Below are 115,343 nucleotides of genomic sequence, written 5' to 3' on the forward strand. Positions count from 1 at the left end.
TAACAAATTCTCTTGTTTGAAGCCATGCTCCAATGCAAATTTTTTAGCTCCAGCTCCTGCAAGTATAACATGTGGAGTCTTTTCCATCACTAATCGTGCAACAGAAATAGCATGCATAATTTCTTCCAGGAACACCACTGAACCAGCATTTCCGTTTTCATCCATAATACAAGCATCCAGCGTTACTTTACCTTCGCGATCTGGAAAGCCTCCATAACCAACGGATGTATCTAATGGATCTGCTTCCGGAACCCGCGCACCAGCCTCCACTGCATTTAATGCTGATCCACCCTGCTTTAAAACCTCCCAAGCTGCTTCAACTGCTTTTATATTTTTCCAGGTTGCAATGATTAAAGGTTTCTGCACTTTTTGCTCCTCTCGAAAAAAATCAAGAATATCATCTGCCAAACTCATGGTTCCGAATCCTACTATAGCGGAACTTAAAAAAGTACGCCTCTTCTGCATAATTCTATTTTATGATGATTTCATCAGCAAACAACCAAGTTGCACCCCCAGCACCAGGATGCCAATCTGGTAATAAACCTGAATTTTTAGCAATAATTTGTATAAACCTACAACGAAAATTTTGTTCTGTCTTAAATTCATAGAGAATTGCACCTTCCGTTTTTTGAGCAATTGTATTTTTTATTAAATCAATCCGTTCAAAATGCTTTCCGTCTTCTGATATTTTAAATTCAACTTGTGACGGCATCATAATCCAAGGACTTTGATCTTGTAGAAATCGGATTCCAAGATGACTCCATGTTCTTTCTTCCGAAAATTCTAATTGTAGTTTTAAATCTTTTCCCTGATATCCTTGCCATATTCCATCCCGGAAATCCATACTTCCCGTTAATCCATCGATCAATGCTTCTTTACCACTAGCCGCATATTGATTTGCATATTCAGTCCATAAATTCATTTGAATTCCCTGTGGTTTTCTAATAAAATCTGAATATAACCAAGCTGTCTTTATATATTTATCCCGAATTCGAAAGTAAAGTCTGGTTTCATCTTTAATATTTAAAGGCTGGTCGTATAAATAATGAGTACTCGTATTGGTATCATAACAATACTCCATCGGCATATTTAATACGTTTGCCAATCTTACCATGGTACTATCCTTAAATACACGTTGACCTGATTTAAGGTAAGGTTGAATTAAATACTTTGATCGTAAATCTTGATTGACAAATTGCCCAGTTGTAAAGGAGGTAGGTCCCAATTTAAATTCAATTTGATCACCAAATTGAATTTTGAAATTAGAATTTACTTCATTCCCATTAATAGAAAAGTGCTGCACATACTCATTATGATTTGATTTAATGGTCCTTAATTCAACTGGCTTTCTATTTGGAACTTTAATAATTACATTCTCAAAACTCGGAATTCCTATAGCATAGCTTGCATCAAAAGAATTCACTGGATAAAATCCTAAGGCACTAAAAACATACCAGGACGACATTTGTCCACAGTCTTCATTTCCAATTAATCCATCTGGAGATAGCTTATAAAACTCGGTTTTAATTTTTCTAACAAGTTCTTGCGTTTTTTGCGGGACTCCGGCACCATTATACAAATAAGCCAAATGATGACTGGGTTCATTTCCGTGTGCGTATTGACCAATTAATCCTGTAATATCTGGTTGGACTCTTCCGGTCATTTCAGAAGAATTAAAAAACAAATCATCAAGCCGCATTTTTAATTCTGTCTGTTTATCCTTTCCTTTGGATGATAACATAAACATTTCCTTCATTCCTTCAATATCGTGATGTGCACCAAAAACATATTGATATGAATTTGCTTCTGTATAATGATGATTTACCTCCAATGGATCAAACGGTTGAATGAATTGGTTATTCCATCTTGCTTGATAAAAACCAGATTCAGGATTATATAAATTTTTATATGACTCCGGACTAAAATTTTCCAAGCCTTTACATTGAATGGAAGCAGCCGCGGCAAAATCCAAACTATTCTCTATTGTTTTTGAAACAGATTCTGATTCTTCGTTGGATGCAATAAACCCTTTTTGCATAAATTTCATTCCAGTATTTATTCCTTTAAGAATGGTATTTTGAATTGCTTCTTTTGCTAACAAGGTATCAAAATCAAAAACTTTATGATGAAAAGCATTTGCAATTACGGGTATTGAATGATTTCCAATCATACACCAGGTTTCATTACCAGCAAGTTCCCACACTGGTAAATGTCCACATTCCTGATATTGCCTTAAAAACGTTCGAATAAATTTTGAATTAAAGTCCGGATAAATCCATTGGTATAATGGATGTGTAGAACGATATGTATCCCATAATGAAAAAACAGTATAATGGTCATCAGCTATCGTGGAATGAATTTTAAAATCCATTCCGAGATATCGACCATCTACATCCTGAAATAGACTAGGATGAATCATCGTATGGTAAAGGGCTGAATAAAAAATTGTTTTTTCAACAATCGCTGTATCTTGAATTTCAATTCGACCTAACATGGCAATCCAAGCTTCCTGTGTCTTTTGTAATTGCAGTTTGAAGTCAAATTTATTAAACTCAGAAGCTAAATTTTCAGAAGCACCTCTGGCATCTACTGCAGAAATTCCAACCTGCGTGTACAACTCTCTGGAGCCATTATTTTCAAAAAACAAAATAAGCTTTAAGGAATCCTCACTAAATTTAAAGTTGATAATTTTTTTATTGAATATTGCTTTAAAATATAGTTTCTGATTTCGCGCCCAGGCAGTTGAATTTCTAAAGCCCTCTATTGCATAATCTGAAATATTTGTAAAATCCGCAAGAATCAATGGATCTCTATGTTTCAAATCGATCATTATCCATTGACCCGAAGACTCACCAAATATATAGTGGTGCAATCCTGTTCGTTTTCCAACTGTTAATTGTACCTGTATTTTGTATTTTTCCAAATACACTTCATAAAATCCAGGATTTGCTTTTTCTGATGCCTTTTTAAATGCAGACCGATATCCAGCCTTTCCATCAAAACCATTATTAAAATAGGAATCGCCTATTCCTGGCATAAATAATACATCACAATAATCCGGAACACCCGTACCTGAAAGGTGGGTATGACTAAAACCATAAATATAAGAATCACTATCATGATACCCAGAACACCCATCCCAACCTTCTAATCTTGTGTCCGGACTTAATTGCATCATACCAAATGGATATGCTGCACCTGGGAATGTATGACCATGGCCACCTAGGTCCCAATGAATGGGTTTACAAAATCAAGTAACGATAGACTGCTTTTAGGAGATTTGATTTCAGGAATCGAAGATTGAGCACTCCATGGTAAAAAATAAGAAGCTGAATTCTTAAATTCACATTTTAAAGTATCAGATTGCCTGGGTTTAAATGCTCCAAGGGGAATTGTCAGCAGAAGTGCATAATAATACAATCTATAATTCAAAGAAGAAATATATCCCTTTCTGTTTAAAATTTTCATAATTGAATCTCGGTCCATATATTCATCAAATATATAAATTTAACGAAAACTTGCTGAATAGAATTTTGAAGTTTCAAATTCATCTCATAAACTATTTTAACGCTATAAGGGTTCTTCAATAGGCCCGGTAATATCAATTTGCTAAATTTGCAGACTGCATGGAAAAACTAAATTATTATCTGATTCGAACACTTATCTGCATTTTTAAAATTTTACCTTTTTCGCTACTGTATATTTTATCAGATTTATTAAGATATATACTACAATATCTTATTCGATATCGAAGGAATGTAATCTTGGACAACCTCCTAAATTGTTTTCCGGAAAAATCACCAATAGAAATAGATGAAATTCTAAAAGATAGCTATCGCAATTTGGCAGATATTGTGCTGGAGGGAATTAAGGGCTTAAGTATGCGTGAACAAGAATTATCTGAACGATATGCATTTCGAAATAAGCAACTGGTACTTAACTTTCTAAATCAAAATCAAAGTGTTATTGCTGTTAATGCACATTATAGTAATTGGGAATGGGCTGTGCTTGGATATGGTTATCAATTTCCGAATAAAAGTATTGGCATTTATAAAACTATTGAAAATCAGTATTTAAATCAGTATATCAATGTTTTGCGAGGTAATTCTTCAATTCAATTATTTTCTACCCGTGAAACCAGATTCGTTGCCGAAGAAATTCCAAAAGGAAAAATACTCTTGCTGATGGCAGATCAAAATCCATCCAATATAAAAGATGCAATTTGGGTTCAATTTTTTAACAGAGATACTGCATGTTTGCATGGTGTTGAAAAATATGCATTGCAATACCATTTACCAATAATCTTTGCATCTATAAGCCGAATTAAAAGAGGGTATTATGAAATCGCATTTGAAATGCTTGTGGAAAGCCCAACAACGCTACCCATTGGGACGATTACACAGTTATATATGGCTCGCTGTGAACAAAACATTCGCGAAAAACCTGGAAACTGGTTGTGGTCTCACCGAAGGTGGAAACATAAAAGAACGCATCTAAATTGATTTGCAATATTTAAAAAAACACAACAACAAACGAGCGCAATAAATTTAGATAAATGGTTTCAATTTAAATTAAATAAAAATATTGACTAAATCAAGTTTGCGCTAAGTGGAATCTGAAAATTGATTAAACGGGTCTATTTATGATTTTAGTAAAACCGATTTATCAATTATCTAACTCTAGGCATTTTCCGTTTTCCTCCTGGGCGGAACATCATTCTTTGATCCATTTGTCCACCCATTTTCATTCGACCTTGTTGTTTCATGATGTCATCTATCATTTTAATCTGGTCTTTAAATAAATCGGTAGAAACATTCAATTTTTTCAATTCACGATAGGTATTATTTGCCTGGGTGAGTCTATTTTTTGTCAAATGAATATTGATCATTTGAATAAGAATCATAGCGCGTTCATTGTCTGATGGCAATTTCAATTCTTGTGCTTTATGGAACCACAATTCGGCATTGTCCGGTTGATTGCGTTGCATTGCAATGGAACCCTTTATTAAAAAATAATATGCACGATTTGTAACGTACAACCAATTTGGTTTAAACGTGAGTGCCAATCTTTTTTCGCAAGCATCAAAATCAGATTTCTGCATAAACATTGCAGCGGATTGAATGGTTCCTAAAAATAGATAACTGGCCAAAAAAACCAAACCAATTAAAAGTATAGGCAAGGCATACCAAAAACTTACGGTAAATGCAAGTATTAAACCACCGACTAATAAAACACCAATTAAAGCCAGCTTAAGATATATATTAATAGTAAACATATGTTGTGAGTCGTTAAAGAAATGCAAAGGTATAACGAAAGCATTAGAAGCTTCATTATGGAAGGCTCATTTTAAATAAATTATAGGATATCTTTACACAATAATTTACTAGTATCAAGGTTTAAGCAATATTTTAGTACCTAAATTTTTACCCTTTAACATGAGATCCATTTTCATATTCTATTTTATTCTAATTTATAATTTGCTAATAGTCTGTAGCCAAGCTAATATAATTAAAGAACTACCTATAATTCCTAAGCCAAAATTAGTTCAGATTGTAGGGGGAAATTTTGAAGCTTCAAAAATTAAAACACTGCTTATACCCGCAAAAGAACCGGAGGCATTAAGAATCGGTAGGAGTATTCAATTATTATTAAATCTTCCAGAATTAGAAATAAAAAAAATCAAAGGTGCGATTGTTCCAAGCTCAAAAAGTTTAACATTGAGCTTAACTTCCAATCCTGAGAAACCTGAATATTATAAAATTAATATTACAAAAAATGGTATCTGGATTCAGGCTTCAAAACCTATTGGCTGGTTTTATGCACTTCAATCCTTAACACAAATGGTGGAATTAAGTGGAAATTATAATGAAAAAAATAAATTACTTCCGTATTGTTTAATTGAAGATGAACCTGCATTTGCATATCGCGGATTGCATTTAGATGTTGGCCGACATTTTTTTCCGGTTTCTTTCATAAAAAAGTATTTGGAACTCATGGCTCGATTTAAATACAATTACTTCCATTGGCATTTGACAGAAGACCAAGGTTGGAGGATTGAGATTAAACAATTTCCAAAGCTTACTGAAATTGGATCCATCCGAAAAAGTACAATAATAGGATCTGCCAGTGATTATCCAAAAAAATTTGATTCGACAGAATACAAAGGATTTTATACCCAAGAAGAAATTAAAGAAGTAATTCGCTTTGCATCAGAATTACATATTGAAATTATTCCTGAAATTGAAATGCCTGGACATAGCACTGCTGCTATAGCAGCTTATCCAGAATTTAGTTGCAGTGGAAAATCTGTAGAAGTGGCAAATCAATGGGGTGTATTTGATTCCGGTGTATATTGCACAAAGGATACAAGTATATGGTTTGTAAAAGAAATATTAACAGAAATATGCGAATTATTTCCTGGTAAATATATTCACATTGGTGGGGATGAATGTCCAAAAACAAATTGGAAAAACTGTGATCAATGTCAGGCTGTTAAAAGAAGAAATAATTTAAAAACAGAAGAAGATCTTCAAAGTTATTTTATTCGTCAGATTGAAAAATTTTTAAATAGTAAAAACAAACAACTCATTGGTTGGGATGAAATTCTGGAAGGGGGCCTTGCACCTAATGCAACAGTTATGTCCTGGCGTGGAACAGAAGGTGGCATTGCAGCTGCCAAACAAAAGCATCCAGTGATTATGTGTCCTGGTACACATTGTTACTTTGACCATTATCAATCCTTACAAGTAAATGAGCCTCTTGCAATCGGTGGATATACTTCATTAAAAAAAACCTATTCGTTTAATCCAATTCCGAGTGAATTAAAACCTGCTGAAAGTGTTTACATAATTGGTGCACAAGGCAACCTTTGGACTGAATACATGGCAGATGAAAAGCAGGTATTATACATGGCATACCCTCGCGCTATAGCATTATCAGAAGTAAATTGGTCAGACAACAATACAAAAAATTACACTAGTTTTTTAAACCGATTACAATATCATATCCCATGGTTTGCCACTAAAAACATGAGCATAACACAAGGCATGATGGATATTGAATATAATACTAATTTTTCAAATGAAGGAGTCGTATTTATATTTCAAAAACCAGCAGTTGAAGGGAAAATATTAATCGAATCTAAAAAAGATGGAGATGATGTTAGTGAATATTTAAAACAAGACAGTTTTATCCTAACTAAAGATATTAATTTTAAAGCATGGTATCAATTAGAAAATAAATCCTTAGGGAAGCCACTAACCATTCAATATAAACATCATTTAGCGGTTGCAAAATCCATTGAACTTAAAGAACAAGTTGCTAAAAAATACTTCCAAGGTGGTGCGAATTGTTTAATTAATGGTATTGAAGCTCCTAGTCAAAAATATGGGGGGCCTGAATGGGTTGGATTAGAAGGAACAGATTTAAATGTGACCCTTGATTTAGGAAAAGTAGATTCCTTAAAACTTATGAAGATTCAATTCTTTCATAATCCAGGTACTTGGATTTATCGGCCAAAAGATTTAGAAATCAGAACGAGTGTGGATGGTATAAATTATTCTGAGCCTATCAAATATCAAATTAATGAAACGGAATCAAAATACCTTCAACCTACGATCCCTTTAAACAATGTAGGTGGCCGATATATTCAAATGAGCATTCACAATCATGGAATCATTGATGAAAAAATGCCTGGGGCAGGACGTAAAGCCTGGCTTTTTGTAGGAGAAATCGAATTGCGTTAGGATTTTTGAATGAATCCGTAAAATCGGATTTCACCCGTTTTTCATTGGCTATTATGCTCAGATAAAAGAATTTGTTTAGTCAACATTTACTTTCAATTTCGTATCTATTGGAATCAATACAGGAAGTTAAATTTTCTCATTGACAAACATCCAATTGTAATCTAGTTTAATGATTGAGGCTACTGGAAAATAGGTTTTAAAAATATTAAAAACTTGATCATTTTTTAAATTTCCATCTGCACTTAATGCAAGTCGATTATAAATCACCAGGCCCCCTGGGCTTAATGAACTTTTTAAGGCTTTGATAAAATCGTGTGTTTCGAATTCAGGTGGAACAAGCTGATCACAAAAAATATCCATGCATATTAAATCATATGTTTTATCCTGATTACATAAATAGTTGAAAGCATTCTCCTGAATTACAATATAATCTGCTGAAAAATTTTCCGATTTATATTTATTACAAAGCTCAATAATGGCAGGGTCGATTTCGATTGCTACATATGCTGCTTTTAGTTTTTTTTCAAGTATTTGAATTATACTTCCCATGCCTAATCCAAGAATTAAAACTTTTTTAATATTCCTATTCTCAAGTTTTAAAAGGGTAAAGGTTTCAACAAAATTAAGATAAAATTTTCCAAAAGAATAGATCGCACCTTTTGTAACCAATTTATACTGTCCTTTAGATAAATAAAGTTTAAGCGATTGATTAAAAGACGAACTCGTCTCTTCCATAAAGATGTCAAAAAAGTAACTCAGAAATTTTTTAACACCATGCATACAAGATCCTGATAAATTTAATTACTGTAAAATATAAAAATAAGGATAAGATCAAGAAGGCTTTTCCCAAGTTCTACTAAACTGTGTTTTCATAAAAATAAATTCAGCTATTGACTGATCCTGTAGATCAAATGTACATTCCCGACGCTGGAGTACTGCATTTGCTGTTTGATAAAATTTGGCAAGTTGAAATGTAGAGAATCCTGCTGTACCACCCCATGCAAAATCCGGAATAAACTGCCGTGGAAAACCATCGCCAAAAACATTTGCGCCATAACCAACAACAGTCCCTGTATTAAACATTGTATTGATGCCACATTTGGCATGATCTCCCATCATTAATCCGCAAAAAATAGTACCTGTAGGTATAAATCTTTGAGCATTGTAATCCCAAAGTTTGACAGCTTCATAATTGTTTTTTAGGTTTGAATTATTAGAATCTGCTCCGATATTACACCATTCACCTAAAACACTATTTCCTAAAAATCCATCGTGCGCTTTATTACTATTTCCTTGAATCACAGAATTATTAACTTCTCCGCCAATTCTGGATCCAGGTCCAATGGTTGTTGCGCCATAAATTTTTGCACCCATTTTCAATTGCGCAGAATCACATAAGGCCAAACCTCCCCGAATCATACAGCCTTCCATAATTTCAGCATGCCTCCCAATATAGATCGGACCTGTAGTAGAATTTAAGATGCTACTCGAAATTTTTGCTCCTTCCTCTACAAATATTTGGTTTCCAATTACACGATTTGAAGAATCTATGGCAGCTGATTTTCGACCGTTTGATAATTTTTTAAAATCAGTTTCTAATTCTACTGCATTCCATTGAAAAAGTTCCCAAAGATTATAAATTCCTCTAATTAAAAAGGAATCTACTTCTTGTTTCTTAAATGCACTAAAATCTTTAATAGTGAGGAAGTTTTCGGTTTGATCTCTATTTAAATTTGCAGCAACCCATTGAGAACCATGCACTAAAAATTCTCCTACTGCCAATTTTGAAATAATAAATGCTAAATCACTACTGGGAAGTAAATGTGCCTGGATAAGAATATTTTCTTCTTCAATTTTTAAGGGAAATTTTTCCTGAAGATATTCAGGAACTGAAAAACTAACTTTACAATTCAGTGCAAATTCCCACTTTTCAAAAATTCTCAGGATTCCAATTCTAAAGGAAGCAACTGGACGAGCCCAACTAAGTGGCTTTAGACTTTCTCTATGAATAGGATCGACTAAAATTAGATTTCGATTGCTCATAAATAATAAACCCCGCATTTTGGGCGGGGTTTAAGATATTAATTTTTTGCGAATTTGGTCGTTGCAAATTTCTTATTAAACTTATCAATCCGTCCGGCAGTATCGATAAATTTCATTTTACCAGTAAAGAACGGATGGGATTTAGAACTAATCTCTAAACGAACCAAAGGATATTCATTACCATCTTCCCATACAATGGTTTCTTTACTTGAAGTACAAGAACGTGTAAGAAATGCTTCATTACAAGAAAAATCCTTGAAGACAACAAACCTATAACCTGCAGGGTGAATATTCTTTTTCATTTTTTTAAAATTTGGAGTGCAAATTTAATACGATTCTTGCAATTTACTCTAATTTTTAAGGAATTTATACTAATAAATGATAAAAATAATTGATTTTCAAGCTTTTAAAATCATTTTTTAAGATTTTTGTACCTTACCGTCATATGAATCCCATGAAAAAACAATCCATAATTACTTTAGGAATCGGACTAATACTAATAGGTATCGCAGGGTTTTTCGGCTACAAAATGTATAATTTAAAGTTTTGGGGAGATTATCCTTTATATATATTTTTAGCAGGATGGTTTGGTTTCCTATGCCTTTTGAGGGCTAGAAAAGCAGCTGAAGAGGAGCACAAATACATGCTATTTTTGTCCGTTGCAAGTGGTTTAATATTAGGAAAAGCATTTGTATATACGAGTCCCTTGTTATTTATTGGCTTTTTACCACTTCTGGTCTTACAACATCAATTAGAGGCCGGTGCTTCCAAATCAAAGAATTTATATCATTGGGTTTATGCTTTTAATGCCTTTGCCATTTGGAATATAACAGCTACTTATTGGGTAGCAAATGCTGCACTATTTCCAGCTTTAGTTGCTTTTTTCTTAAATAGTTTATTTATGACCATTCCTTGGATGGGAATGCTTGCAGTAGGACGACGATTTCCAAAACTTAAATACCTAAGCTTTATAGCTTTTTGGATCTGCTTTGAATGGGTTCATCATGCATGGGATATTTCATGGCCCTGGTTAACGCTAGGAAATGGCCTTGCCTTTTTTCCAAAATGGATCCAATGGTATGACACCACCGGAGTTTATGGTGGGAGTTTATGGATTTTAATTATAAATTGTCTTCTCGCAAGTTTATACTTTAAACAACTCCCGAGAAAATACGGTTTTTCTGTTTTAGGGCTTATCCTCCTGTTACCAATTGGTATTAGTTATTCTAAATATAACAATTATAAATTAAAAGGAAAGTCTGTTGAAGTTGGAATAGTCCAACCGAATTATGAACCTCACTATCAAAAATTTGAAGTTGATCAAAATCTTCAAATGATACATTTTGAAAAATACTCAAGGGCAGCATTTACCCCAAATACAAAATATTTAATTTGGCCGGAAACGAGTTTTGAATATATCGATATTGATCAATTTAATTCAGATTGGAGAATTAAACGCATGAAAGATTTGGTGTCAACATATTCTAATTTATGTTTAGTTACAGGAATCGGTTCAATCAAAAGTTTTAAGGCAGGAGAAGAATTATCGAATGCAGTAAGAGAAAATAAACGGGGTGGCTTTCCAAAATATTTTGAAATTCAAAATAGTGCAATTCAAGTTTGCAGTGCAGGTGGTGAGATACCAGTCTACGTGAAATCAAAATTAGTACCTGGAGTTGAAACATTTCCATATAGACATTTACTTCCTTTTTTAAAACCAGTGGTTGATAAATTAGGTGGTTCAGTACAAGGATTAGGGCGCCAAAGAGAACGTTCCGTTTTTGAAAGTGGTTCGACTAAAATTGCACCCGTAATTTGTTACGAATCAATCTATGGAAATTATATTGGTGATTATATTAGAAATGGAGCTGAAGCTATTTTTATTATGACCAATGACGGTTGGTGGGATGATACCCCTGGATATCACCAACATTTAGCTTATGGTATTTTGCGTGCCATTGAATTCAGAAAACCAATAGCAAGATCTGCGAATACTGGAATCTCTTGTTTTGTAGATGCAAAAGGGGATGTAAGTTTACCGACAAGTTATGGAAAAGAAGCCAGTTTGATCAGCCTTATGTTATTTAATAAGGAAAAAACAATCTATTTACAAACTGGTGATTTAATAGCTATGCTATGTATAGCCATGAGCGCTTGTATCCTGTTATTCTCTTTATTTAAATTTTTGACAATTCGCTTTTCAAAAAATCAATAACACGTACTTCAATGGCATCTACTTTATTGTAATCGGCTAAAAAGACACTTACGTAATCCAAAAGATGAACCAAATAAAAACTTCGCTCAATTAAAGAATTTCCTTTCGAGTAAAGTTCAACAACTGTTGTTGTATAATGGGAAACAATTTCCTTTGTCAATTCAATTCTTGCCTGGTTTCTTTCATGATCATCTGAATTTCTTAAAAAGACTACCGCAATTGCATCTTGATTCCATCGCCAACCTACCAATTCATTATGATTCATTTCAGGAATTACATGATGCCAACAAAGCATTTTACTATTTTCATTTATTTGTTGCCTGAAACGAATAGCGACTGGTTCTATTCTGCCTGTCGAATAAATAACTGGTAATTTTCCATTTAATACAGCCGCTAATTGCTTTGCTTTTTCTAAAATTTCGCTGGTCTCATTTTTCAATCTAAGAATCGTATCATTTAGTTGCGGTATAAAAAATGGATCTACTAATTCCAGTTTAGAGATAACATAAAGTTGTGATACTAGCGAAAATCCTAAACATGCTCTTGGCGATGGCCAGTTATTTGGTAATTGGACTACATCAAAGTTTGATTCTTTTGCTATTTCAATTACTTCACCTCCAGAAGCAATACATACAATTTTTGCATTGGACGATACTAACTGTCTAAAAGTAGATAAAGTTTCTTCTGTATTTCCTGAATATGAAGAAATAATTACCAATGTATGTTGATCAATAAAAGCTGGCATATCGTAGGACTTACCAACCAAATATGGCACTTTACAGGTATTTCGAATAAAACTTGAAACAAAGTCAGCACCAATACCAGATCCACCCATCCCACTAACAAAAACTTTATGTATTGGAACCTGATGATTTCTGATTATTGCATTTGCGCCAATATCCATTGCTTCCGCTAACTGATCAGGGAATGCCTGGATCATATCAAACATTGTTTTCATAATTAACTTATCGTATTAGTTTGCAAAAATAGTCATTTGCAATAAATAAATGTTAGCGTACTGCAATTTGAATTTACTTGATAACTCTAGAGAACAATCTTAAATCAGAGATTTTAAATAAAATGTAAACTTCAACTTCTTCTGGTTCCTGCGAATTGTAAGTTTTATTTTTTTTCCTTCTTCCTTCTGAAGTATGGAATTTATACTAGACAATGATAAAAATGAAACTGGCAGGCGGTTAACTTTTAAAATCTGATCCTGTTCTTTAATTCCTGCTAATGCTGCCGGAGTGCCGGGAATAATATGCGCTACATAATAAGATTCCAGTTCCTTGCCTCCAGAAATTAACAGCATTCCGGATTTATCATAATTAAGAATTTTTTTATAATTTTTAAGCGCTTTAATATAAAGTAATTCTTTTTTGTAGTCTAAAATAATATTAAATTTATCTAATAAAAGATTTCCAATCAATCCATCTTTATTTAAACTTTCATTTTTAGCAATTTTGGTTTCAAGCTTTAAAAAATGGGTTATAACTCCAGGCATTAGAAAACTATCAAAAGATATGGAATGAATTTTGCCCACAAATCCAGATAATACTCCGCCTAAACCACTTCCTAGATATCCAGGGATAATTTTATCAGGAACAACCACTGCGCTTGATGAATCTGTGTACATCATTAAAGATAAACTTGCACCGGTATCTAATAACAAATTTAATACCTGGCTATTGGTATCATTAGATCGCACTTCAGTTTGCAAATAAGGCTTGTTTTTATAAATTTGAATCTTGATTTTAGTATAGTTATTTTTTGGTTCTGCATCTGGGTGATGCAAAATTATGAATCTGTTTTTATAATCAATTTCAATTAGAAACTGTTTAAATACAGAAGCACTTAAAATGCCTTGGATTGGCTCACCAATAACTTGTGAAATATTCGTTATATTTTCTTTCAGTACAATGATTGGAGAACTTACCGAAAAAATATTTCCAAAATAAAACGCAATAGGTGTTGTTAACCAAGCAGGTAATTCTTGTTGAAGATCTGAACCAATTACTTTTATTTCGCGCTGATATGGATTTGAAAATACGTCAGTCCATTTCTTTTCAAAGAGTATGGTATGTTCAGCTCCGGTATCAAAAATTAATTTAACTGGAATTAAGTGTTCTAATTGCAGATCCAAAATAATAAATGATTGGACATATCTAAATGGAATTCGAATGGTTTTGGTATTTGCATTATGAAATGCATGGTTCGCCTCTAAAATGATAGGGGTAGCACACGCAAAGGCGACAACTATAAGCATTTGAAACCAAATCCAAAACCTTGTTTTCATCAAATCTGGTCTAAGTTAAGCAAATAATTCATTCTAAAAACATATAAAATAATAACTAAAGTGGCGCTCGTCTCTGATATCGTCCATATAATCCAAAAGCATTATCCTTTGTATCCTTCAAGACATTAAATCTTGAACATTCCAGTCCTTTAGAATAAAATATATCATTATTCGGAGTATTCAAAATTCCGAACGCACCAGAATTTGATTCTCCTTCATTATTATCTCGCCTACTGGCAACCAAGCCGGTTTGGATTCTAAAATTTCTTAGTTCTTTGGACCACGGTACCAGGTTAAAATTCGCTGCAAGCAAAACATTTGGAAAGTCCATTTTAATTTTTACAGCTAAAGAATCTAGAAATAAATTAAGTTTCTGATAAGAATTCAAAGTAATTGGAGGCAATGAATTGGAAACTAAAATCTTAAAGCTATCATTGGTATCATTAATCACCCCTAAATTTAAAATAGGATTTCCAAAAATACCAAAACTCGATTCTTCATAAAATTTAAATTTAGATAAAACAGCTTTACCTAACGGATCGACTCTGGGCAACATGGATTGATATGGGTATTTTGATCGAATTTCTTGTAATAATTTGATTTTATCGGGTGTGAGTTCTTCTATAAGGACGATATCTGCATCTATCAAATAAATTGTATTCATAGTCTTATTCTCATCATCATTACTTAATGTAAGGTTTGCAAATAAGACACTAATTGAACTTGGATTATTGAAACTTGCCAGTCGAAGATCCGTATTAAACGAATTCATAAGAAAAAATGCAATCAGCCCGGATGCAAAGAAACTTGAATATAAAATTTTTTCATTTCCTATAAATAAAGAAATAATACCGATTATCAAGCAAATTAGCATCCAATGAATGGCATAACCTGAATACTCACGAACAATTAAATAGTTTGGGGGAAATAGAAAAACCAGAGAAATAAGCATGATTACACTTATTATAATCCATTGAAATAATTTTGAATAATTCAATATCCCCATTTTGAACAATCTACAAAAATAAAGACGAAATAGGAATAAAATAGGTTTTTAATGATATCTATCAATAAAAAACTATCTATTTAAATTTTGAGTTCATCTTAAAACTTCAAATGATTCATTTGTACAATCCAAATTTAAGATTATCCCATTAAAAAAAATTGAATTTAAGATTTACAAATATACTCAGTAATCGATAACAACTCGCTCTTTAATTCGAAATTGATCACCATCTGGGTGCAATAATTCTACCTGAATAATGTAATTTGCACGATTCAATCGGGAGCCTGTATCATCTTCACCATTCCAAATCAGAAAATCATTAGGAGCTAAAACCAGATAACTTAATGACTTTTGTTTTACGCCCGCTAAATCAAATATTTCAACACGTGATTTGTACCCGGTTTTTGGCAGCGTAAAATAGAGCATTAAGTAATCCTGATAACCGTCTCCATTTGGACTAATTACTTTGGATGACAATCTAATGTGCTCGTCACTTTGCTTTATGAAGGTATCTAGCTGCTGGCTGTTGGCGATACCTGGAGTGCCATAATCAAAATGTGCAGCTGCAGATTGCCAGTTATATTGTTTTGCAGATGACAGATTCATTTGAATTTTTTCAAGCGATACGCCTTCTACATTATGAATAAATGGGTGATGCCAACTACTCTTAAATTCTACGCTATCCAATATCACCAAATGATTAAAATTATTAAGTCCAAGATACAAATAAGCGCCTTCATCATTCATTGGTGGCAATTCAGTAGCAATAATTTGCAGCGAATCATGAAATCTATACCTTTTCATTAAATCCGAAGGATCTTTTGTAAACGCAAGATACTGATTTGGTAAAATCACTTTTTCCGCATTTAAAGAAGTCCAGGTTGTTCCCAAATCACGATTTGAAATCATCAATTGTTTAGTAGAAATTACTTTGTCGCTTTTGTTATAAATTTCAACAAAATCATTTCCACCGCTATATGGATCAAATAAGACTTCAGACCAAACTAAATCTCCTTCAGAAGCTTGAACTGGCAGTGCAAAAAATTCTGAAATCAGCGAATTAAGATTCTGAAAACAATCATTTAGCTCTTTTATGGCAAGTTGATACTGAATGCCCTTTTCCAAAGGTTCATCAAGTAAAAGAATAATTTCATTTTTTCCAGGTAACAACAAATCAACCGTTGCAATTGCACGACTTGGTGAAATTATAAAGTTCGTCTTCCGAAACTGGGTTGTATAATGTAAAGATTCGTTAAATACCAATTTAATTTCCCACTCACTTAAAGCAAAAACCTCTAATAATTCAGGTCCGAGCAGGTCTTCACCAGTTGTCTCCGATGAATTTTTGACTCCTGGGGTACCTCCTGAAAAGTGATTGCTGGCTTTCCAGTTGCTTTTGTTCTGGCATAAATTTGAAGTATTGATAATTTCAAGGGTATACCCACCTTCTTTTTTAATAGAAGAATCGTACCAACTATCGTCAAAAAATAGCTCATGAATCAATTCAAAATTAGGATTGTATAAACTTAAATGTTCTGCTGTATTATTTATACTCGGAAAATTATGGAGCCCTATGAAATTGCCAAAACTTTTAAACGCTAAAGTGTCCTTTATAGACCCTACAATTAAATAAGAATTTGGATCAATCCTAATATCTGGAAAAAAAGCTTCTGTTGCACCATCGGAAAAGCTACAATTCTGAAGCTTGAGTTCGTATTTACTCCGATTTTTAATTTCAATGAATTCCTTTTCAGGAAGACCAACAACAGGTGTTGGATCGGCCATAAATTCTGAAATAATTAAGTCAAGAAATCCTGGAATTATGGAATAGCGTGCTTCAAAATGGATACTATCTTCAATGCTAAAATTCCCAAAATAATCAGCAATCCCTTGAAAAATCAAAACATAGGAATTGCCAAAAATAAATTGATTATCAAAAAACAAGAGAATTTGATCTGGTTTAGAATAGGTGATCTGAATTGGATTTCCAATTTCAATAATATTAAATTGGTCAAAATTTTTTACGCTATTTGAATCAATTTCTTCATTGAAATGGATCTCCAATTGGTTTTTGGATGTTACCAGAATACTGGATACTTTAGGTGCAATTAAATCTTTACGAATAGGCGCAACGGAAATATCATCAAAGTAAAATCGATCCTTTCTGGTTTCTGTATAGATACATTGTATACCAAAATAACACGTATCCATTTTAATACTTGGAACTCCATATAGTATTCTTTCCTGAAACGCTTGATTGCCTCCAAAGTAATCTATTGAAAACGACCAAATACTATCACTATATTTATGAATTAACATGCGGGCTGTTGCCGGATCACCTCCAAGTTTTGCGAGCTCCCCTTGTCCCAATAAAATTTTGGATGCATTTTCTTTTAAATAAAATTTCCAATTATCATTGGTGCCATTTTCGCCAATTTCAAGTACAAAAGCATTCGCAGAATCAAATTCTGTACGATCAGCCATTAAGATTATCAATAATTTATTTGTAGCTGATGGTGCAAAATCCATTTTAAAATAAAATGACCAGCTCATACTATCATGCTTTTGAATCTGATGAAAAAGCATTGAATTACCTGCATCCATTGCATTTAATTGCAGTTCTTGTTGAAGATTGATTTTAAAATCCGATCGATCCCCTATCCAGGCGGAATCGAAGCCATTTGAAAAGCGGTCATGCCATTGGGCACAAAGGAATTGCAGGCCAAATAGGCCGATTAGGGTCAAGGTGTGTCTCATAACACCAAGTTAATACAATTCGTAGAATATCAAATGAAAATTAACTTTGCATAAATATTTTTTATGAAATTAGCAATCGTTGGAGTAACTGGTTTGGTCGGACAAGTAGTTTTAAAAGTATTAGAAGAATTTAATCTTCCAATTGAAAAAATCTACTTTGTTGCTTCTGAGAGATCCGTAGGCAAAAAGATTCATTGGGCCGAAACGGAATATGAAGTCATTGGAATGGAAGAAGCGATTCATTCAAAACCTGATATTGCTATATTTTCAGCTGGAGGAAACACTTCCTTAGAATGGGCTCCAAAATTTGCAGCGGTAGGATGTTATGTAATTGACAATTCTTCTGCCTGGAGAATGGACCCCGATTGTCCATTAGTGGTACCGGAGATCAATGCAGATACAATCCAGGAAAATACGAAAATCATAGCAAATCCAAATTGTTCTACTATACAAATGGTAATGGCTTTAAATCCATTACAGCTAAAATATGGAATAGATCGACTGGTCATTTCTACGTATCAATCTTTTACAGGTACCGGAATGAAGGCTGTAAAACAATATGAATCTGAACTTCATGGCCTACCTGTTGAAGAACCAAGAGCCTATCATCACCCTATTTTTGAGAATTGCATTCCACATTGTGATGTATTTCTTGAAAATGGATATACCAAAGAAGAAATGAAAATGGTGCATGAAACACATAAAATATGGAGAGACCCGGGGATTAAAATTACAGCCACTGCAGTAAGGGTTCCGGTTCATGGTGGCCATTCTGAATCCATAAATGTTGCCCTGAAAAATTCTTTTGATGTAGCTGAATTAAGGCAACTCTTGGCTCAAACCAAAGGAATAAAAGTTCTGGATAAACCATTGGAATTCGAATATCCAACACCTCAACAAGCTAAAAATCAAGATGCTGTTTTGGTAGGAAGAATACGAAGAGATGAGTCGCAGGCAAATACACTAAATCTTTGGGTTTCAGCTGATAACCTTAGAAAAGGAGCAGCAACAAATGCAGTTCAGATTGCTGCTTATTTGATAACTGAAGGTTTTGTGAAATGAAGAACTTAAAAGAAATATTGGAAAATTCCTTTTTTGGATTGATTTTTGCAACTTTTAAACGTTTAGAATACAAGGAACTATATTTACAGAGACCTCTTGTTGGTGAGGAAATGATGATTTATTTTAGAATACAGACATAAAATCTTGATGAATGAGAACCAGGTTAGTGGTTTGGGGCAACAATGCTAAGGAAGAACGAGTATTACTTGCTGTTTCCTTAAATGCAGAAGAAAATAAAGTAGACATTTGGAGCATACCAGAAAAAGATATTCCAGAAGAATTTTATAACAAAATGATGAGTCAATGGCGGGAAGGTCAAGATTTTGATTTGCCTTCATCAACCGAACATCGATTAATCGAATTAACGATGGCCGATGGAATTTTACCTGAAGACCTAAAAGTTGAAAAATCAGATATCATTCAACGGGCTCAGATGGAATGGCATTTTGTTGTATTGTCTACCAAATTATACAAAAACTTCAAACACGAATTAGAAGATCTTACAGATAAAGTTAAACGACTTGAAGCTTATCAACAACCTGTTTGGGATGAGTTGAAACAAACCTGGGCGAACATTCAACAACATATCATTGACAAAAATATTTTTAAAGATCATGGAGATTCACTGCGTGAAAAATCAAATTCACTATTTGATGAACTTAAAAAATTAAGAAGCGTTTTATCGGCAGAGCTAAATCAAAAATCAAAAGAAGTTTCCAATTTTTTCTTGACAAAAATTACAGAAATTGATCAAAAGATTCAAGCTGGAGCGCTATTAAAACCTTTATTTGATCAATTAGTTACGATTCAAAGTGATTTAAAAGGAAAGTCTTTTCAAAGAGAAGACCGGGAAATAATTCTTTCTAAATTGAATGAAGCATTTAAAGCGATTCGCGATAAACGAGAAAAACGAGATGCAAATCGAGAACAAAATGGTTCTGGGGATGAACGTCTTACGAGAAGGTATGAAGGACTGCTTGGTGCGATTCAAAAAATGGAACAATCTATTGACTTTGAAAGAAAAAATATAGATTTTGAAAATCGCAGAATTGCAACTACAACAGGACAACTAGAAGCTCAAATCCGGGTTGCAAAAATTAAGATGATCGAAGAACGGATGAAATCCAAGCAAGAAAAAATTAAAGAATTATACGAAACTAAAGAAAAACTTGAAGTAGTTATTGAAAAAGTTAAAAAGCGTGATGACAAATTAAAACAACGACAAGAACGCAATAATACATTTCAGGCAGAAAAAGAAAAGGTTAAGGCTAAAATTAGTGAAACTATTCATCAAGCACAGGATCAAATTCCAGAAGAACTTCAGGAAAAATTATCTAAAGCTGCTGAAGAAATTAAATCCACGAAAAAACCAGCAAAAAAGAAGCCTAAAATTGTATCAGAAATTGAAGAAAACCATGTTTCGGAAGTTTCAGATACAGAACAAATTGAACCAAAAGAACAGGAAATTAGTTCTGATCTAAGTCAAGATTCCAGTCCTGAACCGGATGTTCAAGCTCCAACCGAAAACCTTCATGCTGATCAAAGTAGCGACATGAATCCAACGGAAGAAGAATAAATTTCTGACTATTGTTTATTTTTAGTCGCATGGCAGAAAACAATAAATTAAAATTAAGAAAGCAAATTGATAGTGAAGGAAAATTAGCATCCCCTTTATTACCGGATGATATAAAGAATTTTTTGGTTGATATTGATGGTACTATTTGCGATGATATCCCAAATGAAGAACCAGAACGAATGATCACGGTGGAACCTTATCCAGATGCAATTCAGGTTATAAATCAATGGTATGATGAAGGTCATATAATAACCTTTTTTACCTCTCGTACAGATGCACATAAAGAAATCACAGAAAATTGGTTGAACCGCTGTGGTTTTAAATATCATTTCCTTTTATTAAATAAACCACGCGGCGGGAATTATCATTGGATTGATAATCATATTGTTCGTGCCACCCGATATGAAGGTAAATTCTCACAACAATTTATAGAAGTCACCAAAAAGATTCAAGTCTTTGAACCTTAATACCATTAATTTAAACCTACTTGAAAAAAATATAAAGGGTCAATTTAATTATCTACGCAGTAACACATTTTAGAGAATTTATTTCAAGTTCAAAAAACAGCAACGTCTGCCTTTATTATTGTATAGTTCATGGTATTGTATTAAAACAATTGCGATCCTATGCTATGAGTTACTATCACTCAAATCAAAAATTCTAAAAAATAGTTGCGACAACTGAATAAAAATTACAAACCAGATAGAATATTAAAAGAATTTAAAAACTTAATGAAACGTTTAAACCTCCGTTTAGTAAATTATTGCTATCAAGTCTTATTAAATATCTAAAATACGATCTTTAATTTTTAATAAAAAAAGGCTGTCAGAATTCTGACAACCTTTTTTATATATTTCATTTCCCTTTTTTATCGAATCATTATTTTGGAATAGCTGTGAATTTTATCACCGATGCCTTCCAACAAAACCATACCCTTTGGTAGATCTAAAGTAGAAATTTTAGTCAATTGTGAATTTGAAGCAATTTCAACTCGCTTTAATTCTTGTCCGTTAATTGACCTCATGATGAGCGTCTTAAATTGTTTTTCTAAATCTGTTTTGAAAATAAAGTAATCTCCTGCTGGATTTGGAAAAACTTTAAAGCTTCTAGCAACTGGCTTTTTAGAATCGGTTCCAACAATTTTATCTGAATCTGCCAAAGTTCCTTTACCTGAAGCGGAAACACAGACATTCTCACCTTCCGCGGTGGTAACACAAACTTCAGAATTATAAAATTTAGGATAGATAAATTCTATATTATCAATAACCCAACCAAGAATTGTATTGGTATTCGGACTTACATTTAAACTATCACTTCCAAAACGAAAACGAACTTGTACTTTTTCATTTTTATATTCAGATAAACTTAGTACGGTCGGTATAAATTCATTGCTTTCGCCAGAAAATGCAGAAGCATTTGGTACGACAAAGGTTTCATAATTAATTAAGCCAGTATAACCGTTTAATGAAAATTCTTCAGGTTTTACAGCTTGCCAGAAAAATCCATCTTTTGAGATTTCTAGAATTCCGCCATCATAGGACTTTTCCGTATTGAAAAAATGATAAAAATACAAGGACGGATCTGCACCAGATAATTGAAAAGCTTGTTTTGTAAAAACTGTAAAATCATTTGAAATACCTTCTTTCTCTTCAGCGATCCATGCAAATGACTGATCTACACCATAGCCTTCATCCCGATACCAAAGTTGCGTTCCTTTGGAAATATCTATATCCCAATTATCTTCTCCTTGCTCTATATCATCATACCACAGTGTTGTTGATGCAATACCTGGATCCGTACTCACTTTATAACTAAGAGTTCTTGATTCTAAAGATTTTAATTGCGGTATAGTCCATATCAATTGATTTCCATTTACCTGAGGAACTGGACTACCGGTACCCGGCACATACGAACAACCGTTCGGTATGTTTTCTGTAATTACTACATTGTTTGCAGCACCTGCTTTATAATTATGCACTTCGATTGTGTAACTATATTGATCACCTGGTTTTACAACATCATTTTTAATAAACGTGTTAGCATTTAAATAATATCCCGCTTTTTTATCAACCAGTAGCTTATTGACGCAAATAAGCGCAGGTAAGAAACTTTCTGTTTCATCGCCAACCATATTATTGGATCCTTGCTTAGCAAAAAATCCCATGCCTCTTCTGGCAAAAACTTCCCATATTAGACAACCGTTTTTTCCTTGATTATTAATCGTATCTGCTTTTAAAATTGCATTTCTTCCATCTATAAAACCTGGACTACAGGGCTGAAGTTTCATGCCATCCATGACCAATTGAATACAAATATTATTACCAGCAGTTTTGTTTTTTAAATCTGGATCATATCCATATTTATCTGATAATGCCCAGTATAAATCCCATAAAACAGTAGTCCAAACTTCCCCGAGATTATGAGATTCTGCATCTATATTTTTGTAAGTAAACTCGTTCAAAGTCATATCTGTTGTATAGGGCCTTCTGCGCAGTCCGGCACCTGTTGGTTTTTCATTTAAGGCATAGCTTCCGACACCTCTTGCATCGGTTGCTTTATCCCCGGTTTTTGCAGTCATTATTAAAGCTAAAAAATCACTCCAACCTTCCCCCATTTGTTCACCGTTGCCTAAACAGTTAGTACGGGATGGTCCTCCAGTTAAACGATTTGAAACACCATGGCCATATTCGTGCGCAATAATACCATTGTCAAAATCACCATCTAAGCTATCCGGACCTGAACTCGCACCGGGTTCCCGTATTTGAATTTTTAGCTCACCATTCTTTACCATTAATTTTAATCGGTTGCAGATACTCTTTGTTGTAAAATATGCAGGAATAGTAACCCGGCCTCCAACAGCACCAGCACCCATGGTAACAAAAGCATCTTCAAAATTACAAACAATGACACCAATAGCACCTGAATCCTGTGCATTTAAAGCTTTTACTCCAAATTCACAAGTACCGCGATCAATCAATACAATTTTACCTTGAATTTCAGATCTTCGCATTCCCCGCACACAAGCGAGTGTTGGGTTTGGAGAATGATCATTGGCAATCACGACATCCGCTTCCCTTGTCGGTGGTGGAGCTCCACCCCAGCCACTTGCTCTTCTTGACTCAATGCTTCCTATCAGAGAATCTGGTTTTGAAATATAAGTTTCAACTCCTGATGCCAACCAAAGAAACATTTGCATTCTTCCACTGCTACCATCTGGAGGGGTAGAAAAATTTGCATTATCTGTACCCGATCCATCTTGTGCTTCAGCCAAAACAGGATCATTGCCTGTACCTCCTTTGTTATAATTATTAAACTGGAAATTACCCGCAGCTTCATTAAATCCAAATAGATACAAATTATCATGCATCATGTTATTCAAATAAAATAAATTAACAGTTGCTGCTTTTGAATAAGCACTTGGATCTGCATTCTGATCAAAGGGGAAATCAAAAATCAATTCTGATCCTCCGTTTGGTTCTCCATTGTCAGCTATATTGTCACCATTTCTATCAAGGTATGCATGTACGTTGTTTCCACGGGTAATATTGTATTCTGCACCTGTAACCCCATTCGTATCATGCCATCCAAAAGGGGATGCGGGAGCAGTAGCCGGATTTACTACTAATTGCCTTGGCCCATGCTTTGGACTTTCGAAAGGTAAGGGAACTACATTATAAGTATTTGGGGCAGCTATTGACGTTGTATTTAAGACTGACAAGACTTCTTTTACAGGAGTATAATTTTCTTTGAATGCTTTTTGCTGATCCATACACTTACTATGCCCTGGATGATCAAATGTACATTTGATAACTAAGTTTTGTTGATCTAAAATTTCCCCGTTAACTGCATCGACTCGAATGGACCAATAGTCATTACTTACGGACATGTCCATTGATAAATCCCATGCTAAGCGCAAAGCTCCTTGATTGTTCAGAAAATAAACCAACTTAACAGGTATATTGCTGTGGGTAAAATTAGTTTTTACAATTTCAATACGATCCTTTGTGCGCAAAACGTTTTTAGGTATAAAGGCATTTGAAATACCCAAATGATTTACTACTGAAGTCAGTGCTTCGATAGCGTCTAATCTTGTCTTGCTGCTATTAATGCGATTTTGTATGCCTGAAATAAATCGAGAAGGACTATCATAGATTACACCATTTGGAGCAATATGCACAGAGGTGATGGCATTATGTATTTCAATTCCTTTATATCGTTGAATCAAATAAATATGGGTCACTCCATTATGATCTGAACTATAAATATCTGAAACTGCTAAATCTGAAATGTCAACTTTGGACAAACCCAAGCGTTCTGAATTGCTTTCAATCGATCGCAAAGCCAGATCTAATTTGCTTTGACTTTGTGCCATTAAAGCAATATTAATATATAATACATTGAATATCAATAAAATAAATATTTTATTTTTCATAAATGTGGTATTTTTTTTGAATTGCAAATTTAGTAATAATTTTAAACCTCAAATGGATAAGAAAGATTTAATTCTAGGTAAGAACGCTTTAAGAGAAGCAATCGCTGCCGAAATCAATATTCAAAAAATATTTATTTCCGAAACTTTAGAAAATGAAGAGACGAAGGCTTTATTAAAACTAGCCCGGGCTCATAAAATTCCGATTTTAAGAGTAGCTAAACCAAAATTGGATAGGCTTAGCCGACTCAACCATCAAGGAGTCATTGCGATCACCTCTGCTATTGACTTTTATGAAGCAGCAAGTTTAGTAGATCATGTATTATTTCGGGGTGAAAACCCAGGTCTTTGTATTTGTGATGGTATCACGGATGTTCGAAATTTTGGAGCGATTGCCAGATCAGCAGAAGTATTTGGCATTCATGGTTTAATTATAGGACAAAAAAATAGTGCTCCAATTAATTCCGAATCTATTAAAGCATCCTCAGGAGCTTTACTTTCTTTACCAGTTTGCAGAGAAAAAAATTTACTGCATACCATAAAACAACTAAAATCCATGGGTCTTGTTATTATTAGTGCATCTGAAAAAGCAGATCTCACAATCCGGGAACTGGATATGAAAAAGTCTTTGGCATTCGTTTTAGGTTCTGAAGGCACTGGCGTTTCACCTGAAATTCTGACTGAAACAGATGCCATTGTAAAAATTCCACAAAAAGGAACGATACAATCCTTGAATGTATCTGTTGCAGCAGGAATATTTTTTTATGAATGGATGTTGCAGAATAAATATTGAAATGGACTAATACCTTAAAAGGTGAAATCACAAAAATAAATTATCCTCAAATTCGAAATTCATTTGGCGAAACGTATTGCTCATCATTAAAAACGAATTCACAAATTTAGAATAACATTAAATTATAATCAACTGAAAACATTCATTAGGAATCTAAAAATGCATTATATGAAACTCCCATCACTATTTTTAAAGATTTGTAGTGTTCTTTTAAGTACTCAAATTTTATTTGCTCAGCAGTTAACGCAAACGCTTGAAAATTCACTATTCTGGAAAATTGAAGGAAAAGAATTGAAAGAACCATCCTATTTATTTGGAACGATACATTTAATTCCTGCTTCAGATTACTTTTTACCGGATGGTATCATCCAGGCGATTACCGATTCTAGAAAAGTGTTTATGGAAATTGATGTTGATCAGATGAATGATTTAGGAGCCATGATGACCCTTATGGATAAAATTGTAATGAAAAACGATACGAGTTTAACAGATTTAGTCAACAAAGATGAATACCAACTTTTACAATCATACTTTGAAAAAATTGGTTTGCCATTATCCATGTTTGAACGTATTAAGCCTATGTTTTTAAGTGCAATGGCCGGTGTAGATGGAAATCCTTTTGCTTTAAAAGATGGCAGTTCTAAATCTTATGAATTGGAATTAGCAGAGATCGCCAGGACGCACAATAAAGAAATTGATGGATTAGAAAGTCTTGAATTTCAAATTTCAATTTTTGACAGTATTCCCTATAATGTACAGGCTAAAATGCTATTAGATGCGGTAAGTTCTGCTGAAAAAGGTACTGAGGAAATGAAATTCATGATTCAAAGTTATAAAAACCAAGATCTAAATGCATTAAATCAAACAGTATCCAGTGAAGATCAACATTTGAATCCTTATCTTGAAATGATGTTATACAATCGGAATAAAAACTGGATTCCGATAATGAAATTAGAAATGGCTAAAGGTTCCAATTTTTTTGCAGTTGGTGCTGGTCATCTTGGTGGCGACAAAGGTGTAATTCATTTACTAAAAAATGAAGGTTTTAAAGTCAGTCCCATTAAGCAGAAGAATTAAATGTTGCATTTAAATTAATAATTTATTAGTATGGCATTAATTAAATCTTTGCGCGGTTTTACGCCAGTTTTTGGAGCAGCTTGTTTTTTGGCGGAGAATGCTACGATCATTGGAGATGTAATCCTTGGAAACAATTGTAGTGTTTGGTTTCAAGCAATAATTCGGGGGGATGTACATGAGATCCGAATTGGCAATGAAGTCAATATTCAAGATGGTGCAATTATCCATTGTACTTATGAAAAATCCGGAACCTATATTGGCGACCGCGTTTCTATTGGGCATCGGGCCATTGTGCATGGATGTACCATTCATTCCAATGTTTTAGTTGGTATGGGCTCAATAATTTTAGATCAAGCCATTGTAAATGAAAATGTATTAATTGCTGCGGGTGCTGTTGTTCTTGAAAAATCAATCCTGGAATCTGGTTTTATTTATGCTGGGATTCCGGCAAAAAAAGTAAAAGCATTAGATCCAGAAAATTTTAAATTTCATATTGACCGTACTGCTAAAAATTATCAGCTTTATGCGAGTTGGTTTTAATTTAAAGCCAATCTATTAAAATGCATCTTTAAAATGTTCTAGTTTATGCGTTCCATTTGAATCCAATAAGATTCCGATAATATCAAAACGAATTTCCCAATCATAATTTATTTTATCCATATATGCAGATGCCGCTTCGTGAATCAATAATTCCTTATGTTCGCTTACAAAGGATTCTGGCGGACCGAAATAATCAGAAGTCCTGGTTTTTACTTCAATAAAAACTAAGAGCTCCTCATGTTTTGCGATCAAATCGATTTCTGATTTACTGAAACGCCAGTTGCGTTCTAAAATTTCATATCCTAAGGAACATAAATAAGTTTCTGCAATCGCTTCGCCCAATTTGCCGGTAATCAAATGGGAATTTCCAGGTGGCATACTGAGGATTTAATCAGGAAGGAAACGCTTCCCGCCAAGCAAGCATTCCGCCAAGTAAATTTCGTACATTTTTAAAACCAGCAGTTTCAAACATTTGTTTTGCCATACCACTGCGATTTCCACTTCTACAATACACAATAATTTCCTGATCTGATTTATTTTTAAGTTCTTCAATTTTATAAGGAAGGCCCGTTTGCAAACTTGCTAGTTCACCTCCAATATTAAAATCAGTATGTTCATAAATTTCACGCACATCAATTAATATAAAATCTTCTTTCTGTTCTAACTTGTGTTTTAGTTCTTGTACTGTAATATCCTCCATTTTGATTTTATTTAATTCTAAACTTAATTACATCGTTCAGGCTTTTGCTGAATTATTGTTATTTTAAATTCTGTTCCTAATATAATCGTTTGATCATTGTCTGGTTTTGGTGACTGATCAATTATATATGCAGTTTCCCGATCTGTTATTTCTCCGTCTTCAATTACAGACCCTAATTCAAGTTTTGAAGAACTTAAAAGAAACTTAGCAGCAGCTAAGGTCTGACATAATAAATCTGGAATTGGAACTTCACCTCCTGCTTTTGTAGAAATCACAAATTCTAGCGTATCTCCTTTGTTGATTAATATGTTAGCTTTCCGCTCTGTTGCATTTACAAGCATCATATCTTTATAATACACTTCCAGAATGTGATTTTCAGGTCCTGCATCAAATTTAACTCCCCGAATTTTGGTATTCAATTCAAAAGTATTAAACAACTCTATTTTTTTAAACTCGTATTTTTTTCCATAAAGAACTGGAATTAAATCAGATTGAAATGTTTCCGATTGAAACTTAGTGATTGTAACATAAATGGCTCTACCCCGTTTAACTTTTGACCCAGCAACGGGAATTTGGGATAAAACGATACCACCCGGTTTTCCTTTTACAAATAAAGAATCTGATATTACAATTTCATAACCTCGGGTTCCTGCATGTTTAATTGTATTTTCAAGACTTACCCCCTGGTATTTTGGTAAAATCAATTGCTGCCCATGGTTTGTATAAAAATTCAGAAAAAAAGATTGCAATATCCATAGAATACCAAGGACTAAAAAAATCCTAAGTAAGGTGTGTAAAAAAATCTTGCTCTTGAAAAAATCCAAAAGTTCTGCAAATTTGAAATTGGATGTTTCCTGCTTCATATATTATTAGATCCGATATCGATTCGTATTAGAAATAGGGTCTAAAGATAAGTGAAAATATTGAAAGAAGCGAAGCGGTCTCTAGTATTGGTCTGTATACTTTTTTTTGGTTTAAATCAGTGGCTATTAAAGCCCCAAAATAAGGTACTAATGAAAGTGCTTTATTAAAAAAATCAGGAGTGCAATCAATCTATTTTATAACCACTAGCTGGCTAATTGCTCTCAAATATTATAATTGGACTAAAAATAACAAAGTGCTATAAATAATTCCATACTAATAATACTCGCTATTTGAATACCTACTCAGCCTGGTACTAAGGAAACTGAATTGGTAAAACACTTAAACACTTTCTTATATTTGTGTTTTAAATAATAAATTAGAAATTCTATGACAGCAAGAAAATTAAATATAGGTATCTTGTTTGGAGGCAAATCCGCAGAGCATGAGATTTCATTACAATCCGCAAAAAATATATTGGAAGCATTGGATAAGGAAAAGTACAATCCAATTTTAATTGCAATTGATAAAACGGGGCGTTGGATTACCCATTCGGATGCTAATTTATTATTATCAAAGCCATCTGAATTAAGAAATCTAGTTGACAATTCTTCACAGGATGTTGCCCTAGTTCCACAAAGTAATGGCAAATTGTCTAATTTAAATCAAAGCGAACAATTTCCGATTTTAGATGTCGTTTTTCCAATTTTACATGGACCTTTTGGTGAAGATGGAACGGTTCAAGGTCTCCTCAAACTTGCTAATATTCCTTTTGTTGGAGCGAGCGTTCTTGGATCCGCAGTGGGTATGGATAAGGATGTCATGAAGAGATTGTTGAGGGATGCAGGAATTCCAATAGGAAACTATACATGCGTTTATGCAGAAGATGAATTCCCAACTTTTGAATGGATTCAAAGGGAATTAGGGCTTCCATGTTTTATTAAACCTGCTAACCTTGGATCCTCTGTTGGAATTTCTAAGGTAAACACAGAGGAAGAATACTTATCAGGCCTTAAAATGGCTTTTCAATTTGATACCAAAGTGTTGATTGAAGAATTTATTAAGGCCCGCGAAATTGAATGTGGAGTATTGGGAAATCATAATCCAATTGCAAGTATTCCTGGTGAAATTATCGCTCAACATAATTTTTATTCATACGAGGCTAAATATCTGGATGACAAAGGTGCTTTAATTGAAATTCCAGCAAATCTTTCTGAAGAAATGATTTTGAAAGTCCAAAAACTTGCGATTAAAACCTTTCAGGTTTTATGTTGTGAAGGATTAGGTAGAGTTGATGTTTTCTTAACAGAAGATAACCGCCTATTAGTCAATGAAATAAATACACTACCAGGATTTACAAAAATCAGCATGTACCCAAAAATGTGGGAATATAGTGGGATTCCTTATAGTCTATTGATTGATAAATTAATAGATTTAGCGATCGATCGATTCCAAAAAGAGCAAAAATTAAAGACCAGCTTTTAATAATAGAAAGTTTAAAACTCACCTTAGTTAAAATTCTAATATGTTTGAAACCAGACAATTAGATTTACATAAGTACAAATGTTTCAAAAAACTTGTTGAGTCTTGAGCAGCAAGCTGCAATACCTATAAAAAAATATTAATAAAAGTTTTGAATTAATTAACAAAAGATCTAAACTTGCATTGTTTAAACTCTTATTAATCACTCAAACTTACACAAGTTATGAAAAAACAACTTTTAATTTTAGTACTATTTATGGGCTTATTCAGCGTGAGTAATTATGCTCAAGGCAAGCTTTTCTTAGGTGTTGATCTTGGATTTTCAAGTCAGGATAATGGATTTAACGGCGGCCATGAAACATCAGAATTCGTTATTGCTCCTTCTTTAGGTTATTGGTTAAGTGACAATATGGCTATTGTTGGTCGTGTTGGATATGCAAGCCATGATAATAAAACAGATGATGTAAAAACTTCTGGTTTTGGGATTGGTGCAGAACTTCGCTACGGTTGGCATTTAGGTGATAATACATTTTTATATCTAGCACCTGGCGCTCGTTACGGTTCAGAAAAAACTGAATTTGCTGGTGGAGATGCAACGACTACTGAATTTCAAATTGCAATCCGCCCAGGCGTTGATTACAAAATTGCTGACAAATGGTCAATTGATGCTCATTTTGGTTCTTTGGGTTATACTTCTCAAAGTCCTGAAGTTGGGGATGCTGTGAGTTCATTTGGATTGGATTTATCAATGAGTGCAATCAGTTTTGGAATCTGGTACCATTTCTAGGAAAAATTAATAAAAATATATAAAGCCTTTCGAATTATCGGAAGGCTTTTTTTTTGAATAAATTAAAAATAAACCTAAACGTTTTCAAAAAAATGGAGTCTAAGAGATTTAATCGCTCTTTTATGTCCCTTCGTTTATCAATTTTAATGCTCACTTTAAGTTTTCAAAATCCTTTTAGTCAGTCATTATATTTTCCGCCAACAACAGGATCAACCTGGGAAACAATAGATCCTAAAAGCTTAGGTTGGTGTACAGAAAATTTGGATGCTTTATATAGCTATTTGGATCAAGAAGAATCTAAAGCTTTTATTGTTTTGAAAGATGGTAAAATAGTATTGGAAAAATACTTTGATACATTTACAAAAGATTCATTGTGGTATTGGGCTTCTGCCGGTAAAACTTTAACGGCTTTTTTGGTGGGTATGGCTCAAGAGGAAGGTAAATTAAAATTATCAGATGCCAGTTCAAAATATTTAGGTGTAGGGTGGACTCAGTCTCCACTTGAAAAAGAAAACAAAATCACCATTTGGAATCAACTTACAATGACCAGTGGACTCGATGATGGGGTGAGTGATAATCATTGTACAAAATCAGAATGCTTAGTGTATAAAGCAGAAGCAGGCTCTCGTTGGGCTTATCACAACGCTCCTTACACTTTACTTCGGGATGTCCTTGAAAATGCAACTGGAATGACTGAAAATCAATATATTCAGAGTCGTTTAAAAGCGAAGACCGGGATGACCGGCTTTTGGTTTACTTCAGATTATGACAATGTATACTACAGTACGCCTAGAAGTATGGCAAGATTTGGACTCTTGATTCAAAATCATGGTGTATGGAATACAGACAGTTTATTAAAAGATCAAAATTATTTTGAATCTATGGTAAACCCATCACAACAAATCAACAAATCATATGGATATTTATGGTGGTTAAATGGGAAATCGTCCTTCATGCTTCCAACATTGCAACTTGTAATACCAGGTCCATTATCACCGGAAGCACCCAAAGATATGTTTGCTGGAATTGGTAAAAATGGACAACTCATTTGTATAGTGCCAAGTTTAGGCCTAGTTGTTTTAAGAATGGGCGAATCTACAGGTAAAGACGAAGTATCTATAGTCCTTTGCAATCAAATGTGGCTTCGACTTAATAAGGTACTTTGCAATGCTACCTCCACAAAAAATGACATTTTTTTAAATAATTCGGTTGAAATTTTCCCAAATCCTGTTAATAATACCCTCCAATTAAACACATATAACAATAATACTATATCTAATATTTTGATTTACAATACAATAGGACAATTGAGCTATAATAAACCTTTTATGGGTGTTATTGATTTAACTGGTTTTAAATCTGGATTATATTATATCCAGCTAATGACCGATCGGGGAATAATCATCAAAACCTTTATTAAGACTTAAAATATTTCTTAATAAAATCCCATTAACATACATTTTTTTAATAAAGCTTAAATTCATAAGCATTCTTTTTTATATCTTTGCAAACCATTTTTGAAAACGTTCTCTTATGGATTCATTGAAAGAATATACCATCCCATTAAGAAGCCTTTATCCTGGTCTACATGTCTATAAATGGACATTAGATGCCAATTTTTTTAAAAACTTTGAGCTCAGTCTGGTACATGAAGGTCAGTTTAATGTGGATATGCAATTGGATAAACAAGAAGAATTATCCATCATATTGATACAGATTCAAGGTAAATATCCTTCTATTTGTGATCGATGTCTTGCAGAAATTGAAATTCCAATTGACCAAAGCCACCAGCTTTATATAAAAAACGGAATTGAAAATTCAGAAGATCCCGATTTGATATATCTTCCAATGGAAACAAATGAATTGAAAATGGCAGACATATTATATGATTATGTGTGTCTTTCATTACCCTTATCCCAGGTGATTGATTGTGAAAATTTAAAGGATCCACCTTGTAATATGGATGTTTTAGGGCGAATTCAAAATGAAGAAGGACTTCAATCCGATACCTCGGTTTGGGATGCCTTGAAAAATATTAATAAAAATTGACAAAATCTAAGTGTTATGCCAAATCCAAAATGGAGACACTCCAAACAGCGGAAAAGAAAGAGAAGAACGCATTATAAAGCGGAAACTCCACAATTAGCAACCGATAAAACTACCGGTGCTACACATATATTCCATCATGCACATTGGCATGAAGGATCTATGTTTTATAAAGGCAATGTGGTGATTCAAGGTGCTTCTAGCGAAGCTGCCGCCGAGGCTTAAATTTCAAAAAATTATAAATAAAAAGCTCCCATCTCACCATGTGGAGCTTTTTGTGTTTTAATAAGCTAACATTTAAAATATATGAGAAAAGTAATTTTTACAGACCTTGCACCAAAACCCATTGGGCCGTATAGTCAGGCAATTTTGACTGGGCATACTTTATATGTATCAGGTCAAATTGCCTTAGACCCAAAATCAGGGGAGTTAAAAAACCAAACCATTGAAGAAGAAACACATCGAGTTTTAGACAATTTACAAGCTATTGTGCATGCTGCCGATATGCAGATGACAAACGTTGCAAAATGCACTGTATTTGTAAAAGATATTAAACAATTCAGTGCTATAAATGCAGTTTACAATACCTATTTTCCTGGAGATGCAGCTCCTGCTAGAGAATTAGTAGAAGTTGTTAATCTTCCTCGGTATGTAAACCTTGAGATTTCCTGTATCGCTTACAAATAAATTTTCTACTTATGACCGATCGAAAAAAAATAGTTTTCAGCGGCATTCAACCTACTGGAAAACTTCATCTCGGAAGATATTTTGGGGCCATTGAAAACTGGGTACAGCTACAAGCTGCATACGATTCTATATATTGTATTGTAGATTATCATGCTATGACCATGCCTTATAATCCAGATAAACTCCGCGAAAATGCATGGGACCTCGCCATTAATTTACTGGCTTGTGGTGTGGAAGCCAATCGATTATTTATACAATCTATGGTTCCAGAACATACCGAGCTCCAGTGGATTTTGGGATGTATGTGTAGCTACGGTGAATTAAGTCGAATGACACAATTTAAAGATAAAACCCAACAGGTAAAAGAAAAAGATAAAGATGATTTTGTATCTGCTGGTTTATTTATATATCCAGTTTTACAAGCAGCAGATATTCTTATTTATAATGCAGATTATGTGCCGGTCGGAAAAGATCAAGAACAACATTTAGAACTTACTCGGAATATTGCTGCAAGATTTAACTATGTAACAAAAAAAGATTATTTCAGACTGCCGGAACCACTCTTCACAGAGGTGTCTAAAGTAATGTCAACTGCAGATCCTTTAAAAAAAATGAGTGCAAGTGCTGGAGATAAACATTTTATTGACATGTTTGCCCCGATTGATTCAATCCGAAAACAAATCCGTTCTGCAGTTACTGATACGGGGGAAGTAAAAACCAATGAAATGAGTCCTGGTATACAGAATTTATTCAGTCTATTGAAAGCCAGTAAGTCAAATCGTTATCCTGAATTTATGGATGCTTATCAAAATAAAAACTTGCAATATAGCAGCCTAAAAGATGCGGTCGCAGATGCTATCATTGAAATGGTAATTCCAATTCAAAAGCGAAAAGAAGAATTACTTACAAATAAAAAAGAACTAAAAGATCATATTAAAAAAGCAGGTGCTCAGATTCGTGAAAGGGCTGCACAAACAGTCCGAGATGTAAAATCTTTAACTGGAATTGGTTCCTGAGCCATACCATCAAAACCAGATTGGATGACAATTATAAAACGCAGACAATGTTTTAACTTTGATTGTCTGATGATGTGTATAAAGTTTCTAAAAACTCTTATTTGCATTCTTTTTGATAAACACAAGTATCTTAAATATTAAATAATTTGAAATTAATTAGGTGATGAACATTTTTTGTATTGGGAGGAATTATATGGATCATGCAAAGGAATTAAACAATCCGATACCTAAAGAGCCGGTTGTTTTTATGAAACCCGGCACGGCTGTATTACATAATAATAAGCCATTCTATTATCCTAACTTTACAAAAGACCTGCACCATGAAATTGAGTTGGTATTTAAAATACATAAAAAGGGAAAAGCCATTCAGGAAAATCAAGCACTTTCTTTTATCAGTCACGTGACGGTTGGGATTGACTTTACAGCCCGGGATATCCAACAAAGATGTAAAGAAAAAGGCTTACCCTGGGAAATCGCAAAAGCTTTTGATCATTCTGCAGTGATTGGTAGTTGGATTCCAATTGAAGATTTGGATTTAAATCTTTTGCCATTCACTTTATTAAAAAATGATGAAATCGTGCAGGAAGGAAATAGTAAGGATATGATTTTCAAATTGCCAAATTTGATTGCCTATTTATCAAGCTATTTCACTTTAAATAAAGGGGATCTTATTTTTACAGGAACACCAGCAGGTGTGAGTGCTGTGAAAATTGGAGACCGTCTTATAGGATTACTCGACGGTACTCCATTATTTCAATTTAATATTAAATAAGGACCATTTGATTTTTTCAAATGAATCCTTAAAATTCAATTCAACTATTTATTTTTACTTTGTTTATTTAAAATATCTAAATACGTTTTAGCAGTCTCGTCATTTGGATTTAAATTAAGAACCATATTGCAATAAGACTTTGCCAATTCAATATTCTCAATTTGGACTGAATACCATGCCAAATACGTATATGCTTCAATCAATTTTGCACTATTTTTTACTGGGTCTATGGATGCAAGCTCAATATACTTTTCAAAATAGGGTCTGGCTAAAAACAATTTTTTTTCTGGATCTAATTCTATATTAATAAGTGCCCTGGTGTACCATCCCCAATCATATTTTGGACTGGCTGCAAGTATTTTACCAAAGGTAGAATCTGCTACTAGAAATTTTCCTTGAATTTTCTGAGAAAGTCCAAGATAAACTAATTCATTATTTGTTAAAGATGCTTTAGCTTCTTTCAATAAATACCATTTTTCAGCTTTATCAAAACGTTTACCATCATATAATGCCTTTGCTAAATTGCTGCTTATATCCAATGCTTTTTCTGGTTGTAAATCCATCAACTGGATATAAAATAATTCAGCAGTATCCATTAAATTTAATTTTGATGCCGCTTTTGCTGCATATTCAATATCAGATGGATATGTTTTACGATTTAAAGTATCTTTTTTAATTTCTTCAAATAAGCTGAAACTTGATTTCAATGAATTTTTATAATCACTGATTTCGAAATAAGACCATGCTAACCATCTGTGTAATGTATATTGTTTTGGATTTAAAATCACCAGTTGACTCCCTTCATCAATGGCTCGTTTGTAATCTTTTGCCTGATAAGCCAAAAATTTTACCAACCTAACTTTTGCATCAATGTCGCTACCAGTTAAGGAAACATACTTATCTAATATTGGAACTACCTTGTCAAATTTTCGAGTTGCTATATAGAGTTCATAAAGATCTTTATAAGCAATTGCATAGTCTGGTTTTATTTTGATTGCATTTTCTAAACGCTCAATTGCCAGATCCGTTTGTTTTCCTGCGGTCCATATTCTAGACATTTTTACGTAGGTTTCTACTTTGTTTTTATCTTTTTCAACTGCTGTTTCATAAGCAGTCATCGCGTCCCCTAAATTTCCTTTAATTTGATTTGCATCTCCCAATGCAATCCAATACTTTGCTTGTTTTGGATCCAGATCTCTAGCTTTTGTCAAATAATTAATGGCAATATCTGGATTGGGCTTTTTATTATATAAGTACGCCATACCAACCAAAGCATGAATATGATGGTTTTTGGAATTTCCTTTCAACGCAGTTTCAAAATGCTTTTTAGCAGGTTCCATTCGATTTTCATCATAATCTAGTCTCCCTAAACCAATATGACATTCATCACATTTAGAACTTATAATCAAGCCTTTGTCATAAGCCTTTCTGGCTTCTAAAGGATTCTCCATTGCATAATAAACTTCCCCTATATAATAATTGTAGATAGGATTCTTAGCATCGGTTTGTGCAAGTTTATTCAATGTATTTAAAGCTGCAGTAAAGTTCTCATTCTCTAAATGAGTGATAGCTTCTGCCAAATTTTGGGAGTTTATTGCTGACAAAGCAATAAAAAAAGTACATAGTACAAAAAGGCTTTTTTTCATATTTAAGCTGATTTTTTCTAAAATGACGGCAAAAATAAGATTTTTCATTGTTTCAATCTTTTAGTTTTTAAGGAAAACACTTCCTTGATTCTATTCTGTTTGACGTAAAAGTAGGCCTATACGTTCGGGAACTTTAGTTAAATTATGATTAAATCTGTATTATTCGACTACTTTAAAGCTTTCTGATTTCAATTCTATCCATCGTTCGGTTTGAAAAATCGGTAAAAGCCCCGCTTTTAATAAAATTTTTTGCCCGATTTCACCTGTAACAAAAGAAGCAAAACCTAAGCCAAGATCACTTTTACCCGAACAACTTATAAAATACAAAGTTCTTGATAGTGGGTATTTTTGATCCTGAAGCAAATATTGGTCTGGCAGTAAAAAGCCAATTTGTATAGAATCCTTTGGGCGAGTAATTCCTAAAACTCTTAATTCTTTTAACCTGGACTGCTGTTTTGTATCATCAGAATCACTAAATTCAAGCCAATCGACAATTGCCAAAGCCTTCGGATTGCCTTCTAAATAATTTAAAATAGCATCTTTATCTGGTAAAGTATAAACATTCGAAGCAAAAGAATCTGCCTGGATTTTTTCTAAAATATAGCGCGCTATCCCAGAGTTTACATCTTCAATCAGAACCGTTTTGAATGGAATATGATCCTGTTTATGACCCTTACATAAATTTATAAAATCTTCAAATAGGATGGTTGAATCCTTTTGTTCTTTGGAAGTCAATAATGCTAAAGCTCCTATTGCAAATGGAAACGATCGAGGATGAATTTGTTTAGAATTGAAATATTTAATTTCAAAATTATTCAAAGGTCTGCAAGAGATAATTGTTTTAATGCTATCTGTTCCAAGCATTTTATAAATGGTAGATTCATTTTCATATTTTATATTTAAGCTTGCATACTTATAGGTTTTTTCAAAAATGTCTTCCTCTTGTTCCATAATATTGCGAATTTGTTGATCACACGCAATGGATATATATCCCTTTGTTGGAGTACTTTCTGTTGTCTTTTTCCCTTGACAGGAAGTGTTTATAAATACTGCACTCAAGAAGATCAAAAAACGATCTATTAGAAAATATTTTTTAACCATAATTTACAATATAAATTCAAATTAACTATGCATCCAGATTTCTAAAGCACCTTTGTCGGGCGTTGAAGAAACTAGATTGACTTCTTTGTAATCCTGAATCAATAATTCAACAGCAGCTTTAAGTTTACCCTGTCCTCTACCGTGTATAATTCTTATAAATGGAAATTTTTTTTGAATTACTTTTTCTAAAAACTCTTTACACTTTTCTAATTGAAACTCGATTATATGAGTATGCGGATTATTTACTCGTTCTGGTGCTAATTTTTCATAATGCAAGTCAATTACATGATCAAAAACGATAGCTTGCTTAATCGGGGCGAATTGGAGCGGTAAATCCTCTTCAAGCATTGTCAAAAGGATATCAGGACTTGGCTCCTCCGTGGACTCAAGATCTTCAACTGGTACTATTAAAAGTTTGTCATGAACTTTTACGTATGCTTGTTGAGAAGGATGAATACCTTCAAAACTGCCCCTGATATCTCGAGACTTAATTCTAACCCAATCGCCGATCCAATATTCTGACAATTCCATAATTCCGATTAAACTAACAAGCAATTTATCAAATTGATTTGGGTAAACATAAGATATTTCTATTTTACAAAACGTTTCAATAAGTTTTTTGCAATTCGATTCATGAATAAAAATTGAATTATTTTAATAAAATATAGAATTCTATAGCGGATATCCTCATTTATTTTTAAAATTCAGCAACAATTCAAATTTCTGACAATTATTCGAAACAATTTAATATAAGCCAAATGAAAACCTGATTTCAACAGAATTAAAATAATCATAAAAAGTCATTTTAAATTGATAAATTTGAAGAATTAAAAAAATTATAGATGCCTTTAAAACTTCCATGGTTCATTCTGTTCCTAATCTGCTTTGGAACAGTATATTCCCAAAAAATCATTGAAGGTCAGGTCTTTGATGAAAATAATCAAACCTTACCCGGAGCCGTAATTCGCATATTAAATACTACAAAAGGCACCATTGCAAATGAAAATGGAGTATTTTCTATTGAAGCAGGAATTGGTGCAACACTTGAAATTTCATATACAGGATTTGTAATTCAACTTTTAACAGTCTCTGATGAGCGATTTATAAAGATCCAACTAATCGCTTTAAATCAAAAGCTCGACGAAGTAGTTGTTGTGGGTTATGGTACTGCCAGAAAAAAAGATCTGACGGGTTCATCAACAAATATCAAAGGTTCTGATTTGACGAATATTCCAGCTTTAACTGCAACTCAAGCAATTCAAGGGAAAGCAGCCGGTGTGCAAGTTATCAATAATGGGGCTCCCGGATCTGCTCCAACCGTGCGGATAAGAGGTACCGGAAGTATTTTAGGGGGTGTAGAACCACTTTATGTTGTAGATGGTGTCCTCACTGGAGATATCCGAAATATCAATAATTCTGATATTTTATCAATAGACATATTAAAAGATGCTTCCTCCACTGCAATTTATGGGGTAAGAGCTGCTAATGGCGTGGTGGTTATTACCACTAAAACTGGTAAAAAAAATTCCTTAGAAATTAATTACCAGGTGCAAGGAGGAGTGCGGTTAGTGTCCAATAAAGTAGAAATGGCAAAATCCAATTTGTACGCAATCTATTCTAATGAAGCTGCCGGAGCGTTTGAAATAATTGATAGCGATATTAGCGCCAAAACAGATTGGTTAAATGAAATTACACGACCTGCTATGAGTCATCAACACCATTTATCTGTGCATGGAGGTGGCGATAAAAACAAATTTTTTATTGGAGCTGGGTACCTTAAAGAGGAAGGATTATTAATGGGTAGTGATTATGAAAGAATAAATTTAAGAATTAATAATCAAGTTGAATTATCCAACAAAATTAAAATTGGAAATACCTTAACTTTATCCCGATTTCTAACCAACAATAAACCAATAAGTGTCTTTACGCAAGCTTATCTTGCATCTCCAATTTATCCAGCAAAATTAAATGATCAAAGTTTTGGATTTACAGATAAAAGCAATGTCGGAAATCCTTTAGCAACATTAGCATACACCCATGATAAAAGTTGGGGAGCAAGGATACTTGGAAGCTTATTTGGTGAATATTCAATCCTGGAATCTTTAAAATTTAATACCAGTTTTGGTTTAGATGCCGCCCATAATACAGGTCAAATATATACGCCTGTATATCGTGTAAATGGAGTACAAAAAAATGAGCGCAGCAGTTTAAGTATTTTAAAAACAGATCTATATAACTGGGTTTGGGACAATTACGTTAGTTACATTCCAACATTAAATAATATTCATTTTTTAAAATTTACTGTTGGCCATTCTGCAGAACGATTTGATGGAAAATTTGTATCTGGTTTGAAAAAAGATATTCCACCACAAGAACAATATTGGAGTTTTGATTATGGTGATCCGAATTCTATTGAATCAAAATTTGGCAATGACGGCCAATATGGAAGCCGGGAATCTTATTTCGGAAGAATTAATTATGCATTTGATGAAAAATATTTACTCAATGCTTCCTTAAGACGCGATGGTGCCTCAAAATTTGCTGCGCGCAATCGGTGGGGCTGGTTTCCTGCAATTGGACTTGGATGGCAACTTTCAAGAGAAGATTTTTTCAAAAATACTTTAGCAGTTGTGAATGAATTAAAACTTAGAATTAGCTATGGATTAAATGGAAATGACAATATCAATCCGAGTCAGTTTGCAACTCAATTTCAAGGTGGATTATTAGCACCATTTGGTGATCAACTCCAACCAGGCACAATTCCAGTAGACATCATTGATCCCGATTTAAAATGGGAAGTCGCAAAAGAATTTGATTTTGGAATCGAAGGATTAGCATTTGACCGGCGTTTAAATTTTGAAATAGATCTCTACAACAAACTTGTGAATGACGCCCTCTATATTGTAAAGCTACCTGCAACTACAGGAGATGATGAATATCTTACAAATGCTGCCACTATAAGAAATAAAGGAATTGAATTATCCATAGGTTGGACACCTAAAAACAAACATCGATTTACGAATATAATTCAAGCGAATATCACCTTTAATTCAAATAAAGTGGAAAATATTGGTTTAGGACAAGCCTTATCAGATGGCAGTCTTAATAATGGCTGGCTAGCAACGCAAACGCTTGCTGGTTATGAAATCGGATCTTTCTATGTATTCAAAACGGATGGGCTGTTTCAAACACAGACAGAAGTAGATTCTTATCCCCATTTAATTGGTACTCAACCCGGTGATTTTAAAATTCTTGATGTCAATGGGGATGGAGTAATTGATGCAAAAGATCGCATCCATGAGGATTCGTATCAACCAAAAGTTTATTTTGGTATCTCCAATAATCTTAGTTGGAAAAACTGGAATTTGAATATTGATATATACGGTAATCTTGGAAATAAAGTATTCAATGGAAAGAAAACGCAACGATCTTTAGGTTCTAATTTTAATATGGAATATGATGAAGCAAATAAGCGTTGGCAAGCTTCCAATCCGACAAATGAATATCCAAGGGCGTCCAATAGAAGAAGTGAACCACTTGATTATTATCTTGAATCCGGTAGTTTTATACGACTCAATAATGTAAGTCTAAGTTATACTTTTAAAAAACAAGATTTTCTAAAAATCAAAACAAAAAATCTTCGTGTATTTTTAACAGCACAAAATGCATTTACCTGGAAAAAATATACTGGTTTTACTGCTGAACTTCCAGGCAAACCATTGAATTCTGGAATTGAATTAAATGCATATCCAACAAATGCAGTTTATATGATGGGCATTCAAGTCGGTTTTTAAATTTAACATTATGAAAAAAATTCTGTATTTTAGTTTCTTGATTTCAATGCTATCTTGCCAACCAGAATTTCTGGAAGAATCTATTCGAAATCAGAGTCCAATTGATTTTGCAAATAACGGCAATCCTTCAGAAATCGTAACTGCCGTATACAATAATCTCTATACCTGGGAACAGCATTCATTTGCCTGGATTGGTATTAGCAGTATTACTTCAGACGATGCAGATAAAGGGAGTGTAGCATCAGATCTTGGTACAGATAAGCATGATTTGGATAACTGGACATTTACACCAAGTTCTATTTCATTTAATGATATCTGGATTGGAAACTTTAGAGGTATTGCACGCGCCAATCAAGCCTTAAAATATTTACCAGAATTTGCTGCCCTTGCACCACAAATAAAATCAAGATATATTGCCGAAGTTAAGTTTCTAAGAGCCTATCATTATTTTAATTTGGTACGAATGTTTGGAGGCGTACCAAAATTAGAAAAAGTGCCTATTTCTCCTGAAGAAATTGCAAGCGCAAATGTGCGTTCTACCAGAGAAGAAATATATTCTTTAATTGAAGCAGATCTTCAAGAAGCTTCCGCCATCCTTCCAAATTCTTATACTAGTGCTGATTTGGGGAGACCCACGAAGTGGTCTGCCAAAGGGCTATTAGCAAAGGTTTCAATGTATCAAAAAAAATGGTTAAATGTGATCTCTAATTGTGACGAAATTATTCGTTCACAACAATTTGATTTATTGGATGATTATGCAAAAATCTGGAGGGAAGTTGGAGAATTTTCTACTGAGTCTTTATGGGAAATAAATGCAAAAGGGGATGACCCTTCAAAAGGAATACAACAATATAATGAAGTCCAAAGTCCACGAGGAGGATCTAATGATCGCGGTTGGGGATTTAATGTTCCAAGTCAAAATTTAATCCAATCTTATGAACTCAATGACAAACGAAAAGCGGCAACCATATTAAATGTTCCACAAACTACCTGGGATGGAAGTTATACAACCGAAGGCACTGTAGGGCCATTTTATAATTACAAAGCATTTGTAAGCAGAACACAGGAAACCTGGAATGGTAATAATTCTCAGACAAATAAAAACCTTCGAATACTTCGATATGCTGAAATTTTATTGATGAAAGCAGAAGCAGAAAATGAAATGGGGAATTCTATGGAAGCCTTGATTTCTTTAAATTTAGTTCGAAAACGTGCAGGCCTGCAAGACACTAGTGCACAGCTTCAAAATGAGATTCAACAACTTATTTGGAATGAACGGAGAATTGAATTAGCCTTTGAACATGATCGTACTTTTGATCTTAGAAGACAAGGGCGCGCTGGAGTCGTTTTGAGAGCTCATGGTAAAAATTATATTGATGGTAAACATGATTTATTTCCAATTCCACAAATACAAATTGATTTAAGCAATGGAAAATTAATTCAAAACCCTCTTTATTAAGTGCATTAAATCCAGCTGCTTTTTATTATTTTAGTTTTTATATTCTTTCGTATTTCAAAATTTATTTGCGCTATTTGATCAACTGATAAGAAAAAGGATTCCAAGTTTCCTATGAAAAATCCAGCATTAAAACATCCAAAAAAACGTTTCAAAATTAATTATTTTATTGCGATTGGAATTGGACTTTGTGTTTTTGTAATCTCGTTTTGTTCAATTCAATTAAAGCCAGGTTTTATTCCAAAAAAGATGGATGACGATACTTTATTAGAGCTCGTTCAAAGACAGACATTCAGCTATTTTTGGGATTTTGCGCACCCTGTTAGTGGTCTAAGCAGGGAACGCAGTAATGTGACAGATTATGGCCCAGAAGTAATAACGATTGGTGGTTCTGGTTTTGGTGTAATGTCTATAATTGTTGCTACAAATCGAAAATGGATTACCCGAGATACCGCAGTTACACAATTATTGAAAATTTTGCGATTTCTTCAAAAAGCAGATTCCTATCATGGGATATTTCCTCATTGGTTAAATGGTGAAACTGGGAAAGTATTTCCATTTAGCAGCTATGATGATGGTGCAGATTTAGTTGAAACGTCTTATTTATTCCAAGGTTTACTTTGCGTTCGACAATATTTTAATGCAGAAAATCCAAACGAAATTGAACTCAGAAATCAAATTAATAATTTGTGGCATCGGGCAAATTGGAATTGGCATACAAACGGGACTAAAGATAGTTTATACTGGCATTGGAGTCCTAAATTTGGTTGGAAAATGAATTTTCCTATTAAAGGGTATAATGAATGTTTAATTACTTACATATTAGCAGCTTCATCACCTAGTTTTCCAATTGATCCTAGTCTATACCATAACTGCTGGACAAATAGTTCGTTTTTTAAAAATGGAAAATCTTTTTACAATTATATATTACCACTAGGGTTTGATTTTGGCGGACCCTTGTTTTTTGCACATTATTCATTTCTTGGGCTTGACCCAAGAGGTCTAAAGGATCGCTATTCAAATTATTGGCTCCAAAACCAGAACCACAGTTTGATTAATTTCCAATATTGTCAGGCGAATCCAAAAGCGTTTCCATTGTATGGTTCTACTTGCTGGGGTTTGACCGCCAGCGATACCCGCAATGGCTATTCGGCACATTCACCTACCAATGACCTTGGTGTCATTTCCCCAACAGCTGCATTGTCTTCATTTCCTTACACTCCGAAAGAATCTATGGATGCACTTCGATTTTTCTATTATAAACTTGGAAATCAACTTTGGAGTCCTTTTGGATTTAAAGATGCATTTAGTACAGACCTTACATGGATAGCTGAATCTCATCTTGCGATTGACCAAGGACCGATCATCATTATGATAGAGAATTATCGAACAGCTTTACTTTGGGATCTGTTTATGAGTTGCCCTGAAATACAAAACGGACTTAAAACGTTAAATTTTACCAGAGATTCTATATAATACAACTAAATTGGTATTCAATTTGTCTTAACTTTGTAGAAACCCATTTTAAAACAATATAAATTATGATAAAATTAAAAACAAGTAAATTATTAATCCTGGCATTAACCGCTATGATTTTTATTAATTGCAGTGACAATGATGATGCTAGTTTGCCACCAATCGGGGGTTATAACAAAGCAGATGACGTTGCTTCAGCAAATTTGGTTGCCTATTTTGCGTTTAATGGAAATGGTATTGAATCCAAATCTAATGCTTCTCCAAGTAATTCTGTGAATAGTTCATTTGCTGCAGGCAAAAAAGGACAAGCATTGAGTTTGAATAAAGGGTATTTACTTTACAACGAAATCGCAGCATTGAATAATTTACCAAGTTATTCTGTATCTGCGTGGATTAATATTTCAAATAATAAAATATCGGCTACGCCTATATTCTCTCTTGCAAGACCAGGCGAATGGGCTGGTAATATTAACTTAATGTGTGAGACTGCTTGGTTTCCTGCATCTAGTGACACTTTAGTTGTAAAAGGATTAAATGTATCTAAAGTTGGGGTTGATTTTTCATGGCAGGACACCAGAAATGAGCCTTCTAAAGGCGGCGTTCAGGCGTTCTCTGGAGCTGGAAAATGGACTCAAGCGATCATTGTTTGGGATGCTGTTGCAAGCACCTTTAAAGCATATGGTAATGGCGTTAAAATTTCTAATCCAGATTGGGAATTAAGACTTCATAACAACAACCCGATTGGCGGATTAGTATTTTCTTTACCAACTCGAGTAGTCATTGGAGCTTATGGAACAAATGCAGGTTTAGGAGGTACTGAAGAAGCTTGGCAAGTGCCTTTAACTGGATCCGTAGACGAAGTAAGAGTCTTCAATAAAGCATTGACAGATGCCGAAATCGATGCACTTTATAAATTAGAAAATGCAGGACGGTAAAACATAATTGTAAATTAAAATAAAAAAGAGCTTGCTTAAAATAAACAAGCTCTTTTTTATTTTAATGATTCTCCATCAAATTGTACATTCAACTTTCTTAAAATTAACTATCTCTGAATCCTGTGATGAACACAATTTCTATAAAGTATTTTTTCAAAAGTAACACAAATAAAATGACTTTCTGTTGGGGTTTACACGAGGCTTATAGATCCCTATTCTTATTTCTTTCTGTATTTATAAATGCATGTGATTCAACGAATGACTTAACAAATCCACCAACAAGCTTAAATCTAGAATTAATAGATTGTTATGCAGATCAGAAATCCTTAAATAAACTCGTATTTGATGTCAATTTAAATACCACATTGAGATTGGTTTTTTCTGAAGCATTAGATAGTTCTAGTGTTAAAAATAATCTTTATATTTGGAAAGATAATCGGATCGCAACCTCGTATCAATTTAATTTAACAGAAAGTGACTCTGTGCTTATTGTAAAATTTGATTCCTCATTAATACCATTTTCAAAATATTTTATAGATATTAGAAAAAACCTAAGCGCTACAACAAAACATATTTTGTATTCAGATCTTAGCAGGTCATTTATTACTTCACCAGATACAACAGATAAATTTAACCGATTAGATATACAAACCCTCTTGGACACGATACAACAAGCAAGTTTTAGATATTTTTGGGATTTTGCTCATCCTGTTAGTGGACTTATTAGAGAGCGAAATACATCTGCCGATATAGTAACCACAGGTGGTAGTGGATTTGGTATTATGGGTATTGTGATTGCAACAGAGCGTGGTTGGATTAGTCGATCCGAAGTCGTTGATCGCATCCTTAAAATCATGAATTTTATTGAAACTAAAGTACAAAAATATCATGGTGTTTTGCCCCATTGGTTAAATGGTTCAAGTGGAACCATCATTCCATTCAGTACAAATGATAATGGTGGTGACCTCGTAGAAACATCTTATTTTGTTGCTGGACTCTTGACTGCAAGGCAATATTTTAACTCCAATGACATAAAAGAGGAAAGCCTAAGAACTACGATAAATAAATTTTATGATGAAGTTGAATGGGATTGGTATCAAAAAAATGGACAGAATGCATTATACTGGCATTGGAGTCCAGATAAACAATGGATCCTGAATTTTCAAATTCAAGGCTGGAATGAAGCACTCATTGTTTATATTCTGGCTGCTTCTTCAAACACACATGCAATTCAAGCGGATGTGTATCATGAATCTTGGGCAAGAAATGGAAAAATAAAAAATGGAAATTCTTATTTTCAAATAGAGCTTCCATTGGGCCCACCTAATGGAGGACCCTTGTTTTTCTCACATTATTCATTTCTAGGAATAGATCCAATGGGATTAAAAGATCGGTATGCTGATTATGAATTACAAGTAACCAACCACAGTCTTATAAATTACAAATACTGCATATCAAATCCTAGAGGATATTATGGTTATAGTTCTTCATGCTGGGGATTGACAGCAAGTGATGTGCCCGGTGGATATTCTGCAAATGAGCCAAATAATGACAAAGGTGTTATTTCACCAACAGCCGCAATTTCTTCTATTCCTTTCACACCCAATGAATCAAAGCAAGCACTAGAATTTTTTTATTATAAATGGGGAAATCGCTTGTGGAATAATTTTGGTTTCATAGATGCATTTAGTTTACACCATTATTGGTTTGCACAATCCACGCTCGCCATTGATCAAGGTCCAATTTTAATTATGATAGAAAATCACAGAAGCAAATTAATTTGGAATCAATTCATGAGCTGTAATGAAATAAAACGAGGCATGGAATCATTAGGCTTTTCAAGTCCACATTTTTAATCTTACATGGACTTCAATAAATTTAATTAACTTGAGCATTTTGAAATAATGAAAATACAATTCACCATCCGAAATTTTCTTTTCCTTTTATTTTACTTCCTTGTTTTTAAAACTGAATGTCAGGTATCACAAAGTAAAATGGATCTTTTTATCGAAGGTCTTATGAAAAAAATGACACTTGAAGAAAAGATAGGTCAATTAAATTTACCATCCATTGGATTTGATATTACCGGACCTTTATTAAGTAAAGATGTTGAAAGTAAAATACAAAAAGGACTTGTAGGAGGTGTTTTTAATACCTACACCGTGAATGCCGTTAAAAAATTACAGGATTTTGCCATTACAAAAACACGTTTAAAAATTCCCTTATTATTTGGTTTTGACGTTATTCATGGACACCGCACAATTTTTCCTATTCCTTTAGGTTTGTCTTGTTCTTGGAATCTGAGTCTTATAGAAAAAACCGCAAATGCTGCAGCTTTAGAAGCAAGTGCAGAGGGATTATGTTGGACCTTTTCACCGATGGTAGATATTTCGAGAGATCCACGATGGGGCCGTGTTTCAGAAGGAGCTGGTGAAGATCCATTTCTTGGATCTATGGTAGCAAATGCATATGTTCAAGGATATCAAGGTAGCCAATTGGATTCTAATTCTACCATTATGGCCTGTGTAAAACACTTCGCACTTTATGGCGCAGCAGAATCAGGACGCGATTATAATACAGTAGACATGAGTCTTGTAAAAATGTATAACGACTATCTCCCACCTTACAAAGCTGCCATTGAAGCTGGTGTTGGTACTGTTATGACTGCATTCAATGAAATCAATGGGATACCTGCTTCTGGAAACAAATGGTTGTTGATGGATTTATTGCGAAATCAATGGAAATTTAATGGATTTGTAGTTACCGATTATACAGCAATTAACGAAATGGTAGCGCACGGATATGGAAATGAAAAAACAGTATGCACGAAAGCTTTGAAAGCTGGAGTTGAAATGGATATGGTTGGTGAATTATACCTAAAACATTTAGCACAATTAGTCAAAGAAAAAAAAATAAAGCATTCGGAAATTAATCGCGCCTGCAAACTCATTTTAGAAGCTAAATACAAACTTGGACTTTTCTCTGATCCCTATAAATTTATTCGAAGTGAAAAGGAAAAAACAGAAATCAGAACCGCTGATAAACTTGCTTTAAGTTTAGAAGCCGCTATAGAAAGTATGGTTCTCTTAAAAAACAAAAACCAGATTCTCCCTTTAAAGAAAGATCAAAAAATCGCATTTATAGGACCCTTTGTTAAAGATAAAAGAAACTTAATAGGAAATTGGAGTGGTGCGGGTGATTTTAAACTCGCTGTCAGTGTGTGGGAAGCATTGGAACAAAATATTGGCTTGCAAAATATTGTATACGCAAAAGGATGTAATGTATTAGAAGATGAAAAGTTAATTAAAAAATTAAATGAACATGACGGTCAAATAATATTAGAGAAACATTCTCCAGAGGCGTTAATTTTAGAAGCCATCGAAACATCCAAATCTGCGGATGTGATCGTAGCGATGTTGGGTGAAACTTTTGGGATGTCTGGTGAGGCTGCTTCAAGATCTGATATCCGTTTACCTGAAAATCAGATAAACTTATTAAAAGCACTTAAAAAAACCGGAAAGCCAATTGTTTTGTTGCTCATGAATGGTCGGCCTCTTTGTCTGGAATGGGAAGATGAACATATGGAAGGAATACTTGAAACCTGGTTTGCAGGTTCTCAAGCCGGGGAAGCTATTTATAAAGTATTGTATGGTGAAGCCATTCCATCTGGAAAAATCACAATGAGCTTTCCAAGAAATATCGGTCAAATTCCGATATATTATAATGTTAAAAATACAGGTCGCCCATTAGATTTAAATCAAAAATATACTAGTAAATATCTGGATGTTGAAAATGATGCTTTATATCCGTTTGGTTATGGACTTAGCTATACTGAATTTAAGTATAAAAATTTACAAATTGACAAAAAGCAATTGCATCTTAAGGATAGTTTAATCGTTTCCATTGAAGTTGAAAATACAGGTCCCTTTGATGCCACAGAAACTGTTCAGCTTTATATACAAGACAAAATAGGTAGCATTACCAGACCTGTAAAAGAACTCAAAGGATTTAAAAAAATTTACCTAAAAAAAGGAGAAACTAAACAGGTTAAATTTACCATACGGGAACCTATGTTGCGATTTTATAATGAATCCCTAAAATTTAAATCAGAATCCGGAGAATTTCAGATTTTTATAGGAAAAAATTCACGCGACCTAGAAAATACTTATTTTCATTTAATTTTACCTTAGTTCCATTAAATTTACATTTTAATTTATTATGAAAGTACTTATAAATTCTATTTTTTTAGTTTTAATGGTTACTCAAAACCTATCAGCATATCAATTTTTTAATATCTTCTCTCCAGACAATAAAGTACAACTTAACCTTCAGCTATCAAAGGAAGGATCCATCTCGTATTCTTTATTTATGGATACTAAGGTACTTATTAAAAAAGGCCAATTAGGCTTAAAATTAGCAGAAGGTATTTCCTTTGATGAAGGATTTGAAATTCAAAAAATTGACACTTTAAGTATATCCAAAAAATGGGAACCTGTTTGGGGTGAAGAAAAAACGATTGAAGAAAACAGCATGAGTATGCTGGTAACTCTAAAACAAGCCAAAGCTGATAATAGAATCTTCCAAATTGAATTTCGATTATCAAATGATGGTTTAGGCTTTCGATATATATTCCCAAGTCAAAAAGGATTATACAATTTTATTATTACGGATGAACTAACAAGCTTTCCATTAACTGGAAATCACAAAGCATTTTGGATACCTGGTGATTATGATACAAACGAATATATTTATACGAACTCTGCGCTCAGTGATATTCATGCATTAAAAGAAAAAAAAGAAAACGGAATTGCTTTTAAATGGATCATAAGTGATAGTGCAGTACAGACACCTTTGACTATGAAAACGAAGGAAGGTTTGTATATGAGTATCCATGAAGCGGCATTGGTCAATTACCCTGCAATGAATCTTGAAGTAAATCGAAACAATTACAATCTAAAAGCGCACCTCGTTCCAGATTGCAATGGGAACAAAGCGTATTTACATGCTGGATCAAAATCTCCCTGGCGCGTAATCCTACTAGCACGAAAAGCAAGTAGTTTACTTACGAATCGGATAATTTTAAATTTAAATGAACCTTCAAAAATTAAAAATACAGATTTTATTAAACCTGGAAAATTTATTGGTGTATGGTGGGAATTACATATCGGTAAAAGTAGCTGGGATTATAGTGGCCAATGGGGTTGGGAAATACCATATGAAGAATTAAAGCCATCAGGCAAACATGGAGCAACCACAGAAAATGTAATAAAGTATATTGACTTTGCTTCAAAAAATAAAATTCCTTATGTACTTGTTGAAGGTTGGAATTTAGGTTGGGAAGATTGGTTTGGTTCGTGGAAAGAACATGTTTTTCATTTCTCAAAACCATATCCAGATTTTGATATTGATAAAATCAGTCAATATGCAAAATCAAAAAATGTAAAAATGATAATGCATCATGAAACATCCAGCGCTGTAACGGATTATGAACGACAAATGGATTCTGCATTTTTATTTATGAAAAAATATAATTATGGTGGAATAAAATCTGGATATGTTGGAAAAATTATTCCTCGAGGTGAACATCATGATGGACAATGGATGATCAATCATTATATTCGGGTTGCAGAAAAATGTGCACACTATGAATTTATGTTGGATGCACATGAACCTGTAAGGCCAACTGGATTGCATAGAACATATCCAAATTGGATGGCTTGTGAAGCCGCCAGAGGAAATGAATTCAATGCCTGGAGTGTAGGAAATCCGCCAGACCATGAAACGATCTTACCATTTACTAGATTACTTGGAGGACCTATGGATTACACACCTGGTATTTTCCAAATTAAAATGAATGCTTATGATCCAAAGAAAACAGAGCAGGTGCATACAACCTTATCAAAACAATTAGCTTTGTATGTTACTTTATACAGCCCTTTTCAAATGGCCGCTGATTTGCCTGAAAATTATGAAAAATATGCTGATGCTTTTCAATTTATAAAAGATGTTCCAACAGATTGGGATAGTACGATTGTATTGGATGCAGAACCCGGAGATTATATTTATTTAGCCCGCAAGGAAAAGAATTCTATAAATTGGTTTATCGGAGCAATTACGGATGAAAAAGCAAGAGATTATACAATTGCTTTTGATTTTTTACAAGCAAATAAAAAATATTTGGCTACCATTTATCGCGATTCAGAAACGGCCGACTGGGAAAAGAATCCTATGGATTATAAAATTGATCAGAAAAAAATTAATAAAAAGGATAAATTAAAAATTCATTTGGCTCCAGGTGGAGGTTGCGCAATTAGTATAAAAGAGATTATTGAATAAATTTTTATTTATTTATTATGGATTTCAAATTAAGACCCTGGACTATAGATGATCTTTCGAGTTTGGTAAAATACGCAAATAATTTTAAGATTGCAAAAAATCTCACGGACAAATTTCCTTTCCCCTACACGGAAGCACATGGAAAAGGATTTATTGAATTTGCTCTTAAGGACAATCCCTTACGGGTAATGGCTATTGATATTGACGGAGTTGCATCTGGAGGCATTGGCATTCATCCTCAAGAAGACATACAACGTAAAAATGCAGAATTAGGATATTGGCTTGCAGAACCCTATTGGGGCAATGGTATAATAAGTAAAGCAATTCCATTCATGTTGCGTTATGGTTTTGAAAATTGGGACATTGACCGCATTTTTGCAAGACCTTTTGAATCCAATTTTGCATCACAACGGGTTCTTGAAAAAACAGGATTCAAAAAAGAAGCCAGACTTGAAAAAACATTATTTAAAAATAATGAATATCTTGACGAGATTATTTATGGAATACGACGGAATGATTTTATCAAATTATAAAATTTAAAGAGTACAGGAATCTAAAAAATGATGGAACGATTTATTCATTTTTTTCTAGACATTGGACCTGTATATTCAGCACTTCTGGCAACTCTTTTTACCTGGTTTGTAACCGCATTGGGTGCGTCCTTAGTATTCTTTTTTAAAGAAATTAACCGAGCCATATTTGATACGTTATTAGGTTTTACTGGCGGAGTTATGATTGCGGCAAGCTTCTGGTCACTCCTTGCACCCTCCATTGAAATGTCGGAAAAACTTTATCCAGGATGGGAGTGGATGCCTGCTGCCATAGGATTTGTTTCCGGAGCATTATTTGTTTTTATTTTAGATAAACTCACTCCGCATTTGCATATCAATTTTGGTATTGAAGAACAGGAAGGAATGCCAACCAAATGGCATCAAAGTACCTTGTTAATATTGGCAATAACCCTTCATAATATACCAGAAGGTCTTGCCGTGGGTGTTTTATTTGGTGCAGCAGCTGAAGCAGCAGACCCAGCCATGGTTTCATCTGCCATTGCATTAGCTATTGGAATTGGTATTCAAAATTTTCCAGAAGGAATGGCAATTTCAATGCCATTAAGAAGACAGGGCGTAAGTAGATTTAAAAGTTTTTGGTATGGACAGTTATCCGCAGTCGTAGAACCTATTGCAGGTGTCCTGGGTGCAGTAGCAGTCATTTATATACAAGAAGTCCTTCCCTTTGCACTGGCTTTTGCTGCAGGGGCAATGATATTTGTAGTAGTAGAAGAAGTAATTCCAGAAACACAAAGGGATAAATATACAGATATCGCTGTTTTAGGATTTATTGCAGGCTTTACCGTTATGATGATTTTGGATGTCGCCCTGGGTTAAAAGATTAAATTAAATTAAAACTTATAAATATCTATATGTTATACACCAGCCATTCTATAAATTAGTTTAATTTTATAGGACGTATACATAAATTTAATTTATTAATTTACCCTGTTTTCAGAAAACAGATATTTTGTTCTTTACTTATTTCTGGAATGATTTATGCGTTTTATAAACGGTGATCAATATTATGTATTTGATTTAAATTCAATTCATCTTTAAAACAAGATCATGTTACTTCAAATTTCCAATTGGTTTCAAAAAAATACTAAAGGATGGATTATTTTTCTATTCCTTGCGTTGTATACCATTTTGGTTATGTATGTTTTCCAGGTTGAAGAAACAAAAATGAAAGAAAATTCTGGCGGCACCGGTCCTATTGACTTACTTTTCTTGTATTCCCCCAACACGATCAATAGCATGTTACAAGCCTATGGTGAAGCTGGAAGAACAGCCTATTTACAATTTGAACTTAGTTGGGATTTGCTTTATCCAATAGTATATACACTTTTATTTATATTTTCATTGAGCTGGCTTTTTAAAAAAGCATTACTTAAAAATAATCCACTTCAGTATTTTAATATTTTACCAATTGGAGGATGGTTGTTTGACCTTTTTGAAAATTTAAGTATAGTTACAATGATTGCAAAATATCCAAATATTCATATAATACTTCCATGGCTTTCCACAAGTTTTACAATCCTTAAATGGATGTTTGCCTTGGCCACTTTATTATTGCTTTTTATAGGATTGATCGCATACTTTAAAAAACGATATGCTTCAAAAAATTCAACCCAGCCAAATTAAATATTGATACGTAAAATACATTCTTATACTTTCCCACTTTCTGTGGAATGCACGTTTGGAATCATAAAATATTCAAAATTCAATCAGATTTAACAAAACGAATATCTAAAAACATCATAAAATAATTTGGCTGCATATGCAATGCATCCTCTTTCAAAATCAAATCAATCCCTTTAAAACTGACTTGACCTAAAGAAGGCAGTAACGAAAGCTCAAAATAATTATTACTATTTGAAGTATCCTTGATAAGTGTTACAATATCTGGAAATAATTGGTGCTGCACATATATTTTATCGATAGCGAATTCTGGAATAATGAGTATTCCAGAGTCATCTGTAAAATATTCTTTTGCCTCCGTTCCTTGAAAGCATATACATTTAATATGCGACAATAAATATGGATTATCATGCTTGAACTTTAACTGAAATCCAGTTTCTTGCTTTTTTTGTAATTCGATTTTAAAATCGTTTCCAGCCAATTTATTACTCATCAACTTGACGGTATCCCCTTTCAATTCGTAGCTACCTGTAGCCGATCTATCTATTGCACCATAACTATAATAGAACTCGAACTTGCCATCTTCTGTAAAATTAAAGGCCGCTGCCATTTCATGAATACCCCGAAGTTCATAGACTCCAATTAATTTCTCTTGTCCCATAATTGGTTGAAAGCATTGAATGAATAATCCTAAAAAATATATTTGCTGAAACATAAATACAAAATTAACACAATTTACTATTAGGATCTCCATTGAATCCGGCTTCATAAAATTGCAAACTATAAAAATGCACTTAGAATTCAAATTTAAGCCATGAATTATTGAGATCCAATAAATACCATTTCGACGATATCTTCGATATTAGCTTGCTATAAGGAATCCAAAAATGCATCAGGATATATAAGAATTGAATGCTAAGCTAATTATATCCTAAGAGTTTCAAATTCAAAAAAAATTATTTGTATAGTTTTTAATGATATAAAATTAACGAATCCATTTTTGATTTAATGCTAAAAATTGAAAACCAATCAAAATTGCTAAGTAAACACTAAAGTGAATTTAAAAATTTAAGCAAAGCAGTTCGTTCTTTTTTTGATAAGTTCTTGTAGTTTAAAACGGATTGATTAGCTTCACCTCCATGCCAAAGAATAGCTTCTTGAAAATTTCGCGCTCTTCCATCGTGTAAAAAATTGGAATGACCATTGACAATTTTAGTCAATCCAATGCCCCAAAGAGGAGGTGTTCTCCATTCATTTCCTTGTGCTTCAAATTCAGGTCTATGATCCGATAATGAATCCCCCATATCATGCAGTAATAAATCTGTAAAAGCTAGAATATGCTGATTTGATAGAAAGGCAAATTCCCTATGCGTTCCCGTTTTAAAATTCCGTACGTGGCATTTCCCGCAAGCAATTTTATCAAATATTTTACTCCCTGAAAGGACTTCAGGATCATCCTGATTTCGAGCAACCGGCACGGCTAATGACTGCGTATAGAATGTTGTTAAGGATAGAAGTTCATTATTTATTTCCGGATCGTCCATCCCACCATCATATTGAATTTGATGTTTGGAGGACTCTTCAAAAAATAACGGGCTTGTGACCCCAATATCATCCAAATAAGCTGCTGCTGTTTGTTGTAATAAATTTGGCTGACCTGCTTTCCAACCAAATCGACCTAATTGCAAACTTTGAGATAGTTCATCCCAACAATAATTTGGCTTACCCGAAATTCCATCCTTATCCAAATCTATAGGATCAGCATGTTTCAAAATATCTTCCACTGAAATTGCCTCCAATAATCCTAAGCCAAAAACCGGAGGTGCAATCCTTGGAGATATCATTACATCTCCTGGTAAAGGAATATATGCGTTATCAAAATTAAAGATTGGTTTTCTTAATGAATATGCTTCACCATCTGAAAAGCTTCCTGGAATTTCGATAAAATTCATCTTAACTGAAACTTCAGATTTTTTCCCAAAAACTGCTTTGGTTTGTAATTGTCCGCCAAATCCTGGAACAGGCTTTGGCCCTCCATGGATATTTATACCAGGAATACTTACTCGAAAAAGCAAACCAAGTAAATCATTTTCAGAATCAGGAAATGGGGATCGGCCATTTTTTCCATGGCAACTGACACAAGAATTCTGATTAAATATTGGCCCTAAGCCCGCATTAATTTGACTAGGAGCTGTAACGAAACTCGATTCAAAAGCTACGTCGCCACGCCTGTGATTTTGCAATTCTATCGGACTCAAATTTGCAGCAGGAAATTGAAATGCATTGCTAAATTCTGCAAACACACTTGTACTACCGCCTGCCAAAACTTTCTCTAGATTTATTGGATCCTCATCCGCACAAGAAAAAAAACAAAGCAATCCAATGGCTACCGCATAAAATATTCGCATCATGGTCTTTTCTAAAAGGTATCAATAAATGGTTTTAATTCAGATTCTAATGTGAGTTGTAAAGCTCTCACTTGATCTTGAGAAAATTGTATAGCTGGCCTGTTCAATGTAATTGCTGTTGTAAATGTACCAGGAATTGATTCAATTGCAGCAATGGCTGCCTCGATTTGATTCACTATTTTCTGATGCAAACTTACTTTGGATTGATGTAATAAAGTATAAAATCCAGCTATTGATCCAGAACCGTCTAAACTTCCTAAATAAATATTTTTAATACTCCTTATATTATCGGCAAAATCTGCTTTTGAATTTGCGCTAAATCGGCTTTCCTCTTTTAATATATCGGACTGTACAAAAGGATCATTTATTTTTCCATTTGCAACTTCATCTGCAATGGTAATCATTCCATCAACCAATTCTTGCAAAGCAGATTTTTGTGAAGGATAAATGCTAGACACCTTTCCTGCTTCAATTAAATTTTTTCCAAAATTCTGACCCTCTGTACGCCAGGCATCAAAAAGTTGTTGAGTTGATCCATTTAAACTTTGAGTACACGCACTTAAATATTCAAACTGCCTGGTATTAAATTCTGCAAGTTGCTTATTTCCATTCTCGCCAAACAATAAATATTCAATCGTATGAAATCCTTTTAAAGTTCCTTCCAATGCATCTACATAGGTTTTATTTAATACATCTGGACTTGCCATGACAGCATCCAAATCAACAACATTGACTGGCCATGAATCTATAGATGGATCAATCCCCTGTTGATCTACTGGACCAAATAAAAAACCTTCAGATTGTTCCCATGGAATTCTAGAATTGCGCCAAGCTAATCTAGCCAATTCTAAATTTCCAGTTGAAGTATTACTCTTAAGTTGGTCAATTGCAATTAATAGCAACTTCGATTTATCATTCAAATCTTTATAAGTATTTATGATAACCTGATTTGTTGAATTGCTTAGTACATCCGAATAATCAACAGCTGGCTTAATTGAATCTTTTGAACAAGAGATAAAATTAAAGATGCTGAGAAGGACAAAAATAGATTTCAAATATTTCATAAATTTCTATTATTTAATATATATATTAAAAATAATGATTATCAAAGTATAAAACCAAAACCTAATGACATCGTTTCTTGATACTTATTGACAGCAATTCCAATTATTTGCTTAGAATATTGTCCTTTTAAAATTAACCAGTGTGTTGGAAGATAATTAAATCCAAATGCAATCGCATTCCGTTCCCATCTTGGATTATTAAAAATGGATCCTTCTGTTGCAAATTGTGTATCATAATAATCATATCTTCCAAACATAAACAGTTTATTCTTCATACCTTTTTTTATCAACTCTGAAACTTGAAATCCAAACTCTAAACTGGCACCGAATGCTTGCTTCCCGACCGGGGTTCTTTTCACATTTAAATTGTTAGATAAATTTCGATTAGCATTGCTTACCGCTTCAGAATTTTGAAGTTGACCAAACAAAGAAATAATTTGAACTGAGAATAAATTCCACTTTAAAGCAGTATGAGCTTCAAACAAAGCTAAAAAAGCATTTTGTTGTAAATCTGGCTTTGGACGATTATTTCTAGTATTCCCGAAATATCCAGAAATGCCAAGATGATTATTATCATTAAACTTATAATCTAATCGTATTACACCTGCTATGTCTTCAGCATTTACAGTTTCAAACCTTCTTTGATTGCCGCGTTTGATAAAGTTTGCAGAATTAAAAGCAGATCCATCTAAACCTGCCACTACACCTAAATACCAATGTAAATGCTTTCTAAAGATTCCATTCAGCAAAATTCCATATTCTGTCCAGTTGGTAGGCAAAATGACATTTTCCATTTCTGGAAGTTGATTTGTTCTGTATTCATCTGGCTCATCAAAAAAATTAGACAATCCAAATGGTACTTTTACTCTCCCGAAGGAAATATTCACATCTGTATTAAAATGATATCGAATGTTAAATTGTTCCAACCAGATTTCACCTCCTTTTTCCACTTCATATTCAAATTCACCAAATTCCTCTAATGGGTCAAATTCAAGCGTAACACCTGTTCCTCCATGCTCAATTTCTAATTCAGAAACCAATTTCCATTGATCATCAATTTGATAATTCAATTCTAAAACAGCCCGTTCAAAATCTATGTCATTTCTTTTTGCTGGAAATAGCTGCCAATTATAACAATTCAAATTCATAACACCATATCCAGATAAATGCAATTTCTTTTTCAAATCTTTTGAATTCGTTTGAATAATTTGCAAAGAATCTAAATTTGAAATCTGAGCATTCAAATATGAATAAAACAATATAAAACAAGCTAAAATATAAAATGTCTTAAATGATATATAGAAATTATAATTTAATTTTGGCAATATTATATCGGCTCCCATAGATTCTATGAATTATGATTAAGAATTAAATATGGATGCATTCTTAACAAATAGTGATCTCTCTACAACGATCATTTATAAAAACAAACGATTCCCTAAGGGCGTTCGTAAAAAATCAAGCTATAAACTGCTGCAAAACCATTTGCAAAAGTAGCACTGGAACCACAAGTTAAAATTGTCAAAAACGAAAAAGTGAATGTCCTAAACGGAAATTATTTCAATTCGCTTGGGCTGAAACCGTGAATTTTCTTAAAGGCTTTAGAAAAACTGCTGGATGAAGCATATCCAAGGGATTCGGAAACTTCATAAACGCTGAATTGTGAATTTTGGATTAATCCTTTGGCCAAAATCATGCGTTGCTCCATTACAAAATCATAGATAGTCATATTAAACATCTCTTTGAAACCCTTTTTCAGATAGCATTGATTGATTCCTATGATTTTAGCCAAATCTGGAATGGTAGGAGGATTATTTAAGTTTTCCAATAATATTTGTCGAGCTTGAATGATTTTATCTTTGTTGTAATCAAATTTAAGAAATCTACAATTAGCACAATCTCCAGATTGCTCCAAATGAAGACTATAAGCTCTTAGAAGTAATTCAACAGCTTTGCTCTCTAAAAATAATTTCCTGTAAATTCCATTCAAATTTGTGGTCCAAATATCCATAAGAATAAATTGGGTATTGCAACAAATTGATTGAGAGTGAGACGGCAATGCATGAAAAGGCCGGGAGAAATCCTTATTTTTAAAATACGATTGGTCAAATTTAATATGGATGAGAAAACTTGTTACTTTGGTCTCGGAAGGCTCGCATTCATTAGAATTTGTGAAATAATTCAGTTCAATGGATTCTTCAAAAATTTTTATAACAAGCTCATTCCCAATAACTGAGACCAAAGGTTCAAAGGATATTTGAAGCCCACTAGCAATTAATTCGGTATGGTTTCCAGCCAAAATCCTTTCCATTAATGAACAAAGTTAGGAAGAACCGCATAAATTATGGCTCAAACCTTAATTCTTATAGAGATTAGATTTTTCGATAAAGCTCTTTAATGGATACCAAGTTAACAAAAAAGGTAAAAAGGGATCTATAAAGCATGAATTCAAAATAGCATTTATATTATGTTGACGCAGCATTTTAAATAAAAACTACGTATAATTGATATATGGACTCACTAAAGCCTGCTTTGTCAGAGCTCTTGCAGGGTGAGAAACTAAGTCAAAGATCTGCACAAAAGGCTCTCTATGAACAATATTATAGCTTTGCCAAAACCATTTGTTTGCAATATAGTTCATCTGGAGCAGAGGCTGTAGAAATTTTGAATGATGGTTTTCTAAAAATTCTTACCCAAATTGATCTTTATAATTCTGATTATTCTTTCAAAAGTTGGTTGAGAAAAATCATGATCCATAAAGCGATCGATTATTACAGACAACACAAAGCGAAAACCCAAATACTATCTTTAGATTCAGGCAAAATACAAGAACCTTCTTATTATGATTTTCCAGATTTGGATAACATAGAAGATTTGATCCCTGTATTACAAAAATTATCACCCGCATATCGACTTGTTTTAAATTTATAAGTCCTGGAAGAATATAGCCATGAAGAAATTGCAGAAAAATTACAAATAACTGCAAGTACTTCGAGATCTAACCTTTTCAGAGCATTGCAAAAATTAAAAGAAATGTTGGAACCTACTGTTAAATCTAAGCTTAAAGTTTTACAAAAATGAATAGATTTTATTCTAAATATTGCGATAAATTAAAGAATCAAAAGCTTGCTGACTTCAATGAAGAGGATTGGAAAAAATTGGAAGCTCCATCACAATCTAAAAACAAGCATTGGCCGCTTTTTTGGCCTTTATTCTTTATAATTCCACTTTTAGCTGCCAGGTCATTTTATAATTTAAATGGTCTTGATCCATTGAAACACAGCTCTTTAAATATCCCGGTATCTTCATCTAAATCAGAATCTAAAACAGTGACCATTCATGATACCATTTACATTAAAGAATAGATCGATGTTCCAAGAATTGTTTACTTAAAAAAAATTATTCAAAATCCTAGAGAAACTAAAAATCTTACACTTAGTTCAGACAGTCCTAATTCCGAACTCATTTCTGATCAAGTTAATTATTCTCCTAACTTCGATTCTCCTAGAAAGTCTATTGAAAACAATCTTGAAAATAGTGCAACGCCTTCTCAAGCATTTAAAACTGAAGAAGCAAATAAAATTGAAGATTTATTAAACGGAATCAGTTATGAATTTGAAATGTTATGTCGGGCAAATGGCGAATTAATAAGTATGAAAGCAGAAAAAGGAGATTAATAAAGGACTTTTAACTTTGGTAAGATTCCATTTAAAGCTTGATAATTTCTATCCATTATCAAGCTTTTTTTTAGTTGATTATTTGGATATAATTTAAATAAAACCGAATCAATATTAGTGGTATTGAAATCAACTATAGCAGAAGTGAAAAAATCACATTACAAGCATTTCAACTTTCTGAATTCTCACACAAACGACTTTAAATTCAGGACATTTTGCAATGCTATCACTAACATCAGAAGTTACAATATTTACAAATAATTCAGGAAAATGAAAGGTAGTACTTATGACACCTTGTTTGACTTCATCGGTAAGATGTGCTTTTATTTCTATTTTACCTCTGGCAGATTCAATTAAAACCAGGTCTCCTTCTTCAATTTGATAGCTGATAGCATCTTCTGGATTAATTAAAACCAAATCTTCAGAAATGATTTCAACATTACCTGTTCGACGGGTCATGGTGCCAGCATTGTAATGTTCCAGTACACGGTTTGTGGTAAGGATAAATGGAAATTCTTCGGCATTTTCAAGGATCTCCGGAGACTCTACATATTCCTTAAATTCAAATTTACCTTTTCCGCGTTTGAATGTATCAACATGTAATATTTTAGTATCCGTTCCATCAGCTAAGACAGGCCATTGTTTACCGTTATCACCGAGTTCATCCCATTTTACACCTGCAAAGAATGGTACTATCTGACAAATTTCTTCAAGCATACTTTTAGCTTCATAGGCCGCTTGTTTATAACCCATTCGATTCATAATATCGACCATAATTTGTCCATCTACTTTTGAATCGCCAATTGGTTTAACTACTTGCTGCACTTTTTGTATACGACGTTCACCATTTGTAAAAGTCCCTTCTTTTTCTAAAAATGAAGCTCCTGGTAAAACTACATGTGCTAGTTTGGCTGTTTCGGTCATAAATATTTCCTGGACGATTAAAAGATCCAAGGACTTTATAGCTTTAATAACTTTATTTGTATTTGGGTCTGATTGAACCAAATCATCACCCATTATCCATAATGCTTTAAATTGACCTGCAATTGCAGCATTATACATTTCTGGTATTTTTAATCCTACTTCTGATGGAACTTCTACTCCATAAAATTTGCTAAATTTTTCCTGTACTTCGGGCAACGTAACATCATAATAACCTGCTGCTTGATAAGGTTGAACGCCCATATCTGCCATTCCCTGAACATTATTTTGGCCTCTTAAAGGATTTACACCGCATCCCGGTTTTCCAACATTACCTGTAATCATTGCCAAATCTGCAATTAACATTACCGTATAGGTGCCTTGATAATGCTCTGTGACCCCTAGACCATGAAATGACATTGCGAGTGGAGCTGATGCATATGCAATTGCGGCAGCTTTTGCTTGTTCGCGAGGAACTCCGGAAACATTTTCCAGTTCGCTGATATTTAATTTTAAAATATTTTCTTTAAAATCATCAAAACCTTCTGTTCTATTACTAATAAATGATTTATCAAATAACTCCTGTTTTACAATATAATAGAGCATCATATTTAAAACAGCAACATTCGTACCTGGTCTTAATTGGAGATGATGCGTAGCATATTTTGCCATTTCAGTACGGCGGGGATCAATTACAATGGTAGTCTTTCCTTTCATTGCATGCTGCCTTAATTTAGCACCCGTTACTGGATGCCCTTCGGTAGGATTGGCTCCAATTACTAAAATGGCAGAAGTTAGTTTAAGATCTTCAATAGAATTTGTTGCGGCGCCAGTCCCAAACGTGCGTTGCATTCCCAAAGCAGTTGGTGAATGACAAACTCGGGCACAACCATCAATATTATTGGTGCCAATGACAGCCCGAATAAATTTTTGCATTAAATAATTTTCTTCATTCGTACACCGGGCAGAAGAAACTCCTCCAATTGCATTTGGACCAAACTGAGTCTTTATATCCGTTAATTTTTCTACGATAAAATCATAAACTTCATCCCAGCTCACCCGTTCCAATACTCCATTTTTACGAATCATAGGATATTGCAGTCGTTCTGGATGGTTATAAAATTTAAATGCATAACGACCTTTCAAACAAGTATGACCTTGATTTACATCTGCATTAAAAGGCGCTTGAATACTTAATATTTTACCACTTTTAACGCTTACTTCAAGATTACATCCAACTCCACAATACGTGCAAACAGTCCGAACTTTATCTTGTCCAACTAAAGCTTTAGATTGGAATACATCAGAAATCGCAGAAGTCGGACATGCCTGAGCACAAGCACCACAACTTACACAGTCAGAATCCATAAAAGATTGATTCATCCCTTTAATAATCTGACTATCAAAACCACGTCCCATAACAGACAATACCAATTGACCTTGGACTTCATCACAGGCTCTGACACAGCGATAACACATAATACACTTTGACAAATCGGAAGTCATGTAGGGATGACTATTGTCTTTTTCCCTATCCAGGTGGTTTTTACCCTCTGGATACCGAACTTTCCGAATACCTACTCTTGCCGCCACATCTTGCAATTCACAATTTCCATTTACTTCACAGGTAAGACAATCTAATGGGTGATCTGTAAGGACAAGTTCTATGATATTTTTTCTTAATTTTTGAATGGATTCTGACTCGGTTGCAATGATCATTCCTTCTTCAACGGGGGTATGACAAGCAGCAACAGTGCGGGATACTCCATTTCCTGGCCTTGAAACTTCTACACTGCATACTCGACAAGATCCAAATGCTTCGAGATTTGGTGCATCGCAAAGGGTAGGAATTGTATTATTTTCAAAATGCCGCCTTACAAAGCTTAAAATTGTTTCTCCCTGTTTTATTTCATATGAAACGCCATTTATGCTTGCATTTTTAATGGCAGGCTGATGGAAAAGGTCTGGTGTTAAGAATTCCGTCTTCATTGAAAACCCAATTTTTGTTCAAATAGTAACATAAAAGCAAAGGGTTAATTTACGTCGAAATCACAAAATTCGTGGAATTATTTTCAAAGAAGTGAATTATAACATCCTCATTAAGCCAGTTTGGTTTACATATTAATTTCGCAAGGGTTTATTGTTTTCAAGCATATATTGAATTCGTTCTAATGTTTTAGGTTCTGTACATAAACTTAAAAACGCTTCCCTTTCAAGATCCAAAAGATATTGTTCATTTACTTTTTGGGCATAACTTAGATCTCCACCACATAAAACATATGCAATTTTACGAGCAATTTTTATGTCATGATCTGAAGCATATCCACCTAATTTTAAACTATGTGCAGCGACATACAATGCAGCTAATCCTGTTTGTCCCAACACCATAATATCTTCTCTCGGTACAGGTCTAATATAATTTGTTGAAAGTTGCAAAACTTTTTGTTTTGCCTGGAAAATATTGGATGTTCCAAGAATACAAACGCTATCTCTTTTGGCATCCAAATAACCAAAATCATAGGCTTCATAAGCAGAAGTAGCTACGGAAGCAGTAGCAATTGTTTTAAACCTTTGAATCAATTGAGGGATTTGTACTTCTCCTTCCTTAAATTCATCACTAAGCCTCACTGCAAATTCTTTTGTGCCAGCACCTCCGGGCAATATACCAACACCCACTTCTACTAAACCTATATAGGATTCGGCAGCACAAACAGAAGCATCACAATGCATCAATAATTCAACGCCTCCTCCAAATACATATCCTTGAGTTGCTGTAACCACTGGAATTGAAGAATACCTGCAACGCATTGAAGTATCCTGAAACATTCTCACCGCCAAATCTAGTTGATCATATTCCTGTTGAAATGCCATCATTCCAACCAACATTAAATTTGCACCGACAGTAAAATTTGTTGCATTATTTCCAATAACTAATCCTTTCCATTGTTGTTCTTCAGCAATCCGTATCGATTCTTGAATTCCTTTTAAAATACCCTCGCCAATAGCATTGTATTTACTTTTAAATTCTAAACACAATACACCATCTCCAATATCATGTAAAATAACTTCATCATTTTTATAAACACTCGCTTTTTTATCAAATAAATGAAACCTAATTTCATCTTGTTGCCCTGGTATTAGCAAGTAATTCTCTGAATTATGATCATAGTAAAACAATTGTCTATTCTCTGTTGCATAAAACTGTGTCTTATTAACTGCTTTCATACTCAAAATCCAATCTGCTGGCTGCTCACCGGATTCCTCAATCAATTTCAAACCAGCTTCAAAACCAATAGCATCCCAGGTTTCAAAAGGTCCAAGCTCCCATGCAAATCCGTTTTTTAAAGATTCATCAATTGCAAATACAGTTTCTGTAATTTCAGGAATTCGCTGAGATGCATAAGCAAACAAAAAACCCAGTGCCTTGCGAACAAGCATTGCACCTGCATCGTCCATTTTTATAATAGCTTTTATTCTCGCTGATAAATTTTCTATTTGTTTTGAAATAGTTATACTCTCCAATTTTGATTTTGGGTCTTGCTGATACTCCAGTGTATTTAAATTCAAAGCCGAAAAAACTGGCCTTCCCTTTTCATCTTTCTGAGATGTCTTTTCATAAAATCCTTTTCCAGATTTATTTCCAAACCATTTTTGGCTGACCAAATAATTAATACTCTTAGGATGCTGGAGTTTTTGAACCATCTCATCCTTTGGACAATTCGCACGCAAACCTTCAACAACCCAAGTAGCAGTATCAATGCCAACTAAATCCATTAATCTAAATGTTCCGCTTTTTGGCCTACCCAATGCAGGTCCTGTTAATTTATCAACATCCGATATACTTAACTTTAATTCTTCTGCTAACTCAAATATTTTTGACATGGTAACTACGCCTATTCTATTTGCGATAAATGCGGGAGTATCTTTACATAAAACCGTTTGTTTGCCGAGAAAATGCTTTCCGAAATCCATAAAAAATTCTACAACGTCTGATTTTGTTTCTGAGGTTGGAATAATCTCCAAAAGTTTAAGATAACGTGGAGGATTGAAAAAATGAGTTCCACAAAAATGTTTTTTAAAATCGTCAGATCTATCCTGTATTAAAAAATGAATTGGTATACCAGAAGTATTTGAACTCATAAGCGTTCCAGGTCTTCGAAACGATTCTATTTTTTCATACAACAATTTTTTAATCTCTAATTTCTCAATTATAACTTCCAATATCCAGTCACAATCTTTAATCCGATGTATATCATCATCAAAATTACCAGTTTGAATATTTGACTTGAACTTTTTATGAAAAATAGGCGTTGGTTTAGAGGCCAATGCTTTTTCTAAAGCAGCATTTACAAAGGCATTTTTATTGGCTCCTTCAGAGGCTAAGTCCAGTAATATAACCTGAAAGCCAGCTCCTGCAAGATGACAGGCAATTCCTGAACCCATTAAACCAGAACCTAAAACGGCTATTTTATTTATTCTATATCCCATATATGCTTTAAATATTTTGGATTCTTTTAAAATAGATCTAATTCCAAATTTCTCAAAGATAATAAATTCAACATCTACTAAACTCCTAAAAAACAAATTGAATACCCTATTGTTTGAAACTTTCGATTAATAAATAAAATGTGCATCCTGAAAATTTAATCAAAATAACTTGACTCCTGGATGGTTATTAGAACCACCGATTAAATAAATTCTAACAAATTATGCATTAGACCTATTTTGGATACCATTTCACAGTTCTATATTGTATTCACTCTTTGATCATTAGATTAAATATTCCCGAGCCAAGATTATATAATAAATATTAAACAAATTCTTAACTATTATAGGTATTCTCCTGGACAGAGTTCCTAGGTACAATGAATTCGTAAAATTTCAATGCATTTACCAAAACAATAGGATTTATCAAAAAACCTTTCTTGCATTCAAAACCACGATGAATTCACTTATAAAAAAGCTAATTTTCAAATATCGAATCGTTTTGCTTGCAATTTTTTACAAATTAAATAAATACAAATATTACCAAAAACAAACATGATGATTCTTACTGAATCGATAAATTCACAAGCAAATTACCAATTATTTTCTAGAGAATACGCCAGAGAATAAACGTAAATCAACATACAATTTCCTATATATTAGAAATTCCAAATCTCAAACTTAAGGTATGGAATATTAATAATTTTATAATCCTTAGCAAAAATTAGTTTTGAATTACAAATACGATTTTTCATTCCATAAGCTATTGTTAGAAATTACATACGATAAAAAAGAAGAAAATAATATAAACGCTGAAACAACTTAGAATTAATAGAGTAGATTTGTACTAATTCAAATTTAAATATGATTATATCCTCTATATCCATTATCAAAAAACTAATTATTCTCTTTCTGGTCATTGCTGGCCTTTATTTCGCTAAAGACTTTTTAATACCCTTATCCATAGGTGCTGTATTGGCTACTCTTTTGCTGCCATTTTCCAATTGGCTTGAATCAAAGAAAATTCCCAGAGGATTAGCTGCTTTTTGTTCTGTTCTTGTAATTATCTTTCTGATCGGCTTTGTATTTGCATTAATTGGCTGGCAAGTAGCGGAACTCACCAATGATATAACTTTAATTAAAGAAAAAGCAATGGAGTCCATAAATCGAATTCAGGAATTTATTTTTAATCATTTAGGGATCTCCGCGGAACAACAATCTCAGGTATTAAAAGACCAACAACCTTCCATGAATGGTATTTTATCTCAATTAGCAGGTTCTACACTTTCTATTTTTACTTCCATGATCTTAGTTCTTGTATATATTTCTTTTCTACTGTACTACCGTCGCCATATTAAACAATTTATTCTTCAACTCTCACCAATTTCTGAACGAGCAGAGATGGAACAAGTAGTTTTAAATGCAACCCATGTATCACAACAATATTTGTTAGGGCTTGCAAAAATGATTGTCTGCTTATGGATTATGTATAGCATTGGTTTTTCAGTAGTAGGAGTTGAAAGCGCTATCTTTTTTGCAATCCTTTGCGGACTGCTTGAAATCGTACCCTATATCGGCAATATAACCGGTACAACTTTAACCGTATTTGTAGCAGCTGTTCATGGGGCGAGTTTCCCTTTATTGGGTGGCATCGTTGTAACGTATGCAATTGTTCAACTTATTCAAGGTTGGATACTTGAACCTATAATTTTAGGTCCTCAAGTTAAAATCAACCCTTTATTTACAATCATTTCGTTAGTAATGGGGGAATTAATTTGGGGAATTCCAGGCATCATTCTAGCAATTCCATTAATTGCTATGTTCAAAATAGTTTGTGACCATATTGATTCATTAAAACCAATCGGATTTCTAATTGGAGAATTAGAAACTAAGAAATCCGAATTAAGCTATGTAAAGAAACTAAAAAACTGGTATAAAAGGAAATTCAATTAAATGGACTTAAATAATAGTTCCAATCCTAAATAAATAAACGATTAAATTTGAGTATAGTATTTCAAATTTATAAATCAAAATATATAAATTGTATAGTCGACATCAAGCATTAAAATAAGCAATTAATTCCATGGATATTTTTACAAATTTAATGAAATTAGCTGGAGGAATCGGACTATTCCTTTTTGCTATGTATCTATTAGAAGAATCTTTGAAAAATCTTTCTGGACGGAATTTCAAAATATTTTTACAACGAATCACTAAAAACCGTTTTGGTGCTGTAACTGGGGGCGCCATCGTTACAGCAATACTACAGAGCAGTTCTATGGTTTCATTAATGGTGCTAGCATTTGTTGGAGCTGGTGTCTTTACAATGAAAAATGCAATGTCCATTATTCTAGGTGCAAATCTTGGAACCACTATTGATAGTTGGTTAGTAGCTACTTTAGGATTTAAAGTAAATATCGAAGTAGCCGCATATCCAGCAGTTTGTATCGGTGGTTTATTGCTTATGTTGCTTGGCCATAAAAAATCATATAAATATATATCCTATTTTCTCTTTGGTTTTGGCTTGCTTTTTATTGGGCTTTCTTTTATGAAAACAGCAATGGAAGAACAGGTGAAAGCATTTGATTTTTCACAATATGCCAATATGTCTCTTTATGTATTTTTAATTATAGGATTTCTTATCACGCTTGTAGTCCAATCAAGTTCAGTTACGATGGCACTTACTTTGAGTGCACTTCATGCAGGTGCATTAAACTTCCCCCAAGCTGCTGCATTAGTGTTAGGGTCTGAAGCTGGTACTACTATAAAAATTATATTAGGCTCCTTAGGTGGTACTGCTTCCAAAAAAAGGGTTGCCTTAGGCAATTTTTTATTTAATGTAGTCCTCACAATTCTTGCCTTCATTTTTTTGAAACCCATATTATTGTTAATTACTGAAGTTTTTAATTTCAAAGATCCTTTAATCGGTTTAGTTACATTTTCCAGTCTTGTAAATCTATTTGCTATTTTTCTTTTTTTACCATTTCTAAACCCCTATACTAAACTATTAGAATGGTTTTTCAAAGATACAGATGCATCTGCTGCTGCTTTTCTTGGAGATGCAAATGTAAATGAGCCAGAATCATCGTTGGATTTAATTCGAAAAGAAATCGATTATTTTATCCATAATTCCATACTATTTAATATATCACAATTTGAAATTGACACAACTATAATTTCAGAATATCCTGAATTCAATAATAAAAACTTGAAACGAAATTTTTCCGAAAAACTACCTGAAGAAAAGTATCAATTTCTAAAACAACTTCAAGGTGAAATACAAATGTTTTACCTTGCTCTAAGGGTAAAATTACAAGGTGAGTATAATTCGGAATTAAATCAACTAATTTCTGCGGTAAGAAGTGCAATGCATGCCGTAAAAAGTATGAAAGATATTGGAAGTAATATTAATAACTTAATGCGATCTTCTAAAGATATTAAATTTGAATTCTTCTTACATCATCAAAATGAAACTAAAAAATTATATTTCCAATTAAATGAACTCATGCGTAAAGAAAAAACTGCGAATTTTAAAATTTTAAGAAACATTTACAATGATATTCAAAATAACTATAGTACAGCCCTAAATGAATTCTATAAAAAAGCACAAACTGCTCCTTTAGAGGATTTGGACTTAACCACCGCTATTAATTTTAATCGGGAATTATTCACTGCAAACAAAGCCATGTTGATGGCTATTAAGGACTTTCTTTTAGACGAAAAACAAGCAGATGAATTCAATGAGGTTCCAATTTACATGACCTAATATATTATTCCAGAATCAATAAAATAGTTTTACTGAATTTGATAATGAAAATATTAAATATCACAGTTTAAATAATTTGAAAACCTGAGAATTAAGTTTTAAATAATAAATACCAGATGCTAAATTTGAAATTTGAATTATTTGATTCGTAGTTCCATCTAACACTTTTACACCTGCAAATGAAAAAATCTCAAAAAATGATTCTTTTGAAGTTTGTGTAACAAAGATATAATCCTGGGATGGATTTGGATATATTTGAATTTTAAAATTTGTCCCGGAAACTAAATGTGAATCTGTATTCACTACACCACCATATTCAATAGCACCTATTGAACGAGCAGATACTGAAAATGGATTTCCATAAAAATCATACACGGGTTCCGCCACATTTGCAGCATTTGCGATAGCCGAACTTCCAGCTTTTAACGTAAAATCAAAATTACTTGTGTCTTTAAACATAGGACTATTTGAACCAAAATTCATTGGATTACGATCTTTGATTGCATCTAAATCAGGGGTATCCCAATAAGGACCATTAAATGAAGCATTGAAGATACTATAGTAGATGTTTTTAAGAAAGGTAACAGATCCAGTTGCTTGAATACTACCATTAAAATATGCCGAACTGCCAAAAGCAAAAATATTATTTTCAACTCTATTTCTGAAAAGTTTTGGATATAGAACACTTGTGGTAAGAAATCTCAGGGTTGCTTGAGAACAATTATAAAACGTATTATTTACTATTTTACAATCTGTTGCTGAGGATAAGGAAACGCCCCGATATCCTCCTATTACAAGATTCGAATAAAATTTCAAATTTTTTACTTCGAAACTATCATTGACGCAATAAAATTGGGCTCCGGTATCGCCTCCTAATTCAAAAGCTACCCAAGGAGCTTTTGATGCATTCATAAAAATATTCCGCTGCATCGTTATATTCGACGCTCCACCTTTGATATGTCCCCCTGTAAGACAATTTACTATTAAATTTCCACTAATGATACCATCATGACAAACATTAAAATCCATAGCACTACAAACAGGAAAATCCCTAAACACATTATTTGTAACTTCAAAATTATCCACACCACCAAATTTAAAAGCAGCTATCGCTGAAGGATCTGTCACGTCTGAAAAATAACAACTATCTACTTTTATGTTGTTTGATTGAGTGAAACAACTACCACCATTATCCACACTAAAAAGTCTTGCAGGATACTTTACATTAGCTTTAAAATTTAGAAACTCAAATTTGATATACTCGCAACTTACAAACTGCCAACCACCAGAGATATCAATGAGGTCATTCTCAAATCTTCGAATAACAATCCAATTTCCCGGACTTCCTTTCAAAAATGAAATAAGTTGATACCCAGCATATGAACCCTTATGTAAATATACGGTATCTCCCGGATGAATTACACCCGCTTTTACTGCAGGTTCAATATTTGAAAAGGTTTGGCCTGGCCCAAGATGAACCTGAGCATTTATAAAGTTAAAAAAAATAGTACAATACATGGCAATGAATCCTAATTTCATAAATTTGGCAACTTAAATTACAATAAAAAATTTATTCCATTACTTCCTGCTAGTAAAATATACTTCACATTCAACATTTAAAAAATATTCAAATAGCCTCGACGGGACTATAAATAGTTCAACAGAATGAACCCATTTACAGCCTGTAGATCTTTAAATTCTAAATCTAGCTTATTCCTCCTCTAAACTTGTATCGTTTAAAATTTCTTGCCCAAATTGCAGCAAATACCCATTATTATCAAAAATACCAAATTCTCTCATATTCCAATCAAAGTCTTCAATTGGATATGCAATGTAAGTTTGCTCTTTTAGTAATTCCCAAAGTGCATCAATATCTTCAATTACAAAATAAAATGATCCCGTAAATACCGGACCCCCAAAAGGGGTATGTTCATTTGGCCTGGAAACCATGATTTCAATAGCATTGTGATGTAAAACCGCCCAACCCCACTCATCATTGCGATCTGTACAACCAAAACCTAAGACCTCAGTATAAAATGCAATTGTCAAATCCATTTCTGAGGTCCAAATCATTGGAGTCATTTTTTTGAATTTCATATCCTGATTTTTAATGCCTAACAGATAAATTGTTTCCTAATTAACTTTGAAATTAACGGACAAATATAATACCGATACTAAAGAAGAAGCCTCTTTTAATTTAGATTTATAATTCTTGCCTACGTCTGATTTTGCAAGGTTACAAAATATCGAACTGTAAAACTATTGACTAAGGCACAAATCTATTCACCCAAATGTTGCTCCATTTTTTGATTACCCATGATTATACTATCTCTTAAAATATCATTGCAAATTAAAAAGCACAAAAAAGTTGATAGTTATTTGGTTATAACAGACTAAAAGTCAATTGGTTTTTCTAGTATACCCCTGAAGCGTATCAAATATTTTAGAAAAGCCTTCAATATGAAGCTACAAATTCCTTTTATCTACCAATTTAAAAAAAACAAATAAAAATTTACAAATTAACCAGCATAGCAAACACTTTTTTAAATTATTTGCAGCTGAAAATTATTGTTCATTCCAATAAGTATATGGTCAATATATGGACTACTATATAAAATCTATAAGACGCCATGCAATATGCTCAATTTGCTAATTAACAATTTTCCAAACTACTCAATTCCAGAACCCAAATTTGATATTAAAGCAGATTTTCATCAAAATCAATATACAGCTAGTATAGTAAAAAGCTTACATACCTATAAGAAATCTAGTTTCACTAAATCATCAAATAAATCACTATTGATCAGGAATCCAAAAGTTTTAATCTTTCGATAAAATTTTAAAATTAAAAATTCAGAAATCAGCGAAATAACTGCAAAAGGAAAAAAGGAGTATAAGTAGAAAAGACATGCCATCTTAAAAATGAAGAGTGCTGTTTCCTTATGACAAACTATCCCGGTTTCCTAAATTATTACTGTTTATCAGCAAATTTGCCTGCTATATAAGCCATCGGGATATAGGCAACTACCAAATCCAAAACCGTAAACCAAATAGGTGAAGGAAGCATAAAAATATTTGTAATTCCTCCAATCAAGAAAAAAACACCTATACCCATTGCATAGATCATCTTTTGACGAATGGCCATTTTCGCAGCAATAAAGGCACCTACAAAAGTTCCAAAAGCATGAGCCAAAAAAGGAAAGATAAAATGTTTTGGTTGGAATAAATGCATGGATGCTTTTAAGCCCTCCATTGTTGTAACATCAGCTCCGTCAGGAGGCGGTATAATGGAACCACTCACCATGATGAATCCCATATTTACAACACTTCCTAAAATGGCGCCGACTACTACGGCTAAAATGTTTCTTAAAATTGGATTCATAATCAATTAATTATTAGAATAAAGTTTCAAATTTAAAGCAAAGTAATAAAAATATTATATTAATCATTTACTAATAAAATAAGTAATTTTATTGTTTCTTAAATATAAACAATAAAATTAAAGAATCAAGAGTTTGTCAAGCAAAAATAAGATAAAGTTGACAACAACTATCAAGAAATTTTCTTCCACATTTTAAGTTTCTCTCCGAATAAACAATACTGAATTTCAAAACTATCTGGTACCTCTTTTAGAAAACTAAAATAAGTAACTAATTTAGTACCAATCGACATTGAATCAAGTTGCGTTTTAACATAATGCGAATACTCTAAATATAGATCTTTTCTTAATTCAATGGAAGCATCAATGCGATCCAAGGGAAAAATATTTTCAATGAAAGAATTAAAAAAATAAACTGCATCAAAGTTCTTAAAATCAATAGTATTAATATTTGAATTCGTAAAATATACGTTTGTCAAATTAAACTGCTTTGAAATTCTATTGGAAGTATTGAATAGATTCTTCCGCAGCTCGACACCATGAAAAGAAGCTTTTGTACAGGCGGCACCAATCATACAAAATTTACCAGCACCAGAACCTACATCTAATACCTTTGTATCTTTACTATCCGCAAGATAATGTGCGGCAATCTTTGCAATTTCAATTGGTGTAAAATGGAATTCAGATGCTTGCTTAATTTTTTTAGGATAAATTAAGTCAAACTCACTGTCCGATATATCTAAGTTTGATTTTAAATTTTTAAAAAGCATGCATTAAATGTTTTGATTCAAAAAAATAAAAAATCAAATTCAATTTCTGGTAATATCATGGTAATTTAATTCTTAACTTATAGATGCAATGGCATTTCTCAATTTGAAATTACCGTAGAAGTATTCAACATAAATAAAAATACAAAATAAATTAACGAAATTCAATACATCGAAATTATTAAAGTAAAAGAAACAAATTATTGCATAAATTATGGACTCCAAATTCTTAATACCGGAATTAATTATTCGGAGTTTCATCAAAACTTACCATCCAATTAATACCAAACTTGTCGGATAGCATCCCAAAATACGAACCCCAAAAAGTCTTGCTCATGGGCATGGTCGCATGGCCACCTTCAGAAAGGCCCTTATACAGTTTGTCCGCTTCTTGTGCACTTTCTGTATTTACAGAAATAGAAAAATTGTTACCATGTATAAAATTAGATGCCCAGGGTCCACCAATATCACTGCCCATAAGCATGGTTTCACTACTAATCGGTAATGAAATATGCATAATTTTTTCACCAAACTCCTCCGTCAATGGTGGCACTCCTTCTTGTGGAGGCATATCCTTAAATCTTCCAGTATATGGAAATTCTCCACCGAAAATCGATTTGTAAAAATTAAATGCTTCAAGGCAATTGCCGTTAAATGTAAGGTAAACGTTTACTATAGCCATAAAAATAAAATTTTCTTATTGTTGCAAAATGCGCTTTAATTCATTTAATGCAAGTGGAAATGCGTTCATTTTCTTCTCATATTGAGACTTCCTTAATGAAGTATTTTGATAAAAGAAGCCCAAAAATAATACCTGGTATTTGATATTTCCAGTATTTCTTATACTAAAATTATCAGGTTAATGATATATAGCAATATTCGGATACTAGGTAGTGCCAAATCATAGGTTAGACAAAACCGCTAGCTGGAAACTAACCTTCCTCAAAAAGTGTTTAACATGCACAAACTATTAGAGTGCTACACTCGTGTCTAAGGTGAAAGCAATCATCCTCTACTCACTATTTGTTACCGCTTCAAACCGAGAATTAAATGATGATAAGTCCTAGATATAGAAAATTGCAAACGAAAATCTTTGATTTGTTGGATTGAGTAAATTCAGCTTGTAACTCTGGCTCTTACTACGTATAGAGATAGGGTTCATTATGATATGCCAAAATTCTAATGTTCTCTAAAACTCTTTTCATATAAATTCTCCAGAAGGTTTTAGTAAATAACCAGTTTATTGGATACAGTAAATCAATATCAGAATGTAAAGCATAGGAATATTCGACTAATATTTTTTCCGGTTCAAGTTCTGTTGTTTTCCATTCACCTACAAATTTTGAAAACCCCAACATCCAGGACTGAAATTCACTAACTTCTATTTTCCAATATTGATTTTCAATTCGCTCAATAACTTTATCGTTAGAAGCCCAGCCTCCATTTTGAGTAAATGATTGGGCTACAAATACCTTTTTACTAAAACCGGGTTTACCCCAATTTTCATCATCTGTGCAATGCGTGACTTTTGGCATTGGTCCGTATCCAGTATGCACTTTTGAAACATCACATAACATGGGCGTCTTAAAAGCCCGCTCTAAGGAGCAATTATAAATAGTTGTAATTCTTGTTTTGGATATCATTTCTATGCCCTTTTTATTGTTTTACTTATTTCATTTAGTTTGATGAAGTTCGAAATATTGCTTCAAATTTCACTGGCATAAAACCCATCATAGAAATAAACGAATTTTTAGGTTTGACAGTATATTTTAACAATTCTTAATTTCACAATTCTCTCTTTCAATTTCTGAAATATTTACATTTTGCCAAAATTTTTGCACCCATAATGCTAACTAGACCTCATTTGTCAACCGAGTCAACAAACAAATTAACAGCATTCAACGATATAAACTAAACTCATTGTCAATAACAGCAAGCCAATTAATTGACGCTTTTATTCCCAAAACTCAAACAAATTAATAAAACGAGAAACAATAGAATTTTTTTGCTTCCATAAGTTACTTCATAGACTGAAATTCAGCATCCAACTGCAGGTCATGACTTTAAGCAAAAAAAAAATTAATGTCAAAAAGGAAAGGATGTTTTATTGTACAATTGTCTTTGAAGCTGAGTTACAATAATTAATCTTCGTCACCACCCTTCTCCATTTGTGTTGGATTACCATTTGTTGAAGAATTGATTTCAGTATGTCTAATTTGGCCACCTAAATAGCCTGTTCTGGCCACCAATCCGAAGCTAATTATAGAAACCAATAAGATTATAAATGCGATTTTTCTTGTCAATAGAGATTCCTTCAAAGTCAGATATAACCCTAAAATAGAAGAAAGTCCAAGCACAATTAATGAAATTAACGCAAACAATGCAAAATCTTCATGTTGCCCTATGGTTGTTTCGACAACACCTTGTAAATTTTCAACAGTTTCTTCTGCAGCTTCTCCAGTTAAATAGGCAATTCCAGCGCCAATGGAGGAAATAATAAAAAGATTATAAGCAGCAATTTTTGTTTGATTACTTTTTGTCCAGACTCCATGCGCCAGTACAAACCCACCTAAAATAGAACCAAAAATCGGAAGGTGAGTAATTATCAGGTGAATATGCGTTTGGTCCATATACTTCAATTTTAACAAATATCACCAGAAACCGAAGCAATAGCATGATATATATCAGTTTGAAATATGATTCATAGCAAATTGAAATGTATTAAAGTCTTCTGACGAATTGAATTCTGCCAATATATTTAACCTCAATATACTCTTTGAAACCATCTTGAATATACAAGTTCACATTATTCTTTATGTAAGTACTAAATTGTGCAAATAGTTTTCCTTGGATGATCCAGAACGATCATGATAAAAAACATGCATATAAACAATCATTCAACTATGCTTTTTCCAATATTTTTTACCATAACTACAAAATAATTCTTCACCTGCCTTTATGTTTTTAATAGCCACAATACAAACTTTATCATTATCATCTAAGGTTATAACCGCATTATTTTTAAAATTCGATTTTGATAATCCATTGGCATCATTTGCATATTTAGCAAAACACTTTGCGTTCATCGAATCCATGATACTTCCATTTAGCAAATTAATAAAGTATCTATCATTTCCGTCCTTTGCTCGTCTCCTTGCTTCAGCATCGGTTAATATTTTTCCCTTAAAAATTGCAATAATTTCATCTTTATAAATATCAATAGCAGTAAATAATCCAATCCCTGCATCCGGAATTTGAGAATGATTTGTGTACAAATATTCGGACTCCCGTGCATCAATTTTATTCTCGTTATTTGAAGTTTTCAATAGAACTTGTTTTAATAAAGGCGTCAAATTTTCCCATTTCCATGTCTAATATTTAACAACTTGAATGGATGGCCTCACATTCCATTGACTAGCATTTTCTTTAATCTTTAATCCCATTTCAATACACTATTGAAAGACCGTTTGTCCAATTCTAAAAAATGCAGGCACTAAAACAAAATTGACAATAATAATTCAATTGAATAATACTGTCAATAAGTCATTTCCGATACCAATCGACAAATTGTTTGATCCCTTGTTCAAAGCTTACTTGTGGCTTATAACCAAAATAGTCAGCCGCCTTCTGAATGGATGCATGCGTTTGATCCACATCACCTGCCTGCTTTTCAATATATTTTATAGGTATCTTTTTATCCAAAGCCACTTCTAATCCTCGCACCATGTCGACTAAACTAATTGGATTCCCATTTCCTAAATTAAAAATTTCAAACTCTAAACCGGGTTGCATAGTAATCGCTTCGATTCCTGAAACTATATCTGATACAAATGTATAATCACGCATCGTGTCTCCAATCCCATACAATTCTATTTGCTCATTTCGCATAGCCAATTCAATAAACTTATGAATAGCAAGATCGGGTCGTTGTCGAGGACCATACACTGTAAATAATCGCATACAAGCAATTTTAATTGCATGTAAATGGTGATAACTATAACATATTAATTCACCACTTCGTTTGGAGGCTGCGTATGGAGATATTGGAAAACTGACATCATCTGTTTCTTCAAATGGAGTTTTTCTCTGATTGCCATAAACTGAAGAAGAGGATGCAAAAATAAATCGCATTACCTGAAACGTCTTGCATAATTCTAACAAATTCGTTAATCCCAAAACATTCACTTCCATATAATCGTGAACCTGCAATATGGAAGGTCTGACACCAGCTTTTGCGGCTAAATGAATAATTGCCTGTATTTGATTATTTGAAAAAACTTCATAGAGCGCTTCCACATTGCGAATGTCTATCCTATATAATTTAAAATTACTTTGTGTATTTAAATATTGAATATTCTGCTCTTTAATTTCCAGACTATAAAAAGTATCAAAATTATCAATACCAATGACTTCATGTCCTTGTTTCAATAGACGTTCACATACATGTGATCCTATAAATCCAGCTGCACCAGTAACCAAAATTTTCATTGCGCACTAATTTTCTAATACTCCTCTCTTAAAACTAAAAATCATTCCAAACAAAGATACAGCAGTAGATATCAGATAAAATAAAAATCCTATGGCTACCGCTTTTTCAGATTGAAGTTCTAAATAACTTGCACCGTATAAAAATGTAAGTTCTCTTGCTCCGGCACCACCAATAGTAAATGGAACCATGGCAATCAGGGATGAAATTAAAAATAAAATTAGATATCCAGCCCATTGTGATTGTTGTCCTAAGGCAAATACCAGTGCTAATGCAGCTAAGGTTTGAGCCCCTTGCACGCCTAAAGACTGTAAACTCGTTTTCAATAATATAGATGATAAATTCTCACCAAACCATTTAAAAATTAACCATAAACCCACAAAACTCAAAATCAAACCTGGAAAACAAATATAGGAATAGCCTTGTAATTGGGGTATCCAAAGAAACATCAAAAGACAGATTTGAAGTAAAGCGAACACACCGGTAATCCGGTCTATCAGCAAGATTGAAAACAATCTCTTAAAAGGTTTATTGAAAGTATCCATCAATACTTTTATTTTATATCCATCTCCACTCACACCGCCAGGCAATAATAAATTATAATACATTCCTAACCAGTAAAAACGAAGATTCTGCTTCACTGTAAGCATTATTCCCTGGGTTTGAAGAAATCCACTAAATCGAATCGCAGAAATTAATTTTGATATTATAAACCAGCATATTGCTAATAAAATAAATCCTGGATTTGCCGTACGAATTAATTCAAATAATAATCGCTCATCAATTTTTCGTAAAATAAGTAAAACAATGGCAATCGAAACGGCTATTTTAAGACAAATTTTAAACCATCCCGGAATTCGTATTTTTGGAATTCTGACACTCATGTGTTGCGCAATCCATTTTGATAAATATGACGTACCCGATACGTTTTTTTACCCTGGGATTCATAATACGTTCGCACTTGCATTTCTGATAAAATACCAAGTACGATTAATTGCAAACCAGCCATTATTAATATGGTACCCAAAATTAATATAGGTCGACCCCAAATATCATGTCCTAATAATTTTTCACCTAATAAATAAAACATAATAGCAGAACCAAGTCCTGTCAATAATACCCCCCATCCACCAAATAGATGCATAGGCTTATGCCTGAACCGCTTCAAATATAAAATTAATAATAGATCACTAAAAACACGCATGGTTCGATTAATTCCATATTTCGAAGAGCCAAAAGTACGTGCATGATGTTTCACGGGCGTTTCATCCATTCGGGCTCCTTCAAGATCTGCTAAAACCGGAATGAAGCGATGCAATTCACCATATATTCCAAGACTTTTTGCAAGATCTGCTTTTAATATTTTTAAGGTACATCCATAATCATGAAGATGCACATCCGATGCATTTCGGATCATCCAATTTGCAATTTTACTAGGTATTTTTCGCAGCATAAAACCATCTTGCCTTTTTTGCCGAATACCAGCTAACATATCCAGGTTGCGTTCCTCTGCAATTTTCAACATTCTGGGAATATCCTCAGGATCATTTTGCAAATCACCATCCATGGTCGCTATCCAATTTCCAGTTGCATATTCTATACCTGCTGCCAAGGCAGCACTTTGACCATAATTTCTTCGAAACTCAATAATCTTTAATCGACTATTTTGTATTTGCTTTAATTTTTGCAATGTTGAATCCGTAGATCCATCATCCACAAATAATATTTCATAATCAATGTCCTGAATTGCCCGATTAATATTCTCAATTAATGGAAGAATGTTCTGTTCTTCATTATATACACAAACAACAATAGATAATTTCAGCTGCATTCTTTAATCATTTTTCATAAGTTGAATGATCTCTCCTTTTTCAAGAAGAAGTGTATCAACAATTCTTCCTTTAAAATCAGGATACAAATTTAAATCTACTAAATAAATTCCATTTTTTATTTCGGGATCTTTTGTTTTTCTAATAATTTCACTACCAAAATAGGTTGTATAAAATCTTGCCACCTGATGAATTTGGGTAGTGTCATAAATATACCACGTATTTCCTATATATTTAGTACGCATCGCCAAACAGGATTCCCGACATTTATTTTCTGAACAAGTTTGTGCTCTAATTGGCAATACGACCGCACTAAATGTTAATCGCAAAATTAAGATCCCAATTGCAAACCACAAAACCATCCTTCGCTCGTCACCCAGGAGTCCAAGAATTGCAAAAATAATAAGTATAGTGCTCGCTAACCAAATCCATAGAACCCCATCAACATATTGTATTCTAGAATCCAAAGGAAAAAATAAAATAAAATTTGCAGCAATTAAAAGAAATATTAAAAATAAAATATGAATTCGATTCCAATACCATGAATTTAATAATTTAGTTTGCTGCAAAATGTAAAACATAGTAATATTAAACATTGGTACAAACATTAAAAGATATCTTGGATAAACTTCGACTGACAACCAATATACCCGGTAAATTAGCGACCATCATCCAAAAATTAAATCGTATAAATGCTTGACTATTTACCCAAATTAAAAACTTTGGATGAAAAATAAACACAAGTAAAACCGACCATGGAAGAAAATGATACACTTGTTCAAATGGAAATGTAAACAAATGAATAAACGTTTTATACAATCCATGATGTGTAGCAGTGCGCTGCATTGATTGTTCTATTAAAACCTGAATCACCGTGTGGAGTGAAACATAATAGGCATAGCTAAAATAATACACTAAAATTGGAATGACCCCGATGAGTATACCTATTAAATGCTCCTTTGAGAAAAGTTTTAGTTTTAATTCACCGAATAAATACAAAGCCGTAACTATAGATATAGCCTGAAAAACAATTGCGGGTATTCCTTTTAACAAAAATGCTATCGAACAAAGTAAATATGAAAGAATAAATAAAGGCAGCCACTTTTCCTTCTGGCGATAATGGTAAATCACCATAAAATTCAAATACACTATGAAGGAAAAGCAAATATCAATCAAACCTAACATGCTATCCCAAACTAAAATCCTTCCACATGTAAGCATCATGAATGTCATTGATATGGCTGTCAATTGATCGAAATGCTTTCTAATAAAATAAAATATCGTCCAGGCATATAAACTTAAAAAGAAAATCGTCACCATTCTGGTAGGCCATTCTCCATAAAATCCAAATAATTCAGACATCAGGATAATAAACCAATTAAATAATGGAGGCTTATTAAAATAAGCTTCTCCATTTAAAGTAGGGACCAAATAATTTTCAGATAGGTTCATTTCGTAGGCAACTAAGCTACGGATTGCCTCATCCCCTATAAATGCAACAGCACCAAGATGTATTAAAAAAGCTGGCAAACTAATTAGCAGTGCAACCCATATAAGTTGTGCATCCGTTAAATGGGATAATTTGGAGGCTGTGGAAAACAATCGATTCTTAGTGAACATAAAATGCAAAGATGAGCATTGAATCGGAATAATAAAATTTACAAACCTGAAGAAGCAAATTACTGTTGCCACTTCGAATGTAAAAATCAAGAAGATCAAATAGCTATGTTCATTTTAAATGCATAAAAAAGCCAGCATACAAACACAAATGGACTTCATTTCTAAGCTTTTTTAATACTGAAACAACGAAAATTTGGAGCGTTTAAGATTTCATAGTTTAGCAAAATAAACTAAAATTTAACTTATCATACAACCATTATTTAGAAAATACCTTCTCATATAATTCATTCACCGTAGCTAATGGAACAATTTTAATTTTATACTTTTCAGGATCCCATCCTTTTAAATTATACTTAGACAAACAAATTGCTTTAAAGCCCAGTCTTGCAGCTTCTTGTACACGTTGTTCGATTTTAGAAACGGCGCGTATTTCACCAGATAGCCCAACTTCTCCTGCAAAACAAATTTGCCGGTGCAAGGCATTATCTTCGAGAGATGAAATCATGGCTGCAATGACTGCCAGATCCAAAGCAGGATCACTGATTTTAATACCTCCTGCAAGATTGAGAAAGACATCTTGTTGGCCAAAATAAAAACCACATCGCTTTTCTAAAACTGCCAACAGTAATGACATTCTTCTGGCATCAAAACCATTTGCAACACGCTGCGGAGTTGAATAGACAGCAGCTCCAACCAAAGCTTGTGTCTCAATCAATAATGGACGCTGACCTTCCATCGTTGCACTGATTGCCGAGCCACTTAATTTTTCTTCATGTTGCGACAATAAAAGTTCCGATGGATTTGTAATGGGACGTAAACCATTAGATTGCATTTCATAAAGACTCATTTCATCTGTTGAACCAAATCTGTTTTTTAAAGTGCGCAACATACGGTATGCATATAAGCGATCTCCTTCAAATTGGAGGACCGTATCGACCATATGCTCTAATAATTTAGGACCCGCAATGTCGCCTTCCTTATTAATATGCCCGATAATAAATACCGGAGTTTCATTTTCCTTTGCATATCTTATCAATTGGTGACTACATTCCCGAATTTGTGAAATAGTACCTGGCGCAGATTCTAATTCATCAGAAATTAAAGTCTGAACAGAATCAACAATTAGTAAGCCGGGTTTTAAACGACCAGCTTCCGCTAAAATTAAAAGGATATTCGTTTCAGCATATAAAAAACAAGAAGTTTGAGATCTTTGAATACGCTCTGCTCTTAATTTAATTTGTTGTTCACTTTCTTCCCCAGATACATACAATACCTTGTCAACATTGACAGAAAGTGCCATTTGAAGTAACAATGTTGATTTACCAATACCAGGTTGGCCTGCTAATAAAGTAACTGAACCTTTTACCAAGCCACCTCCTAAAGCACGATCTAATTCAGGATCCCCGGTGGTAATTCGCTCCATATCTTCAATATGAATATCTTCAAGACTTAAAGACATAGATTTACTGGATCCTTGTGCAAGTTCTTTCCAGGCATTTTTTGAGGATGACTTCGTTTCTTTGGTTGTAACTTCTTCTATATATGTATTCCATTCATCACAGGATGGACATTTTCCCACCCATTTTGGTGATGTTACCCCGCAGTTGGAACATACATAAATGGTTTTAAACTTACTCATAGTGTATTTTTAATCGACTCAATATAGTTTAAACACTCGAATCTGAAATATGGATTTATTGAAATCAAAGATAGCCCTTATCAAAATCTTTTAATTATAAAATAACGTAATATATAAAATGTTTATATATAATTATTTAAGCACATTTAAACATAAAAACACAGAATCCACCTGAGATCTTTTTTTATTCTATAGTCTGTAAAATTAAGGACTTTAAAAGCGGTAATAGCAAATTAGAAGAATTGATAAATTATGGTTCTCAACGGAATCCGTTCTAAATTGAATCCAAACCATATTTTCATAAACATTTCAAATGCTAAAGCTGTGGATTCGCTTCGGAACCTGGTCATAAAAATTGAATTTCAAAATTCTCTTATAACTTTTCATTCCTTTCCCTGTTATTCTATCTAATTTTGCGCTTATGAGTGCCAATCCGTATATACCTGCTGTTGAAAGTTTATTGTTTGTATCACCACAACCTATTTCGCCTGCTGATATAAAATATTGTATTGAAAATAGTCTTTCTGTAAGTTTGGGTGTCGATGAAATCGAGGATGCTATTTTTCAGATTACAGAACGCTATGGCGATGATAGTTTTGGAATTGAGCTAAAAGAAATTGCTGGAGGATACCAATTTTTATCAAAACCAGCTCATTTTCAAGTAGTTGCTGAACACATTAAGATAACGAATCGAAAAAAATTATCAAAAGCAGCAATGGAATCATTAGCAATTATTGCATATAAACAGCCTATATCGAAATCAGAAATCGAACAAATTCGCGGTGTAAATTCAGACCATTCGATTCAAAAATTAATGGAAAAAGAATTAGTCGAAATTGTTGGCAGATCAGAAGGTCCTGGAAAACCATTTTTATTAGGTACCTCCCAACGTTTTATGGAGTATTTTGGACTTAAAAATATGGCAGATCTACCAAAATTGAAAGATTTTGCAAGTATTGAAAATGAAATTGGTGAACCCGCTCCAATTGAAGAAACGGTTGCATTGGATGTTCCTACGAGTGAAACTATTCTAGAATCCGAAAATGAATAGCGAACCCATTTTAATAAATCGGGTAAACCAGAGTGGACTGGTTACCATTAAGCTGGAAGATTTCTTTCCTAACCATGAAATTAAAGAATTTGATTTAAAAGACTATCTATTTCAAGGATTAATACTCAAAGAAATGGATTTTCGAAAAGCACTAAAGGAGCATCATTGGGATCAATATCAGAATTGTTATTTAACTGTTTTTTGTTCAACCGATGCAATAATTCCTACTTGGGCATATATGCTGGTTGCAAGTCACGCAGAATCCTTTGCTTTGGATGTGGCGTATGGCAACAAAGATGAATATTTACGAAACTTTTATCGTCAAAAAATAAAATCCATAGATCCAAAAGAATACATGGATGCTAAAATAGTCATTAAAGGTTGCAGCGAAAAAGAAGTTCCAGCTTCGGCATATTTAGAAATTACCCGACTCTTAAAACCATATGCAAGCTCTATTATGTTTGGAGAACCTTGTTCTACGGTGCCTGTTTACAAGAAAGCAAAAGTCTAATGACTACTGCAGAAGTACAAAATTAATTACCATCTAATATATTTCCTAAACCTCCAAGTATACTACCTTCTTCCTTTCTTCTCATGCCTCCATATTGCATAATACGGGCAGCGAGTCGACTTATTGGCAAAGATTGTATCCAGACTTTTCCAGGTCCTCTTAGAACAGCATAAAATAGTCCTTCTCCACCGAAAACCATATTCTTAATCCCTTTAATAAATTCGATATCAAAATCAACTCTATTGGTATATGCTACGACACATCCTGTGTCTATCCGGAGTGTTTCACCAACACCTAAATTTAATTCTTTGACGAATCCCCCGGCATGAACAAAAGCCATTCCATCCCCTTCCAGTTTTTGCATAATGAAACCTTCGCCTCCAAAAATACCGGTTCCTAATTTACGTTGTAATTCAATACCTATAGATACGCCCATGGCTGCACAAAGAAATGAATCCTTTTGAGCAATTACTTTTCCATCTAATAAACTAAGATCAAGCGGGATAATTTTACCTGCATATGGAGAAGCAAAACTCACCCTTGCTTTTCCACCACCTTCATTAGTAAAGGTTGTCATAAATAAACTTTCACCCGTCAAAAGTCGCTTTCCTGCAGAAAACACTTTGCCCATAAAACCAGTTTCCTGTTGGGTTCCATCTCCAAAAATAGTTGCCATCCGAATACCGTCTTCCATCATTAGAAAGGAACCTGCCTCAGCAATCGCGGTTTCACCTGGATCTAGCTCAACTTCAACATATTGCATCTCTTCTCCGAATATCCGGTAGTCGATTTCATGATTACTTGCCATCTTTATAATTTTATGCAAAAATACTATTGATTTATAAAATTTAGGACTTGAAATATTGCCGGCAGATCAAAACCCATAAAATCCTGACAAAAAATTGAGCTACTAAAGCTTTGAATATCCATTGCTAAATAAGATTCCTATGCTCAAAATTAATTTTAAACACCCATTTAAAATCAGTGGAGTTTGGTTCTTAGTAAAATACGCAAACTTTAGTTAAATTCCTATTTTAAAGCAGCTTATCCATTAACTACTTATATATAACAGAAATAATGGTATATCATCTACCCTGCTTTTGCAAATATTTTTAAACACTGGATTTCTAAGCTTCAGATCGTTTTAGCTTTACATAGCTTTTGCCATGGATACAAAATAACCCTATCTATGGATCGAAGGGGCATCTTTGAACGGGTTGCCCCTTTTTTTTTAGATAGTAAGCAAATCTCAGGATCTGGGAGTTGATCGACCTCCGAAATCCAATTTTGATATAGGATTTATGCTTTTGAATCATTTATAGCTCGAGCCAGTAGGGTAATCTGCCTTGTTTCGTATTCCACCATTCTGAATGCAATTGAATTCTGAATTCTTGTGCTTATAAAGATCTTCATTTAATTCTTCAAGCTCAATTCTATTGATTGCCAATTGCATCAAATTTCAGTACCCTAGATGGTAAACTTTAATTCATAACAATTTAATAAAGTAGGATCCCATTTAAATAATCAATTTTTTCTTCTAATGAAATAATCAAAGTAAAAAATAGCAAAAAAGACTGATTATCAAAATGCAAACTAAATTTAAAACAAATCCAGCTTTTAACATTCGCTTTAGCGGAATTTTACCACTAGCAAATACGATAGCATTTGGTGGCGTTCCCATCGGCAACATTCCAGCACAACTTGCAGCTAGTGCCATTGGTAATCCAATCACTAAAGGAGAAATTCCCATCGCTATTGCCAAAGAACCTAAGATCGGCGCCATGACAATAACTTGTGCGATGTTACTCATTACTTCGCTCAAAAAAATTGAAATAGTTGCAACTAATAAAATTAATAAAAATCGATTATCTGGTGCATAATTTGCAATTCCTTCGCCGATTAATTTCATGACACCGGCATTTTCCATTGCTTTAGCTAATGCCAATCCTCCACCAAACATTAACAATATACCCCAGGCCATATTCTTCGTATCTCTCCAATCCAAAAGATTATTCATAACATTTGTATTTTCCTCTTCAGGATTGTTTATTCCAGGATCACCCACGTTCGATACACCAGAAGGGGTGCAAAACAGAGCTATTGCTGCTAACAAAGCAATGATTGTATCGTTAATCCTTAATCCTGAAATACCAACGATCAGATCTTTTGTCATCCAGAGTGAAGCGGTCATTAAAAAAATAATAAAAACCCTTTTTTCTGATAGCGTCCAAACACCCAATTTATTTAATTGTTCCTGAATGAATAGATCAATTTCAGGATTTGATTTAATCTGATTTGGAAAAAGAAATTTAGTAAACATAAAATAGAGACATATTAATAACAAGAGCGCCAAGGGAAAACAAATTATAAACCATTTATAAAACGAAATGGTAATCTGCATTTCATCTTGCATATACCCAACAAAAGCAGTATTTGGTGGTGTGCCAATGATCGTTGAAAGCCCTCCAATATTTGATGCATACGCAATACTTAATAAAATTGCAATGGATAAATTTTTCAATTGCGATTCACCATATTTTTGACCCATCACTTTCAATACAGAAAGTGCTATTGGAAACATCATCATAGTTGTTGCCGTATTACTAAGCCACATACTAATTAAAAATGTAGATAGCATAAAACCTAATAATATCTGATTGCCATTACTTCCTGCTTTTTTTAAAATATGAAGGGCAATTCGTTGATGCAAATTCCACTTTTCAATTGCAAGTGCTAAAAAAAAGCCTCCCATGAATAAAAAAATAATTGGATCTGCATAATTTTTTGATGTCTCCTGAATGGTTTCAATATTCCATAATGGAAATGCTACTAATGGGATGAGCGCAACAACGGGCATAGGGATCCAATCAAGTATCCACAAACTAATCATGAAAATTCCAACTGTAATAACCTTGAGGGCTTTTAATTCTAATCCGAAGGGGTTGAATAAATAAAAAACAGCAAGTAATATTCCGATTCCAAATGTAAACAAATATGATTTATGGATTTTGGTCATAAACAAATGTAATGCAATTGATGGAATTTAAATAAACGCTAAATAAAAATCAGAAAAAGTGGTACAGTTGGAAATTAAAAGATGCGTCCTGATTTATAATTTATATCTTGTTTAGGCTTGATGGTTTGAAGAACTTTTCAAAATTTAAGGACATCAAATCCTACTTTTAATCTTGACTTGAACCTTCTTTAATGCCTGAATTTGCAACTTCCAACAACAGGTAATCTTTAGGTTTTTCGTATTAAAGTATGAATCTAATTAAAAACATCAAGTATTTAGATAACGAATAAAAATTTATTAACCCAAAAAATATTATTAGTCAATCCATTTAAATTTGAATAGTAAGCTTGACAAAACTTTCAGAATGTCATTCTAATGCTTTAAAATTTGCGAGCTAAACGTCTCGTATCTAATAAAATAATATGGTGTGATTTTCTATTTCTTTCTCCTCGCTCCGATATTAATATTCACTACTTCCACTCCAACAGAAAATGCCATTGCAAAGTAAATATATGCCTTTGGGAAATGAAAATCTAAGGATTCAGCAACTAATGCAGTACCAATCATTATCAAAAAGGCTAATGCTAAAATCTTAATTGCAGGGTGTTTATGCACAAAATCGGAAATAGATTTTGACAAAAGCAACATGACAAATACAGATGCTACTACAGCAGCGATCATAACACTTAAATGGTCTACCATTCCTACTGCGGTAATCACAGAGTCCAAAGAAAAAACAATATCAATTAATACAATTTGAAAAATGACAGAGGCAAAACTTACCTTTTTTGGTAAATTCATTTCTTCATCATGTGATTCCTCGACTTTATGATGAATTTCCTTCACACTTTTGAAAATTAAAAATAATCCACCCAATAATAAGATTAAATCTCTTCCCGATATTTCTCTTTCAAAAATGGTAAAAATCGTTGCTGTCAATCCCATAATCAGAGAGATTGAAAATAATAAGGCAATTCTTGAAAACAGCGCTAAAAATATCCCCCATTTTCTTCCTTTGTCTTGTTGCTCTAGTGGCAATTTATTGGTTAGAATAGATATAAAAATAATATTGTCAATGCCCAATACAATTTCTAATGCAAGTAAGGTTAAAAAGCCAAGCCAGATATCAGGATTTGATAGAAATTCCATAAAATATGTTTGTGTATTATTAAAAGCAAGCCATAAAATTAAAAAAATGTTGAATATCGCTTGAAAATCCTTTTCAGATTAAAAAATTAATCCTCCTCCTTACATTCGCTAAATGCTAAAAAAATTGATTTCTGATTCTGAAATAGAGATTCTGTTTAATTCTTTAAAATTGCCAATGAATATTTTACTTTAAATAAAAACCCCAGCTAATAAGGCCAGGGTTTTTATAATTTATCGAAATCTATACTTCTTATCCGTTGACTTTCATCATCGGTTTTACTTGTTGCAATGTTTGATTTTGGATTCTTACATAATAAATTCCAGCTGCTGCATCCTCCAAATCACAGTCTACGTCATATTTACCAGCTTGCAAGTCCTGATCAATGAGCGTTTTAATCACAGATCCTTCATTGTTAATAATCTGAATCATCGTATGACCGCCTTTAGTTTCAAATTTTATCTTAGTGGATTGGACAAACGGATTAGGATATGCGTATACTAAGTTTTCACCCAAACGGTTATTTTCCTCATGTACAGAGGTAGGTATGCAATTGCCTGGATCAAGAATTGGTAGTTTTTGGTAGTTTTTCAATAAAATCTGATCCAAATCTGGTTGCTGTACACAGAACCAATCTGCCAATATGGAAGCGTAAACTGAACGGAAATCATATTGCATTGGAAGATTTGAATTGGCTGTTGAATTTGGATCAATAATTGGATTTTTTCCAACAACTCCACCGACCACTTTACTTCCAAAAACAAACATAGGTTGTGCAGCACCGTGATCTGTTCCGCCAGATGCATTAGATATAATTCGCCTTCCAAATTCTGAGAACGTCATCCCCGTAATTCGATCTTCAAAGCCCAACAGCTTAACATCATCCATAAAAGCTCCAATGGCATCCGAAACCCCCTTCAACAAATTGGCATGGGTTCCTATCGTATGATCGTTGGCATTTACTTGCGCTGAATGGGTATCAAAGCCACCTGTACTTACCCAGAAAATCCGGGTTTTAATCCCTCCACTTATTAATTTAGCTATAATTGCTAATTGGGTCCCTAAAGTGTAGCCTGGGTCTGCTGAAGTTTTGGGATATAAACTTGATTTATTGAGTCCTTTATCAGCTGCTCCTTTGACAGAGTCTCCAAATTTATCGGTTTGTCTTTGCACTTCTCTTACATAAGCCAATTCTTTACCCATGTAATTGCTTGTAGGGGGATCAGAAAATAAACTACCTGTAAGATTTAATGGGTCATTCGTATTCGTAATGGAAATCGCCATAGGTACTCCTTGATTTTGAAGACCCAAAACGACATTTCCACCGATTCGGATTGCCAATGGATCAGGCATTACTGAATTTGGAAATCCCACTGGATAATTTGGAAATTCATTCGCTAAATAACGGCCTGCCCATCCAGAATTTAAATACTCCGTGGATTCTGCACCAGTCATCCAAATATCTGTAGCACGAAAATGTGAATAACTGAATTTAGGATACCCAACTCCCTGGATTACACTAAGTTTTCCATTTTCATATAAATCATATAAGCGATTCATAGAAGGATGTAAACCCGTTGCATTATTTGTACCTGCTAATTTTAAAACCTTGTCTTCTGGCAATAAAACATTTTGCCGAATACTTGCTTTTGATAAAGAACTATATTGATCCAATGGAATTACCATGTTTAGACCATCATTTCCACCATTGAGTTGCACAATTATCAAGACTCGATCTGTATCAGTAAGGGATGAAGTCAATGCAGATAATAGAGGATTATTTCCATATGCTGTTACTGTCATTCCACCGACAGCAACGGGAACAGTTTGTATAAAGGATCTTCTTTTCATATATTTTGAATTAAAGGAGATTAAGAATTAAGATTAACACAGATGATATTCTGCAGATGATAATAGATAGGTAAATAAATCCGTAAGCATAGCAGGTACTCGTTTCGCTTCTGGATCTGAAGTACCGGGATTTAATAAATAAACTTCCCATGCATCTGTCCAATAATAATCTGTACTTTGACCCAACAATAAATAATTGGTCTTTAAAGCATCCTTAACAGCTTGTGAAACAGGTGCCCCTAACATTAATTCGGTGGCTTCTGCAATTAATGCATTTGGATCTGAAGGATTTTCAAATTTCTTGACGAATTCTATAAAATTAATTTTTGTAATAAAACCATAGGAAGGACTATTTGCACCATCATAGGTATTGTTTTTATTTAAAGCAAAATTTGACTTTGCAATTGCAGTATAGGATCCTTGCCTTACAGGATAAGTTGCCGTATCTACCCAAATTTCATGAAATGAAGGCGTTTGATAATATGCAGGCCATCCAGCTACATTCGGTGGATCATTGATATCTTGTCCGGCATTAAAACAATAAGTTCTAATGATGTTCCACATATAATACTGAGCTTCAAGCTGACTGGCATTTGGTAGTGGAAATTCAAATTGACGAACCATCCCAACATTAAAATCAATTGGACTTTTAATCATACATCCACGATGTTCAGTTTTGAAGAAAAAATCTGAATTAAACAATGCGCGAATAACATATTTCATTTGATCTTTGTCATTTATATATTGTCTGAATATTGCAGATAATGGCTCAATCACTTCAGACTCAATTTCCGGTGTAATTTCATAGTACACAAAATAATTCCATAATCGTCTGCATATATATTTTGAGACTTCTTCAGTAGCAAAAATCATTTCTATCATTGTATCGACTTCCACAAAAGCCCGTTTCTCGTCAATCGTTAGAAATGGAGATGGATCTGTAATTGTCATATCCGGAGCAATACTTGTATTGCCATAAAATGCTGAAAATGTTTTAACATCTATATCATGATTTGCTTTATTAAACGCTGGTCTAGAAATCACATTGGTGTCTACTCCATTTACCTTTTCCCGATAAATCACATACCATCCTGTCATAACTCGGGCAGCTGCTTTAACATCGTCTTCCGTATATGCAGATCCAGGACCTTTGCCTACGCAAAATAACTCTTGCAATTCCCGTCCAAAATTTTCATCTGGGGCTTTTTTAGTATTTCTTTCACCATTTAAATAGCGCAACATGCCTGCATCAAAAGTGATATCCTTTATTAATTGCTTATAATTGCCAAATGCGTGTTTTCGGTATAAGCTTTGGGTATTATACATGGTATTGGCATTTTCAATGACAGCATCTTCTGTAACCAATAAATTTTGATAGAACAAAACCATTTTTTCATAAACATTTTGGCTTTGATGAATTTGTAAACCTGTCCACCATTGCTTTAAACTATTTCTGCGATTATTGTTTGAACTGGCGAGGAAATTTGTTTGAACTGGTTTAGCAATCCAGGTATCCCCCCATTTAACCACCGTTTCAATTACCCCATTATTATTAATTTTATCGAGCGTATCTTTTGTAGGGTCTATATTGTTATAATATGCTCTTACTGGTGGATCTGGTAATTTAGGAGTTGTCGGTATGAGTATATCAAGTACTTCATTAAGACTTTTATTCTTAAAATAATTAAGATCTGGTTTACTGACTCCAAATAAGGTCCTCCTCAGCAGGTGTAATAATTCGGGTTTACCGAATGACCCAGAATACGGTTTTAAGCTTCCCATTTTTTTTGATTTTGTGTAAATGTAAGAATCTATTAACAATCAATTTAAGAATAAATACGAAGTTTTTGGAAAAGTAGTTGCCTTCCTAAATATCTGAATTTTTATGATACGTCGATTATCTTTGCAACTTTATTCATAAAACTAAATCTATGCCGTATTTATTTACATCTGAATCTGTTTCTGAAGGCCATCCAGATAAAGTCGCTGATCAGATATCAGATGCTTTAATTGATCATTTCTTAGCCTATGATAAAGACTCCAAAGTAGCTTGTGAAACTTTGGTGACTACAGGTCAGGTAGTTTTAGCTGGCGAAGTAAAATCCAAAGCATATCTTGATGTACAGGAAATTGCACGGGAGGTAATCCGGAAAATTGGATATACCCGCTCGGAATATATGTTTGAATCAAATAGCTGTGGTATTTTTTCAGCCATCCATGAGCAATCCGCGGATATCAATCGGGGAGTTGACCGGAAAGTTAAAAAACAGAGTTTTGAGTCTAAAGCAAATGCACAAGGAGCTGGCGATCAGGGTATGATGTTTGGGTATGCCAATAATGAAACAGAAAATTTAATGCCGCTTGCTTTAAGTTTAGCTCACCAACTTTTAGAAGAGCTAGCTAAAATCCGTAAAGAAGGAAAGATCATGAGCTATTTAAGACCGGATGCTAAAAGCCAGGTGACGATAGAATATGGTGACAATAATAAACCGATCCGTATAGATACCATTGTACTTTCTACGCAACATGATGACTTTGTAAAACCTGGGAAAGGAATTCGGGCACAGGATAAAGCGGACGAAACGATGTTGGCGCAGATCAAAGATGATGTAATTAATATACTCATTCCTAGAGTTAAACGCAAACTTCCCGTTCACCTTAGAAAGCTATTTAACAATGAAATTATATACCATGTAAATCCAACTGGTAAATTTGTTATTGGAGGGCCACATGGCGATACAGGTTTAACCGGACGAAAAATTATTGTAGATACTTATGGTGGAAAAGGTGCCCATGGCGGCGGTGCATTTAGCGGTAAAGATCCTTCTAAAGTTGACCGTTCTGCAGCATATGCCACAAGACATATTGCAAAAAATATGGTTGCAGCTGGATTATGTGACGAAGTTTTAGTTCAAGTGTCTTATGCAATTGGTGTAGCTAAACCTTGTGGGCTCAATGTAAATACCTATGGAACTTCGAAGGTAAAATTGATCGATGGGCAAATCGCAAAAAAGATTGAAAAATTATTTGATATGAGACCTTTTGCAATTGAGCAACGTTTGAAACTTCGCAGCCCAATTTATTCAGAAACAGCTGCTTATGGCCATATGGGTAGACAAAATGAAGTCGTAACTAAAATCTTTAACGAAGGAAAGCCAAATGAAAAAACGGTCAAAGTCGAGCTGTTTACTTGGGAAAAATTAGATTATGTACGTAAAATCAAGAATGAATTCGGTATAAAATAAGCTTGTTTAAAGTTATTATAAAAATAAAAAAACCACAGTCTTTACTGTGGTTTTTTTATTTTTACCTAATAATGTAAGCTTGATGTCCCGTAAAATTAGGCAACAGATTTGTGCCAATTGCCAATATACCTTTGATCCTGGTGAAAATTTTTGCCCCAATTGTGGCCAAGAAAACCACAGCCCCAATCAACCCATTAAACATTATATAGCTGAATTAATAGAGTCTTTATTACATCTGGATTCAAAATTTATTGCAACGATCTCTACCCTGTTAAAATACCCAGGTAAAATTACCAAAGAATACAATGAAAATAAACGGGCTCGCTACATGCCACCAATCAGGCTTTATATCTTTATAAGTTTTGTCTTTTTTGTTTTATTACAAATACCATCCATTTATAATTCAAATGAAGATACAATTATAACCCCTAAAAATAATAAAGAAAATAGTCTTTCATTTGATAGTATCCGAACAAAAAAGGAATTACCACAAGTTCATAATCTTGATTCTAATAAGATCCAGGATGTAGACTCCACAACAATTTTAAATTTTGGAAACTTAAAATATAATATTACGAATGAAGATTTAGAGAAACTAAAAACAGCAAGTCCAGAACAAATAGACTCTACTATTTTGGCGCATATGGGCAGTCCCGGATACATATCAAGAACCATCCTAAAACAAATAATAAAATCTTATCATGCGGACGAAAATTTTGAAAAAAACTTTAAAGCAAAAATATTAAAGTTCATGTCTGGGTCATTATTCTTTCTTATGCCATTATTTGCTTTCATGATGACCGGGTTTTATTTTCGAAGAAAGAAAAATTATTACGAATATTTAATTTTTTCAATTCATTTACATACGATTGTATTCATAGGCATCGGAATTCTATTATTTTTCAATATTTTTATAAATGTTCCTGAAGAATATTACCTCTTTAGTTCCATTGGATTGTTTGTTTACTTATTAAAAGCAATGAAAACTAATTATGAACAAAGTTGGCGAAAAACTATATTCAAAGGAATTCTATTATGTTCTGTTTATAGCATATTATTAGCATTTACATTTGTATTAGTGTTAATTTTAGGTTGGTGGTTTGTGTAATTAAAATGAAGTACAAAAAATAAAATCGTAAATTCAAGGATAGGCTGCAGTGGCAATCCTAAAATATAAAATTATAATTCTTGCTCTAAATTAGAAAATGCTATAAATCCATATCTACAATGAACTATATTGAACATATTGGCATCGCCGTGAAAGATTTACAAACAGCAAATACACTTTATGAAAAACTTTTAAATACTGCTTCCTATAAACAAGAGCTGGTTGAATCAGAAAAAGTGATGACTTCATTTTTCAAGATGGGTCAAAATAAAATTGAACTTTTAGAATCTACACAGCAGGATAGTGCGATTGCAAAATTTATCGAAAAACACGGAGAAGGAATCCATCATATTGCATTTGATGTGGATGATATTTATGCTGAAATGACAAGATTAAAAGAGGCTGGGTTTACGCTTTTACAAGAGCAACCTAAACTTGGCGCAGATAATAAATTAGTTTGTTTTGTGCATCCAAAATCAGCACATGGTGTATTAATAGAATTGTGCCAAAAAATTTCTACTGATGAGTCTCTATGAGATTAGTTTTGCGATCATCGGCGGTTTTATAGCAGGTTGTATTAATACATTAGCTGGCAATGGTTCGGTAATCACTTTAGGTTTTCTGACCGAAGTAATGGGTCTTCCTGGAGGACTTGCGAACGGAACCAATCGGGTTGGAATTGTAGTACAAGGACTAACTAGTTTGCAGGCATTTAAAAAAGCAGGTAAAATACCCTTAGCTTCTTCCTGGAAATTTTTAATATGGGGTGTAGCAGGTGCTATTTTTGGAACCTTGGTTGCGGTTCGAATTTCTGCAAATGGTTTTACCCTGGTATATAAATTTTTATTACTTGCGCTATTTGTGTTTATGGTTTTTCATAGAAAAAAACTATCGCATTCAGAATTACCAGAAATTACCATGTCTCCCTGGATTTACATACCTATGTTTTTTGCGTTTGGATTTTATGGCGGTTTCATTCAAATGGGCATGGGCATTTTTTTATTAGCCTTTATGGTATTTTATATGCGGTATCCCATCCTGGAAGCAAATGCTTTGAAAATTTTAATGGTAAGTGGTTATACTTTAATTGCTTTATGTATTTTTCATTATTTCGGAATGGTAAACTGGAAAATTGGTTTAACCATTGCGATTGGTCAAGGCCTAGGGGGATGGCTCACAGCACATTATGCCAATAAAATACCAAATGCAGAAACCTGGGCTTACCGCTTCTTAATCTGCATTATGATCTTTACCTTGTTAAAATTATTTGGATTCTTAAATTGGCTATTTACATCATGAGTACCATTATAAAAAGTTCCCCTGATTTTGAAAAAGCATATCAGAAATTAAATGAACGTCAAAAAGAAGCCGTAGATCTTCTTGAAGGACCTTTAATGGTAATCGCTGGACCCGGAACAGGAAAAACACAAATACTTGCAATTCGGATTGGAAATATTCTCTTACAAACAGACGCCAATCCTAAAAATATCTTGTGTCTTACTTACACTGAGGCCGGAGCAACAGCAATGCGACAAAGACTCCTACAATTCATTGGTCCCACTGCCTATGAAATTACAATATGTACATTTCACTCATTTTGCAATACCGTCATTCGTGAAAATCCAGATTCATTTAACCAATATAGCGACTACGAAGTAGTTTCTGAGCTGGAAAAAAATCAATTGCTTCTGAAAATAATGGAGGGATTGGATAGAAAGGATATTTTATTTAAATATAATGGAAAATACAATACAGAATTTTGGAAATTACAAGATCTTTTCAGTACCCTAAAAAAAGAAAATTGGAATCCTCTCCAAATACTCACCGATATTGATCTTCACCTGGAACAAGAAAAATCCAATCCAGATCGACTCTACAAAAGAAAATCTGGAATCCATAATCCTGGTGACTTTAAACAAAAGGATTATACCGAATATTGCCGAAAATTTGATCGAACAAAATCAGCGCTACAATTATATCATAAATATCAAGCAGAACTTGATCAATTAGAGCGCTATGAATATGAAGATATGATCCGTTGGGTTATAGAAAAATTTGAAACAGATGATTCTTTATTGGCAAAGTACCAAGAAATCTATCAATATGTTTTAGTAGATGAATATCAGGATACCAACGGAGCTCAAAATAAATTACTATTTCAACTACTATCTTATTTTGAGACTGCCAATATATTTGCTGTTGGAGATGATGATCAGGCTATCTATCGTTTTCAAGGTGCGAATGTGCAAAATATGACTGATTTTGATATGCAATATCAACCTCAAAAAATTGTTTTGATTGAAAACTATCGCTCTTCACAAATAATACTGGATGCAGCCGATTCCGTAATCCAGCATAATCAGGAAAGACTCGTGCATTCGGATGTAAGTTTAGTAAAAAAATTAATTGCGGCAGGTTCAAATGGTGATGCTGGTTTACGTCCAATCTTTACAGAATGCAGCGATTCCAAATCTGAAATTCTGGATGTATGCCAGCAAATCCAGGATCTCTTAAAGGAAGGCGTAGAAGGCAAAGAAATTGCTGTACTATTTAGAAAAAATAAAGAAGCGGAAGCCTTTATAAAATGGTTTGAAGCGAATACCATTTCTTATCAAACGAATCGACAGATCAACATTTTAAATGACTTATTACTTCAACATATTTTAAACATTTTAAGATACTTAAGTAAAGAATATCAAGAATCATTTACTCAGGATGGTCTCTTATTTAAAATTATGCATGCTCCATATATCCATTTGCCCGTTGAGGATATTTCAAGATTAGCCTGGTATCTCCAATCAAAAAAGAAAGATTGGTTTGATAAAACTGAATTCCCACCCGAATTTTCGCTTATCAATTTATTGGCAAATGAGCCTGCTTTAAAAGTTGCAGGAATCAAAGAAATACAAACCTGTCTAAAACTTTCGCAGAAACTGAATGAGCTTCGAAAACAAATACTTGATTTTACACCTCAAGGTGTTTTTGAAAAAATATTGACTGATTTCAATGTCTTAGATTTCATCTTAAATAATAAAGAAAAAATTCAACAACTTCAAGTCTTAAATGCGTTTTTTGAATTTTTAAAAGCGGAGACACAAAAAAATCCGCTTATGACTTTAATGGAATTTATAGACCTCCTTGAAGAATACCAAAATAATGCAATCCAGCTTCCAAATACACAATTTATTGGAACTAAAAAAGGAGTGGTTTTATCAACCATACATGGTTCCAAAGGATTGGAATATGACTATGTATTTATGATTAATAATACACATCAAAACTGGAATCAAAAAGATACTAATAAATACAAACTTCCAGATCAATACGTGAATTCCGATGTCAATACAGAAGAAGACAATCGACGTTTGTTTTATGTTGGCTTAACGAGAGCCCGAAAAGGAATTTACCTATCCTATCCTAGAGCCTCTGAAAAAAAAGACAATACGGTTTGTCGATATGTAGCTGAAATGCAAAAAAGCGAACTCGTTGATTTTCGAATTCATCAGACCAATGAAAATGATCTTATTGATAAAATTGTTATTGATCTTAGTCCGATGAAAAAAAACTATGAAAGAATCGAAGATCAACATTTTGAAAAATTTCTAGAGTATTTTAGTTTAAATCCAACTGCATTAAATAAATATTTGGAATGCCCTTTGAGTTTTTATTATGAAAAAGTTTTACAGATACCTGGCGCCCGAACTGCTCCCTTAGGATTTGGAAATGCAGTACATCTTGCCCTTGAATTATTTATGCGAAATCGGGCACAGCTCCTACAGAATAAATTTGATACCATTCTACATTATTTTCAAAAAGGAATGGAAAAATATCGATCTCATTTTACAACTAAAGAATATGCCAATTACCTCCAAGAAGGCAAAGCGGTTTTGCCAGGATTTTTAAAAATGTTTGCAGAAGAATGGAAAGAAGCTATTGATATCAAAATTGAACAAAAGATCAAAACTGAATTTAAGTCTGTCCCAATTTCCGGAAAATTAGATCGGATCGATTGGCTTAAAGATGGCATCCGGGTGGTTGATTATAAAACTGGAAAGCCAGATCCAAAAACAAAAGTCAAAGCTCCAAATACTTCAAATCCACAGGGTTCATCGTATTGGCAACAGATGGTTTTCTATTCAATATTATTAAAAAATCATTCTAGTTATAAAAATTCAACCACATCATCCGTTTTTTATTTTGTCAATCAAACTGCTGATAAAACCTATGAGAAGAAAGAAATCCTGCCCACTGCGGAGGATATTCAACTTATAGAAGGTTTAATTGTAGAAACTTATGAAAAAATAAAGAACCGCATATTTACTCCAGGTTGTGGAAAACCAAATTGTGAATGGTGTGGATATATAAATTCTGGCGTGGAATTATCTTTCGCAGAAGTTGCAGAAGATGATGAAGTAGATGATTCGTTTTGAGGTCTTTAAAAAGTTAATGGACCTAAGCAAGCTTTCTTGAATTAATAAAATACATTGAAAATCATTTCTTTACAAATTTCGCAGGCTAAAAATTATACTTTTATTAAAAAGAAAACAAAAAGGAAGAAAAGCACTAAACTAAAAGTTCAACCATGCAAATTTGCGCTTTGGGTGTTAGTATAACTTTAGTAAGGATTCTAAAATTCCATTTCAAATCGTTTTTCCTTTAAAATTCTTTTAGGCAAATAAAACAAACCAATACAGAATATTATATTAGAGTCAATAGTGCTTCCTATCTTTGAACCTATGTCTGATGAATCCAAAGTCGTATCCGGGAAAGCTTTACCCCGTGGTAAGTTCCCACATGTCCGCAGGGCTGGAGATTTTCTATTTATTTCAGGAACCAGTAGCCGTCGGGCAGACAATAGCTTTGAAGGTGTTGAAGTAGATGAATTTGGCACAACGAATCTGGATATAAAAAAACAAACCATCGCTGTAATCGAAAATATCCGGGATATTCTCAAAAGCGTTGGAGCAGATTTAAATGATATTGTAGATGTTACCAGCTTTTTAGTATCTATGAATGATTTTAAAGTCTATAATGAAGTCTATAATTCCTATTTTGATTATAACGGACCAACAAGAACTACGGTGGCTGTGCATCAATTGCCACATCCACACCTATTAATTGAAATTAAAGTAACCGCATACAAACCTTTATGAGTTCACAAAAAAAATATAGTTCTATACATTATGGTTCCTACCTGGGATTGGAAAAAATTTTGGATGCTCAAAATCCGAGAAGTAAAGAATTAGGACAAGAAGCCCATGAAGAAACATTGTTTATCATTGTCCATCAGGTTTATGAACTTTGGTTTAAACAAATATTGCATGAAACAGGTTCGGTAATGAATCTTTTCAAAAGCAATCATGTGGATGAAAAAAATATTGACGTAGCAGTTTCTCGTTTAGAACGCGTTAATGAAATTCTTAAATTACTAATTCAACAAATTCGGGTGATTGAGACGATGACTCCCCTGGATTTTTTAGATTTCAGATCTTTCTTGTTTCCGGCTTCAGGGTTTCAAAGTTTTCAGTTCCGGAAACTAGAAGTGATGCTTGGACTCCGTCTTGAAAAACGAATCAGTTACACACCTTATCATTATTACCACGAATTTTCTCAAGAACAACAAGAAGAAATCATCAAATTGGAATCTTCTTCGAGTTTATTTACCATGATAGAATCCTGGTTAGAGCGAACTCCATTCATTGAAATAACTGGTTTTGATTTTAAAACTAAATATATGCATGCTGTCGAAAATATGTTGCAACGAGAACGGGATGCCATTCAAAATTCAGATTATCTTTCAGAACAGGAAAAAACCATGCGTTTAAAAATGAATGGAGATACAAATACTTTTTTTGTAAATATTTTCAATGAAGAATTTCACAATCAACAAATTACGGAAGGTAAAATTCGGTTATCATTTAAAGCAACTATTGCTGCCTTATTAATTCAACTATATGGTACAGAACCACTTTTACAATTGCCCTATAGATTGTTGAATGTAATTACTGAAATGGATGAACTACTTACAAGTTGGCGCTATAGACATTCTCAAATGGTGATGCGTATGCTTGGTAGAAAATCTGGAACCGGAGGATCCTCAGGACATGAATATTTAATGGAAACAGTAAAAAAACATCAGATTTTTATTGACTTTCATAATATTTCAACACTTTTAATACCAAGATCTGAATTACCAGAATTACCAACTGAAATGAAGCGAACTTTAGGTTTCTATTATAATCATATTGCATAATTTAAATACATTTGAAACGCATAGACATTCATACCCACATCATCCCTGAAAAACTACCCTCCTGGGCAGAAAAATTTGGATATGGTGGTTTTATAAACTTAGACCATCACAGCTCTTGTAAAGCTAAAATGATGATCGATGGAAAATTTTTCCGTGAAATAGAAAGCAATTGTTGGGATGCTAAACAACGCATCCTTGAATGTGACCAACAAAAAATAAATATACAAGTACTTAGTACCATTCCGGTCCTGTTTTCTTATTGGGCGTCGCCAAAAGATACTTATGATGTTTCCAGATTTTTAAATGATCATATAGCTCAGGTCATTCGTCAATTTCCAGAGCGATTTATTGGATTGGGTACTTTACCTATGCAGGATCCGCAACTTGCTATTTTGGAAATGGATCGCTGTGTAAATCAATTGGGTTTAGCAGGAATTGAAATCGGTTCCCATATTAATGATTGGAATTTAGATGCACCGGAGTTAAATGAATTTTATGCAGCGGCGGAAGAAATGGATGCATGTTTATTTGTGCATCCTTGGGATATGATGGCAAAAGAAAAAATGCCAAAATATTGGCTTCCTTGGTTGGTTGGAATGCCTGCAGAAACATCGTTGGCAATCTGCAGTATGCTTTTTAGTGGCGTATTTGAAAAATATCCAAAACTACGAATTGCATTTGCACATGGAGGAGGCTCCTTCCCTGGTTCCTATGGCAGAATTAAACATGGTTTCGAAGTCAGGCCAGATTTAGTAGCAATTGATAATCCACATCATCCGGATAAATATTTAGGAAGTTTTTGGGTAGATTCACTAGTACATGATGCAGATATGCTCGATAAATTAATTTCATTATTTGGAATTGAAAAAGTGGCTTTAGGTAGTGATTATCCATTTCCTTTGGGAGAATTAAACCCAGGAAATTTAATAGCAAAATCTGGATATGACGAAGATGAAAAGAGTTGGTTAAATTATCGCGCTGCTGAAGCTTGGTTAGGCTTAACTCAATTTTGATTTTGCCTGGACACCCATATCTTTAATTCTATAAAATGGAATCCATGTTGTTCCCTAATTCATAAGAAGGATTATTAGGTCCTGGCTTTTTCTCAATACTATTCAATGATTGCAATGGATGCTGCCATAAATGTTGATTCCATCGTTAATCAAATCAACTCGTTTAACCTTCCCTAAATTTATATTTGGATTCATTTTGATTTCAATAGAAAAAAAACATCTTTTCTAATTCTTTCACAAGAAGCATAAATTTTACGGATCTCCAATTTATACTGAAGTGTTTGGGTGGTCTAAACTTTATTGCATTAGAAATAATTAAAATTTGAAATACTTAATAAATCCCCAAAATTTGCGTCTCTTCAAATATTCAACATCCTTTTCATGTTCATATGCTTCCTTTTCGAAAGAGATATTATAATATGCGGTTCTTGAATTCATACCTTTTAATCGATTTCTCAGGAATTCTATTCCATACCAGAGATAAAAGAAAAGAATACACAACTCTAGCTGTTGTTGCAAATGTATTTTTTCATGATTTAACAAGACTGGATCTTCTTTATATTTCTGATGACGCAAAAACACAAACGGCCATAATGTAATGGACGATGCAAATCGGCCAGTGAAAAGTTTTAATAATAGAGGGCTTACAAAAATCACAATTCGGTTTGTAAAGATTAATATTCAAATTAGAATAAGGTTCAAAAATAGAATTATCTTGTTGAGTAAAAAATTAAGTACTCATTAAATTTTGAATATCATATGAAATATTTGACTCTTAAAATCATAATCCTGATACTAGTTATTCCGAATCTTTCAAGTTCTCAAAATGAAATACCAGCTTTTATTAATGACAGCCTGGATATTTATGTAAATAGAGCGTTGCGTGATTGGCGAATTCCAGGCTGTGCTGTTGCTATTGTAAAAAATGGAAAAGTAATCGTTTCAAAAGGATATGGAATCCGTGATTTAGAAAGCAGAATGCCTGTAGATGAACATACTCAATTTATGATTGCTAGTAACACAAAAGCTGTTACGGGTATATGTTTAGCTAAACTTGAACAAGAGAAAATCTTATCCTTAAACGATCCGGTTACGAAATGGTTACCATGGTTTAAATTGTATGATAAAAATGCCACCGAATTAGTTACCATAAAAGATATCTTGACACATCGAATTGGATTTGAGACATTCCAGGGAGATTTCAGCCATTGGAATACGAATACTTCTCGGAGGGAAGTAATCGAACGTATGGCAAAAATCAAACCTGTTTATGGATTTAGGGATCGCTGGGGTTATTGCAATGCTGGTTATACCGTTGCTGGAGAAATAATTTACAAATCCAGCGGGCTAAACTGGGAACAATACATTACTAAAAATCTCTTTGAACCCCTTGGATTGACTGAAACGCATGCATTAAATAACAATTTTATCAACCAACCAAATCATTGCACTCCATATACAATTTATAATAATGAAATTTTAAAATTGACAATTCCCAATTTAAATAATTTAGCTCCTGCTGCTAGTATTTGTAGCTCCGTTTCAGATTGGATTAAATGGGTACAATTAATTCTGGATGAAGGTAACTGGAATGGCAAAGAAATTATATCACCGGCCGCTATAAAAAGAAGTATGCAAGCCATGTCCATAAGGGGTGCATTCAATCCACGTTTTAATAGCGGACATTTTAATCTCTATGGTTTAGGATGGCTGTTACAAGATTATCATAAGCACAAAATAGTTTCCCACACAGGAGGAGCTGATGGTTTTGTAAGCTCTGTGACTTTATTACCGGAAGAAGAATTAGGGATCGTCGTATTTACAAATACAGATGCTAATAATTTTTATGAAGCTTTAAAATGGGAGCTTGTGGATGCATTTCTAAACCTACCATACAGGAATTACAGTAATTTAATGCTCCCTGAATTTACAAAATATCAATTAGAAGATTTAAAATGGTTAAAATCCGTTCGGGATTCTGTAGATTTAAATCTAATACCACCCATCCCTCTAAAGAAATTTACAGGCAATTATTCCAATTCCGTTTATGGAACTATGAAAATTACACAAGAAGCTAATTTTTTGAAAGCCAGCTTCCAGCACCACCTCAATCAAGATGCAAAACTTGAATATATGGGACAAGATCGTTTTTTATGTACTTACAGCAATCCTACCTTAGGAATTAAAGTGATACCATTTAAAATTTTAAAGAAGAAGGTGGTTTCCTTAAGCCTTTCCTGTGCCGATTTTATTGAATTTACACCTTATGAATTCATTAAAAAATAAGATTTTTCACATTAAGGAAAAAAATATATAATTTTTTCCATAATGGACTTACAATTCCTGAATATTGTTTTAGATTTGTGCTACCCATGATCAGGGACCGAGTCCCGTTTTCAATATTCTAAATCAAACTGTGAAATGTAATCTTTACATATTGAGCATATTTTGCTATTTCTTGATCATTGGTAGCATGGTCGGTCAGTCTTTGGCATCCGTACAAAGGCATGGCCCTGAAATTGTTGGCGACCATATAGACACCCTCCGCTATTTTAATAATGGTTCTGAAAAAGAAGACTTCAAGTTAGTTAAAGCTACTTTATATAAAAAGGTCGATAAAATGCCCGTTTTGACAGGCTGTGAAACGGATGCAGACCCTGATGAATGCAGCAAAAAGAAACTCATAGATTTATTATATAACCATATAAAATATCCTGTGGAAGCTAAAAAGCTTCGGATACAAGGTGTAGTTTATGCAAAATATATAGTGCGTACAGATGGAAGTCTTACGAATATTCGAATAGAAAGGGGTATCGGAGCTGGTTGTGACGAAGAAGTATTGCAATTTATAAATATTCTTCCTAAATACATCCCAGGATATCAAGATGGTAAGGCCGTACCTGTTCAAATTACACTTCCCGTGAAATTTCGTTTAATGAAATAAGTGATTTGCTAATCCTCCAGAAGTGTAATCCTTAAACTATTGAATAGGTAGCCAGGCTTTCAATATTATAGTAGTTTAATTCCTTCCTTCGCTGGCTCTGCATATTTTCCATTTCCAGTTTTCAATTGCTCTAAAAGTATTTTAGCTTGAGCCGGGTTTTTATCCGATTTTAATAAACAAAGGATATAATACCATTTTACTTCATCTGAAAATTCTAGATTTTGGATTTCATTTAGTTTTACAAAATGGAGTTTTGCGGCATCGAATTGGCTAAGATGCATTTGAGAAAGTGCCAAATAAAACCGAGCTGCATGATCTTCTGGATAATGCATTGTATACGCTTCTAAAATACGGACTGCTTCAATAAACTCCTTTTTCTCATAATGATCTAAACCTTTTAATATTGAATCTCTTGATTCTATATTTAAATCGATCATTCCATATTTCGACAAATTATCCTTAACGATATCCAAATAATCCGATTCTTGATGAAAGTTTTGAACATAAAAATGATCTACAGAAATTGATTTTTTTAATAGAAAAAAATAAGCTACAATTAAAATAATCAATCCAGCCGCAATTCGTACCCAGGTTTTACTAAATAAATTCATAGTTTTAAAACCTCCACTATTTAAATTCGATAAAGGGTATGTCTTTAAACCTGATTCCGAATTTTGAATCGCCATTTTTATTCTACCTTTCTCTTCAATAGAGGATTGATGCTTGATTGCCTTAACAGAATTATAGACATCTAACTCTTCTTCTGTAAGTCTTGAGACATCCCTTTCGGGGCCCATTTTTTTGATAATATCAGCATAATCCAATGGTTCCATAGCTATAAATTATTTATCATTAATCATTTTATTTTTAAGTTCTTTCATACATCTGAATTTCTTTACCTTAATAAAATCATAGGTATAATTCATTTTTTTTGAAATCTCATCTAAAGATTTATTGAAATAATAATATTCCGTTAATAAAGTTTTACACTCTACACCCAGCACTTCAAATTGCTTTGCTAGTTTTTCCTGGCGCTCATTTTCTAATTCCATGGTTTCACATTCTGAATCCATTAATTGAATCCATTGTTCTGATAAACCATCAAGATTTTCTACATGCTTCATTTTATTATTTCTTAATTGTCGCAACCAAAGATTGCGGACAATCGATAGAAAATAATTTTGAATACTACTACTCAATTGAAATTCTGGCTTCCGGATATTATTTAAAAAAGCAATCATGCTATCCTGAAACAAATCCTGAGCATCTTCAAAATTTCCACTATTATTATTCACATAGCTGGAAACAGACCGAAATGTCTTCAAATGAATTTCTTTAAATCCTTTTGAATCACCGTTCTTTAATAACTCCAATAATTCCGAGTCATCAATCATCGATGTTTTAATTTTCATTTCTATATACAATTAACTAAGCTCAAGTTATCACCAATCTTGAAATATTTATTTGGAAAGCATATATATTTTAATATTAATATTATTTATAATGTATATATATCTATTTTATAATATTTTATATATATATAATATTATAAAGTCTTGTCTGCTTTTAAACTGATAACCATTCTATAAATCCTGATATATATACACAGGCATCCTCTAACTTTGTAGCATGAAAAGGTTTCAGTTTTTATGGATTATTTCAATACTGAGTATACCAGTCCTTGGGATAGCCTCTAATCCACAAAAAACTGCGCAAAAGGTATTGCATAAACTGTATATGGCAAATGGCAATTTCCAGCGCAAGATACCAACGATAGAATTGATAAATCAACAACAAAATATTGCTGTTTACATTAAGAAAAAGAATCTTATCCAATTAGAAATAAAAGCTTTCCAGCTTTGCAGTTCGTTTGGTAAAGATTCATTGGATGCACTTGCCTTTATATTGTCACATGAACTCGTGCATGCAATTCAACCATCCAATAATGTTGACGAAACTAGTTTTATTAGTTACCACAAGAGCTTTAAAAGTTCCTTAGAAATTGAAAGAAATGCAGACATTCAAGGAATTTTTATTAGTTATTTAGCCGGCTACAAAACGATTCACATGTTGCCTGAAATAATTGAAAGGATGTATACAATATATCAGCTAAAAGATAAGATTATTAAAGGATACCCTACCGAACTTGAGCGAAAAACTGCAGCTGAAATTGTTATTTCTCAAGCAAACAAGCTAATAGAACTATTTGAATTAGCAAATGAACTTCATGCGATTTCACAATTTCAATATGCTATTCAGTGTCTGGAATATATTTCCAAATACTATCACGGAAAAGAAATTTACAATAATTTAGGGATCAATTATCTACTCTTAGGTATCAACATTCCCTCAAAACAGTTAGAATCATTTGTCTATTCCATTGAACTTGATTTTAATATCCGTATTAAAAAACCAAAACCAGCCAGAGGCGATGATTATATTGATCCACTAGAAATCCTGGAGCAACAACAACATTTCCGCAAAGCAAAAGATTATTTTCAAAAAGCTAAAAAATTAGATCCTCAATATTATCATGCAGATCTCAATCAGTTTTCTACCTATATAATGTTAAATGAAATATCGAATGCCCAACAATACTACAACGATCACTTAAAACTAATAAAAAGCAAGGATGTAAATTTTACTGATAAATTGTTATTAACCAAGGGTATACTTTCTGCAAAAACTACCCATAAACAAGAAGCAATCACCATTTGGACAAGCTTACTAAATTCAAAGGATCTCATTTTAAGAAGTCAGGCAAAACAAAATTTAATTTCAATTAATGTATTGACTTCATTAAAAAACACCCATGAACAAAATAATTGTCAGGATTTTATTCCAATAGACATTAATGATGCTAAGCTCAATATACAAAGTACGCCAACGGAAGAATGGATCCAAATGGATACGAGTTTTCAATTACGAAAAAAACAATTAATGAACTCAACGCTTTATTCATTTGTTGAAGACGGAATCATGTACCTAAATATTCAGAGAATAAATCTTAACTCCAATCCTAAAATAAATACAAAAGATAAAACATTTATATCAATTGGCAATAAACTTAGAATTATGAATTGCCCAAATGAAAATACTGCTTATATTGTTAACGAACAGGAATTGGTTAAATATATACTCAGGTACTATATGTTTCTAAGTCCAAACCCATAAATTATAGGTTTAAAATGATACATTTTAATAAAATAATACCTTGGTTACCGAATACTTCTCTATCTATATTAAGGAATCTTGAATTTTTTGCAATTTTCAGATTTCAAATAAATTTAAAACATGTTTATATAATTGAAAATCCAAGGAACTACCCTACATTTGATAACTAAAAACTAAAAACTAAAAATAAATGACTTTGTTCAGACAACGTAAGGATTAAAACTAAAAATGGAAATCTTAACAAAACGTATTTTCGGAAATTACACCCTACAGGAATATTTAGGAAGCGGAAGTTTCTCTTCGGTATATATTGCCACCCATAATTATACCAAAGAACAGGTAGCTTTAAAAGTAGCACATTCAACAGATATAAAGCTCATTGAGGAATTTAATCATATTGTTAAAACCGGATTAAAAGGCCTTTTAAAAATTCAGCACCCGAATATTATAGGCATCAAAGAATACTTTATTTCAAGTGAAAACAATACAAGTCACTTTGTAATGGTATTAGAATTAATAAAAGGAAACTCATTGGATAAAATTCCAAACATTAACTCCTTAAGCGTTCAGAATAAACTTAACTTATTTATTAAAATTTGTAATGCCATTCAATTTGCTCATGAATTTGAATATTTGGATTCAAATGAATATCACTCCTACAAAATAAAAGGTATTTATCATGGTGACATCAAGCCAAATAATATTATGGTTACGCCAGATTTAGATCCCAAAATAATCGACTTTTCCTTCCTTAATTTAAAGAAAATATCTGGAGAAAATGAGCCTCATATTGGAAATAAAGAAGTCAATACCGGAGCTTTTGGCACAACCGGTTTTATGGCTCCTGAACAAGAAACTTTAGGGGTAATTAATGAGAAAACGGATATCTACGCATTAGGCATTGTATTAAAGCAATTGATTTATGGATTTAAATACGAAAATCCTGGAATTAAAAATACACTCCATACAAATATTAATAAAATTATTGCAAAAGCAACTCATTTAAATCCAAATAGTCGATATGATTCTGTTTTATGCCTAAGAAAAGATATTGTGCATTTAAATTCATCTTTTTTAATTCGGCATAAATGGAAGGCTTTATCCATAGCATGTACATTTTTAATACTTGTGTATTTTCTTTTCAATACTAACAATGGTTCTTCATTTACTGTATTTAGTAAGAATATCCAGGAATTAAATAATGATAATCAACGAGGGGTCAAATCAAAAAATGAAAATTTAAGTAATATTGATTTGAGTAAAAATAAATATTATGCTTTATTGATTGGTAATAATGAATATCGACATTGGAAGGATTTAAATTATCCTATTCAAGATGTGAACCAAATGAAAAATACCTTGCAATCAAAATATACTTTTGAAAAAGAGAATATTAAAATAGTTGAGAATGGAACTTATGAAATTATATACAAAGCCTTTGAATCCTTTTCTGATAGTGGACCCAATACGTATTTATTAATTTATTATGCTGGCCACGGCAAATATGATACGGAAACAGATAAAGCTGCATTGATTCCTGTAGATTCAGAATTGAATTCAGATTCAAAAAATCTTACCAGCGATCTGATACGAGATTTACTTAAGAAAAGTAAAATTCACAATATACTTTTCATTTCTGATGCCTGCTATTTAGGTGCTATGGCCTCCAGAGGGGAACACCATGATAGCATTGCAAAACATGATGTAAGTTCGTTCAAAAGCTTTGCATCTAAGCAATCCCGAAAATTTATTTCAAGTGGAGCAAAGGAAACGGTTCCTGACAAATCCTATTTTAATGAATATCTTATAAAGTATCTTAACAACAATGAAAACGAATTCACTTTTGAATATACGATTTACAACGATATTATTGAACCTATTCGAAGAAATTCTTTGACAACGCCTGTTTATGGAGTATTTTTTGATACCAAAGATGAAGGCGGACACTTTTTTCTAATTAAAAGAAAAAATAAATAAATCCTAATATCCGGAGTAGCTACCTTTTCATTTATTTGTTGAATTGCAAAAGTAGCATCATTGAAATAAGACTTCTATCCATTTCGATTCCTAATATTACTAAAATCAAAACATTGAATATTCAATCCTTTGGAAGTGTATTTTTTTGATTCGAAATTAAATTCGTCCCATTTAAATACGGATTGATTCATCAATCCTGCTACTTCAGCAATTAATTTTTGGATTAAATCAATCAATAGAATCATATTGCACTGACATGCTACCTAAGCAAAAGGACATAACTCCTAAAATAACAATTTTTAAATTATAAAACCAATACTATGAAAAACGCAAATCAACTATGTGGATTCCTTTTATGCATAATCATTTCTGCCTCTTGTTCTAAATCCAATAATTCCATTAATTCAAACCCTGCAAAAATTTCAAGTACCCTCATACAGGGAAATTGGAAAATCAGTTTGTTTAAAGAAGATCAAATGGATGAAACCTCTATTTTTAAATTCTACTCATTTACATTTTCAAATAGTGGCAATGTTTCAGTGCAATCAACTACCAAAACTCAATCTGGCAGTTGGAAAATACTCGTAGATGATAGCCAAGAAAAATTACAATTAGATTTTACAAATCAGGAACCCTTGAGAGAACTCAATGAAGATTGGGAAATTCTGGAAGCGACTACAAATAAAATTCGATTACAGCATATTAGTGGTGGAAATGGGACTATAGATTTCGTAATATTTGAAAAAAATTGATTCGTTTTAAATCCCTGACGAAATAATAATTGACGTGAATACTTTTAAAATATAAATTTGGAAATACCATAAATTGCAAGGATATCAAAATGAAATGTCTCAGGATATTTCAAAAAGAATTTATATCGATACATCCTAAATTGTCAGCTTTATAAAAATATTCAATTATTGAAAGTATTTTTTCTTTAATTCAATATACTTTGGGTTAGTCAAAACTGTTTTCAAATCAGTATCTGTTTCTAATTCATTAAATTCTTTAAATCCAAGTTCAAATGACATCTCCAGAGCTTGTAAGGCTTTCTCTTCCTTACCTTGAATATTATAAACACAGGCTAAATTATAATATACCCAAGGATCCTTTTCCATAAGTTGACTATATTTTATCCAAGCATATTCCGCTTGTGTATTATTTCCAAGATTCTTGAACATCAAACCTAATTGAAACAAAGCATTAAAATAAAGACTATCCAATTGAAAAGTAGTTGCAAAATGTTCACTTGCTTTATTCCAGTCGGATTGCAGTTCGTATGCTTTTCCCAAATTATAATGTGAAATGGGAGAACTTGGATCCATAGTGATTGCTTTTTGACCATACTGAATTGCCTTTGCGGCATTTCCTAAATCAACATAAGTTATACATAAATTTGCCCAAGGAAAAACCCATTTAGGAGATTGGTAACTTGCTTTATTAAAAAACTCAATTGCCCGTTGAAAATTATTAAATCTCCTTTCTAGCAGTCCAAGTTCGTTATATGCATAGGCGGCATTGGAATCTAATTGAATTGTTTTCATTTGTTCAGCATATGCCTGACGAATTAAAATAGAATCTTTTTTGCGTTCCCCTTCAAAGCGTTTATTTAAACCTGTAAAATAATGTTCCCGGGCTTTAATAGTCGTATATAAAAAGTGGGTTTGGCCTAATAACTCAGCAGCTTTATTTAAATAGATTGGAAATTTTTCATATCGATCATCGAAACTCCACCGTTTGCGTAATTCCTTAGGATCTGCTTTCAAATAATCGTTCATTGCTTGTTGTGCATCATCTTGTAAAGCAGCTGCCAAATTACTTTGAATCATAACCTGTTCTGAAGCAATAAATGGTTTGTCTTTGATTTGTTGAAATAGGCTAAAAGCTGAATTTTCTTCTGGAAATATCAAATGACCTTCCTTAAGTGCCTTTTTAAACTTTGCATATTTTTCCAAAAGAATTGGATCTACAGTGACTTTACTTTCTTCTTTTGTTTTTTGATCCACACTTGCAACAAAACCTGTAGCATAATTTTCTATTTGTTCATGATTTTTTAAAGCTAACAAACTCGGTTGATCCACTGTACTAATGGTGATACTTTTTGTACCTATCGTTAATGGAATCTGACTTCTCGGCGAAGTTGCTTCAGTCACTTTATCTCCCAAATAACGTTCAATTTCAAATAGTGTAACACTGCCATCTTTATTACTGTCTGCAAGTCCGGTTAAACCATTTAATAAGAAATATGAAAACACACCTCTTCCTCCACCCCACTCAGAACCTTCTAATGATAGTTCGTCTGGTTGGCATGACATGATTTTAATTTCATTAGCATATTGTTTTGCCAAATTTGCAGCAGTCGCCTGACTTCCCCCAATTTCACTTCCGGCAAGTTTACCAGATCTACAAGCATCCGTAATGACAACAACTTTTGCCTTCATTTGAATAGATAATGTAGAAATAATTTCCTGGAGATATACCAAGCCAAAAGTTCCACCACCCATATAAACTTTCGCAGGAGAATCCCAACACAATAAAAAGCCTGGCTGTGTTATGGTTTTTCTTTCAACATCCCCGTGACCAGAAAAATAAATAATTGCCTGATCCCCTTCTTTCACATTTTCCATAAGCCAATCTAATGCGGATGCAAATTGACCAGCAGTTGCTTTTTCATTCAACAAACTAACGATATGTGACTCCTCAATTTTGCCACCTGCAGGACTTTTTAAATATGCAACAAAAGAAGCTGCATCAACATGAGCATAGGCTAAATCCGGAATATCTGGATTTTGGTAATCTGAAATACCTACCACAACAGCCCATGTTTTACCTGTTCCCTCTTTTACTTTGCCACCTGCAGGTGCAATCCCTTTTGAATTCTGTGCTAATACACTTAAGACTCCAATCCAAATGCAAAAACTAACCAGAATCCTTTTCATTATGAACTAAAATTAATTTAACTATGGCATAATTGCTGTATCCGACATCACAAACATTCCTCCTCGCATCCAAAATGCTGCATGCAGCATATGTCCCAAATTATTTAATGAATCTTTCAATTTCAATTTATTGTATAGCTGTGCTGCATCATAAAAAAATTCTGCATCCTCATATACAACAGCTTCCATCATCAATCGGGTAGATTGATCTGCTTTTGCATAAATTTTAGATTTTGCTAATTTAGCT

Annotated in this window: 95 protein-coding genes (2 of these 95 running past the window's edge); 47 read left to right on the forward strand and 48 right to left on the reverse strand. The window is 33.2% G+C overall.

Annotated features, from left to right (window positions below):
* The 3 genes in view from IPO86_14375 to IPO86_14385 are tightly spaced (at most 44 nt apart) and all read right to left on the reverse strand, a layout consistent with a single transcriptional unit that may run on beyond the window.
* On the reverse strand, nucleotides 1–465 hold the start of the coding sequence (locus tag IPO86_14375) for a N(4)-(beta-N-acetylglucosaminyl)-L-asparaginase (GenBank protein MBK9729290.1). 501 nt of this gene lie to the left of the window's left edge; 465 of the gene's 966 nt are visible here — the first part of the coding sequence; its start codon is at nucleotides 463–465; its stop codon lies beyond the left edge, outside the window.
* Between the two features lie 4 nt (nucleotides 466–469).
* Nucleotides 470–3,178 carry a GH92 family glycosyl hydrolase gene (locus tag IPO86_14380; GenBank protein MBK9729291.1) on the reverse strand — a complete coding sequence of 903 codons (2,709 nt, stop codon included), beginning with the start codon at nucleotides 3,176–3,178 and terminating at the stop codon, nucleotides 470–472.
* A gap of 44 nt (nucleotides 3,179–3,222) precedes the next feature.
* Nucleotides 3,223–3,468, reverse strand: a complete 246-nt coding sequence (locus tag IPO86_14385) for a hypothetical protein (protein ID MBK9729292.1) — start codon at nucleotides 3,466–3,468, stop codon at nucleotides 3,223–3,225.
* 158 nt (nucleotides 3,469–3,626) lie between these two features.
* On the opposite strand from IPO86_14385, the gene IPO86_14390 reads away from it, so the two are divergent.
* The gene (locus IPO86_14390) at nucleotides 3,627–4,502 is read left to right on the forward strand and encodes a hypothetical protein (GenBank protein MBK9729293.1); all 876 of its coding nucleotides are present in this window, start codon (nucleotides 3,627–3,629) and stop codon (nucleotides 4,500–4,502) included.
* Between the two features lie 167 nt (nucleotides 4,503–4,669).
* Here the strand turns inward: IPO86_14390 and IPO86_14395 are convergent, their stop codons facing one another.
* The gene (locus IPO86_14395) at nucleotides 4,670–5,275 is read right to left on the reverse strand and encodes a hypothetical protein (protein MBK9729294.1); all 606 of its coding nucleotides are present in this window, start codon (nucleotides 5,273–5,275) and stop codon (nucleotides 4,670–4,672) included.
* Nucleotides 5,276–5,435: 160 nt separating this feature from the next.
* Here IPO86_14395 and IPO86_14400 point away from each other — a divergent pair, with 160 nt between their 5' ends.
* Nucleotides 5,436–7,745: a beta-N-acetylhexosaminidase gene (locus IPO86_14400; GenBank protein MBK9729295.1), complete on the forward strand. Its 2,310-nt coding sequence runs from the start codon at nucleotides 5,436–5,438 to the stop codon at nucleotides 7,743–7,745.
* A gap of 126 nt (nucleotides 7,746–7,871) precedes the next feature.
* On the opposite strand, the gene IPO86_14405 is transcribed toward IPO86_14400, so the two are convergent.
* The 3 genes from IPO86_14405 to IPO86_14415 are packed head-to-tail and all read right to left on the reverse strand — an operon-like array spanning nucleotide 7,872 to nucleotide 10,090.
* Nucleotides 7,872–8,525 (reverse strand): methyltransferase domain-containing protein, encoded by a 654-nt coding sequence (locus IPO86_14405; GenBank protein ID MBK9729296.1) that lies wholly within the window; start codon nucleotides 8,523–8,525, stop codon nucleotides 7,872–7,874.
* Nucleotides 8,526–8,576: 51 nt separating this feature from the next.
* Complete coding sequence (locus tag IPO86_14410) at nucleotides 8,577–9,788, reverse strand: glucose-1-phosphate thymidylyltransferase (protein ID MBK9729297.1); 1,212 nt, start codon at nucleotides 9,786–9,788, stop codon at nucleotides 8,577–8,579.
* A 38-nt stretch (nucleotides 9,789–9,826) separates the two neighbouring features.
* Nucleotides 9,827–10,090, reverse strand: coding sequence for a type B 50S ribosomal protein L31 (locus IPO86_14415; protein ID MBK9729298.1), 264 nt, complete (start codon nucleotides 10,088–10,090; stop codon nucleotides 9,827–9,829).
* A 152-nt stretch (nucleotides 10,091–10,242) separates the two neighbouring features.
* Between IPO86_14415 and lnt the strand changes: the two genes are divergently transcribed.
* Nucleotides 10,243–12,003 carry an apolipoprotein N-acyltransferase gene (lnt, locus tag IPO86_14420; GenBank protein ID MBK9729299.1) on the forward strand — a complete coding sequence of 587 codons (1,761 nt, stop codon included), beginning with the start codon at nucleotides 10,243–10,245 and terminating at the stop codon, nucleotides 12,001–12,003.
* On the opposite strand, the gene IPO86_14425 is transcribed toward lnt, so the two are convergent.
* From IPO86_14425 to IPO86_14440, 4 genes are all read right to left on the reverse strand, one after another.
* Complete coding sequence (locus IPO86_14425; GenBank protein ID MBK9729300.1) at nucleotides 11,966–12,961, reverse strand: bifunctional phosphoglucose/phosphomannose isomerase; 996 nt, start codon at nucleotides 12,959–12,961, stop codon at nucleotides 11,966–11,968. The genes lnt and IPO86_14425 overlap by 38 nt on opposite strands.
* Nucleotides 12,962–13,060: 99 nt before the next feature.
* Nucleotides 13,061–14,299: an aspartyl protease family protein gene (locus IPO86_14430; GenBank protein MBK9729301.1), complete on the reverse strand. Its 1,239-nt coding sequence runs from the start codon at nucleotides 14,297–14,299 to the stop codon at nucleotides 13,061–13,063.
* A 55-nt stretch (nucleotides 14,300–14,354) separates the two neighbouring features.
* A complete protein-coding gene (locus tag IPO86_14435; GenBank protein MBK9729302.1) occupies nucleotides 14,355–15,251 on the reverse strand; it encodes an endonuclease/exonuclease/phosphatase family protein in 897 nt (298 codons plus the stop codon).
* Between the two features lie 237 nt (nucleotides 15,252–15,488).
* Nucleotides 15,489–18,062 (reverse strand): lamin tail domain-containing protein, encoded by a 2,574-nt coding sequence (locus IPO86_14440; protein ID MBK9729303.1) that lies wholly within the window; start codon nucleotides 18,060–18,062, stop codon nucleotides 15,489–15,491.
* Between the two features lie 63 nt (nucleotides 18,063–18,125).
* Between IPO86_14440 and IPO86_14445 the strand changes: the two genes are divergently transcribed.
* The 3 genes from IPO86_14445 to IPO86_14455 all read left to right on the forward strand — a co-directional run bounded on the left by IPO86_14445 (nucleotide 18,126) and on the right by IPO86_14455 (nucleotide 21,167).
* Nucleotides 18,126–19,124, forward strand: coding sequence for an aspartate-semialdehyde dehydrogenase (locus IPO86_14445; GenBank protein ID MBK9729304.1), 999 nt, complete (start codon nucleotides 18,126–18,128; stop codon nucleotides 19,122–19,124).
* Nucleotides 19,125–19,275: 151 nt separating this feature from the next.
* A complete protein-coding gene (locus IPO86_14450; protein ID MBK9729305.1) occupies nucleotides 19,276–20,700 on the forward strand; it encodes a hypothetical protein in 1,425 nt (474 codons plus the stop codon).
* Nucleotides 20,701–20,729: 29 nt separating this feature from the next.
* Nucleotides 20,730–21,167 (forward strand): phosphoheptose isomerase, encoded by a 438-nt coding sequence (locus IPO86_14455; GenBank protein MBK9729306.1) that lies wholly within the window; start codon nucleotides 20,730–20,732, stop codon nucleotides 21,165–21,167.
* 401 nt (nucleotides 21,168–21,568) lie between these two features.
* Here the strand turns inward: IPO86_14455 and IPO86_14460 are convergent, their stop codons facing one another.
* The gene (locus IPO86_14460) at nucleotides 21,569–25,132 is read right to left on the reverse strand and encodes a M36 family metallopeptidase (protein ID MBK9729307.1); all 3,564 of its coding nucleotides are present in this window, start codon (nucleotides 25,130–25,132) and stop codon (nucleotides 21,569–21,571) included.
* Between the two features lie 52 nt (nucleotides 25,133–25,184).
* On the opposite strand from IPO86_14460, the gene rlmB reads away from it, so the two are divergent.
* The 3 genes from rlmB (at nucleotide 25,185) to IPO86_14475 (ending at nucleotide 27,539) form a co-directional block, all read left to right on the forward strand.
* Nucleotides 25,185–25,922, forward strand: a complete 738-nt coding sequence (gene rlmB, locus IPO86_14465; GenBank protein MBK9729308.1) for a 23S rRNA (guanosine(2251)-2'-O)-methyltransferase RlmB — start codon at nucleotides 25,185–25,187, stop codon at nucleotides 25,920–25,922.
* A gap of 168 nt (nucleotides 25,923–26,090) precedes the next feature.
* The gene (locus IPO86_14470; protein ID MBK9729309.1) at nucleotides 26,091–26,999 is read left to right on the forward strand and encodes a TraB/GumN family protein; all 909 of its coding nucleotides are present in this window, start codon (nucleotides 26,091–26,093) and stop codon (nucleotides 26,997–26,999) included.
* 30 nt (nucleotides 27,000–27,029) lie between these two features.
* Entirely contained in the window at nucleotides 27,030–27,539 is a 510-nt protein-coding gene (locus IPO86_14475) for a gamma carbonic anhydrase family protein (protein ID MBK9729310.1), read from the forward strand.
* A 15-nt stretch (nucleotides 27,540–27,554) separates the two neighbouring features.
* Here IPO86_14475 and IPO86_14480 read toward each other — a convergent pair whose 3' ends face one another.
* The 3 genes from IPO86_14480 to IPO86_14490 are packed head-to-tail and all read right to left on the reverse strand — an operon-like array spanning nucleotide 27,555 to nucleotide 29,102.
* Complete coding sequence (locus IPO86_14480; GenBank protein MBK9729311.1) at nucleotides 27,555–27,917, reverse strand: YraN family protein; 363 nt, start codon at nucleotides 27,915–27,917, stop codon at nucleotides 27,555–27,557.
* 13 nt (nucleotides 27,918–27,930) lie between these two features.
* Complete coding sequence (locus tag IPO86_14485) at nucleotides 27,931–28,239, reverse strand: rhodanese-like domain-containing protein (protein ID MBK9729312.1); 309 nt, start codon at nucleotides 28,237–28,239, stop codon at nucleotides 27,931–27,933.
* Between the two features lie 23 nt (nucleotides 28,240–28,262).
* Nucleotides 28,263–29,102 carry a PASTA domain-containing protein gene (locus IPO86_14490; protein MBK9729313.1) on the reverse strand — a complete coding sequence of 280 codons (840 nt, stop codon included), beginning with the start codon at nucleotides 29,100–29,102 and terminating at the stop codon, nucleotides 28,263–28,265.
* Between the two features lie 388 nt (nucleotides 29,103–29,490).
* Here IPO86_14490 and ddlA point away from each other — a divergent pair, with 388 nt between their 5' ends.
* From ddlA to IPO86_14530, 8 genes are all read left to right on the forward strand, one after another.
* Nucleotides 29,491–30,585: a D-alanine--D-alanine ligase gene (gene ddlA, locus IPO86_14495; protein MBK9729314.1), complete on the forward strand. Its 1,095-nt coding sequence runs from the start codon at nucleotides 29,491–29,493 to the stop codon at nucleotides 30,583–30,585.
* 220 nt (nucleotides 30,586–30,805) lie between these two features.
* Nucleotides 30,806–31,369, forward strand: a complete 564-nt coding sequence (locus IPO86_14500) for a porin family protein (protein MBK9729315.1) — start codon at nucleotides 30,806–30,808, stop codon at nucleotides 31,367–31,369.
* A 122-nt stretch (nucleotides 31,370–31,491) separates the two neighbouring features.
* Nucleotides 31,492–32,796: a serine hydrolase gene (locus tag IPO86_14505; protein ID MBK9729316.1), complete on the forward strand. Its 1,305-nt coding sequence runs from the start codon at nucleotides 31,492–31,494 to the stop codon at nucleotides 32,794–32,796.
* Between the two features lie 106 nt (nucleotides 32,797–32,902).
* Entirely contained in the window at nucleotides 32,903–33,418 is a 516-nt protein-coding gene (locus IPO86_14510) for a DUF177 domain-containing protein (protein MBK9729317.1), read from the forward strand.
* Between the two features lie 15 nt (nucleotides 33,419–33,433).
* Nucleotides 33,434–33,640 carry a 50S ribosomal protein L32 gene (gene rpmF, locus IPO86_14515; GenBank protein MBK9729318.1) on the forward strand — a complete coding sequence of 69 codons (207 nt, stop codon included), beginning with the start codon at nucleotides 33,434–33,436 and terminating at the stop codon, nucleotides 33,638–33,640.
* Between the two features lie 81 nt (nucleotides 33,641–33,721).
* Nucleotides 33,722–34,102, forward strand: a complete 381-nt coding sequence (locus tag IPO86_14520; protein ID MBK9729319.1) for a RidA family protein — start codon at nucleotides 33,722–33,724, stop codon at nucleotides 34,100–34,102.
* 11 nt (nucleotides 34,103–34,113) lie between these two features.
* Nucleotides 34,114–35,118: a tryptophan--tRNA ligase gene (trpS, locus tag IPO86_14525; GenBank protein ID MBK9729320.1), complete on the forward strand. Its 1,005-nt coding sequence runs from the start codon at nucleotides 34,114–34,116 to the stop codon at nucleotides 35,116–35,118.
* A gap of 163 nt (nucleotides 35,119–35,281) precedes the next feature.
* Nucleotides 35,282–35,890: a fumarylacetoacetate hydrolase family protein gene (locus IPO86_14530; GenBank protein ID MBK9729321.1), complete on the forward strand. Its 609-nt coding sequence runs from the start codon at nucleotides 35,282–35,284 to the stop codon at nucleotides 35,888–35,890.
* Nucleotides 35,891–35,934: 44 nt separating this feature from the next.
* Here IPO86_14530 and IPO86_14535 read toward each other — a convergent pair whose 3' ends face one another.
* The 3 genes from IPO86_14535 to IPO86_14545 form a co-directional block, all read right to left on the reverse strand.
* A complete protein-coding gene (locus IPO86_14535; protein ID MBK9729322.1) occupies nucleotides 35,935–37,536 on the reverse strand; it encodes a tetratricopeptide repeat protein in 1,602 nt (533 codons plus the stop codon).
* Between the two features lie 159 nt (nucleotides 37,537–37,695).
* Entirely contained in the window at nucleotides 37,696–38,637 is a 942-nt protein-coding gene (locus tag IPO86_14540) for a substrate-binding domain-containing protein (protein ID MBK9729323.1), read from the reverse strand.
* 21 nt (nucleotides 38,638–38,658) lie between these two features.
* Nucleotides 38,659–39,168: a Smr/MutS family protein gene (locus IPO86_14545; GenBank protein ID MBK9729324.1), complete on the reverse strand. Its 510-nt coding sequence runs from the start codon at nucleotides 39,166–39,168 to the stop codon at nucleotides 38,659–38,661.
* A gap of 311 nt (nucleotides 39,169–39,479) precedes the next feature.
* Here IPO86_14545 and IPO86_14550 point away from each other — a divergent pair, with 311 nt between their 5' ends.
* From IPO86_14550 to IPO86_14595, 10 genes are all read left to right on the forward strand, one after another.
* Nucleotides 39,480–42,431, forward strand: coding sequence for a TonB-dependent receptor (locus IPO86_14550; protein MBK9729325.1), 2,952 nt, complete (start codon nucleotides 39,480–39,482; stop codon nucleotides 42,429–42,431).
* A gap of 10 nt (nucleotides 42,432–42,441) precedes the next feature.
* A complete protein-coding gene (locus IPO86_14555; protein MBK9729326.1) occupies nucleotides 42,442–43,890 on the forward strand; it encodes a RagB/SusD family nutrient uptake outer membrane protein in 1,449 nt (482 codons plus the stop codon).
* A 111-nt stretch (nucleotides 43,891–44,001) separates the two neighbouring features.
* Entirely contained in the window at nucleotides 44,002–45,363 is a 1,362-nt protein-coding gene (locus IPO86_14560; protein MBK9729327.1) for a beta-glucosidase, read from the forward strand.
* A 65-nt stretch (nucleotides 45,364–45,428) separates the two neighbouring features.
* The gene (locus tag IPO86_14565; protein MBK9729328.1) at nucleotides 45,429–46,298 is read left to right on the forward strand and encodes a hypothetical protein; all 870 of its coding nucleotides are present in this window, start codon (nucleotides 45,429–45,431) and stop codon (nucleotides 46,296–46,298) included.
* A 173-nt stretch (nucleotides 46,299–46,471) separates the two neighbouring features.
* Nucleotides 46,472–48,154, forward strand: coding sequence for a DUF3131 domain-containing protein (locus IPO86_14570; protein ID MBK9729329.1), 1,683 nt, complete (start codon nucleotides 46,472–46,474; stop codon nucleotides 48,152–48,154).
* A gap of 48 nt (nucleotides 48,155–48,202) precedes the next feature.
* Complete coding sequence (gene bglX, locus IPO86_14575; protein MBK9729330.1) at nucleotides 48,203–50,488, forward strand: beta-glucosidase BglX; 2,286 nt, start codon at nucleotides 48,203–48,205, stop codon at nucleotides 50,486–50,488.
* Between the two features lie 28 nt (nucleotides 50,489–50,516).
* Complete coding sequence (locus IPO86_14580) at nucleotides 50,517–52,634, forward strand: glycoside hydrolase family 97 protein (GenBank protein MBK9729331.1); 2,118 nt, start codon at nucleotides 50,517–50,519, stop codon at nucleotides 52,632–52,634.
* Nucleotides 52,635–52,651: 17 nt separating this feature from the next.
* The gene (locus IPO86_14585) at nucleotides 52,652–53,167 is read left to right on the forward strand and encodes a GNAT family N-acetyltransferase (protein MBK9729332.1); all 516 of its coding nucleotides are present in this window, start codon (nucleotides 52,652–52,654) and stop codon (nucleotides 53,165–53,167) included.
* Between the two features lie 27 nt (nucleotides 53,168–53,194).
* A complete protein-coding gene (locus IPO86_14590) occupies nucleotides 53,195–54,022 on the forward strand; it encodes a ZIP family metal transporter (GenBank protein MBK9729333.1) in 828 nt (275 codons plus the stop codon).
* Between the two features lie 231 nt (nucleotides 54,023–54,253).
* Complete coding sequence (locus IPO86_14595) at nucleotides 54,254–54,829, forward strand: hypothetical protein (protein ID MBK9729334.1); 576 nt, start codon at nucleotides 54,254–54,256, stop codon at nucleotides 54,827–54,829.
* Between the two features lie 79 nt (nucleotides 54,830–54,908).
* On the opposite strand, the gene IPO86_14600 is transcribed toward IPO86_14595, so the two are convergent.
* The 5 genes from IPO86_14600 to IPO86_14620 all read right to left on the reverse strand — a co-directional run bounded on the left by IPO86_14600 (nucleotide 54,909) and on the right by IPO86_14620 (nucleotide 60,609).
* The gene (locus IPO86_14600) at nucleotides 54,909–55,541 is read right to left on the reverse strand and encodes a hypothetical protein (GenBank protein ID MBK9729335.1); all 633 of its coding nucleotides are present in this window, start codon (nucleotides 55,539–55,541) and stop codon (nucleotides 54,909–54,911) included.
* A gap of 334 nt (nucleotides 55,542–55,875) precedes the next feature.
* Nucleotides 55,876–57,234: a thiol oxidoreductase gene (locus IPO86_14605; protein ID MBK9729336.1), complete on the reverse strand. Its 1,359-nt coding sequence runs from the start codon at nucleotides 57,232–57,234 to the stop codon at nucleotides 55,876–55,878.
* Nucleotides 57,235–57,245: 11 nt separating this feature from the next.
* Nucleotides 57,246–58,298, reverse strand: a complete 1,053-nt coding sequence (locus IPO86_14610; GenBank protein MBK9729337.1) for an imelysin — start codon at nucleotides 58,296–58,298, stop codon at nucleotides 57,246–57,248.
* A 41-nt stretch (nucleotides 58,299–58,339) separates the two neighbouring features.
* On the reverse strand, nucleotides 58,340–59,512 hold the full coding sequence (locus IPO86_14615) for an autotransporter outer membrane beta-barrel domain-containing protein (GenBank protein ID MBK9729338.1): 1,173 nt from the start codon (nucleotides 59,510–59,512) through the stop codon (nucleotides 58,340–58,342).
* A 341-nt stretch (nucleotides 59,513–59,853) separates the two neighbouring features.
* The gene (locus tag IPO86_14620) at nucleotides 59,854–60,609 is read right to left on the reverse strand and encodes a helix-turn-helix transcriptional regulator (GenBank protein MBK9729339.1); all 756 of its coding nucleotides are present in this window, start codon (nucleotides 60,607–60,609) and stop codon (nucleotides 59,854–59,856) included.
* Between the two features lie 200 nt (nucleotides 60,610–60,809).
* Here IPO86_14620 and IPO86_14625 point away from each other — a divergent pair, with 200 nt between their 5' ends.
* Genes IPO86_14625 through IPO86_14635 form a run of 3 tightly spaced genes read left to right on the forward strand, consistent with a single transcriptional unit; the run spans nucleotide 60,810 to nucleotide 61,663 of the window.
* Complete coding sequence (locus IPO86_14625) at nucleotides 60,810–61,229, forward strand: sigma-70 family RNA polymerase sigma factor (GenBank protein MBK9729340.1); 420 nt, start codon at nucleotides 60,810–60,812, stop codon at nucleotides 61,227–61,229.
* Between the two features lie 3 nt (nucleotides 61,230–61,232).
* Nucleotides 61,233–61,379 (forward strand): hypothetical protein, encoded by a 147-nt coding sequence (locus IPO86_14630; GenBank protein ID MBK9729341.1) that lies wholly within the window; start codon nucleotides 61,233–61,235, stop codon nucleotides 61,377–61,379.
* Entirely contained in the window at nucleotides 61,376–61,663 is a 288-nt protein-coding gene (locus tag IPO86_14635; protein ID MBK9729342.1) for a hypothetical protein, read from the forward strand. The genes IPO86_14630 and IPO86_14635 overlap by 4 nt, the downstream gene beginning before the upstream one ends.
* Nucleotides 61,664–62,128: 465 nt before the next feature.
* On the opposite strand, the gene fdhF is transcribed toward IPO86_14635, so the two are convergent.
* Both fdhF and IPO86_14645 read right to left on the reverse strand, forming a co-directional pair.
* Complete coding sequence (gene fdhF / locus IPO86_14640) at nucleotides 62,129–64,885, reverse strand: formate dehydrogenase subunit alpha (protein MBK9729343.1); 2,757 nt, start codon at nucleotides 64,883–64,885, stop codon at nucleotides 62,129–62,131.
* 132 nt (nucleotides 64,886–65,017) lie between these two features.
* Nucleotides 65,018–67,384 carry a 3-hydroxyacyl-CoA dehydrogenase/enoyl-CoA hydratase family protein gene (locus IPO86_14645; GenBank protein ID MBK9729344.1) on the reverse strand — a complete coding sequence of 789 codons (2,367 nt, stop codon included), beginning with the start codon at nucleotides 67,382–67,384 and terminating at the stop codon, nucleotides 65,018–65,020.
* An 861-nt stretch (nucleotides 67,385–68,245) separates the two neighbouring features.
* On the opposite strand from IPO86_14645, the gene IPO86_14650 reads away from it, so the two are divergent.
* A complete protein-coding gene (locus tag IPO86_14650) occupies nucleotides 68,246–69,334 on the forward strand; it encodes an AI-2E family transporter (protein ID MBK9729345.1) in 1,089 nt (362 codons plus the stop codon).
* A 130-nt stretch (nucleotides 69,335–69,464) separates the two neighbouring features.
* The gene (locus IPO86_14655) at nucleotides 69,465–71,147 is read left to right on the forward strand and encodes a Na/Pi cotransporter family protein (GenBank protein ID MBK9729346.1); all 1,683 of its coding nucleotides are present in this window, start codon (nucleotides 69,465–69,467) and stop codon (nucleotides 71,145–71,147) included.
* A gap of 60 nt (nucleotides 71,148–71,207) precedes the next feature.
* Here IPO86_14655 and IPO86_14660 read toward each other — a convergent pair whose 3' ends face one another.
* From IPO86_14660 to radA, 14 genes are all read right to left on the reverse strand, one after another.
* A complete protein-coding gene (locus IPO86_14660; GenBank protein ID MBK9729347.1) occupies nucleotides 71,208–72,686 on the reverse strand; it encodes a T9SS type A sorting domain-containing protein in 1,479 nt (492 codons plus the stop codon).
* Between the two features lie 171 nt (nucleotides 72,687–72,857).
* Nucleotides 72,858–73,220: a VOC family protein gene (locus tag IPO86_14665; protein ID MBK9729348.1), complete on the reverse strand. Its 363-nt coding sequence runs from the start codon at nucleotides 73,218–73,220 to the stop codon at nucleotides 72,858–72,860.
* Nucleotides 73,221–74,118: 898 nt separating this feature from the next.
* Nucleotides 74,119–74,529, reverse strand: coding sequence for a hypothetical protein (locus IPO86_14670; GenBank protein MBK9729349.1), 411 nt, complete (start codon nucleotides 74,527–74,529; stop codon nucleotides 74,119–74,121).
* 170 nt (nucleotides 74,530–74,699) lie between these two features.
* Nucleotides 74,700–75,296: a class I SAM-dependent methyltransferase gene (locus IPO86_14675; protein ID MBK9729350.1), complete on the reverse strand. Its 597-nt coding sequence runs from the start codon at nucleotides 75,294–75,296 to the stop codon at nucleotides 74,700–74,702.
* 238 nt (nucleotides 75,297–75,534) lie between these two features.
* Nucleotides 75,535–75,975, reverse strand: coding sequence for a VOC family protein (locus IPO86_14680; GenBank protein MBK9729351.1), 441 nt, complete (start codon nucleotides 75,973–75,975; stop codon nucleotides 75,535–75,537).
* A 457-nt stretch (nucleotides 75,976–76,432) separates the two neighbouring features.
* On the reverse strand, nucleotides 76,433–76,936 hold the full coding sequence (locus IPO86_14685; GenBank protein ID MBK9729352.1) for a hypothetical protein: 504 nt from the start codon (nucleotides 76,934–76,936) through the stop codon (nucleotides 76,433–76,435).
* A gap of 498 nt (nucleotides 76,937–77,434) precedes the next feature.
* Nucleotides 77,435–77,923: a hypothetical protein gene (locus tag IPO86_14690; GenBank protein MBK9729353.1), complete on the reverse strand. Its 489-nt coding sequence runs from the start codon at nucleotides 77,921–77,923 to the stop codon at nucleotides 77,435–77,437.
* Nucleotides 77,924–78,190: 267 nt separating this feature from the next.
* Complete coding sequence (locus IPO86_14695) at nucleotides 78,191–78,619, reverse strand: SET domain-containing protein-lysine N-methyltransferase (GenBank protein ID MBK9729354.1); 429 nt, start codon at nucleotides 78,617–78,619, stop codon at nucleotides 78,191–78,193.
* A gap of 217 nt (nucleotides 78,620–78,836) precedes the next feature.
* Nucleotides 78,837–79,781 (reverse strand): GDP-mannose 4,6-dehydratase, encoded by a 945-nt coding sequence (locus IPO86_14700; protein MBK9729355.1) that lies wholly within the window; start codon nucleotides 79,779–79,781, stop codon nucleotides 78,837–78,839.
* A gap of 6 nt (nucleotides 79,782–79,787) precedes the next feature.
* Nucleotides 79,788–80,663, reverse strand: a complete 876-nt coding sequence (locus tag IPO86_14705; protein ID MBK9729356.1) for a flippase-like domain-containing protein — start codon at nucleotides 80,661–80,663, stop codon at nucleotides 79,788–79,790.
* Entirely contained in the window at nucleotides 80,660–81,610 is a 951-nt protein-coding gene (locus IPO86_14710) for a glycosyltransferase family 2 protein (protein MBK9729357.1), read from the reverse strand. The genes IPO86_14705 and IPO86_14710 overlap by 4 nt, the downstream gene beginning before the upstream one ends.
* Nucleotides 81,611–81,613: 3 nt before the next feature.
* Nucleotides 81,614–82,204 (reverse strand): hypothetical protein, encoded by a 591-nt coding sequence (locus IPO86_14715; protein MBK9729358.1) that lies wholly within the window; start codon nucleotides 82,202–82,204, stop codon nucleotides 81,614–81,616.
* Nucleotides 82,197–83,228 carry a glycosyltransferase family 39 protein gene (locus IPO86_14720; protein ID MBK9729359.1) on the reverse strand — a complete coding sequence of 344 codons (1,032 nt, stop codon included), beginning with the start codon at nucleotides 83,226–83,228 and terminating at the stop codon, nucleotides 82,197–82,199. Before IPO86_14720 ends, IPO86_14715 begins: the two co-directional genes overlap by 8 nt.
* A 256-nt stretch (nucleotides 83,229–83,484) precedes the next feature.
* Nucleotides 83,485–84,867 (reverse strand): DNA repair protein RadA, encoded by a 1,383-nt coding sequence (radA, locus tag IPO86_14725; protein MBK9729360.1) that lies wholly within the window; start codon nucleotides 84,865–84,867, stop codon nucleotides 83,485–83,487.
* Nucleotides 84,868–85,288: 421 nt separating this feature from the next.
* On the opposite strand from radA, the gene scpB reads away from it, so the two are divergent.
* Together scpB and IPO86_14735 are read left to right on the forward strand one after the other, a co-directional pair.
* The gene (gene scpB, locus IPO86_14730; protein MBK9729361.1) at nucleotides 85,289–85,918 is read left to right on the forward strand and encodes an SMC-Scp complex subunit ScpB; all 630 of its coding nucleotides are present in this window, start codon (nucleotides 85,289–85,291) and stop codon (nucleotides 85,916–85,918) included.
* Nucleotides 85,911–86,429: a DUF2480 family protein gene (locus IPO86_14735; protein ID MBK9729362.1), complete on the forward strand. Its 519-nt coding sequence runs from the start codon at nucleotides 85,911–85,913 to the stop codon at nucleotides 86,427–86,429. The genes scpB and IPO86_14735 overlap by 8 nt, the downstream gene beginning before the upstream one ends.
* A gap of 22 nt (nucleotides 86,430–86,451) precedes the next feature.
* On the opposite strand, the gene IPO86_14740 is transcribed toward IPO86_14735, so the two are convergent.
* The 5 genes from IPO86_14740 to IPO86_14760 form a co-directional block, all read right to left on the reverse strand.
* Complete coding sequence (locus IPO86_14740) at nucleotides 86,452–87,237, reverse strand: TIGR00266 family protein (GenBank protein ID MBK9729363.1); 786 nt, start codon at nucleotides 87,235–87,237, stop codon at nucleotides 86,452–86,454.
* A gap of 741 nt (nucleotides 87,238–87,978) precedes the next feature.
* Nucleotides 87,979–89,445: a DASS family sodium-coupled anion symporter gene (locus IPO86_14745; GenBank protein ID MBK9729364.1), complete on the reverse strand. Its 1,467-nt coding sequence runs from the start codon at nucleotides 89,443–89,445 to the stop codon at nucleotides 87,979–87,981.
* A gap of 435 nt (nucleotides 89,446–89,880) precedes the next feature.
* The gene (locus IPO86_14750) at nucleotides 89,881–90,594 is read right to left on the reverse strand and encodes a TerC family protein (protein ID MBK9729365.1); all 714 of its coding nucleotides are present in this window, start codon (nucleotides 90,592–90,594) and stop codon (nucleotides 89,881–89,883) included.
* Between the two features lie 250 nt (nucleotides 90,595–90,844).
* On the reverse strand, nucleotides 90,845–92,443 hold the full coding sequence (locus IPO86_14755; protein ID MBK9729366.1) for a DUF1501 domain-containing protein: 1,599 nt from the start codon (nucleotides 92,441–92,443) through the stop codon (nucleotides 90,845–90,847).
* Nucleotides 92,444–92,476: 33 nt separating this feature from the next.
* Entirely contained in the window at nucleotides 92,477–94,225 is a 1,749-nt protein-coding gene (locus IPO86_14760; GenBank protein MBK9729367.1) for a DUF1800 family protein, read from the reverse strand.
* 149 nt (nucleotides 94,226–94,374) lie between these two features.
* Between IPO86_14760 and IPO86_14765 the strand changes: the two genes are divergently transcribed.
* The 10 genes from IPO86_14765 to IPO86_14810 all read left to right on the forward strand — a co-directional run bounded on the left by IPO86_14765 (nucleotide 94,375) and on the right by IPO86_14810 (nucleotide 107,006).
* Nucleotides 94,375–95,688 carry a methionine adenosyltransferase gene (locus tag IPO86_14765; protein ID MBK9729368.1) on the forward strand — a complete coding sequence of 438 codons (1,314 nt, stop codon included), beginning with the start codon at nucleotides 94,375–94,377 and terminating at the stop codon, nucleotides 95,686–95,688.
* Nucleotides 95,689–95,770: 82 nt separating this feature from the next.
* On the forward strand, nucleotides 95,771–96,796 hold the full coding sequence (locus IPO86_14770) for a DUF3667 domain-containing protein (protein MBK9729369.1): 1,026 nt from the start codon (nucleotides 95,771–95,773) through the stop codon (nucleotides 96,794–96,796).
* A 119-nt stretch (nucleotides 96,797–96,915) separates the two neighbouring features.
* On the forward strand, nucleotides 96,916–97,332 hold the full coding sequence (gene mce, locus IPO86_14775; protein MBK9729370.1) for a methylmalonyl-CoA epimerase: 417 nt from the start codon (nucleotides 96,916–96,918) through the stop codon (nucleotides 97,330–97,332).
* Nucleotides 97,319–98,095: a sulfite exporter TauE/SafE family protein gene (locus IPO86_14780; GenBank protein ID MBK9729371.1), complete on the forward strand. Its 777-nt coding sequence runs from the start codon at nucleotides 97,319–97,321 to the stop codon at nucleotides 98,093–98,095. The genes mce and IPO86_14780 overlap by 14 nt, the downstream gene beginning before the upstream one ends.
* Nucleotides 98,092–101,226 carry an ATP-dependent helicase gene (locus IPO86_14785; GenBank protein MBK9729372.1) on the forward strand — a complete coding sequence of 1,045 codons (3,135 nt, stop codon included), beginning with the start codon at nucleotides 98,092–98,094 and terminating at the stop codon, nucleotides 101,224–101,226. The genes IPO86_14780 and IPO86_14785 overlap by 4 nt, the downstream gene beginning before the upstream one ends.
* A gap of 306 nt (nucleotides 101,227–101,532) precedes the next feature.
* The gene (locus IPO86_14790; GenBank protein MBK9729373.1) at nucleotides 101,533–101,949 is read left to right on the forward strand and encodes a RidA family protein; all 417 of its coding nucleotides are present in this window, start codon (nucleotides 101,533–101,535) and stop codon (nucleotides 101,947–101,949) included.
* Nucleotides 101,946–103,049: a hypothetical protein gene (locus IPO86_14795; protein ID MBK9729374.1), complete on the forward strand. Its 1,104-nt coding sequence runs from the start codon at nucleotides 101,946–101,948 to the stop codon at nucleotides 103,047–103,049. The genes IPO86_14790 and IPO86_14795 overlap by 4 nt, the downstream gene beginning before the upstream one ends.
* Nucleotides 103,050–103,054: 5 nt before the next feature.
* Entirely contained in the window at nucleotides 103,055–104,062 is a 1,008-nt protein-coding gene (locus IPO86_14800) for an amidohydrolase (GenBank protein ID MBK9729375.1), read from the forward strand.
* Nucleotides 104,063–104,821: 759 nt separating this feature from the next.
* Nucleotides 104,822–106,348, forward strand: a complete 1,527-nt coding sequence (locus IPO86_14805; protein MBK9729376.1) for a serine hydrolase — start codon at nucleotides 104,822–104,824, stop codon at nucleotides 106,346–106,348.
* Nucleotides 106,349–106,535: 187 nt separating this feature from the next.
* Nucleotides 106,536–107,006: an energy transducer TonB gene (locus IPO86_14810; GenBank protein ID MBK9729377.1), complete on the forward strand. Its 471-nt coding sequence runs from the start codon at nucleotides 106,536–106,538 to the stop codon at nucleotides 107,004–107,006.
* A 65-nt stretch (nucleotides 107,007–107,071) separates the two neighbouring features.
* Here IPO86_14810 and IPO86_14815 read toward each other — a convergent pair whose 3' ends face one another.
* Entirely contained in the window at nucleotides 107,072–107,839 is a 768-nt protein-coding gene (locus tag IPO86_14815) for a hypothetical protein (protein ID MBK9729378.1), read from the reverse strand.
* A gap of 9 nt (nucleotides 107,840–107,848) precedes the next feature.
* Entirely contained in the window at nucleotides 107,849–108,418 is a 570-nt protein-coding gene (locus tag IPO86_14820; GenBank protein MBK9729379.1) for a sigma-70 family RNA polymerase sigma factor, read from the reverse strand.
* Between the two features lie 217 nt (nucleotides 108,419–108,635).
* Here IPO86_14820 and IPO86_14825 point away from each other — a divergent pair, with 217 nt between their 5' ends.
* The 3 genes from IPO86_14825 (at nucleotide 108,636) to IPO86_14835 (ending at nucleotide 112,909) form a co-directional block, all read left to right on the forward strand.
* Entirely contained in the window at nucleotides 108,636–110,180 is a 1,545-nt protein-coding gene (locus tag IPO86_14825) for a hypothetical protein (GenBank protein MBK9729380.1), read from the forward strand.
* A gap of 228 nt (nucleotides 110,181–110,408) precedes the next feature.
* Nucleotides 110,409–112,157 carry a caspase family protein gene (locus IPO86_14830; GenBank protein ID MBK9729381.1) on the forward strand — a complete coding sequence of 583 codons (1,749 nt, stop codon included), beginning with the start codon at nucleotides 110,409–110,411 and terminating at the stop codon, nucleotides 112,155–112,157.
* A 320-nt stretch (nucleotides 112,158–112,477) separates the two neighbouring features.
* Nucleotides 112,478–112,909 carry a hypothetical protein gene (locus tag IPO86_14835; protein MBK9729382.1) on the forward strand — a complete coding sequence of 144 codons (432 nt, stop codon included), beginning with the start codon at nucleotides 112,478–112,480 and terminating at the stop codon, nucleotides 112,907–112,909.
* Between the two features lie 165 nt (nucleotides 112,910–113,074).
* Here the strand turns inward: IPO86_14835 and IPO86_14840 are convergent, their stop codons facing one another.
* Together IPO86_14840 and IPO86_14845 are read right to left on the reverse strand one after the other, a co-directional pair.
* Nucleotides 113,075–115,096, reverse strand: a complete 2,022-nt coding sequence (locus IPO86_14840; protein ID MBK9729383.1) for a caspase family protein — start codon at nucleotides 115,094–115,096, stop codon at nucleotides 113,075–113,077.
* A gap of 21 nt (nucleotides 115,097–115,117) precedes the next feature.
* Nucleotides 115,118–115,343 carry the final stretch of a hypothetical protein gene (locus IPO86_14845; protein MBK9729384.1) on the reverse strand. The gene runs 1,037 nt beyond the window's last position, so the window shows 226 of its 1,263 coding nt (coding positions 1,038–1,263); the start codon falls outside the window, past its right edge; the stop codon is at nucleotides 115,118–115,120.

The organism is Saprospiraceae bacterium (assembly GCA_016717265.1).
Lineage (GTDB): Bacteria > Bacteroidota > Bacteroidia > Chitinophagales > Saprospiraceae > Vicinibacter.

Excerpts from the sequence above, each read along its gene's own strand:
- IPO86_14380 (MBK9729291.1), bottom strand. The coding sequence starts at position 3,178 with ATGATGCAATTAAGTCCGGACACAAGATTAGAAGGTTGGGATGGGTGT.
- IPO86_14385 (MBK9729292.1), bottom strand. The coding sequence starts at position 3,468 with ATGAAAATTTTAAACAGAAAGGGATATATTTCTTCTTTGAATTATAGA.
- IPO86_14390 (MBK9729293.1), top strand. The coding sequence starts at position 3,627 with ATGGAAAAACTAAATTATTATCTGATTCGAACACTTATCTGCATTTTT.
- IPO86_14395 (MBK9729294.1), bottom strand. The coding sequence starts at position 5,275 with ATGTTTACTATTAATATATATCTTAAGCTGGCTTTAATTGGTGTTTTA.
- IPO86_14400 (MBK9729295.1), top strand. The coding sequence starts at position 5,436 with ATGAGATCCATTTTCATATTCTATTTTATTCTAATTTATAATTTGCTA.
- IPO86_14405 (MBK9729296.1), bottom strand. The coding sequence starts at position 8,525 with ATGCATGGTGTTAAAAAATTTCTGAGTTACTTTTTTGACATCTTTATG.
- IPO86_14410 (MBK9729297.1), bottom strand. The coding sequence starts at position 9,788 with ATGAGCAATCGAAATCTAATTTTAGTCGATCCTATTCATAGAGAAAGT.
- IPO86_14415 (MBK9729298.1), bottom strand. The coding sequence starts at position 10,090 with ATGAAAAAGAATATTCACCCTGCAGGTTATAGGTTTGTTGTCTTCAAG.
- lnt (MBK9729299.1), top strand. The coding sequence starts at position 10,243 with ATGAAAAAACAATCCATAATTACTTTAGGAATCGGACTAATACTAATA.
- IPO86_14425 (MBK9729300.1), bottom strand. The coding sequence starts at position 12,961 with ATGAAAACAATGTTTGATATGATCCAGGCATTCCCTGATCAGTTAGCG.
- IPO86_14430 (MBK9729301.1), bottom strand. The coding sequence starts at position 14,299 with ATGAAAACAAGGTTTTGGATTTGGTTTCAAATGCTTATAGTTGTCGCC.
- IPO86_14435 (MBK9729302.1), bottom strand. The coding sequence starts at position 15,251 with ATGCTTATTTCTCTGGTTTTTCTATTTCCCCCAAACTATTTAATTGTT.
- IPO86_14440 (MBK9729303.1), bottom strand. The coding sequence starts at position 18,062 with ATGAGACACACCTTGACCCTAATCGGCCTATTTGGCCTGCAATTCCTT.
- IPO86_14445 (MBK9729304.1), top strand. The coding sequence starts at position 18,126 with ATGAAATTAGCAATCGTTGGAGTAACTGGTTTGGTCGGACAAGTAGTT.
- IPO86_14450 (MBK9729305.1), top strand. The coding sequence starts at position 19,276 with ATGAGAACCAGGTTAGTGGTTTGGGGCAACAATGCTAAGGAAGAACGA.
- IPO86_14455 (MBK9729306.1), top strand. The coding sequence starts at position 20,730 with ATGGCAGAAAACAATAAATTAAAATTAAGAAAGCAAATTGATAGTGAA.
- IPO86_14460 (MBK9729307.1), bottom strand. The coding sequence starts at position 25,132 with ATGAAAAATAAAATATTTATTTTATTGATATTCAATGTATTATATATT.
- rlmB (MBK9729308.1), top strand. The coding sequence starts at position 25,185 with ATGGATAAGAAAGATTTAATTCTAGGTAAGAACGCTTTAAGAGAAGCA.
- IPO86_14470 (MBK9729309.1), top strand. The coding sequence starts at position 26,091 with ATGAAACTCCCATCACTATTTTTAAAGATTTGTAGTGTTCTTTTAAGT.
- IPO86_14475 (MBK9729310.1), top strand. The coding sequence starts at position 27,030 with ATGGCATTAATTAAATCTTTGCGCGGTTTTACGCCAGTTTTTGGAGCA.
- IPO86_14480 (MBK9729311.1), bottom strand. The coding sequence starts at position 27,917 with ATGCCACCTGGAAATTCCCATTTGATTACCGGCAAATTGGGCGAAGCG.
- IPO86_14485 (MBK9729312.1), bottom strand. The coding sequence starts at position 28,239 with ATGGAGGATATTACAGTACAAGAACTAAAACACAAGTTAGAACAGAAA.
- IPO86_14490 (MBK9729313.1), bottom strand. The coding sequence starts at position 29,102 with ATGAAGCAGGAAACATCCAATTTCAAATTTGCAGAACTTTTGGATTTT.
- ddlA (MBK9729314.1), top strand. The coding sequence starts at position 29,491 with ATGACAGCAAGAAAATTAAATATAGGTATCTTGTTTGGAGGCAAATCC.
- IPO86_14500 (MBK9729315.1), top strand. The coding sequence starts at position 30,806 with ATGAAAAAACAACTTTTAATTTTAGTACTATTTATGGGCTTATTCAGC.
- IPO86_14505 (MBK9729316.1), top strand. The coding sequence starts at position 31,492 with ATGTCCCTTCGTTTATCAATTTTAATGCTCACTTTAAGTTTTCAAAAT.
- IPO86_14510 (MBK9729317.1), top strand. The coding sequence starts at position 32,903 with ATGGATTCATTGAAAGAATATACCATCCCATTAAGAAGCCTTTATCCT.
- rpmF (MBK9729318.1), top strand. The coding sequence starts at position 33,434 with ATGCCAAATCCAAAATGGAGACACTCCAAACAGCGGAAAAGAAAGAGA.
- IPO86_14520 (MBK9729319.1), top strand. The coding sequence starts at position 33,722 with ATGAGAAAAGTAATTTTTACAGACCTTGCACCAAAACCCATTGGGCCG.
- trpS (MBK9729320.1), top strand. The coding sequence starts at position 34,114 with ATGACCGATCGAAAAAAAATAGTTTTCAGCGGCATTCAACCTACTGGA.
- IPO86_14530 (MBK9729321.1), top strand. The coding sequence starts at position 35,282 with ATGAACATTTTTTGTATTGGGAGGAATTATATGGATCATGCAAAGGAA.
- IPO86_14535 (MBK9729322.1), bottom strand. The coding sequence starts at position 37,536 with ATGAAAAAAAGCCTTTTTGTACTATGTACTTTTTTTATTGCTTTGTCA.
- IPO86_14540 (MBK9729323.1), bottom strand. The coding sequence starts at position 38,637 with ATGGTTAAAAAATATTTTCTAATAGATCGTTTTTTGATCTTCTTGAGT.
- IPO86_14545 (MBK9729324.1), bottom strand. The coding sequence starts at position 39,168 with ATGGAATTGTCAGAATATTGGATCGGCGATTGGGTTAGAATTAAGTCT.
- IPO86_14550 (MBK9729325.1), top strand. The coding sequence starts at position 39,480 with ATGCCTTTAAAACTTCCATGGTTCATTCTGTTCCTAATCTGCTTTGGA.
- IPO86_14555 (MBK9729326.1), top strand. The coding sequence starts at position 42,442 with ATGAAAAAAATTCTGTATTTTAGTTTCTTGATTTCAATGCTATCTTGC.
- IPO86_14560 (MBK9729327.1), top strand. The coding sequence starts at position 44,002 with ATGAAAAATCCAGCATTAAAACATCCAAAAAAACGTTTCAAAATTAAT.
- IPO86_14565 (MBK9729328.1), top strand. The coding sequence starts at position 45,429 with ATGATAAAATTAAAAACAAGTAAATTATTAATCCTGGCATTAACCGCT.
- IPO86_14570 (MBK9729329.1), top strand. The coding sequence starts at position 46,472 with ATGACTTTCTGTTGGGGTTTACACGAGGCTTATAGATCCCTATTCTTA.
- bglX (MBK9729330.1), top strand. The coding sequence starts at position 48,203 with ATGAAAATACAATTCACCATCCGAAATTTTCTTTTCCTTTTATTTTAC.
- IPO86_14580 (MBK9729331.1), top strand. The coding sequence starts at position 50,517 with ATGAAAGTACTTATAAATTCTATTTTTTTAGTTTTAATGGTTACTCAA.
- IPO86_14585 (MBK9729332.1), top strand. The coding sequence starts at position 52,652 with ATGGATTTCAAATTAAGACCCTGGACTATAGATGATCTTTCGAGTTTG.
- IPO86_14590 (MBK9729333.1), top strand. The coding sequence starts at position 53,195 with ATGATGGAACGATTTATTCATTTTTTTCTAGACATTGGACCTGTATAT.
- IPO86_14595 (MBK9729334.1), top strand. The coding sequence starts at position 54,254 with ATGTTACTTCAAATTTCCAATTGGTTTCAAAAAAATACTAAAGGATGG.
- IPO86_14600 (MBK9729335.1), bottom strand. The coding sequence starts at position 55,541 with ATGTTTCAGCAAATATATTTTTTAGGATTATTCATTCAATGCTTTCAA.
- IPO86_14605 (MBK9729336.1), bottom strand. The coding sequence starts at position 57,234 with ATGCGAATATTTTATGCGGTAGCCATTGGATTGCTTTGTTTTTTTTCT.
- IPO86_14610 (MBK9729337.1), bottom strand. The coding sequence starts at position 58,298 with ATGAAATATTTGAAATCTATTTTTGTCCTTCTCAGCATCTTTAATTTT.
- IPO86_14620 (MBK9729339.1), bottom strand. The coding sequence starts at position 60,609 with ATGGAAAGGATTTTGGCTGGAAACCATACCGAATTAATTGCTAGTGGG.
- IPO86_14625 (MBK9729340.1), top strand. The coding sequence starts at position 60,810 with ATGGACTCACTAAAGCCTGCTTTGTCAGAGCTCTTGCAGGGTGAGAAA.
- IPO86_14635 (MBK9729342.1), top strand. The coding sequence starts at position 61,376 with ATGAATAGATTTTATTCTAAATATTGCGATAAATTAAAGAATCAAAAG.
- fdhF (MBK9729343.1), bottom strand. The coding sequence starts at position 64,885 with ATGAAGACGGAATTCTTAACACCAGACCTTTTCCATCAGCCTGCCATT.
- IPO86_14645 (MBK9729344.1), bottom strand. The coding sequence starts at position 67,384 with ATGGGATATAGAATAAATAAAATAGCCGTTTTAGGTTCTGGTTTAATG.
- IPO86_14650 (MBK9729345.1), top strand. The coding sequence starts at position 68,246 with ATGATTATATCCTCTATATCCATTATCAAAAAACTAATTATTCTCTTT.
- IPO86_14655 (MBK9729346.1), top strand. The coding sequence starts at position 69,465 with ATGGATATTTTTACAAATTTAATGAAATTAGCTGGAGGAATCGGACTA.
- IPO86_14660 (MBK9729347.1), bottom strand. The coding sequence starts at position 72,686 with ATGAAATTAGGATTCATTGCCATGTATTGTACTATTTTTTTTAACTTT.
- IPO86_14665 (MBK9729348.1), bottom strand. The coding sequence starts at position 73,220 with ATGATTTGGACCTCAGAAATGGATTTGACAATTGCATTTTATACTGAG.
- IPO86_14670 (MBK9729349.1), bottom strand. The coding sequence starts at position 74,529 with ATGAATCCAATTTTAAGAAACATTTTAGCCGTAGTAGTCGGCGCCATT.
- IPO86_14675 (MBK9729350.1), bottom strand. The coding sequence starts at position 75,296 with ATGCTTTTTAAAAATTTAAAATCAAACTTAGATATATCGGACAGTGAG.
- IPO86_14680 (MBK9729351.1), bottom strand. The coding sequence starts at position 75,975 with ATGGCTATAGTAAACGTTTACCTTACATTTAACGGCAATTGCCTTGAA.
- IPO86_14685 (MBK9729352.1), bottom strand. The coding sequence starts at position 76,936 with ATGATATCCAAAACAAGAATTACAACTATTTATAATTGCTCCTTAGAG.
- IPO86_14690 (MBK9729353.1), bottom strand. The coding sequence starts at position 77,923 with ATGGACCAAACGCATATTCACCTGATAATTACTCACCTTCCGATTTTT.
- IPO86_14700 (MBK9729355.1), bottom strand. The coding sequence starts at position 79,781 with ATGAAAATTTTGGTTACTGGTGCAGCTGGATTTATAGGATCACATGTA.
- IPO86_14705 (MBK9729356.1), bottom strand. The coding sequence starts at position 80,663 with ATGAGTGTCAGAATTCCAAAAATACGAATTCCGGGATGGTTTAAAATT.
- IPO86_14710 (MBK9729357.1), bottom strand. The coding sequence starts at position 81,610 with ATGCAGCTGAAATTATCTATTGTTGTTTGTGTATATAATGAAGAACAG.
- IPO86_14715 (MBK9729358.1), bottom strand. The coding sequence starts at position 82,204 with ATGTTTAATATTACTATGTTTTACATTTTGCAGCAAACTAAATTATTA.
- IPO86_14720 (MBK9729359.1), bottom strand. The coding sequence starts at position 83,228 with ATGTTCACTAAGAATCGATTGTTTTCCACAGCCTCCAAATTATCCCAT.
- radA (MBK9729360.1), bottom strand. The coding sequence starts at position 84,867 with ATGAGTAAGTTTAAAACCATTTATGTATGTTCCAACTGCGGGGTAACA.
- scpB (MBK9729361.1), top strand. The coding sequence starts at position 85,289 with ATGAGTGCCAATCCGTATATACCTGCTGTTGAAAGTTTATTGTTTGTA.
- IPO86_14735 (MBK9729362.1), top strand. The coding sequence starts at position 85,911 with ATGAATAGCGAACCCATTTTAATAAATCGGGTAAACCAGAGTGGACTG.
- IPO86_14740 (MBK9729363.1), bottom strand. The coding sequence starts at position 87,237 with ATGGCAAGTAATCATGAAATCGACTACCGGATATTCGGAGAAGAGATG.
- IPO86_14745 (MBK9729364.1), bottom strand. The coding sequence starts at position 89,445 with ATGACCAAAATCCATAAATCATATTTGTTTACATTTGGAATCGGAATA.
- IPO86_14750 (MBK9729365.1), bottom strand. The coding sequence starts at position 90,594 with ATGGAATTTCTATCAAATCCTGATATCTGGCTTGGCTTTTTAACCTTA.
- IPO86_14755 (MBK9729366.1), bottom strand. The coding sequence starts at position 92,443 with ATGAAAAGAAGATCCTTTATACAAACTGTTCCCGTTGCTGTCGGTGGA.
- IPO86_14760 (MBK9729367.1), bottom strand. The coding sequence starts at position 94,225 with ATGGGAAGCTTAAAACCGTATTCTGGGTCATTCGGTAAACCCGAATTA.
- IPO86_14765 (MBK9729368.1), top strand. The coding sequence starts at position 94,375 with ATGCCGTATTTATTTACATCTGAATCTGTTTCTGAAGGCCATCCAGAT.
- IPO86_14770 (MBK9729369.1), top strand. The coding sequence starts at position 95,771 with ATGTCCCGTAAAATTAGGCAACAGATTTGTGCCAATTGCCAATATACC.
- mce (MBK9729370.1), top strand. The coding sequence starts at position 96,916 with ATGAACTATATTGAACATATTGGCATCGCCGTGAAAGATTTACAAACA.
- IPO86_14780 (MBK9729371.1), top strand. The coding sequence starts at position 97,319 with ATGAGTCTCTATGAGATTAGTTTTGCGATCATCGGCGGTTTTATAGCA.
- IPO86_14785 (MBK9729372.1), top strand. The coding sequence starts at position 98,092 with ATGAGTACCATTATAAAAAGTTCCCCTGATTTTGAAAAAGCATATCAG.
- IPO86_14790 (MBK9729373.1), top strand. The coding sequence starts at position 101,533 with ATGTCTGATGAATCCAAAGTCGTATCCGGGAAAGCTTTACCCCGTGGT.
- IPO86_14795 (MBK9729374.1), top strand. The coding sequence starts at position 101,946 with ATGAGTTCACAAAAAAAATATAGTTCTATACATTATGGTTCCTACCTG.
- IPO86_14805 (MBK9729376.1), top strand. The coding sequence starts at position 104,822 with ATGAAATATTTGACTCTTAAAATCATAATCCTGATACTAGTTATTCCG.
- IPO86_14810 (MBK9729377.1), top strand. The coding sequence starts at position 106,536 with ATGGTCGGTCAGTCTTTGGCATCCGTACAAAGGCATGGCCCTGAAATT.
- IPO86_14815 (MBK9729378.1), bottom strand. The coding sequence starts at position 107,839 with ATGGAACCATTGGATTATGCTGATATTATCAAAAAAATGGGCCCCGAA.
- IPO86_14820 (MBK9729379.1), bottom strand. The coding sequence starts at position 108,418 with ATGAAAATTAAAACATCGATGATTGATGACTCGGAATTATTGGAGTTA.
- IPO86_14825 (MBK9729380.1), top strand. The coding sequence starts at position 108,636 with ATGAAAAGGTTTCAGTTTTTATGGATTATTTCAATACTGAGTATACCA.
- IPO86_14830 (MBK9729381.1), top strand. The coding sequence starts at position 110,409 with ATGGAAATCTTAACAAAACGTATTTTCGGAAATTACACCCTACAGGAA.
- IPO86_14835 (MBK9729382.1), top strand. The coding sequence starts at position 112,478 with ATGAAAAACGCAAATCAACTATGTGGATTCCTTTTATGCATAATCATT.
- IPO86_14840 (MBK9729383.1), bottom strand. The coding sequence starts at position 115,096 with ATGAAAAGGATTCTGGTTAGTTTTTGCATTTGGATTGGAGTCTTAAGT.